This window comes from Streptomyces sp. NPDC057002, assembly GCF_042673825.1.
In the GTDB taxonomy this organism is placed as follows: Bacteria; Actinomycetota; Actinomycetes; order Streptomycetales; family Streptomycetaceae; genus Streptomyces.
This window is the reverse complement of record NZ_JBHURZ010000006.1, coordinates 390,395-503,446: the sequence shown is the minus strand read 5'-3', so window position 1 is coordinate 503,446 and position 113,052 is coordinate 390,395. Positions and strand designations below refer to the sequence as shown.

The following is a 113,052-nucleotide window of genomic DNA, read 5'->3' as shown; positions in this document are numbered from 1 at the left end:
GTCGCCCTGACCGGTCAGTGGTGGCTGGACGTACGCAAGCCGAAGAAGGCCGAGGTGGCCGCGCACCTGGTGAACCTGGCCTGGCACGGCCTGGACGGTCTGGAGCCCAAGCCGCACCTGATAGGGCGCCGCAAGGCCTAGCCCGGTTCGAGGAACTCCAGGCGGTTGCCGACCGGGTCCTGGGAGTAGAAGCGCTTGTGCCCCGGCAGGGCGGGGTCCCAGGTGACGGGCGCCCCGCCGGCCTCCAGCCGGGCGGCGTAGGACTCGATGTCCGTCACCCGCAGCCCGGGATGGGCCTTCCTCGCCGCCCGGAAGTCCTCCTCGATGCCGAGGTGCAGCAGCACCGCCCCCGCCCGGAACCAGCACCCGCCACGCCGGGCGAGCACGGGCGGCTTCGGGATCTCGGTCATGCCGAGGACATCGACGTAGTACGCCCGCAGCCGCTCCTCGCTGCCGCGCGGGGCGGCGAGCTGGACATGGTCGAGGGCAGTGATCATCAGCCCTCCTTCCGGGCCACGGCGAACACCCGGCGGAACGGGAACGGCGTGCCGTGCGCGCCCTCCGGGTAGGCCTCGCGCAGGGCGGCCCGGTATTCGGCGACGAAGCTCTCCCCCGCCTCGGGGTCGTCGGCGAGGGCGGTCAGCACGGGCCGCAGGCCGGTCCCCTTCACCCAGTCCAGCACCGGGTCCTCGCCCTGGAGCAGATGGATGTACGTCGTCTCCCAGACGTCGGCGGTGCAGCCGAGGGCGGTGAGATGCTCCAGATAGGCCTCGGGTGCGAGGACGGCGTCGGCATGGCGCAGGGTGCCGGCGAGCCGGTCGCGCCAGCGCGGGGAACCGGCGAGTTCGCGCATGAGCCGATGGCTGGGGGCGTCGAAGTTCCCGGGCACCTGGAAGGCGAAGGTGCCCGACGGTTTCAGCCCGGCCACCCAGTCGGCGAACCGCTCGACATGCCCCGGCACCCACTGCAGCGTGGCGTTGCTGATGATCAGGTCGTACGGCTCGGCCGGCGCCCAGGTGCGCACGTCGGCGAGGGCGAAGTCGAGACACCCGCCGCCCTCGGTGGGGCCCTCGTGATCGACGTGGGCCTTGTCGAGCATCTCGGGCGAGTTGTCGTAGCCGGTGATCCGGGCGGTGGGCCAGCGGTCGGCGAGCAGCGTGGTGACGTTGCCGGGGCCGCAGCCGAGGTCGGCGATGCGGAGTGCGCCGGCGGGCGGCTCGGGGACACGGGCGAGGAGGTCCGCGAAGGGGCGGGCGCGGTGGCCGGCGTGGCGGAGGTACTGGGCGGGGTCCCAGGTGGGGGCGGCAGCGGGCATGAAGTCCTCCGGATGTCCTGGTGGTGACCGTCAGGGACGCCCACCCACCGTGACATCGGATATATCTCGACGTCAAGAAAATGGACGTCAAGAGACTCTACGTCGACACAACCACTACACTGATCGCCATGGAGGACGAGGTCGACCGGCTGGTCGCAGCATGGCGCCGGGAGCGCCCGGACCTCGACGTGGAACCGCTCGAGGTGCTCAGCCGTGTGAGCCGACTGGCCCGGCATCTGGACCGGGCGCGTCGGCTGGCCTTCTCGGAGCACGGCCTGGAGCCGTGGGAGTTCGACGTCCTGACGGCCCTGCGCCGCGCGGGCACGCCGTACCAGCTCTCTCCGGGGCAGCTCCTCACCCAGACCCTGGTCACGTCGGGCACGATGACGAACCGCATCGACCGCCTGGCGAAGAAGGGCCTGGTGGAACGCCTCCCCGACCCCAGTGACCGCCGAGGCGTCCTGGTCCGGCTGACGGACGAGGGCCGGGACCGCGCGGACCAGGCCCTGGCGGGTCTGCTGGACCAGGAGCGCGCGATCCTCGCGGAGCTCTCCCGGGCCCAGCGCGGCGAACTGGCGGGGCTGCTACGCCAGCTGACCGCCCCGTTCGACAACATCCCCGGCTAGGTCGACGGGTCCGACCCCGGCCCGCCGGGCCAGGGCGACGGCGGCGAGCGTGGAATGCACGCCGAGCTTGCCCAGCACGTTCTGCATATGGGTCCGCACGGTGTGCGGCGACAGATACAGCCGCTCGGCGACGGCCTTGCGGCCCAGCCCGGCCACCATGCACCGCAGCACTTCCCGCTCCCGCGGCGTCAGCGACTCGACCAGCCGCTCGCTCTCGGTGCGGTGCTTGCGCGCGGCGGTGAGCTCCCGCAGTACGCCGGTCAGCAGGGCGGGCGGCAGATGGGTCTCGTCGCGCAGCACCCCGCGGATGACGGTCAGCAGCCGGGACAGCGAACAGTCCTTCGCCACCCACCCGGAGGCCCCGGCCTGCAGGGCGAGCGCCGCCCGCCGCGGGTCGTCCTTCTCGGCGAGCACGACGGTCCGTACATTCGGCTGCGCGGACCGCACGCCCGTGACGAGGGAGATCCCGTCGACGAGGCCGTCCTCGTTGCTTTCCTGCACCGGCACGGCCGGCCGTACGCCCGGCACCATGCCGCCCAGATCGGCGTCCACGAGCAGCACGTCGAAGCGCCGCCCCTCGGCGACCGCCCGTTCCAGGCTGCGCAGCGCGGCGGGACCGCTGCCGGCCGCGGAGACGTCGACGTCGGGCTCGGCGGCCAGGGCCGCGGCGAGTGACTCGGCGAAGATGCGATGGTCGTCGACGACCAGGACTCGGATGCGAACCACGTAACCCCCTTCCCCAGGCTCCTGAGAGCAGGGGATTCCCCATCGTCGGAACACGAACCCGCACGGGTACGACGCCGGAGTGCCCGGCCGCTGCGTAGATCCGTCTCGCAGCGGTCTGGCCGGGTTGCCGCAGCCGCACGGCCGCCGCCGTGCAGAAACCGGTACCCCCACTCCGGGCGTCGTACCCGGCTGTCTCGCCCCCTGATCGGCACCGGCCCCCACCGGTGCTGTTCATCAGGGTACGGCCGGGGGCCGGGAGCGGAAGGTTATTTGCAGAACTGACTGTCCAGCGCGTTTATGGTGTGCCGCATGTTCCGTCTTGAGACAGAAGTCGACAAGGCCCGACGTGATCTGCTCCGCACGCGCCTGCGGGAAGCGAACACAAACGCCTCTCCGATCCTGCGAGCCCTGCGCGGAACCCCGGACGAAAGGGACGTCCCGTTGCACGTGTGGGCTGTGAACGACCCGGACGACGAACTGGCCGGCGGCCTCGTCGGCTACACCTGGGCGACCTGGCTCCACGTCACCTACCTCTGGGTCGACGAACGCCACCGCGGCACGGGCCTCGGCACCGCCCTTCTCCACAAGGCGGAACGCATCGCCTCCAAGCACCGCGGCTGCCTCGCGTCCCGCCTGGAGACATGGGACTTCCAGGCCCCACGGTTCTACGAGAAGCAGGGGTACGAGGTGGTCTGCGTGGTCCCGGACTATCCGCCGGGGATCACGGAGTACACGCTGACGAAGAGGCTGGGGTGAAGACCTCGTAGTTATCACGCATCGGCCTCCCGATAGCGTGGGTTTGCTTGAGCTGTCATCCCCCCACCACCTCAACGGGAGCACACATTGCACCGCCCCGCTCGGCTCCTCACGGCCGCGCTCACCGCTTCTGCGGCCTTGCTGCTGACTGCCTGTGGCTCGGGGGGAGGTGACGAGTCGTCCGACAAGATCGCCGGTGCGAACTCGGCTGAGACGCCAACAGCTTCCGCGTCGGCGTCCGCATCGGCGGACGGGATCGATCGGCCGGAGATCAAGCTGCCGAGCGACATGAAGAACGTCTTCGAGGACCGGCAGACCGGAGACCCTCAGAAGGACGCCATCCTCGCCGACAACGAACGGGCCATCAGCACGGTGGACCAGGCCATGGCGTACGGCGACATGAAGAAGTCCGGGATGGCCTTCTACTACACGGACAGCGCGCTGACAGGCGTCTACTACTACGCGAAGGACAACATCGCCAGGAAGACCGCCTGGGCCGGCTCTCTGCGCTACTTCGACCGCCAGGTGAGGGTGTTCGACAAGACGTCAGCGGCAGTGACGTACTGCGCGGACGAGAGCAACGCGAATGTCAAGGACCTCAAGACCGACAAGGTGAACGTGGTCGAGACCTCGCCCGACAGCTACGTCTACTACAGCACCAGCGTGAGGAAGAACAGCGACGGCGTCTGGCAGATCTCGAAGCTTGACGAGGACCGGGGCGCCAAGCGGTGCCAGCCGTGACGCGCCGCGTAGCGCTCGCGGTTCTGACCTCCACGCTGTTCGTCCTCGGGGTGGACACCGCTGTCGCTGGAGGAGTCGGCAACAACGGATCCCGGGACGTCGAGGAGTCCGGTCACGCCTCGGGACGGGTGCTGCAGTCGAAGATCACCTTCAACGTGAAGGGTTCAGCGCCCTCGAAGGAGGGCGGCCCGGTCACGTCCACCGCTGTGGACTGGGAACCGCCGGCCTGCTGGTACGAGCCCTACTGGAAGGCCAAGGACTTCAAGACCTACACCGAGGCCAACTGGTCCATGTACGAGTCCGCCGGGGGTGCGCCCGAGGGCATCGCGGACGACAAGGCTCGCTACGAGAAGGGCCATCCCTACAAGGACTTCAACGTCGACAAGAACGACGAGGGCATGTGGTGGGTGGCCGTTACGAATCCGAAGATGGAAAACGACCCTGCCGCCGACGACTGTAAGCGCAAGCCCTTCTGGATGGACAACGGCAAGGCTCCCGACGTCCCCCAGGCCATCGACACCGAGACCCTCGCCGGGCTCGCGCATCAGCGGACCGTCGTGCCCCCGACCAAGATCTCCTTGGCTCCGAACGGCAAGTCGACGGTGAACGCCCCCACCTGGATCTGGCTGGACAAGGGCGCCTTCAAGCCGGTCTCCGTCACGGCGAGTCTGCCCGGCACCGGGCTGTGGGCGACCACGACCGCCAAGCCGGTGAGTCTGCACATCGATCCGGGGACGGAGGACGCGGAGAGTCTGCCGGCGTCCGGCGAGTGCGGGATCAACGACGACGGTTCGATCGGCCAGCCGTACGCCAGGGGCAAGGCGGAGCTGACGCCTCCGTGCGGGGTGCGGTACCTGCGGTCGTCGGGAGACGGCTCCTACGCCCTCAATGCGACGCTGACCTGGGAGATCTCCTGGGAGGGCTCGGGCGGCACGGGCGGCGACCTGCCCAACGGCACGTTCGCCACGACCACCCAGGTGCCGGTCCAGGAGTACCAGGCCGTCAACCGCTGAAGTCCCCGAAGAACGAGTCGGGCGCCCTTCCTCTGTGAGGTGAGGGCGCCCGGCGCATGTGGGGAGGTCAGCGCAGGCGGCGTGCACCCGACGACGGGACCGCTTCGAAGACCCGTGGTGTCGTGAAACCCGCCGTTGCGAAGGCTTCTGTCACTGCCTTGGTGATGGCGTCGACGTCCGTCTCCTCCGCGAGGACGATCGCCGAGCCGCCGAAGCCGCCGCCGGTCATGCGGGCGCCCAGGGCGCCGGAGGCGAGGGCCGTGTCGACGACCAGGTCGAGTTCGGGGCAGGAGATGCGGAAGTCGTCGCGGAGGGAGGCGTGGCCCTCGACCAGGATGGGGGCGATCGCGCGAGTGTCGTCGCCCGATTCCAGTAGCGACACCACCCGTTCGACGCGCTCGTTCTCCGTGACGATGTGGCGGACCAGGCGGCGGACCTCCTCCTCGCCGCCGAGGCGGGCCAGCGCCGCGTCCAGTTCGTCGTAGGGGACGTCCCGGAGCGCGTCGACGCCCAGCAGGGCCGCGCCCTTCTCGCAGCCCGCGCGGCGCTTGCCGTACTCGCCCTCGCTGTGGGAGTGCTTGACCTGAGTGTCGACCACGAGGAGGCGCAAGCCCTCGGCCGCCAGGTCGAAGGGGATCTGCTTCTGGGAGAGGTCGCGGGTGTCGAGGAAGAGCGCGTGCCCCGCCTCGCAGCACGCCGACGCCGTCTGGTCCATGATGCCGACCGGGGCCCCGACGTAGACGTTCTCCGCGCGCTGGCACAGGCGGGCCAGTTGCCAGCCGCGCAGGCCGAGCGAGAACAGGTCGTTCAGGGCCAGTGCCACCACCACCTCCAGTGCCGCCGAGGAGGAGAGGCCCGCGCCCGAGGGGACCGTGGAGGAGAGGTGGATGTCCGCGCCCGTGACCGCGTGGCCGGCCTCGCGCAGGGCCCAGACCACGCCCGCGGGGTACGCCGTCCAGTTCTTGTCCGACTCGGGGGACAGGTCGTCGAGGATCAGCTCGACGACTCCGCCGTCGACATCCGCCGAGTGCAGGCGCAGGACGCCGTCCTCGCGGCGTGACACCGCCGCCACCGCCCTGTGCGGCAGGGCGAACGGCATGACGAAGCCGTCGTTGTAGTCGGTGTGCTCGCCGATGAGGTTGACGCGGCCCGGTGCCGCCCATACCCCGTGCGGTTCGGCGCCGTACAGCTCGCTGAACCGTGCGGCGACCGTCTCCGCCACAGCCTCGCTCATGCCTGTCCCCTGACCCTTCCGTACCTTCAGTTGCCGCGTCGCTGCGCGAAATCCCACGCGTCCGCGACGATTCCCGCGAGATCCGCGCGGGACGGGTTCCAGCCCAGCTTCTCGCGGGCCGTGGCGGCCGAGGCCACCAGGACCGCCGGGTCGCCGCCCCGGCGGGGGGCGACCACTTCCGGGATCGGGTGGCCGGTCACGCTGCGGACCGTCTCGATGACCTCGCGGACCGAGAAGCCGTTGCCGTTGCCGAGGTTGCAGATGAGGTGCTCGCCGGGGGTGGCGGCCCGCAACGCCAGCAGGTGGGCCTCCGCGAGGTCCGCCACATGGATGTAGTCGCGCACGCAGGTGCCGTCCGGCGTCGGGTAGTCGTCGCCGAAGACGGAGATCGCCTCGCGCCTGCCCTGCGCGACCTGGAGGACCAGCGGGATCAGGTGGGACTCGGGGTCGTGGCGCTCGCCGTGCTCGCCGTAGGCGCCCGCCACGTTGAAGTAGCGCAGCGAGACCGCGCCCAGGCCGTGCGCCGCCGCCTCGCCGGTGATCATGTGGTCGACCGCGAGCTTCGTGGCGCCGTACGGGTTGGTCGGGGACGTGGGCGCCGACTCGACGATCGGGACCTGCTCCGGCTCGCCGTACGTCGCGGCCGTGGAGGAGAAGACGAGCCTGGCCACGCCCGCCTCGCGCATCGCGGCCAGCAGGGCCATGGTGCCGGCGACGTTGTTGTCCCAGTACTTCTCCGGCTTCGCGACGGACTCGCCGACCTGCGAGAACGCGGCGAAGTGCAGAACGCCGTCGTACGAGGAGTCCAGCCATTTGGCGGCATCACGGATGTCGCCCTCGATGAAGGTGACGCCCGCCGGGACGCCCTCACGGAAGCCCGTGGAGAGGTTGTCCAGGACGACGACCTCGTGGCCCGCCTCCAGCAGGTGCTGGGCGACGACGCTGCCGACGTAGCCCGCACCGCCTGTCACCAGGTACTTCCCGCTCATGAACTCGCTACCTCTCGCAGTCGCTCGGCCGCGCGCTCCGGCGGCACGTCGTTGATGAACACGTTCATGCCGGACTCGGAACCCGCGAGGAACTTCAGCTTGCCGGAAGTGCGGCGGATGGTGAAAAGCTCGAGGTGAAGCGCGAAGTCCTCACGCACGACCCCGTCGAACTCCTCCAGCGCGCCGAAAGGTGCCTGGTGCCAGGCCGCGATGTACGGCGTCGGAGGCTCGCCCTCACCGAAGATCCGGTCGAAGCGCCTCAAGAGTTCCAGATAAATCTTGGGGAACTCTGTGCGGGCGGCCTCGTCCAGACCGAGCAGGTCAGGCACACGGCGCTTGGGGTACAGGTGGACCTCGTACGGCCAGTGCGCCGCGTATGGCACGAATGCCACCCAGTGTTCACCCTCCAGGATGACTCGCTCGTCGGCGAGTTCACGCTCCAGGACGGCGTCGAAGAGGTTCTCCCCGCCCGTCATCTCCTTGTGGGCCGCGACGGAGCGGAGCATCAGGGCGGTGCGCGGGGTGGTGAAGGGGTAGGCGTAGATCTGCCCGTGCGGGTGCTGGAGGGTCACGCCGATCTCGGCTCCGCGGTTCTCGAAGCAGAAGACCTGTTCGACGGAGGGGAGATGGGACAGCTCCGACGTGCGGTCCGTCCACGCCTCCAGCACCAGGCCCGCCTGCTCCTCGGTGAGGCCGGCGAAGGAGACGTCGTGGTCGGAGGTGAAGCAGACGACCTCGCAGCGGCCCGAGTCGCCGGCCAGCGAGGGGAAGCGGTTCTCGAACACGACGACGTCGTACGAGGAGTCCGGGATCTCGCTCAGCCGGTCGCCCTCGGAGGGGCACAGGGGGCATTCGTCGGCCGGCGGGTGGTAGGTACGGCCCTGGCGGTGCGAGGCGATGGCGACGGAGTCGCCGAGCAGGGGGTCGCGGCGGATCTCGGACGTCGTGACGGTGCGGTCCAGCGGGCGGCGGTCGGCCGCGTCGCGCACGCTGTCGTCGCGCAGGTCGTAGTAGATGAGCTCGCGACCGTCGGCCAGCCGGGTCGAGGTCTTCTTCACGCCGGACTCCTCATCCTTCAAACATAACCAAACATATCAAAACACGAGTCCCCCCAAGCGTCAACATCACAATCCAACAAAGAGCATCATCAGAAGTGTTCAACAACTGAACACGGAGGCGTAGATTCCGCGGCGTATCGGTTCGCGCAACGAAGCGAGGGCTCATGCAGACCCCCACATATCTGGCAGCCGAGCTGCGACTCCCCACGAACTGGCTCGACTACACGCTCCTCGGCATCTACTTCGTCGTCGTCCTCGGCATCGGCTTCGCAGCCCGCCGTTCGGTGAAGACGAGTCTCGACTTCTTCCTCTCCGGCCGTTCCCTGCCCGCCTGGGTCACCGGTCTGGCCTTCATCGCCGCCAACCTGGGCGCCACCGAGATCCTGGGCATGGCCGCCAACAGCGCGCAGTACGGCGTCTACACCACGCACTGGTACTGGATCGGGGCCATCCCGGCGATGGTCTTCCTGGGCCTGGTGATGATGCCCTTCTACTACGGCTCCAAGGTCCGCTCGGTCCCCGAGTTCCTGCTCCTCCGCTTCGACCGTCCGGCGCACCTGCTCAGCTCGATCCTGTTCGCCTTCGCCGCGATCCTCATCGCCGGCGTCAACCTCTACGCCCTGGCCATCGTCGTCGAGGCGCTGCTGGGCTGGCCGGAGTGGGTGGCGATCGTCGTGGCAGGCTTCTTCGTCCTCGCCTACATCACCCTCGGCGGCCTGTCCTCGGCGATCTACAACGAGGTCCTGCAGTTCTTCGTCATCCTCGCCGCGCTCATCCCGATCGCGGTCCTCGGCCTGAAGAAGGTGGGCGGCTGGGACGGCCTGTCCGACTCCCTCACCGAGTCCCGCGGCGCCGACTTCATGACGTCCTGGGGCGGTACGGGCATCGGCAGCGACAACCCGCTGGGGGCGAACTGGCTGACGATCGTCCTGGGCCTCGGCTTCGTCCTCTCCTTCGGCTACTGGACGACGAACTTCGCCGAGGTGCAGCGCGCCCTGTCCGCCAAGAACCTCTCGGCGGCCCAGCGCACACCGCTCATCGCCGCGTTCCCGAAGATCTTCATCGTGTTCCTGGTGATGATCCCGGGTCTGGTCGCCGCCGTCCTGGTCCCCAAGATCGGCACCTCCGGCTCGGACCTCCAGTACAACGACGCGATCCCGTACCTCATGGCACAGCTGCTGCCGAACGGGGTGCTGGGCATCGCCGTCACCGGCCTCCTCGCGGCGTTCATGGCGGGCATGGCGGCGAACGTGTCGTCGTTCAACACGGTGTTCACCACGGACATCTGGGCGAAGTACGTCGTCCGGGGCCGCGAGGACGAGTACTACGTACGCTTCGGCCGGCTCATCACCGCGATCGGCGTCCTGGCCTCCATCGGCACGGCGTTCCTGGCGAGGTCCTTCTCGAACATCATGGCCTACCTGCAGACCCTCTTCTCCTTCTTCAACGTGCCGATGTTCGTCGTCTTCATCATCGGCATGTTCTGGAAGCGGGCCTCGATGAAGTCGGGCTTCTGGGGGCTGCTCGTGGGCACCACCGCCGCGATGGTCAACTACTTCGTCCTCTACAAGCAGGACATCGTCGACATCCCCACCGACCAGGGCGCCAACTTCGTCTCCGCGATCGCCGGGTTCGTCGCGGGCGCGGTCGTCATGGTCGCGGTGTCGCTCTTCACCGCGCCGAAGCCTGCCGAGGAACTCCAGGGGCTGGTCTACGGCACGACCTCGCCGGGCATGGCAGAGCCGCCGGCGCCGGGGGACGAGGCCTGGTATCGCAAGCCGGCGCTGCTCGGGTGGGGCGCGGTCGTGCTGGCCGCGGCGTGCTACATCCCGTTCTCGTTCTGACCGTTCCCGTTCTGACCGAGGGAGGATTGACGTATGTCCGAGTTCTACTCCGACAAGGACGTGCAGCGGGAAGTCACCGAGCTGCAGAGCAAGTCGGCGACGGCTGCGCGGTTGTTCGACATCCGGCGCATCATCGGCGGGCTGTTCGTGGTGTACGGCGTCATCGTGACGATCACGGGGTTCACGGCGTCCGACGCCGACATCGACAAGGCGGAGGGCGTCAACATCAACCTGTGGACCGGGCTCGGCATGTTGCTGCTCGGTGTGTTCTTCCTGGCCTGGCTGAAGCTGAGGCCTGCGGCTCCGCCGCCTCCGGGGGGTGAGCCGGAGGAGGACGAGCGGGTGGAGTAGCCTCCGGTGCACGGCGTCGGTACCGGGGCCGGGTGGGTCCCGCAGCCCGGCGAACGAGGTGCCTCCCCCAGCGCACGCATGCCCGCTGCCGGGGCGGAGGGCTGAAGCCCGGTCCTGGGACGCTGTAGGGCACCCGGCGCCGGTGCTGGACCGGCCGGGCCCGCAACCCGGCGGAACGGGGTGCCTCCCCCACTCTCGGCTTCGCTCGAGCGGGGGGACCCCCACCGCCCACCCGTGCCGCCCTTAGCGGCACGCATGCCCGCAGCTAAGCGGGACCGGCGGCCCGCAGCTAGGCAGGGCTGACGGCCCGTAGCCAGCACCCCGCGGCCGCTGAGCGCGGCGCGTGAGCGCAGGTGGTCCTCACGGCGCTGAGCCCGGACGCGCCCGCACCCGCCGGCTCACGCAAGGGGCCGTGTCGGGGGGTGTCCGCCCGCAGCGGTTGTCGCGTCAACGCACAGTCAGTCGGCGTGGCACCCCATCGCGACGTTCCGAGGACGGACACCCCCCGGCGCGGCCCCGACCCACCCCCGGCGAGATGGCGCTACGCGCACCCCCACCACACTCGCACAGGCCGCCGCAGGCACCCCGCCCGCCGCTCACGGCTCCCGCGACACCGGCCCCGCCCGGTCCAGCAACCCCGTCCGTGCCGCCAGTGCCGCCGCCTCCAGGCGGGAGCCCACGCCCAGTTTCATCAGGACCCGCTGGACGTGCGTGCGGGCGGTCGACGGTGCGATGCCCATGCCCGCCGCGATCAGGCGGGTGTCCTCGCCGTCCGCGACACGGACCAGGACCTCCACCTCGCGCGGCGTGAGCATCTGGAGCAACCGCTGGCCCTCGTCGTCCGGTTGGGCCGCAGGGTTCAGCAACTCGCTGAACGCGCCCTGGAGCAGCTGCGGCGCCACCGCCGCCTCGCCCGCCCGGGCCTTCATGATCGCCCGCTCGACACCCTCTATCCGCTCGTCATGCCGGACGTAGCCGGCAGCCCCCGCCGCGAATGCCGCCGCGATACCGCGAGGGCTCGGCACCGGGCCCAGCACCAGCACCGCCACCTGCGGCCGCTCCCGCTTGATCCGCACCACCGGATCGAAGATCCCCGGCTCCGCCGGCGTGGCCGTGCCCAGCAGGCACACCTCCGGCGCCCGTGTGATCACCAGCTCCGCCGCCCCCGCGGCCGGCGCCGCCGCGGCCAGCACCCGGTGCCCCCGCAGCTTCAGCGCAGACGCCAGCGCCTCGGCCAGCAATCGGTGGTCGTCGACCACCATGAGCCGCACTCCCATCGAGCAACCCCCCAGTCACCCCGGTCCCTCCAATGGAAGCCCCCCGGCTCCCCCGCCTTCATGCCCCCGGAAGCTACACGCTTGTTCGACGTTGCGCTCCCCTACCCGCGAGAATCGCCCCGGATCGCCGAAATTCCTCTCATTCGAGGTTGACTGAGCCAAACGCGAACGGTCCCGCCCCTGAACAGGGACGGGACCGAAGGCAACCTCACTCGATCACCAGATGATCATCAGACGATCAGCCTGTACCGAACCCGACCGCCAGATACTCCTTGTCACCCGTCGAGGACCGCTTGCTCGCGTACACCTTGGACATGTACAGATGCCCCTCGGAGTACAGGAACTCCGAGTAGTCCGGCGACATGCTGGTCTCCACGTCGCGCACCTGCTCGGACGCCGGGTTCTCCAGCAGCTTCGTCTGCTTGAAGCCGCCCCCGTCGATGCTCACGATCTGCCCGCCCTTGTCGTACGGCGGCCGCTTGTACGCGATCAGGTTGCCACCGTCCATGCGCAGCGGCGAGATCGTGTAGCCGTCACCCGCGTCGGCCCGCTGCCCGGTCTGCTTGCCGGTGGCGAGGTCGAAGGCGACGATCTCGTTGGTCTGGCTGTACTCGCCCTTGCCGTCGTGCTCCTCGGTCGGGATGTACAGCCGGTCGTTGCCGACGGCCAGCTGGTTGCAGTACTCGATGCGGGTGATGCCCTCGCAGCGCGCCGCGAACTGCTCGCCCGGCGCCGAGATGCGCGTCCGCAGCTTGCCGGTCTTGTTGTCGATGGAGAAGAAGTCCGAGATGCCGCTGCCGTCGCCCGCGGAGTCGCCGACGTCGGCGGCCACCACGAGCGGGTTGGTCGACACGACGCTGGCGTACTCGATGCCCTCGGCCATCTTGTACTCCGAGATCACCTTCCCCGACTTCGGGTCGATGGTCTGGATGTGCAGCTGCCGCTGCTCGTACGAGCCGCACTTGCGCACCGCGACCAGCTTCTCGCCGCCGCCGTACCCGGCGTCGTAGCAGGAGTCGCTCGGCTTCGGGCTCCACAGCGGCTTGCCGGAGATGTCGAACGCGGCGCCGCCGCTGCTGCTGCCGACGGCGACGGTCTTGCCGCTGACCGTGACGTTGTCGAAACTGATCAGCTGGTCACCGGTCTTGGCCGTCTTCGTCCACAGCTTCTTGCCCGCGTCGAGATCGATCAAGGCGACCTGGCTGCACCCGTGCGAGGGGTCGGCCTTGGTCGGCATCGCGGGCTGGTAGAGGATCGCCGTCAGGTTGTCCTCGGTGACATGGCGGCTGGCCTGGCAGACGGGGCCGTCCAGCGGGATCGTCCACTGCTTGGTGCCCTTGTCGCGGTCGTAGCCGACGATCTGGGCGATGCCGCTCTTGGCGTACGTCGTGTCGGTGAGCCACGAGCCGGAGACGACGACCGTGCTGTCGTTCTTCACCTCGGGCATCGGGACCTGGAAGAGGACCTTGGCGCCGGGGTCGGAGGGTGCCTTCTCCTTGCCGCCGGAGGTGGTGCCGCCGTTGCCGTCGTCCGTGCCGCCGGTGCTGCCGCCGGAGCTGGCGGTGTCGTCCTTCTTGCCGTCGTCCTTGGACGAGGAGTACCAGACGCCGCCGCCGATGATCAGGGCGATCGCCACGACCGCGGCGACGATGATCGCCAGCTGCGCGTTGAACTTCTTGCCGCCGCCGGGCTGTCCCGGCTGCCCCGGGTGCCCGGGCTGCGGCTGGAGCGGCATGGTCCCCTGCGGATAGCCGTAACCGGGCTGACCGTATCCCGGCTGCACCGGCGGTCCCGGCTGCCCGTACAGCGGCTGCGGCGCCTGCGGCGGCTGACCGGGGTAGCCGTAACCGGGAGGCGGTCCCTGCGGAGCCTGCGGAGCTTGCGGAGCCTGCGGAGCTTGCGGAGCCTGCGGCGGCTGGGGCGGCGTCTGGGGAGCCTGCGGATAGCCGTACCCCGGCTGCGGAGGCTGGCCCTGGGACGGCCCGAAGCCTCCACCGGACGGTGGCTGCTGGGGCGGCGGGGGCGGCGGCTGGGTCATGACGTGAGCACCTCGGGGATGGGGAGGGAAGACGACAGAGAGGGGAGAGAGGAGGGGAGAAGCGTCACTTGCCGTAGGCCAGCATCAACTTCTCCTTCGTGTCGTCGTTTCCGCTCAGCCGGGTGGTCGAGATGTAGAAGCGCCCGCCGGCCCAGTCGATGTCCTTGGAGAAGAAACCGTCCTCGATGTCCGCCGCGCCCTGCGGGTTCTGCAGCAGCTTGACCGGCTTGTGGCCGCTGCCGCCGGTCGGGATGGACACGACCTGGCCGCCCGCGTCGTACGACGGCTGCACATAGGCGATGAGCTTTCCGCCCTCGACCCTCATCGGCAGCATCGATTCGTCGACCGGGGACTTGACGCGCCACTTCTCCTTGCCGTCGGCGAGGTTGACCGCGACGATCTCGTTGGCGCCGGTGGTCGCCTCGGTGGGCAGGTAGAGCGTGGTGTCGTCGACGGCGACGCCCTGGCAGCCCTGGAGGTCACGCTCGAGGATGGCCCAGCCGCACTCGGGGGCGAAGTCCTCGTCGAAGCCGACCTGCGAGCGGAACTTGCCGCCGGACGTGAAGGTCGAGATGTTCCAGGACTTCTTTTCCTCGTTGGTGCTGTAGATGACCAGCGGGCTCACGGAGTAGGCGCGCGCGACCCGCCAGCCCTTGTCGAACTTCTGGGTCCACTGGACCTTGCCGGTGCGCGGGTCGAGCTGCTGCACCTCGTCGTGCTCGTTGTTGCCGCCGGCGCCACAGGAGGAGACGGCGATCAGCTTCTCGCCGCCAGCGAACGCGGCGGGGAAGCAGGAGTCGCCGTAGCGCTTCTTGTCGAAGAGCTTGTCGCCGTTGGTGACGTCGTACGCCGTGCCGGACTGGGAGCGGCCCACCATCAGCGTGGTGCCGGTGACGGACAGTTCGACGGAGAGCGTGGAGTCGAACAGGGCGCCGTCGGCGACCTCTTCCTTCCAGCCCTTCTCGCCGGTGTTGAGGTCGATCTCCTGGAGCTGGTTGCACTTGGCGCGGTCGCTGCTGCCGCTCATGTAGGCGACGACGATCTTGTCGTCGGCCGTCTTCTCCGGAGTGGTCGCGCAGATCTTCTGGGGGAAGGTGATCGTGTCCCAGGCCGGCTGGCCGTCGCCGACGTTGTAGGCGAAGAGCTGCTTGTACGCCGCCTTCACCGCGGACTTGTCGGTGATCCACATGCCGGGGGCGTCGGCGCCGGAGCCGGGCGCGTCGGGCGCCTCCTTGTACCAGAGGACCTTGGCCTCGCCGGCCTGGCGGCCCTCGTTGAGGTTCTCCGGGTCCTCGCCGCCCTCGCCGCGGCCGTCACCCGGGTTGACCGGGTCGGAGGCGCCGCCCTTGGAGCCGTCGCTCTGCTGGGCGACCGGCTTCTTCTTGCCCTTGCCGCCGTCCCCGCCGGTGACCGCCCACACCGTGCCGCCGACCACGAGCAGCGCGGCGACCGCGGCACCGATGATCAGGGCCGGCTTGCCCTTGAAGGGGTTGCCCGAACCGCCCCCGGGCGGGGTGCCGGGCGCACCGGGGTACTGCGGCTGGGGCGGGTAGCCGTAGCCGGGCTGGCCGTACGGCCCCGGCTGCTGCGGCTGGCCGTAGGGGCCGGAGTTGTACGGACCCGGCTGCTGCGGCTGACCGTAAGGCCCCGGCTGCTGCGGCTGGCCGTAAGGGCCCGGCTGCTGCGGAGGCTGCTGCTGCGGATAGCCGTACCCCGGCTGCGGAGGCGGCGGCGTCTGCGGCGGGCCCTGCGGGGGCGGCGGTGTCTGGGGCGGGCCCTGGGGCGGTGGCGGGGTCTGCGGTGCCCCGTAGCCACCCCCCTGCGGCGGCTGGTTCTGCGGTGCTCCGAAGCCACCGTGCGGTGGCTGACTGGGCGGCTGAGTCATCAGCGGCTCCCCCGTTCGATCACTGATTTTTAGCCACGCCCTGAGGTACGCGATGGGCTCAGAGTCGTTTCATAAAGTTCTAAGACGGCTCTTTCTATCACCCCGTTCCCACAACGGACCGGGCCGTATCGCCCCCTGTTCCCAAGGGAGGACCGGCCCGTGATGCCGTCGTTATGCGCCTTCACGCACCCTTCACGCGTCCTCGGCGAGTTCCAGCCAGCGCAGCTCCAGTTCCTCGCGCTGACCGGCCAACTCGCGCAGTTCGGCGTCCAATTCGGCAACCTTCGCGAAGTCCGTGGCGTTATCGGCGATTTGGGCGTGAAGCTTGGTTTCCTTCTCGGAGACCTTGTCCAGCTGCCGCTCGATCTTCTGGAGTTCCTTCTTGGCGGCGCGCTGGTCGGCGGCGCTCTTCTCCGGAGCGGCGCCCGGCTGCGCGGCGGCGGGTGCCGAGGCGGCCGCGGCCTCCTCCATGCGCTGGCGCCGCTCCAGGTACTCGTCGATGCCGCGCGGCAGCATCCGCAGCGCGCCGTCGCCGAGCAGGGCGAACACCCGGTCGGTGGTGCGCTCGATGAAGAACCGGTCGTGGGAGATGACGATCATCGAGCCGGGCCAGCCGTCGAGCACGTCCTCGAGCTGCGTCAGCGTCTCGATGTCGAGGTCGTTGGTGGGCTCGTCGAGGAAGAGGACGTTGGGCTCGTCCATGAGCAGGCGCAGCAGCTGGAGCCTGCGGCGCTCACCGCCGGACAGGTCGCCGACCGGCGTCCACTGCTTCTCCTTGGTGAAGCCGAACGTCTCGCAGAGCTGCCCGGCGGTCATCTCGCGCCCCTTGCCGAGGTCGACCCGCTCGCGCACCTGCTGCACGGCCTCCAGCACCCGTGTGCTCGGCTCGAGTTCGGCGACCTCCTGGGACAGGTAGGCGAGCTTGACGGTCTTGCCGACCTTGACCTGCCCGCCCACGGGCTGGGTCTCCCCGTCGGTCCGGGACGCCTCGGCCATGGCCCGCAGCAGGGAGGTCTTCCCGGCGCCGTTGACACCGACGAGACCGATCCGGTCGCCGGGCCCGAGCTGCCAGGTGATGTGCTTGAGGAGGACCTTGGGGCCCGCCTGGACGGTGACGTCCTCCAGGTCGAACACGGTCTTGCCCAGCCGGGTGGACGCGAACTTCATCAGCTCGCTGCTGTCGCGGGGCGGCGGTACGTCCTTGATGAGCTCGTTGGCGGCCTCGACCCGGAAGCGCGGCTTGGACGTACGGGCGGGCGCCCCGCGCCGCAGCCAGGCCAGCTCCTTGCGGACGAGGTTCTGCCGCTTGACCTCCTCGGTGGCGGCGATGCGCTCGCGCTCGGCCCGGGCGAAGACGTAGTCGGAGTAGCCGCCCTCGTACTCGTAGACCGCTCCGCGCTGGACGTCCCACATGCGGGTGCAGACCTGGTCGAGGAACCAGCGGTCGTGGGTGACGCAGACGAGGGCGGACCGGCGGACCCGGAGGTGCCGGGCCAGCCAGGAGATGCCCTCGACGTCGAGGTGGTTGGTGGGCTCGTCGAGGACGAGCAGGTCCTGCTCCTCGATGAGCAGCTTGGCGAGCGCGATACGGCGCCGCTCACCGCCGGACAGCGGCCCGATGACGGTGTCCAGTCCCGCCGGGAAGCCCGGCAGGTCGAGCCCGCCGAACAGGCCGGTCAGCACGTCCCTGACCTTGGCGTCGCCCGCCCACTCGTGGTCGGCCATATCGCCGATGACCTCGTGGCGGACGGTCGCCTCGGGGTCGAGGGAGTCGTGCTGCGTGAGCACGCCGCTGCGCAGTCCGCCGGAGTGCGTGACGCGCCCGGTGTCGGCCTGCTCCTGCTTGGCGAGCATCCGGATCAGGGTGGTCTTGCCGTCGCCGTTGCGGCCTACGACGCCGATGCGATCCCCTTCGGAGACGCCGAGGGAGACGCCGTCGAGCAGGGCGCGGGTGCCGTACACCTTGCTGACGTTCTCGACATTGACCAGATTGACGGCCATTACTCTCCTGACAAGGGGGATGGAACGACTTTCCAGGGTAGTCGCGCGCAGGGGTGCTCCCGCCGGGGCGGTCAGCCGCCGTCCGCGGCTTCCCGGCGGCGCTGGTAGCGCCACACGTCCATCAGCCTCTCGTCGAACGGCAGCTCCGGATCGAGGGGGCCGATCCGGTGCTCGGCCTCCACGCAGCGCGGATCGTCGCGGTACGCCAGCCCGGACACGGCGCAGATGCGGATCGGCTGCCGCTCGTCATGGGTGAGGGCGACCAGCGCGTCCCCCACCTCGGGCTCGCTCCCCCGGTGGTGCCCGAGCCAGCGGCAGGCGGCCTCGCGCACGCCGGGGTCCTCGTCGCCGGCCAGGGTGAGCACCGTGATGAGGCTCTCGGGCGTGACCTGGGAGCGGCCGTCCTCGGAGCGCTCCAGGGTGTCCGGCACCAGGGCGCGCACCCTCGGGTCCGGGTGGCTGAGGTGCAGCAGCCCGACGGCCTCGATCTCGGGGGCGCTGTCGTGGGTCATCGCGTTCAGGAGGGCGGCCAGTACCTCCGGGTCCTCCTCCTGTTCGGCCCAGGGCACCAGTTCCCTGCCCCGGTCCCAGAACGGGTCGCTCTGCTTGACGAAGTCGCCGAGGATCAGGAACAGCAGGATCTCCGCGGCGAGCAGGCGGTGCAGCCGGTCGGGGTGGTTGAGGAGGTCCCGGGTCCACTGCCAGGTCTCCTCGTCCAGCCGGCGGCCGAGGGTGAACACCACGTCCGACCAGACGACGTGGCCCCGGTCCGGATGGGCGATGGCCCGGTCCACCAGTTCGTCGAAGGGCGTGCGGATGCCGTAGAGGGCCTCCATGGACGTGAGGACCGCCCGGTGCTCGTCGCGCACGGTCACGGGGCCGAGTGTGAGCTGCTCGCACCACCAGCCGACCTCGTCGTCCACGACCCTGATCCGCTCGACGGGCCCACAGAGGCCGGTGATACGGCGCAGTTCGGCATCGGCGCCCGCCTCCGACCAGCGCCGGGCCCGGGCCAGCAGTTCGGCGCGCGCCGGTGCCGGGAGCGGAATCCGACTGGTGGCGAGCGCGTGGGTCAGGAGGTGTGCCCCGCCGTCCACGGCCCGCGTCAGCGGGGTGCTCCCGTCGGGCAGCGGACGCAGGGGGTCGGCACCGCCCTGGAGCAGCGCCTCGGCGACGGGTGTGTCGTACGCCGCCACGGCCAGGCAGAGGACCGGGAGGCCGTCGGTGCCGTCGAGGGTGTCGGGGTCGGCCCCGGACTCCAGCAGGGCCCGGACCTCGTCCGCGTCTCCACGTCGTACGGCCGCGACGAGATTCTCCACGCGTGTGCCCCCCTTTGTCAGACAACCGGGGGAGCCTAAGCGGCCCCCGGCGGCCGGGGCACGCGATTAAAGCCCGGCTAGAGCCCTGCGACCGTCGCCCCGGGCGTCGGCCCCGACGCCGTCCGCACGGTCCGGCACGTGCCGGAGGACACCAGCGCCTGCGCCACCGCGGCCGCCGACTCCGGGTCGCGGACGAGGAACGCCGTGGTCGGGCCGGAGCCGGAGACCAGGGCGGCGAGGGCGCCCGCGGCGCGGCCGGTGGCCAGGGTGCCGGCGAGGTCCGGGTAGAGGGACAGGGCGGCGGGCTGGAGGTCGTTGGAGACGGCGGCGGCGAGCGCGTCCGGGTCGCCCTTGGCGAGGGCGGCGAGGAGTTCCTGGGAGGCGACGGGTTCGGGGATGTCCGTGCCCTCGCCGAGCCGGTCGAACTCGCGGAACACGGCCGGGGTGGACAGGCCCCGCTCGGCCATGGCGAACACCCAGTGGAAGGCGCCGCCGGCCTCCAGGGGCGTCAGCTGCTCGCCCCGCCCGATGCCGAGGGCCGCGCCGCCGACCAGGCTGAACGGCACGTCACTGCCCAGTTCGGCGCAGATCTCGAGCAGTTCGTCACGGGAGGCGCCCGTCTCCCACAGCGCGTCGCAGGCCACGAGCGCGGCGGCGCCGTCCGCGCTGCCGCCCGCCATGCCGCCGGCGACGGGGATGTCCTTGGCGATGTGGATGTGGACGTCGGGGCTGCGGCCGTACCGCCCGGCGAGCGCCTCGGCCGCCCGCGCGGCCAGGTTCGTACGGTCCAGGGGGACCAGGTCGGCGTCCGGGCCCTCACAGGTGACGCGGAGCTCGTCGGCCGGGGTCACGGTGACCTCGTCGTAGAGGCTGACGGCGAGGAAGACGTTGGCCAGGTCGTGGAAGCCGTCGGGGCGGGCGGCGCCCACCGCCAGCTGGACGTTGACCTTGGCGGGGACGCGGACCGTGACGCTCACACGGGCTCCTTCTCCTGGTGCTGGTTCGCCTTGTGCTCGGCGATACGCGCGAACTCTTCCACGGTCAGTGACTCGCCCCGGGCCTGCGGGGAGACCCCGGCGGCGACGAGGGCCGCCTCTGCGGCCACGGCGGACCCGGCCCAGCCGGCGAGCGCGGCCCGCAGCGTCTTGCGGCGCTGGGCGAACGCCGCGTCGACGACGGCGAACACCTCCTTCTTGGAGGCCGTCGTCCTGATCGGCTCGGTCCTGCGGACGAGGGAGACCAGACCGCTGTCGACGTTGGGCGCGGGCCAGAAGACGTTCCGCCCGATGGCGCCCGCCCGCTTGACCTCGGCGTACCAGTTGGCCTTCACGGAGGGCACGCCGTACACCTTCGAGCCGGGGTCGGCGGCGAGGCGGTCGGCGACCTCCGACTGGACCATGACGAGCGTGCGGTCGATGGTCGGGAAGGTGGCGAGCATGTGCAGCAGCACCGGGACGGCCACGTTGTAGGGCAGGTTGGCGACCAGCGCGGTCGGGGCGGGGCCCGGCAGCTCCGTGACGTGCATCGCGTCGGAGTGGACGAGGTCGAACCGGTCGGCGCGCTCCGGCATACGGGCCGTGATGGTCGCGGGCAGCGCGGCGGCGAGCACGTCGTCGATCTCGACGGCGGTGACGCGGTCGGCGGCCTCCAGCAGTGCGAGGGTGAGGGACCCGAGCCCCGGGCCGACCTCGACGACCACGTCGTCGGGGTGGACCTGTGCGGTGCGGACGATACGGCGGACGGTGTTCGCGTCGATCACGAAGTTCTGGCCGCGTTGCTTGGTGGGGCGTACGCCGAGGGCGGTCGCGAGTTCGCGGACGTCGGCGGCGCCGAGGAGTGCGTCGGGGGCGGGGCTGGTCACGGGGACAAGGGTACGGGGGCTTCGAACGCGGCCACGCCGGGCGGCCGTCTCTACCCGTGCAGCCGCCCACCGCAGTGCGGCCAAGGACTCGCGCCCCGCCGCACGTACAGCTTCTTCGCGCGGTACGTCTGTTCCGCCGCCGGGGCGTCCTGGGGGCGGCCGCTGCCGCCGAGGGACTGCCAGGTGTGGGTGTCGAACTGGTAGAGGCCGCCGTACGTGCCCGAGGAGTCGACCGCGTCGGGGCGGCCGCCGGACTCGCAGGCCGCGAGTCCCTGCCAGTTCAGGTGGTCGGCGCCCTGCACGGACGTCGGTCGCGGCTTCGTGCCGACCTTCACCACCTGCGGACGCGGCTCGCGCACCACCTCGGCCCTGATCCGGCGCGGCTTCTGCTTGACGCCGTTGACGGTGCGCAGGGAGTACGTGACCCGGCGCAGGCCCGCCTCGCCGGCGCGCTCCACGACCTCCGTGCCCTGGAACAGGGTCGGGTCCTCGCTCCGCCGCACCTGGAAGGGGATCGGCTCCTCGCGGACCTCCTTGCCGCCGGTGATCCGCAGCACCGTGACGGTCTGCCCGTCGCGCGGGAAGCTCCCCTGCGGGACGGACGTGGTGTCCTGGCCGCGCAGGGTGATCCCGGCCTCGTCCACGGCCTCCCGCACGGTCGCCGCGTTGGTGCGGACGGTGCGGGCCCGGCCGTCCGCCATGATCGTGACCGTGCGCTCGGTCCGCACGTCCAGCGCGAGCCCCTCACGGCCGATCTGCCGTGAGCGCGAGGTGGACAGGTACGCGCCCTCCTGCCGTACTCCCAGCTCTCTGAGCGCCCCCGCCACCGTGTGTGCCGTCGTCCACACCTCGCGCCGGTGCCCGTCGAGGGTGAGCCGCACGGGACGGGCGTAGTGCACGGCGACCTCGTCGCCGCTGGCGATCCGCGCGCCGGGCCCGGGTGCCACCACGTCGTGGGCGCCGACCTCGACACCCTCCTCCGAGAGCAGCTCGGTGACGTCGTCGGCGAAGGTGTGCAGCGTGCGGGCCTTGCCGTCGACGTTCAGCTCGATCGCCTTGTCCTTGGCGACGAACGCCGTGGTGCCGCCCGCCAGGAAGGCGACGACCAGGGCCTGCGGGAGCAGCCGTCGCATGGAGCCGTCCGGGCGCTCGGCGTACCGCGGCTTGCGCCGGCGCGCGGACCTTCGATGTGAGCCGGTGCGCGCCGCGGCGCGGGCTTCGGCGCGGGCTTCGGCGCGTGTCGGGCGTACGACGGACGCCGGTTCCGATCCGGCCCCGGATTCGACCTCGGATCCGGTCTCCGGCGCGCCCTGCCGGGGCAGTCCGGGCAGGGGCGGTCCGGGCAGGGGCGGTCCGGGCAGGGGCGGCGGCTCCTCGTAGGCGGGCCGGTAGGTGTCCTCGTAGACACCGTCGAAACCACCAGGCACCGGCTCCGCGTGGGCCGGGCCATACGCCTCGTACCGCTGGTACGTCTCGTACGTCTCGTACTGCGAGTTGCTCACGCCGACACGCTCCAGGGGCCGGAGGGGGTCCAGAGGGGTCCGGATCGGGCCCCCAGAACCTAGCGGAGCGGCCGTCACTCTCCAAAGCGACGCGACTACGCACAGTCGTGCGGTGAGGCGGGTGGCGGGGTCAGTAGCCGAAGGCGCGTGCCGTGTTCGCCGCGAGTGCCGTGGCCAGCGTGTCCTCGTCGACGCCGCGCACCTCGGCCATGGCCCGCACCGTGATCGGCACGAGGTACGGGGCGCCCGGCCGCCCGCGGTACGGCGCCGGTGTGAGGAAGGGCGCGTCCGTCTCCACCAGCAGCAGCTCCGGCGGGGCCACCGCCACCGCGTCCCGCAGGTTCTGGGCGTTCTTGAAGGTGACGTTGCCGGCGAAGGACATGAAGTAGCCGGCGCTCGCGCAGATCTCCGCCATCTCGGCGTCGCCGGAGTAGCAGTGGAAGACGGTCCGCTCGGGGGCGCCCTCCTCCTTCAGCACGCGCAGGACGTCGGCGTGGGCCTCGCGGTCGTGGATGACCAGGGCCTTGCCGTGCCGCTTGGCGATCTCGATGTGGGCGCGGAAGGACCTCTCCTGCGCTTCCTTGCCCTCGGGCCCGGTGCGGAAGTAGTCGAGGCCCGTCTCACCGACGCCCTTGACCTGCTCGAGCCCGGCCAGCCGGTCGATCTCGGCGAGCGCGTCGTCCAGTGCGGCCTGCCCGCCCGGCTCGCGCGCGCCCTGCCTGGACCAGCCGTCGGGGTCGCCGTGCACGATGCGCGGGGCCTCGTTCGGATGCAGGGCGACGGTCGCGTGGACGGCGTCGTACGCGGCCGCCGTGTCGGCCGCCCACCGCGACCCCTTGAGGTCGCAGCCGACCTGCACGACCGTCGTCACTCCGACCGAGGCCGCCTTCGCCAGCGCCTCCTCGACCGTGCCGGACTGCATGTCCAGGTGGGTGTGGGAGTCGGCGACCGGCACCCGGAGGGGGTCCGGGAGCGGGGGCGCGGCATGCTTGCCGGAGTCGTTCGAAGGCATGCCCCGATCCTACGAAAGGGGCACGCCCTCCCCGATGGGGGAGGACCGGGGAGGGCGTCGACAAGGGAAGCCGGACGGGTCAGCTCGCCTTGCGCTGGAAGGGGTGGAGCAGATCGGACAGATGCCAGTGGTGGTGCTCGGGCTCCACCCGCCCGTCCGCTCCACCGTCCTCGGCGTCCGCCTCCGGGGCCTCCGCCGGCCCGCCGGGCTGCGGCACGCGGTGGGGCCTGCGCGCGGCGTTGCGCGCCGACTCGACCCGCCCGGGCCGCATGATCCGTACGACGTGGCCGTCGCAGTTCTGGCACGTGGGCTTGGACAGGGGTGAGGGCACGACCTTGCCGTCCGCCACATAGAGGACGAACTCGTGCCCGGCGGCGTCCGTGTGGTGCTCTATCTCGTACGACTGCTCCCAGCCGTGCCCGCAGCGCATGCAGGCGAAGGAGTACGACTCGTTGACGACTGCGGTCGCACCGGCGCGGAGCCCGGTCTGCCCTGCGATCTCACTCATGCCAGCTCCTGTTGTCCGCTGTGGCGTGAGGACGATTCCGTCCCCGCAACCCAGTGGACTCCTCAGCCGGACCGAAGGCAGCAGACCTGTCGACTATTGGCGCCGATTTGGGCGTGCCTTGCCCCAGACCCCCATCACCTTTGCCCTCACATGGGGCGCACGCTCAAACGACATGCGCCCTGCTCAGAGGGTGTTTACGCCCCCCTTGGGGAAGCGCCCCGTCAGGGGCGCGGGGAACTGCGCGAGCAACCACACGCGACGGTCAGCCGGCATTCTTCGCGGCCACCACAGCATCGAACACCATCCGCTTCGGCACCCCCGCCTCCACCGCCACCGCGGCGATCGCCTCCTTGCGCCGCTCCCCCGCCTCCTCCCGCACCCGGACCCTCCGCACCAGTTCCTCGGGCCCGACATCCTCTGCCCCTGGCGCCGGCGCCCCCTCCACCACCACGGTGATCTCCCCGCGCACCCCGTCCGCGGCCCACTCGGCAAGCTCCCCCAGTCCGCCCCGCCGGACCTCCTCGTACGTCTTGGTCAGCTCCCGGCACACCGCGGCCCGCCGCTCCGCGCCGAACACCTCGGCCATCGCCGCCAGCGTGTCGTCGAGCCGGTGCGGAGCCTCGAAGTAGACGAGGGTGCGCCGCTCCCCGGCCACCTCCCGCAGCCGCCCCAGCCGCTCCCCCGCCTTGCGCGGCAGGAACCCCTCGAAGCAGAACCGGTCGACGGGCAGCCCCGACAGCGCGAGCGCGGTGAGCACGGCGGACGGCCCGGGCACGGCGGTGACCCGTATGTCCTGCTCGACGGCGGCCGCGACCAGCCGGTACCCGGGGTCCGACACCGACGGCATCCCCGCGTCCGTGACCAACAGCACCCGCGCCCCGCCCGTCAGCTCCTCGACCAGCTCGGGCGTCCGCGCGGTCTCGTTGCCCTCGAAGTACGACACCACCCGCCCCTTGGGCGTGACCCCCAGCGCCTGGGTGAGCCGCCGCAGCCGCCGCGTGTCCTCGGCGGCGACGACATCGGCCCCGGCCAATTCGTCGGCGAGCCGGGGCGGGGCGTCCGCGATGTCGCCGATGGGGGTGCCTGCGAGTACGAGGATTCCAGTCACCTCACCATCCTCCCAGGGGCGGAGGATGCGGACGCATACCGGCCATGCACGGGACTCACACAGAACGGTTCCCTACGATGGCGCGGTGACCAGTACCGCGTCCTCCACGGACACCCGGCAGGGCCAGGCGCCGCTCGAGCAGCGGCCGTCCTGGCAGCAGCGGCTGCGCCGCTTCGGCTACCAGGGGCAGCCCAGAAGCGACGCCCGCGACGTCCGTGACCGCCTGGTGCCGCCCTACACCGAGCCGAGCCCGCGGCTGTGGGCGGCGCTCGGCGTCCCGCACACCCTGGCGGAACGGCTGGTGCGCTGGTCGGCCTGGATCGGCCCGCTGCTCGTCACGCTGCTGGCGGGCGTGCTGCGGTTCTGGAACCTGGGCAACCCCAAGGCGGTGATATTCGACGAGACGTACTACGCCAAGGACGCGTGGGGTCTGGTCCACCGCGGGTTCGAGGTCAACTGGGACAAGAACGCCAACGATCTGATCCTGTCGGGCGGGCACGTCACGATCCCGACGGACGCGGCGTATGTCGTGCACCCACCGGTCGGCAAGTACGTCATCGGGATCGGCGAGCTGCTGTTCGGCTTCGACCCCTTCGGCTGGCGCTTCATGACGGCGCTGCTCGGCACGCTGTCCGTGCTGATGCTGTGCCGGATCGGCCGCCGGCTGTTCCGCTCCACCTTCCTGGGCTGTCTGGCGGGCGCGCTGATGGCGGTGGACGGCCTGCACTTCGTGATGAGTCGCACGGCGCTGCTCGACGGCGTACTGATGTTCTTCGTGCTGGCCGCGTTCGGCTGTCTGCTCGTCGACCGCGACAAGGCACGCGAGAAGCTCGCCGCCGCGCTCCCGGTGGATGCCGACGGCCGGGTCCGGCCCGACCGGCACACAGCCGAAACGACCCGCCTGGGATGGCGCCCGTGGCGCTGGGCGGCGGGTCTGATGCTGGGTCTGGCCATCGGCACGAAGTGGAACGGCCTCTACATCCTGGCCGCGTTCTGCCTGATGGCGGTCCTGTGGGACGTCGCCTCGCGCCGGGTGGCCGGCGCCCGGCACCCGTACTCGGCGGTCCTCAGGCGCGACACGGGCCTCGCCTTCCTCGCCACGGTCCCGGTCGCCGTCGTCACCTACGTCCTGGCCTGGACCGGCTGGATCTTCTCCGCCACCGACGGCTCCGGCGGCTACTACCGCAACTGGGCCGCGACGAGCGGCAAGGGCGGCAGCTGGACCTTCCTGCCCGACTGGCTGCGCAGCCTGTGGCACTACGAGCACCAGGTGTACGAGTTCCACGTCGGCCTGTCCTCGCCGCACACGTACCAGTCCAACCCGTGGAGCTGGCTCGTCCTCGGCCGCCCGGTGTCGTACTTCTACGAGTCCCCGGCGCCCGGCAAGGGAGGCTGCCCGGCCGACGCGGGCGGCAAGTGCGCCAGCGAGGTGCTCGCCCTCGGCACACCGCTGCTGTGGTGGGTCGCCTGCTTCGCGGTCCTCTACGTCCTGTGGCGCTGGCTGTTCCGCCGCGACTGGCGCGCGGGCGCCATCGCCTGCGGCATCGCGGCCGGCTACCTGCCCTGGTTCATGTACCAGGAGCGCACGATCTTCTTCTTCTACGCCGTCGTCTTCCTGCCCTTCCTGTGCCTGGCGGTGGCGATGCTCCTCGGCGCGATCATCGGCCCGCCCCGCTCCTCCGACACCCGCCGCGTCGCGGGCGCCACGGGCGCGGGCGTCCTGGTCCTGCTGATCGCCTGGAACTTCATCTACTTCTGGCCCCTGTACACGGGCACGGCCATCCCCATAGACGACTGGCGGGCCAGGATGTGGCTGGATACGTGGGTCTGACCTACGTTTCGGTCAAGAATCGAAAACGCCTGTCACTGTGGTAACCGCTTCCCCATAGAGTGCCCCCGGGACCGAGCTTTCTGAACGCGTTCAAAGGAGCGTGTGGGGGCTCGACGGGGAGGGGACGGCCTGATGGCCAAGGGGGTCAAGGTCGCTGTCATAGGCGGCGTGTTCGCGGTGATGGTGGGCGGGGCCGGGTACGGCGCCTTCAACATCGTGAGCGCGCTGACCGGCGACGGGGGCACGAGCGGGGTGGCCGCGGAGAAGAAGTCGGGGCCGCCCGGCAAGGACGAGGTCGAGGCGACCACCGCCAAGTTCTTCGCGGCGTGGGAGAAAGGCGAGGCCGCGACGGCGGCGTCGTACACGAACAACGACGCGGACGCCGAGCGGCTGCTCACCGCCTTCGGGGACGACGCGCACATCACCGACGTGAAGATCACGCCCGGCACGGCGCGCGGCACCACCGTGCCGTACACGGTGAAGGCGAAGGTGGCCTACGAGGGGAAGTCCGAGCCGCTCGGCTACAAGAGCGAGCTGAAGGTCGTGCGCGGGCTCACCACCGGGCGGGCCCTGGTCGACTGGCGGCCCGCCGTCGTCCACCCCGGGCTGAAGAAGGACGACACGCTCGTCACCGAGAAGTCGGCCAATCCGCCCATCGAGGCCACCGGCCGTGACGGCACCGAGCTGACGAAGGAGAAGTACCCCTCCCTCGGCCCGGTCCTGGACGCCCTGCGCGCCAAGTACGGCAAGGAGGCCGGCGGCACCCCCGGCATCGAGCTGGTGGTCCGGCACGCCGGCGAGGGCGTCGCCGACACCCCGCTGCTCACCCTCGCCGAGGGCAAGCCGGGCAAGCTCACCACCACGATCAGTCCGGGCGCGCAGGCCGCGGCCGAGAAGGCGGTCAAGCGGTTCGCCCAGTCGTCGGTGGTGGCCGTCAAGCCCAGCACCGGCGAGGTCCTGGCGGTGGCCAACAACCGTACGGACGGCTTCAACGCGGCCTTCGAGGCGCAGGCGGCCCCCGGCTCCACCATGAAGATCGTCACCGCGGCGATGCTCATCGACAACGGCGTGACCTCGATGAACGGCCCGGCGCCCTGCCCGGACACCGCCGTGTGGCAGAGCCAGACCTTCAAGAACCTCACCGGCATGAAGCCCGACGAGGACGCCACACTCGCCAACAGCTTCATGCGGTCCTGCAACACCGCCTTCATCAAGCTCATCGACGAGAAGCCGCTCACGGACGCCTCGCTGACGCAGGAGGCCGAGCGGCGCTTCGGGCTCGGGCAGGACAACTGGAAGACCGGCATCGTCTCCTTCGACGGCAGTGTCCCCGCGGTCGGCGGGCCGGACCGGGCGGCCGGCGCGATCGGGCAGGGCCAGGTCCAGATGAGCCCGCTGAACATGGCCTCGGTGACCGCGACGGCGATCACCGGCGGCTTCCGCCAGCCCTACCTCGTCTCGCCGGAGCTGGACGGCAGGGAGCTCGCGCGGGCCGAGGGCCTGCGGGCGGGCACCGCCGCCCAGCTGAAGCAGATGATGCGGCTCACCGCCACGCAGGGCACCGCCGTGGAGGCCATGCGGGGACTGGGCGGCGACATCGGCGCCAAGACCGGTTCCGCCGAGGTCGACGGCAACGCCAAGTCCAACAGCTGGTTCACCGGATTCCGGGGCGACATCGCGGCGGCGGCCATGACCGAGGAGGGCGGTCACGGCGGCGACGCGGCCGGGCCGATTGTCGCAGCCGTGCTACGAACGGGTGGCTGATCTCACCCACGCAGGACGGGACCCTAGGGTGGTGGGCGTCGTTGGGACAGCTGAGGGCAACGGGGACCCTGGGGATTCGCGGAGGAACGGACTAGCAGTGGGCAACAGAAGGCGCGTCGCCGAGCGACGGAAGACGAGACCCGCCGTGATCGGCGGGGTGATCGCCGTGGTCGTCGGTGGTGCCGGGTTCGGCGCCTACGCGCTGTTCGGCGGCGGCGCGGCCGCCGACGACGGGACCCGGGCATCATCGGACGAGAAGCCCGAGGTGAAGACCGGGCCGCTGTCGGCGGCCGAGGTCACCACCACCGCCCGTGCCTTCCTCACCGCCTGGCAGTCCGGGAAGGTCCCGCAGGCCGCCGCGGACACCGACGAGGCGGCCGCGGCGACGGCCCTGCTCACCGGCTACACCAAGGACGCCCGGATCAAGGACGTCACCCTCACCCCGGGCAAGCCCACCGGTGACAAGGTGCCGTTCTCCGTCAAGGGCACCGTGGCGTACAAGGACACCGAGAAGCCGCTGGCCTATGAGAGCGCGCTGACCGTCGTCCGCCGCACCAGCGATGGAAAGCCGCTGGTGGACTGGCACTCGGCGGTCGTCCACCCGGATCTGAAGGACGGCGACAAGCTGGTCACCGGCGAGGCGGGCACGCCCCCGGTCAAGGCGCTCGACCGGGACGGGGGCGAGCTGACCAAGCAGAAGTACGCCTCGCTCGGCCCGGTGCTGGACGGCCTGCGCGAGAAGTACGGCAAGGAGGCCGGCGGCAAGGCCGGCATCGAGCTGCGGGTCGTGCGCGGGAAGTCCGCCAAGTCGGACGACCTCTCCGACAAGACCCTGCTGGAGCTGAGCAAGGGCACGCCCGGCACGGTGAAGACCACACTGGACCCCGCTCTGCAGGCGGCGGCCGAGAAGCAGGTCGCGAAGAAGGCCAAGTCGTCGGTGGCCCTCATGCGGGCCTCGACCGGCGAGATCCTGGCCGCCGCCAACGCCTCGCCCGGCTTCAACACGGCCTTCCAGGGCTCGCTCGCGCCCGGCTCCACGATGAAGGTCATCACCGCCTCGCTGCTGCTGGACAAGGGGCTGGCCTCGGCGGACAAGAAGCACCCGTGCCCGAAGTACTTCACGTACGGGCACTGGAAGTTCCAGAACGACGACAAGTTCGAGATCAAGGACGGCACGTTCAAGGCGAGCTTCGCCCGCTCCTGCAACACGGCCTTCATCAGCCAGGCGCCGAAGCTCAAGGACGACGACCTGACCAAGGAGGCCCAGCAGGTCTTCGGCCTGGGGATGAACAACTGGGCGATCGGGGTGCCGTCCTTCGACGGCGCCGTGCCGGTGCAGTCGGCGGCCCAGATGGGGGCCTCGCTGATCGGGCAGGGCGGGGTCCGGATGAACCCGCTGAACATGGCGTCGGTCTCGGCGACGGTCAAGACCGGCACCTTCCACCAGCCGTACCTGGTCTCCCCGGACGTGGACGGGCGCAAGCTCGCCAAGGCCTCGCGCCCGATGCCGGCGGGCACGGCCTCCCAGCTGCGTGAGCTGATGTCGTACACGGCCGCGGCCGGGACGGCGGCGGAGGCGATGTCCGGGGTCGGCGGCGATGTCGGCGCCAAGACCGGCTCGGCCGAGGTCGACGGGCAGAAGAAGCCGAACGGCTGGTTCACCGCGTACCGAGGTGATCTGGCGGCCGCGGGCGTCGTCCAGCAGGGCGGGCACGGCGGCGAGACGGCCGGGCCGATCGTGGCGGCGCTGCTGAAGGCGGGGGGCTGACCCGCGAGGTCAGTGAGTGACCGGTTCCGCGGCGGCCATGTAGGTCCGCCGCAGGAACCGCAGCAGCGCCTGCCGCTCGAACTGCACCACCAGTACTCCACCCGCGGAGTGGAACTCGACCACGGCCTGGACCCGGCCGCACGGCCACACCCGCACCTCACCGCTGCCCGCGGGGGCCCGCAGCCCCTCCTCCAGGAGCTCACGGCTGAAGGTCCACTCGCTCGCCCCGGGCCCCGGAAGCTTGATGCCCACCGACCGGGGATCCCGGTCGGGGTCGTACCGCAGAGTGACCGGAACCGCCTCCAGCTCATCGATCAACGGGACGGCCGCGTCCGTGACGATGTGGGCTCGCGCGTACTGCTCGACTACGGACATCGGACGGCCCCTTCACCGTGCGTCAGCTGTGTGGAGACTGTGCGTCCACTTATCTCTAATGTCGCATATTTTCCGGATTGCGCCCTCGGGGCCCGGACATATCGCGGGTGAGATCGCGGGTGAGACAAGACAAGCGTCACGCTCTTGCAAACGGTTCGCATCAAGCCACATCATCGAAGCGTGCATGTACCTGACGGATTCATCGACGCCCCCACCTCCGCCGCCACCGGTGTGATCGCCGCGGGCGCCGTCGCCGTGAGCCTGCGCGGCGCGCGGCGCGAACTCGACGAGCGCACCGCCCCGCTGGCCGGCCTCGTGGCGGCGTTCATCTTCGCGGTGCAGATGCTCAACTTCCCCGTAGCGGCCGGAACCAGCGGCCATCTGCTGGGAGGCGCGCTCGCCGCGATCCTCGTAGGCCCCTATACAGGGGTCCTGTGCGTCTCCGTCGTCCTGCTGATGCAGGGCCTGCTCTTCGCGGACGGCGGCCTGACCGCGCTCGGCGTGAACATCACCAACATGGCGATCGTCACGACGGTCGTCGCCTACGCCCTCTTCCGCGGCCTGGCGAAGGTGCTCCCCCGCACCCGCCGGTCGATCACCGCGGCCTCCTTCGTCGCCGCCCTCGTCTCCGTCCCGGCCGCCGCCCTGGCCTTCACGCTCATGTACGCGATCGGCGGCACCGCCGACGTGTCGATCGGCAAGGTCGCCACCGCCATGATCGGTGTGCACCTCCTGATCGGCATCGGCGAGGCCGCGATCACCGCGCTGACCGTCGGCGCGGTCCTCGCCGTGCGCCCGGACCTGGTCCACGGGGCGCGCGGCCTCACCCCGAAGCTCAAGCTGCGGGTGCACGGCGAACTGGTCGACGCGCCCGACGCCGAGCCCGTGCCCGCGGCCGCCCGGACATCGCACCGCCGGGTGTGGGCCGCGGGCCTGGTCGCCTCCCTCCTCCTGGCCGGATTCGTCAGCTTCTACGCCTCGGCCGACCCGGACGGCCTGGAGAAGGTCGCCACCGACCACGGCATCGACAAGAAGGCCGAGGAGCACTCCGCGGCCGACTCCCCGCTCGCCGACTACGGCGTCAAGGATGTCGACGACGCCCGGCTGTCCGGGGGGCTGGCGGGCGTCATCGGCGTGGGTGTCACGGTCGCCGCGGGCAGCGGGATCTTCTGGGCGGTGCGCCGCCGCCGTTCGGACGACACCTCCCCCTCCACGAGCAGCACGGGCGTCTGACATGGGTGCGGGTCACGCGCACAAGCTCTACCGGCACGGGCACTCGCCCGTGCACGCCCTGCCGCCGCACACCAAGCTCGCCGCCGTCTTCGCCTTCGTGCTGGTTGTGGTGTCGACGCCGCGCGAGGCGATGTGGGCGTTCGGGGGGTACGCCGTGCTGCTGGGCGTGGTCGCGGGCGTCGCGCGCTTGCCCGCCGGGTTTCTGCTCCGGCGGCTGCTGATCGAGGTGCCGTTCGTGGCGTTCGCGGTGCTCATGCCGTTCGTGGCGGAGGGCGAGCGGGTCGACGTCCTGGGGCTGTCCCTGAGCGTCAACGGCCTCTGGGGCGCCTGGAACGTGCTCGCCAAGGGCACGCTCGGCGTCGCCGCCTCCGTGCTCCTCGCCGCCACCACCGACCTGCGCGAACTACTCCTCGGACTGCAGCGCCTCAAGCTGCCGCCGCTCCTCGTGCAGATCGCGTCCTTCATGATCCGCTACGGCGACGTCATCGCCGACGAGATGCGGCGCATGCGGATCGCCCGGGAGTCCCGCGGCTTCGAGGCGAAGGGCGTCCGGCACTGGGGCGTGCTCGCCAAGTCCGCCGGCGCGCTGTTCATCCGCTCCTACGAACGCGGCGAGCGCGTGCATCTGGCCATGGTCAGCCGGGGCTACGCCGGTGCCATGCCGGTCATCGACGAGGTGACCGCGTCCCGCACGCAGTGGTCGTACGCCCTGGCCCTCCCGGGCACGGCCCTCGCCGTCTGTCTGCTGGGATGGTCCCTGTGAATGACGTGACCCCTTCGCTCGACGTGGCCGGACTGGCCTTCGCCTATCCCGACGGGCATCAGGCCCTCTTCGGCGTCGACTTCTCGATCGCGCGCGGTGAGCGGGTCGCGCTGCTCGGGCCGAACGGCGCGGGCAAGACGACCCTCGTGCTGCACCTCAACGGCATCCTGACCGGCGGCACCGGCACGGTGGAGGTGGCCGGGCTGCCCGTCGGCAAGCGGCACATGGCCGAGATCCGGCGCCGGGTCGGCATCGTCTTCCAGGACCCGGACGACCAGCTCTTCATGCCGACCGTCCGGGAGGACGTGGCGTTCGGGCCCGCGGCGGCCGGGCTGAAGGGGCCGGAGCTGGAGGAGCGCGTGGACCGGGCCCTGGAGCGGGTCGGCATGGCGGAGTTCAAGGACCGCCCGCCGCACCACCTCTCCTTCGGCCAGCGCCGCCGGGTGGCCGTCGCGACGGTCCTGGCGATGGAGCCGGAGATCCTCGTCCTCGACGAGCCCTCCTCCAACCTCGACCCCGCCTCCCGCCGCGAACTGGCCGACATCCTGCGCTCGCTGGACGTGACGGTCCTGATGGTCACGCACGACCTCCCCTACGCCCTGGAGCTGTGCCCGCGCTCCCTGGTCCTCAGCGAGGGCGTGATCGCCGCGGACGGCCCGACCGGCGAACTGCTCTCCGACGAGGAGCTGATGCGCGCCCACCGGCTGGAGTTGCCGTTCGGCTTCGATCCGCGTTCCGTGCCGGCCGCTCCGGCCCGTCCGTGACAATGGGCGCGTGACGAACGAGAAGCCCCCGAGCGGGGGTGCTTCACTGCTGCTGGACGAGCAGCTGTGCTTCGCCCTGTACGCCGCCCAGCGCGCGGTGACGGCCGCGTACCGCCCGCTCCTCGACCGGCTCGGCCTCACCTATCCCCAGTACCTCGTGCTGCTGGTCCTCTGGGAGCGCGGCGAGACCACCGTCAAGGAACTGGCCGCGGCCCTGCGCCTCGACTACGGCACGGTCTCGCCGCTGCTGAAGCGGCTGGAGGCGGCGGGCCTGCTGCGGCGTGAACGCTCGGCGCGGGACGAGCGGTCGGTGCTCGTGGCCGTGACCGGGCGCGGGGAGGAGCTCCGGGAGCGCGCGACGTGCGTGCCCGGCGCCCTGCTCACGGCTACGGGCCTGGACGGCACGGAGATCGCGCGGCTCCGCGAGGAGCTGTGGCACCTGGCCGAGAAGGCGGAGTCGGCGGCCGACCGGGCCCGCTGATCGCGGGTTACCCCGGGTTGCAACCCCCTGGTGGCACAGGCCGGTTACCGGCCAGTACCTTGTGCACGATGTGTTTGTGCGCACTTGTTTCCGGGGGAGGACAGCATGACTGACGGCCCCGCCGTCGACACCCGCCCGACGAAGATCATGTACGTCGCCGAGGCCACCGCCCACGGCGGCCGCGAGGGCTACGTCACCAGCCAGGACGGTCAGATCGACCTCAAGGTCGCGATGCCCCCGCAGCTCGGCGGCGACGGCAACGGCACCAACCCGGAACAGCTCTTCGCGGCCGGCTACAGCTCCTGCTTCCACAACGCCCTGATCCTGGTCGGCAACCGCGAGGGCTACGACCTGACCGGCTCCACGGTCGCCGCGAAGGTCGGCATCGGCCCCAACGCGCAGCACGGCTACGGCCTCGCGGTCGCCCTGAGCGTCTCCCTCCCGGTCGTCGACCCCGACCTCGCGACCAGGCTGGTCGACGCGGCCCACGAGATCTGCCCGTATTCGAACGCGACCCGCGGGAACATCGACGTGACCATCCTGCTTGGCTAAGGGGGAGCACCGCAGCAGCGCAGCAGCGCAGCAGGACGAGGAGTACGGACGTGGATGTGAACGGCACGGTCGCCGAGGGCTTCGAGCCGGTCAGGGAAGCGTTCGTACGGAACTTCGAGACGCTCGGCGAGCGGGGCGCCTCGGTCGCCGTCCACCGGGACGGGCAGCAGGTCGTAGACCTGTGGGCCGGCACGAAGGACATCGACGGCACGACCCCCTGGGAACACGGCACCGCCCAGGTCGTGCGCTCGGCGACGAAGGGCGTCGCCGCCGCCGTACTCCTGCTGCTGCACCAGCGCGGACAGCTGGACCTGGACGCGCCGGTGGGCCACTACTGGCCGGAGTTCAAGGCGCGGGGCAAGGAGCGCGTGCTGGTCCGGCACGTCCTGAACCACCGGGCCGGCCTGCCGGTCCTCGACCACCCCCTCACCCCCGAGCAGGCCCTCGACCCGCTGCGGGGCCCCGAGGCGGTCGCCGCCCAGGCCCCCGCGTGGGAGCCCGGCACCGACCACGGCTACCACGCGCTCACCTACGGCTGGATGCTCGACGAACTGGTGCGGCGCGTGACCGGGCAGGGCGCCGGCGAGTGGCTCGCGGCACAGATCACCGGCCCGCTGGGCCTGGACCTCTGGCTGGGCCTGCCCGAGGCGGAGGCCCACCGGGTGGGACGCGCGGGCCGCGTCGAGGGCCCCGAGCCGACGGGGGGCCTGCGCGCCCGCCCGAAGCGGTCGGTCACCGAGGCCTATGAGGACCCGGCCTCCCTCACCCGCCGGGCCTTCGCGGCGATCACCCCCTTCCCGGACCAGAACGACCCCGCCTACCGCGCGGCGGCCCTGCCCGCGACCAACGCCATCGCGACGGCGGACGGACTGGCCCGCTTCTACGCGACGCTGATCGGCGACACGGCCGGCGCCGGGCGCCTCTTCACGCCGGAGACGGTCGAAATGGCCCGGGCGGAGGAGTCGGCGGGCCCCGACCGCGTCCTGGTGGTCGGCACCCGCTTCGGCCTCGGCTACATGCTGCACGGCAGCGCCTCGCCGTTCCTGGCCCCGGGCTCCTTCGGCCACCCGGGCCGCGGCGGCGCCCTGGGCTTCGCGGACCCGGAGTCCAAGATCGCCTTCGGCTATGTCACGAACGGCTTCCGCAAGACGGTCACGGCGGATCCGCGGGCGCAGGGGCTGGTGCGTGCGGTACGGCAGTCCCTCGGCCGCTGAGACCGCCGGTCACCTGGCCGTACGGCTCTAGACGTGGATCGGGTGGGAGATCCGCCCGGACGCCTGGTCGATCTCCTCATGGGCTTTGGTCAGCAACTGCATGGCGAGTTCGTTGAGCGCCCGGGCCCCGGCGATCTCCTCTCCTACCCTGGGCTGATTGGCGTCGGACCGGTGCCGGCTGGCTGCCCCGTGCGCCCGTACCTCGGTGCCGTCGGGCAGCCGGACCATCGCGACCGCGCGCGTGTGCTGGTCGTCCTCCATGAACTCCATCTCGACGTGCCATCCCGCTCGGGTGTGCATCATGACGATCACCTCCGGAAGACCTAGTTCCAGAGTGCTCCTCACACCGACGGGACGCACCCGTCCCGACCCGCCTATCCGGCGTGCAGCATCAGCCCGATCCCGACGACGAGCAGCCCGGCCGCCGCGATCCTCGGAACGCCGAACCGCTCCTTGAAGAACACGGCACCGATCGCCGCGCCGACGATGATCGACGACTCGCGCAGGGCGGCGATGGGCGCGAGTTCGGCCTTGGTCTGGGCCCACAGGACGAGGGCGTAGGCGGCGACGGAGAGGGCGGCCCCGATGAGACCGATCCCGGCGAAGGGCCGCAGCAGGGCGACGGTCCGCCCGCGCCACCGACTCAGCGCGTACGCGGGGATGACGGCCCCCTGCACGGCCATCAGCCAGGCGATGTACCCGAGCGAGGAGCCCGACGCGCGCACGCCCAGCCCGTCCACCACGGTGTACACGGCGATCGTCAGCCCGGTCGCGAGGGCCGCCCCGATCGCCGCCCAGTCGGGCCGGCGCCCGCGCAGTCCCCACAGGGCGACGCCGGTCAGCCCCGCACAGGACACGGCGATCCCGGCGGCGGCCCACCCGTCGGGCACCTCATGCGCGAAGAGCGCGGCGAGCAGGGTCACGACGAGGGGCGCGGTGCCGCGCGCGATGGGATAGGCCTGCCCGAAGTCGCCCAGCCGGAACGACGTCATCAGCAGCGCGTAGTAGGCGATGTGGATGGCGGCGGAGAGGAGCAGATACGGCCACGCCCCGGCCGCCGGGAACGCCACGAACGGCGCGAGCGCCAGCCCGATGACCAGTCCGCCGCCCGAGATGAGCGCGAACCCGGCGAGCTTGTCCGTGATCCTGTGCGCGATGGCGTTCCAGCTGGCGTGGGTCACGGCGGCGAGCAGTACGGCGGCCGTGACCAGCGGCGTCACGAGTCGCTCTCGCGCACGTCCACCAGGGTGGCGCCGGAGTGGGCGACGAGGTCGCGGGGCGCCATGGGAAACATCGTGTACGGCGTACCGGCCGCCGCCCACACGGTCTCGTGGTCGAAGAGGGACCGGTCGGCGAGCACGCGCGTCTTCGTACGGTGCCCGAAGGGCGGCACACCGCCGATGGCATAGCCGGTCGTCTCCCGTACGACATCGACCTTGGCCCGGGTGACCTTGTCCGCCCCGAGTTCCTTGCGCACCAGCTCGAGGTCGACCCGGGAGGCCCCGTCCATGAGCACCAGCACGGGCACCCCGTCGGCCGCGAAGATCAGCGACTTGCAGATCTGGTTCAGCTCACACCCGAGAGCGGCGGCGGCCTCGGCGGCGGTACGGGTGGCGTCCGGGAAGCGCCGGACGAGCGGCACGACCTCGTCGAGCCCCAGGTCCCGCAGGGCCTGGGCGAAAAGGGGGTGTGCTCCGGAGCCTTCGGCGTCAGTGGCGGCTGTCGTCGTCATGGGGGCACGCTAGCGGTCCGTGTATCGGACACGCGAGGGGGGATCTGGCGCACGTCGTCCCCCGGCGCGACATCCGCGAACTCCAGCGCCTAGGGCCGCTCCACCTTCGTACGGAGGATCTCGCGGGCCTGCTCCGCGGCGCGGGCCGTGCTCTCGCTGACGAAGTCGAGGAAGCGGGCGATGTTCTCGAGCCGGGCGGCGACCGGGGTGCCGGGGCCGAGGACGCCGACGCCCTGGCGTGCGAGCTCGACGATCTGCGCGATGGACCGGGCGCTGGCCATCATCGACTGGTACCAGATGTCGTCGTCGACGATGTAGCGCTCGCGGCGGCGTTCGTCGCGTTCCCGGCGGACGAGGCCCTGGCTGTCCAGGAACGCGACCGCCTTGGAGATGGACGCCGGGCTGACCTGGAGGCGCTGGACGAGTTCGGACGCGGTGAGGCTGCCGGTGTCGGTCAGGGTGAGGGAGGCCATCACCCGGGCCGGCATCGTGGTCATGCCCGAGGCCATGAGGGCGGTGGTGAAGACCTCTTCGTACTCTCGCACGGCCTCGGCGTCGCGTCCGTGGGCCTGCGGGGGCGCCTCGGCCGCCCGGGGCGTGGCCTGCCGGCGCCGGTGGGCGCGGCGTTCGGTGGCGCGGTGGGCCAGGTCGGCGCGGTAGGCGGTGGGACCGCCGTTGCGCATCACCTCGCGTGTGATGGTCGAGGTCGGGCGGTCGACGCGTCTGGCGATCTCCGCGTAGGCGAGGCCGTCGGCCAGTCCCAGCGCGATCTGCTGACGTTCCTGCTGGGTGAGCCTGCCTCCCGGCATCGCGATCTCCTTCGTTTCTTCCCAGGTGACCTCCAGCATAGCGTTCACCTTCATTTCATTGCAACGAAAGCCCATGCGACGTTGCATTAAATCAGCGACCATTGCAATGAAATTGCCGCCTTCACCTGCATTTACACACTCACAGCGCAACGAATGTGTTGCCAGAACCATGAACGCAACGTAGCGTTTCAGTCATCAGAAACAACGAACCAAAGGAGCGCACGATGCAGAAGTTCACCACCCCCGCCCCGATCTCCGCCGTCCTCGACATCCCCGCCGGACTCGTCCGGTTCATCGCCGCCGACCGGGCCGACACCACCGTCGAGGTCCGGCCCGCGGACGGCTCGAGCGGCCGCGATGTGAAGGCGGCGGAGCAGATCACCGTCGAGTACGGCGACGGCGTCCTGCGGATCGAGGCCGCACCGGCGAAGAACCGGATCCTCGGCAACTCCGGGTCCGTCGAGGTGACCGTCCAGCTGCCCGCCGGCTCCCGTGTCGAGGCGAAGGCGGCCAGCTCCGAGTTCCGGGGCGTCGGACGGCTCGGCGATGTCGCCTTCGAGGGCGCGCACGGCTCGGTCAAGCTCGACGAGACCGAGGGCGCCCGTCTCACCCTCCTCGCCGGCGACGTCTCGGTCGGCCGACTGGGCGGGCCCGCGGAGATCAGCACCCAGAAGGGCGACATCCGTATCGCCGAGGCCATGGGCGGCACGGTCGAGCTGCGCACCGAGCACGGCGCGATCTCGGTCGGCGCCGGCCGCGGCGTCTCCGCCTCCCTGGACGCCGGCACCGGCTTCGGCCGGATCCACAACACCCTGATGAACGCCGACGGCGCCACCGCCGGCCTGAACATCCGCGCGACCACCGCCTACGGCGACATCACCGCCCGCAGCCTGTAGGCGGGATGAGCACGGAAAAGCCGGTGAGGGCACCCGTCCCCACGGAGCCCTCACCGGCCGGTTTCTCAGAGACAGCGGAGCGTCAGGCGCGTACCAGCTCCCGGTCCGTGTCCCCGCGGTCGGAGTCCGAGCGCAGGCCCTCGCCCTCGACGTCCACATTGGGCAGCGCCCGGTCCAGCCACCTGGGCAGCCACCAGGCCTTGCGGCCGAGGAGGGCCAGGACGGCCGGGACGATCGCCATGCGGACGATGAACGCGTCGAAGAAGACCGCGATCGCGAGCCCGAAGCCGATCATCTTGACCATCGACTCGGACGAGCCGATGAAGCCGGCGAAGACCGCCATCATGATGACCGCCGCGGCCGTCACCACCCGGGCGCCGTGCCGGAAGCCCGTCACGATCGCCTGGCTCGGCTTCTCGCCGTGGACGTAGGCCTCCCGCATCCGGGTCACCAGGAACACCTCGTAGTCCATGGCGAGTCCGAAGACCACGCCGACCATGAAGATCGGCATCATCGACATGACCGGGCCCGTCTGCTCCACGCCCATCAGGCCCGACAGCCAGCCCCACTGGAAGACCGCGACCACCGCGCCGAGGGCGGCCATCACCGACAGCAGAAAGCCGAGGGCCGCCTTCAGCGGGACCAGGATCGATCGGAAGACCACGATCAGGAGGAGGAAGGCCAGGCCGACCACCAGGACCAGATACGGGATCAGCGCGTCGTTGAGCTTCTCGCTGACGTCGATGTTCATCGCCGTGCTGCCGGTGACCAGGACGTTCGCGTCCGTGTCGGCCTTGATGCCCGTGCCCGCGTCCCGGATGCCGTGCACCAGGTTCTCCGTCGTCACGGAGGACGGCTGGGAGCCCGGGATCACGGTGATGGTGGCTGTGTCGCCGGCCTTGTTGGGCGCGGGCGGCGTCACCGTGACGACGTCCTTGAGGCCCTTGATCTCGTCACCGACCGCTGAGAAGGCCGCCTTCGGGTCGTCGCTGTCCTTCGCGTCGACGACGACCATCAGCGGGCCGTTGAAGCCGGGGCCGAAGCCCTCGGACAGCAGGTCGTAGGCGCGGCGCTGGGTGGTGGAGGTGGGCTGGGAGCCGTCGTCCGGCAGGCCCAGTTCCAGGCTCGACGCCGGGACGGCCGCAGCGCCGAGGCCGATGACACCGAGCAGCAGGACCGCGACCGGGCGGCGCACGACGAAGCTCGCCCAGCGCGTGCCCAGGTTGGGGCGCTCCGGCTTCTTCGGCGTCCGGCCGAACCGCTTGCCCTTCTCCCCCATCGGCTTCACCCTGCGGCCCGCGTATCCGAGCAGCGCCGGGATCATGGTCAGTGCGATCAGCACCGCGATGGCCACCGTGCCCGCCGCGGCGACGCCCATCTTGGTCAGCATCGGGATGTTGACGACCGACAGACCCACCAGCGCGATCACGACCGTCAGGCCCGCGAAGACCACCGCCGAGCCCGCCGTGCCGGTGGCCCGGCCCGCCGCCTCCTCGCGGTCACGGCCCTCGGCCAGTTCGGCGCGGTAGCGGGAGACGACGAACAGGGCGTAGTCGATGCCGACCGCCAGGCCGATCATCATCGCCAGGGTGGAGGTCGTCGAGCCCAGATCCAGCACGCTGGCCAGGGCCGTGATCGTGGAGACGCCGATGCCCACGCCGATGAGCGCCGTCAGCAGCGGCAGACCGGCCGCGACCAGTGAGCCGAAGGTGATGACGAGGACGACGGCCGCGACCGCGATGCCGATGATCTCGCTGCTGCCGGTGTGCGGGACCGTCTGGAGCGCGTCACCGCCGATCTCGACGGTCAGCCCGCTCTTCCGCGCGTCCTGCGCGCTGTCCTGAAGGGCGTCGCGGGAGGAGTCCTCCAGCTCCATGCCGGAGACCCTGTACGACACCTGCGCGTACGCGATCCTGCCGTCCTTGCTGACGGCCTTCGCCTGGTACGGGTCGGTGACGCGGGCGACCTCGGAACCGTCGGCCAGTTCCTTGACGGTCTCCTGGACCGTCGCCCTGTTGCCGGGATCGGTCATCTTCTCTCCGCTCGGCGCCTTGAAGACGACACGTGCGGTGGCTCCGTCGGCGCTCACGCCGGGGAAGCGCTGTTCCAGCAGGTCGAAGGCCTTCTGGGCCTCCGTGCCGGGGATGGAGAACGAGCTGTTGCCCGCGGCGGGGGCGCTGGCCGCGCCGACACCGGCGAGGGTCAGCAGGGCCACCCATATCAGGGCGACGAAATGCCGCCGCCGGAACGAGAGCCGGCCGAGTTTGTAGAGGAAAGTGGCCACGAGGGCGTACTCCCGGTCAGGTCGTGGGGTATTTCAGGGCAGGGGTGATCAGCCCGACGACGTGAGCGGCGATCGCGTCAGGTGCTGCGGTTTCTCAGGTGAGGGGGATTGCTCAGGTGGTGGGGATACCGAGGGCGGGGAGGACCACGGCGTCGATGTACGAGATGAGGAAGGCCTGCGTAGGCGGCTGGTCGTCGATCAGCGTGCGGGTGGCGAAGGCGCCCACCAGCATGTGCACGACGTAGTCCAGGGCCGGACAGTCGGCGCGGACCTCGCCGCGGTCGACCGCCTTGCGCACCACCCTCTGGAACTCCTCCATCTCAGGCTCGATGAGCAGTTCCCTGAACGCCTGGAGGAGATCCGGGTTGGCGTGCACCGCCATGAACAGGCCCCGCATCAGCGCGGCGTTCTGCTGCATGGCGCAGTCGTCCTCACGCGAGGTGAGGGCGTGGAGGTCGCCGCGCAGGGAGCCGGTGTCGACGTCGGCGATGTTGCCCGGCTTGTTGTGCCGGACCGCCTTCGCCACCAGCTCCGGCTTGCCGCCCCACTGGCGGTAGAGCGTGGCCTTGCTGGACCGCGTGCGCGCCGCTACGGCGTCCATGGTGAGGGCGTCGTAGCCGACTTCCCGGAGCAGGTCGAGCACGGCCGCGTACAGCTCGGCCTCACGCTCGGGGGTGATCCGACTGCGACGCGCGGCGGCGACCTCAGCCATCTCTCTCACCTTCCTTCTCCGGCACAAGAGGAATCTAGCGCAGAGCCTAAAGAAACGAAACCGTTTCGTACGTGTGCTGCGTCACGGTGGCCCGTTTGTCATAACTTGCTGCGGTCCGCCCCCGGGCAAAGCATGGGGAGGTGAGCTATCTGCGTCTGCCGCACCTCCATGACGACCTGCTGTGCTTCGTGGCCGAGGACGACCTCTGGCTCGCCCCGCTCGACGCCCCGGGCCGCGCCTGGCGGATCACCGTCGACCGCACCAAGGTGGGCCACCCCCGCTTCTCGCCCGACGGCCGCCGACTCGCGTACACGAGCTGGCGCACCCTGGTGCCCGAGGTCCATCTCGTCCCGGTGGACGGCGGCCCGGGTCGCCGGCTGACCCACTGGGGCAGCGCCGACACCCGGGTCTGCGGCTGGACCCCCGAGGGCGAGATCCTGGCCGTGGCCTCGCACGGCGAGCCCTTCTCCTTCTTCACCTGGGGCTACAAGGTCCCCCTCGACGGCGCCCCGGGCCGCAAACTGCCCTGGGGGCCGGTCTCCGACATCCAGGTCGCGGACCTGGACGGCGAACGCAAGAGCCTTCTCCTCACCGGCACCCCACCGCACGAGCCGGCCTCCTGGAAGCGCTACCGGGGCGGGGCCACGGGCAGGCTGTGGCTGCACGGCGAACGGTTGCTGGCCGGCCTCGGCGGCCATCTGCACTCCCCCATGTTCGTCGGCGGCCGGATCGCCTTCCTCTCCGACCACGAGGGCGTCGGCAACCTCTACTCGTGCGCCTACGACGGCTCCGACCTGCGCCGGCACACCGACCACGACGCCTTCTACGCCCGGCACGCCTCCAGCGACGGGACCCGGGTGGTGTACCAGTGCGCGGGCGATCTGTGGCTGGTCGACGACCTGTCGCCGGACTCCGGGCCACGGCGGCTGGACGTACGGATGGGCGGGCCGCGCGCGGGGCGGCGCCCGTACCAGGTGGCGGCGGCCCAGCACATCGACGGGCTCTCGGTCGACGAGACCGGCCGGGCCAGTGCCGTCGTCGTACGCGGCAGCCTGTACTGGCTCACCCACCGCGACGGGCCCGCCCGCACCCTCACCGACACCCCGGGCGTCCGGGTGCGGATGCCGGAGATGCTCGGCGCGAGCGGGCGGGTGGCGTATGTGACGGACGCGGAGGGCGAGGACGCGATCGAGATCGCCTCGCTGCCCCGGGCGTCCGGCACCCGCGAGCCGCGACGGCTGGCCCCGGGCGCACTGGGCCGGGTGCGCGAGCTGGTCTCGGACCCGGAGGGCGAGCGCCTCGCGGTCGCCTCGCACGACGGGCGGCTGCTGCTCCTGGACGTGACCGAGGACTCGGACGGCGAGGTCACCGAGCTGATCCGGTCGATCAACGGGCCCGTGCGCGACCTCGCGTTCTCCCCGGACGGGGCATGGCTGACCTGGTCGCATCCGGGCATCGGGCGGACCCTGCGGCAGATCAAGATGGCCAGGATCGAGGGGGGTGTCGTCATCGACGTCACCAACGGCCGTTTCGAGGACGAGAACCCGGTGTTCACACGCGACGGCCGCTACCTCGCCTTTCTGTCCTGGCGCGGCTTCGACCCCGTCTACGACGTGCACACCGGCGACCTGTCCTTCCCGCTGGGCTGCCGCCCGTACCTGGTGCCGCTGTCCTCCGCGACGCCCTCCCCGTTCGCGGTGAACCCGGAGGGCCGTCCGGCCGCCGGGGGTCTCGACCCGGTGGAGGACGACGAGAACGGGGAGGGCGGGGCGGTGACCGTCGAGGCCGAGGGGCTGGAGAGCCGGGTCACGCCCTTCCCGGTGGCCGCCTCCAAGTACTCGGCGCTGCACCCGGTCGCGGGCGGCGGGCTGGTGTGGCTGCGCTGGCCGATCTCGGGCGCGCTGGGCGAGACGTTCGCCAACCCGGACGACACCAGCGGCCGGCCGACCCTGGAGCACTTCGGCATCACCAAGGCCAAGAAGTCCGAACTCGTCGACCACCTCGACTGGTTCGCGGTGAGCGGCGACGGCAGCCGGCTGGTCGTGGTCGACGAGGGCGAACTGCGCGCGGTGCCGGCCGTCGAGTCGGGCGACGCCGACTCGACGGTGTGGATCGACGCGCGCCGCATCCTGCACGTGGTCGACCCGGCGGCCGAGTGGCGCCAGGCGTACGAGGAGGCCGGGCGGCTGATCCGGGCGTACTTCTGGGAGCCGGGCATGTGCGGCATCGACTGGGCCGGGGTGCTGGACCAGTACCGCCCGCTGGTCGAACGGGTCGCCTCCCCGGACGAGTTCGCGGACCTGCTGCGCGAGGTGCTGGGCGAGCTGGGCACCTCCCACGCGTACGTCTCCGCCGCCCGGCGCAACGAGGGCCCGCCGCACTACCAGCGCCGGCAAGGCCTGCTGGGCGCCAACTTCGTACGCCGGGACGGCGGCTGGACGGTTCTGCGGATCCTGGCCGGCGACTCCTCCGACTCCAAGGCCCGCTCCCCGCTGGCCGGCACCGGCATCCGGGAGGGCGCGGTCCTCACCCACGTCGACGGCCGCCCGGTCGATCCGGACGCGGGCCCCTATCCGCTGCTGGCGGGCGCGGGCGGTACGACGGTGGAGCTGACCTTCACCCCGGCGGAGAGCGCGGGCCCGCCCCGGCGGGTCGCCGTCGTCCCGTTGACCGACGAACGGCCGCTGCGCTACCAGGACTGGGTGGCCAAACGCCGGGCGGTGGTACGGGAGTTGAGCGGCGGGCGCTGCGGCTATCTACACATCCCGGACATGGGCGGTTCGGGCTGGGCGCAGTTCAACCGCGATCTGCGCATGGAGGTGTCCCGCCCGGCGCTGATCGTGGACGTGCGCGGCAACGCCGGAGGCCACATCAGCGAGCTGGTCATCGAGACGCTGAGCCGCACGATCCTGGGCTGGGACCTGACCCGCGACGCCCAGCCCGTGTCGTACACCTCGAACGCGCCGAGGGGCCCGGTGGTGGCCTTGGCGGACGAGGCGACCTCCTCCGACGGCGACATGATCACCGCCGCGTTCAAACTGCTGAAGCTGGGGCCGGTGGTGGGGCAGCGCACCTGGGGCGGTGTCGTCGGCATGACCGGCCGCCATGAGCTGGGGGACGGCACGGTGATCACGGTGCCGATGAACGCGGCCTGGTTCGACGCCTACGGCTGGTCGGTGGAGAACAAGGGCGTCGCCCCGGACATCGATGTCCTGCGCACCCCGCTGGACTGGGCGGAGGGCCGCCACGCCCAGCTGACCGACGCGGTGGAACTGGCCCTCGGGCTGCTGGAGACCGACCCGGCCGCGAAACCGCCGACCTACAGCGACGTACCGGACCGCTCCCGTCCGAAGCTGCCGCCCCGGACCTGAGAAGGACGAGACCGGAGGAGGACGGGGACGTGAGGAAGGGGTGCCCCGCGCGAGGCACCCCTTCCCTTCAGCACGCGTCGTCAGGCGTCGTAGTCCTGGTCGAAGCGGTCCTCCTGCTCGCGCTCCCGCTGGTCACGGTCACGCTGCGGGTGCTGCGGGTGCTGCGGCGAGTCCATGTCCTCGTCGCGCCGGCGACCGCGGCCCTGCATCTGCTCGCGGGCCTGGTCGGCCTTCTGACGGGCCTGGTTCTGCCACTGCTCGGACTTCTCCTGGAACTGGTCCTTCATACCCATGTGGGTTCACTCCCGTTGGGGGTGAGGGGATCTGGCCCGATCAGATTCACACGGGTCGTGACCCTGCGCATGTCGATCACTTACGGAGCGTAGTCCGCTGCTGCTCATCGGCCGCTCCGCCCGCCCCGACGAGGCCCGTGCGCATGCCCGTCAGCCGGTCAGCGAACCGCCGCATCTCGCGCTGCCCCACCGTCCCGATGACCCCGGGCAGGTAGCCGCGCACGCCCTGCATGCCGCGCAGCCACCACTGCCCGTACACATGGCTCGACCGGCTCTCGATCCCGGCCACGAGCCGGTCCACGGCAGGGCCCAGCGGGTAGGTCTTGTTGGACGGCCAGGGCAGCCGCTGCCTCAACTCCCGCATGACGTCGTCCTGGTCGGCCCCGCGCACCATGTCGGTGTCGGTCCACGACAGATACCCGACGCCGACCTTCACGCCCCGGTGCCCGACCTCGGCGCGCAGGCTGTGCGCGTACGCCTCCACACCGGACTTGGACGCGCAGTACGCGGTCATCATCGGCGCCGGGGTGATCGCGGCGAGGGAGGCGATCTGGAGCAGATATCCCCGGCTCTCCAGCAGCGACGGCAGGAAGGCGCGGCCGGTCACCGCCGAGCCGATCAGATTGACCTCGATCACCCGCCGCCAGGACTCCGGGTCGGAGTCGGCGAAGGGACCACCCGTGGCGACACCGGCGTTGGCGACGACGATGTCGACCCTCCCGAAGCGCTCCTTGACCTCACCGGCGACCCGGGCCATCGCCTCGTGGTCGGTGACATCGGCGTGCCAGTGGTCGCTGTCGCTGTGCAGCCGCGCGGAGACCTGCTTGAGCGCGTCCGGCTCCAGACCGACCAGCGCCACCTTCACGCCGCGCGCGGAGAGCTTGCGGGCCAGCAACTCCCCGACGCCGCGCGCCGCCCCGGTCACCACGGCGACCTTCCCCTCGAGGCTGACCCTGCTCATGCGCTCTCCTCGGATACGACCTGGATGTGTGCGTGGACCAGTTCCCGGATCTTGCCGCCGACCAGCCCCGGCGCCTCCATGGGCGTCATGTGGCCGATGCCGGGCAGCTCGGTGAGCCCGGTGCACTGCGGCAGCGCGGCGGCCAGGGCCCGGGCCTGCACCGGCGGCGTCAGCCGGTCCGCCGTACCGACGACGACGGCCGTGGGCACGCGCAGTTCCCGTACGCCGTGGTCGAGGTCGAGCAGGTCCAGGACCTGCGACCAGGAGTGGCGGACCTTGCGGGGACAGGCGTGCACGATACGCGCGCACGCCTCGACCATGTGCGGGGCCGAACCGGCGCCCATCGTGCCGTACTTGAGGATCCGGCGGGCCGGCGGTGTGACCGGGCCGAGCGGCGCCCGGGAGCCGAGGATCCGCCGCGTCAGCCAGGTGCGCAGCCGCCCGGCCCGGATCGGCACGACGGTGGAGGCTGCGACCAGCTGCGAACTGCCGGTGCTGCACAGCAGCACGGCGGCCGTGTGCGCCCGGAAGCCGGCCCGCTCGGAGGCCGCCATCACGGTCATGCCGCCCATGGAGTGCCCGGCGATCACGGCCTGTTCGCCGGGCGCCAGGGTGGCTTCGAGTACGGCCTCCAGGTCGTCGGCGAGCGCCTCGGCACTGCACGCGGGGCTCGCGGGGCTGCGCCCGTGGCCGCGCTGGTCGTAGGCGATGACCCGGTGGTCGGCGGCCAGTTCGCGGATCTGCGCCGCCCAGAAGGCGGTGGAGCAAGTCCAGCCGTGGGCGAGGACGACGGCCGGGGCGCCGTCGGGGCCGTGGATCTCCACGTGCAGCCGGGCGCCGTCGGCGGACACGGCGGTCAGTTCGCGCGCGGGGGCGGGCGGGGCGTAGGGGCCGGAGTCGATGCGCAGGAGGCGGCTCACGCGTCCACCCCGGCCTTCTCGGCCTCCACCCGCACGGGGACGCGCAGGACGTCGTACTCGGCGAGGTCGACCCGTTGCGTCGCCCGCCGGAACTCGCCTGTCGTGCCGGGCCAGATGGTGGTGTTGCGGCCGCTCGCGTCGAGGTACCAGCTGGTGCAGCCGCCGGTGTTCCACACCGTGCGCTTCATGCGCTCCTGCACCCGGTGGTTCCAGGCCTGTACGGCGCCCGGGCGGGCGTCGAGGGCGACCCGGCCGCCGAGGACGTCGAGCTGACGGACGTAGTCGGCCAGGTAGTTCAGCTGAGACTCGATCATGAGGATCACCGAGGAGTTCCCGAGGCCGGTGTTGGGCCCGATGATCGTCATCCAGTTGGGGAACCCGGCGGCGGAGGCGCCGCGCAGGGCCTCCATACCGCCCTTCCAGGTCTCCGCGAGGGTCCGCCCGTCGGCGCCCACGACCCGGTCCGCGATGGGCATGTCGGTGACGTGGAACCCGGTGCCGAAGACGATCGCGTCCGCCTCGGCCGCACTGCCGTCGGCGGCGACCAGGGTCGATCCGCGGACCTCGGCCAGCCCGCTCGCGACCACGTCCACATTGGGCTGGGCGAGCGCCGGGTAGTAGTCGCTGGACAGCAGGATCCGCTTGCAGCCGATGCGGTAGTCCGGGGTGAGCTTCGCCCGCAGGGCCGGGTCCTTGATGGAGCGGGCCATGTTGCGCCGGGCCAGGTCCTCTACGAGGCCGAGCTGCTTCGGGTGCTTGGTGAACGCCTGCACCTGCAACTCCCGGATGCCCCACAGCAGTCCGCGCCTGAGCTGCGAGGTGAAGGGCAGCTGCCGGTGCAGCCACCGCTCGGTGCCGCTGATGTTCCGGTCGACGCGGGGCATGACCCACGGCGGGGTCCGCTGGAACAGGGTCAGGCGCGAGACCTCGGGCTGAATGGCCGGCACGATCTGGGCGGCCGAGGCCCCGGTCCCCACCATCGCCACGCGCTTGCCGCGCAGGTCGTAGTCGTGGTCCCAGCGGGCCGAGTGGAAGACCTTGCCGGGAAAGGACTCCAGCCCCGGGATCTCCGGCACCTTCGGGTCGGACAACGGCCCGGTCGCCGACACGACCAGGTCCGCCGACAGGTTCCCGCTGCTGGTCTCGATGTCCCAGCACAGCCGCTCGGCGTTCCAGGTCATCCGCTTCACCTCCGAGTCGAAGCGGAGGTGCGGCCGCAGCCGGAAGACGTCCGTGACATGCTCCAGATAGGCGCGGATGTGCTCCTGCCCGGAGAAGGTGCGCGGCCATTCGGGGTTGGGCGCGAAGGAGAACGAGTACAGATGCGAGGGCACGTCACAGCGGCACCCCGGGTAGCTGTTGTCCCGCCAGGTGCCGCCGACGCTGCTCGCCCGCTCCAGGACGACGAAGTCGGTGACGCCCTCGCGGCGCAGCCGCACGGCGGCCCCCAGCCCGCCGAACCCGGAACCGACCACCGCGACCCGTACATGCTCGCGCTCGTGTTCGCGTTCGCCCATGCCGACACCTCCACACACCACGAGAACCATGCCAGTGAACACTGGCGCAATGGGAGCGTAGGGCAGCGGCGTACTGATGGGTAGGGGGCGGAACGAGGAAGTTACCCCTGGTACGCCTTAAGGTGCCCAGGTGGCCGAGAAGCGTGAATACCGCATGGAAGAGCTGGCCCGCCTGGCCGGGATCACGGTGCGCACCCTGCGTTTCTACCGCGAACGCAAACTGATCCCGCCACCCCGCCGGGAAGGCCGCATCGCCTGGTACGACGACCACCACCTGGCCCGGCTGCGCACGATCACGGCCTTGCTGGAACGCGGCCACACCCTCAGCGGCATCGCGGAACTGGCGGAGGCCTTCGACAACGGCCGGGACGTCGGCGACCTGCTCGGCGTCGGGGGCGCCCCCACCGAGGAGGAGCCGGTCCACCTCACCCCCGAGGAACTCGCCGACCACTTCGCCGGCGAGACCACGCCCGAGAACCTCGCCGCCGCGATGGAACTCGGCTACCTCGGCACCGACGGCGACGAGATCGTCCACATCAGCCGCCGCCTCCTGGACGTCTCCTCGGCCCTCGTCCACGAGGGCATCCCCCTCGCCGAAGTCCTCGACGCGGCCAAACAGGTCCGCACCCACGCCGACGCCCTGGCCGAACTCTTCACGAACCTGGTCCTACGCCACGCCTCCCCAACCGACCTCCCCCGCCTGCGCCCACTGGCGAGAAGCGTGGTGGAGGCGGAACTGTCGCTGGCGCTGGATCGGCGGATGCGGACGCAGGTATAGCTCCGACATTCACTCCATCGAGTCGCCTGTCCGAAAGTGATGCACGGCCCGTTTGCACTCCGAGAGTGAGATCGAAAAGCCCCGGCGACTGTGTCAGCAGCCCCGGGGTATGGCCGACACCACCAAGGAGCGTCGACATGCCCGAGCGTAGCCCCCGACCAGCCCCACCAAGGGCCCTGGCCGCCCTGCGCCTCAGTTACCTCACCAGTGTGACCACTTCGCCCGGTCGGCAGCGATCAGCCATCCAGCTCTCCGCCGAAATGCTCGGCTTCGCGCTGGTCGCCGAGGCGTCGGACCTCGGGGTATCGGCCCGCCGGACGTCCCCGTTCGAGAGGCCCTCCCTGTCATCCTGGCTGCGTCGGCCAGGCGAGTACGAAGCCGTCATCTGGGCACACGTGGATCGCGCCGTGCGGTCCGTGGCACACATGGCCGACTTGATCGCGTGGGGACGACAGCACTCCCGGACGCTCGTCTTCGGTGTGACGGAAGCCGGTTGTCCGCTCGTGGTCACACCGCAGGCGGACAGCTCGACCATCCGGCGTTGCATGGAGCTGGCACACCACGCCGAGGTGGAAGCACGCACCATCTCCGATCGGATCAGCAACAGTCACGAAGCACTACGCGCGACCGGCCGCTACGGCGGCGGGCTGGTCCCCTTCGGCTACCGGAAGGCGCCCCACCCCTCGGGCAGCGGATGGGGTCTTGCTCCCGACCCCGAAGCCGCCGCCCTTGTCCACGAGATCGTGCAAGAAGTGCATGCGGGGCGGTCACTGATCACCATCGCACGCAAGCTGAACGACGCGGGTGTGCTCGTGCCACGCGACCGCCATGCCCAACTCCAAGGAGCACCGACAGGGGGCCGTCGTCATGGACGGGACTTCGACCGGTTCCGCTGGACCTCAGGCACGCTGTCCAAGGTTCTGCGAAGTCCGTCACTGATGGGTCACCGGACGCACGGAGGGGAGACAGTTCGCGATGCATTCGGCGCTCCTGTACTCATCGGGCAGCCGGTGATGTCCGCCCAGGAGTTCCAGGCGTTGCAGGAAATCCTCCTGACACGTTCCAACGGGACCCGCCGCCCGCGGAGCGGGACGCCTGCGATGCTCACGGGCCTCGCACACTGTTCAGGCTGCGGTGGGCGCATGTACTTCGCCGTACGCAAGGGATATCCGTACGGCGACTACGTATGCCGCGCGACCGCTCGCGGTGAGGTGTGCACAGCCTCCGCCGCGATGCGGTCCGGCGTCACCGTCGTCAAAGGACGCCGCGGTGGTGACGCCACCCGGCTCGAAGGGCCGGACACCTCTCGTTTGACCTTCACCCTCGGTGAAGGTATGGACGCTGCGAACTGAGCCATCACGGACGAGCGAGGCCTGCCGTCCCGCACGCCTCGCTCGATCCGCGTCACTTCCCGAAGACCACCGTCACCGGCGCGTGGTCCGACCACCGCTCCTCGTGGCTGGCCGCTCGCTCCACCACTGCCTTGACGGCACGTGCGGCAAGGCGCGGAGTCGCCACAGCAAGATCAATCCGCCAACCTGTGTCGTTATCGAAGGCCCGCCCCCGATACGACCACCACGAGTACGGCCCCTCGGCGTCCGGGTGCAGGGCTCGTACGACATCGACGTATCCTCCGTCCGCCGCGTCGAAGACCTGGGTGAGCCACTCCCGCTCCTCGGGCAGGAACCCGGAGTTCTTCCGGTTGCCGCGCCAGTTCTTGAGGTCGGCCTCCTGGTGGGCGATGTTCCAGTCGCCGCAGACCAGGACCTCGCGGCCCTCGGCGGCGGCCCGCTCCCTGAGTCCCTTCAGATGGGCGAGGAACTCACCCATGAAGCGCGTCTTCTCGTCCTGCCGCTCGGTGCCGACCTCACCCGAGGGCAGATAGAGGGAGGCGACGGTGACGCCCGGGAGGTCGGCCTCCACGTACCGGCCGCTGCCGTCGAACTCCTCCGATCCGAACCCGACCTGGACCCGGTCGGGTTCGCGGCGGCTGTAGAGGGACACTCCGGCCCGCCCCTTGGCGGCGGCCGGCGCGTGGGTCACATGCCACCCCTCGGGCGCCCGCACCTGCTCGGGCAGCTGCCCCGGCTCGGCACGCACCTCCTGCAGGCACAGCACATCGGCGTCAGTCTCCGCGAGCCATTCCACGAAGCCCTTCTTCGCGGCGGCCCGCAGCCCGTTCACATTCACAGAGGTCACAGTGAGCACCCCGGCACGATACCGGCGCACTGGACGAGGTCCGGTTCCGGACGTCAGTCCCAGAAGCTGCCGAACCAGGAGAAGTAGTACCCGTTCGCGTTCCGGAAGCAGCCGTCCGTCGGATTGGTGGGGACGCCCTTGTGATGCTTGGCCTTGCGATCCTCGTCACACCGTCGTTCGATCTCGTAGGAGCCCGAACGCCACCACTGGGCCTGAGCGTCGGGCGGCGCGGCGACCCGCTCCCCCGCCGCCGGCCCCGATGACGCCGAAGCTCCGGTCGCGGCCACCCCGAGACACAGTCCGACCGCGGCCAGACACGACACAGCACGACTTACCGGCATGTCATCCCCCGTTTCTCCACCGCACGCTGCGATACGGCGATGCTCCACACGCCCGGTGCGCGGTGTCACGCCCGAAACCGGCCGAACCGTCCAGGCCCCCGACCGACCCCGGATGAGCTGACATACGGTACTCAGCATGCATATACGCCGGGTCGCCTTCGACCACCCCGACTCAGTGAAGCTGAACGATCAGGTCCAGGCCGAGTACCACGTCCGCTACGGCGACGGGGGCGACGCCACGGTCATGGCCGCCTCGGACTTCGCACCGCCGAACGGCACCTACCTGATCGCGTACGACGAGCACGACTCCCCCGTCGCCTCGGGCGGCTGGCGTACCCAGGACGCGAACGACGAGGGCAACCTGGACGGCGACGCCGAGATCAAGCGCATGTACGTGGTCGACGGCATGCGCGGCCGGGGCCTGGCGCGCCGCATCCTGGCCGCCCTGGAGGAGGACGCCCGCGCGGCGGGCCGGACCCGCATGGTCCTGGAGACCGGCACGAAGCAGCCGGAGGCCATAGCCCTGTACACGTCCAGCGGCTACGAGCCGTGCGGGAAGTTCGGCTACTACCGGCACTACGAGTCGAGCCGCTGCTTCGCGAAGAGCCTCTGACGCGTGGGGTGCTGAACATACGTCAGAGCCCCGGTCGGGATTCCCGACCGGGGCTCTGAGCTGCGTGGACCTGAGGGGATTTGAACCCCTGGCCCCCTCGATGCGAACGAGGTGCGCTACCGGACTGCGCCACAGGCCCTTGCAACGAGTGAAACTTTAGCACCCCGATCGGCCTGCTTGGAAATCCGTTCCCCAGGGGCGGTCACCTGCGGGTTCGGGGGGTTATTCGTTGGCGGCCCGCGGCCGGTCCCCGTCCTCGTACTGGTCGAACAGCGGCGTGCGGCCGCGCTCCCTGGCCCGCCGTGCGGAGGCCGCCCGGCGGGCGTCCGTGCGCCCGTCGCCGTCCGCGCGGTCCTCGGCGTGGGGTTCCGGCTCGCCGGGCATCGCGGCGTCGGTCTCGTCCTGAAGGTCCGGGGTGACGGTGCTGGAGCGTGCAGAGCTCCAGGTGTCGGGGGCCCCGAGGTCGACGTCGCTGGTGGCCCGGGGGGCGACCGGTGCGGTGACGTAGGTCGGCAGGGGCACCGGGACCGGGTCCCAGCTGTCGCCCTGCCCGGGGCGCCGCTGCCGCTCGCGCTGCTGGTCGACCCACTCGGCGTGGTCGGTCTGCTCGACGAGTGCGCGCCGGTCGGCCGCGAGGGCGGACAGGCCCGGGTCGGTCACCGGCTCGGGTCCGTCCTCCGGTTCGTCGGCCTCGACGTCGGCGCCGGCGCGGCGGCCGGGCTGGCGCTGCCGCTCCCGCAGCCGCTGGGCCGCGAGCTCGGCCCGGCGGCGGTCCATCTGGTACGTGAAGCGGCGGCGCTCCTGTGTGCGCAGATACGCGATGTACACGCTGAGCATGACCGCGGGCACGCCGGGCGCCCACAGGAAGGCGAGGCCTCCGACCGCGGCGACGATCGCGCCGAGGGTGAAGGCGAGGAACAGCATGGTGGTGGTGCGCCGACGGCGCGCGAGCACCTTCGAGCGCCGGGCACGTGCCGCGGCCGCCTGGGCCTGCGGCGACGGGCGGCGCCGTGCGGCGGGCACGCGACCCTCTCCACGGGCCTCTCCACGGCCTTCTCCACGGGCCGCGGACGCCGTGTTCGGCGCGGGCGCCGGACGGGCCGAATGCTCCGGTCGGGCCGGCTGCTCCGAGGCGGGCGACGGTACGGGTGCCTGGGTCTGCGGACGCGTTTTGGACACGGCGAAGGCCCGGACGTCCACCGAGTCGGTGACGGCGTCCAGGTCGTCGGCGCCCTGCTCCCCCTCCTCGGTGGAGCGCGCCCGCAGGTCCTTGGCGTACCGGCGCTCCATCCCCGCCCGGCCGGAAAGCAGCCGGATGGCGGTGCTGAAGCGTTCCGTCGGACGGGCCTCGTTCAGCTCGTCCTGCCTACGGAGCCACATCGGCACCAAGTAGGCGGCCCAGGCCCCGACAATGACTGCGTAGATGAGGCCGCTGCTGCTCACGTCTCACACCGTAGAGGGGTTTGCGTGAGGCCATCTGCCAATTGAGCCGGTGTGTCGCACGATCTGGCTGATATTTCGAACTTTTTTTGTGACCGATGCGATCAGCAGACCGCCCAGGCCGGGAATTCATTGCCCTGAGACGGTCACTGGCCGATCATTTTCGAACACATATTCAATTTCCGGGGCGGTGGCGGATTCCCGGATTACTCTGCGATCGTGCCCGGTGCCAGCGCCTCAGCAACCCGTCCGGCACCTCTTCCGTCGTGAGGGCGAACACGAGGTGGTCGCGCCAGCCCCCGTCGATGTGGAGATAACGGGGCCTGAGCCCCTCCTCACGGAATCCGAGTTTCTCCACGACCCGGCGGCTGGGCCCGTTCTCGGGGCGAATGCAGACCTCGATGCGGTGCAGTCCGACGGTGCGGAAACAGTGGTCCACGACGAGCGCCACCGCCGTCGGCATCACCCCGCGCCCGGCCACCGACTCGTCCACCCAGTAACCGACGTGCCCCGAGCACATCGAGCCCCAGGTGATCCCGGCGACCGTCAACTGCCCCACCAGCCGCCCCTGGTACTCGATGACGAAGGGCAGCATCCGGCCCGCGTTCGCCTCCGACCTCAGGTGCCGCACCATCTGGCGGAAGGTCGGGCGGTGCGCGAGCGGCCCGCCGGGCGCGGGCGGCGGAATGGTCGCCTCCCAGGGGCGCAGCCAGTCGCGGTTGCGCCGGTTGACCTCGCGCCATGCCCGCTGGTCGCGCAGCTTTATCGGCCGGAGGACGATATCGCCGTCCACCAGCTCGACGGGCCAGGATGCGCTGTTCAGCTCGCACCCCCCGTGCCGGGTCTGGGGTGGTCGCCGCCGCGGAGCTGCTCGACGGCGTGCACCAGCAGCGGCTCCAGGACGGCCAGTCCGTCCTTCACCCCGCCGCTGGAACCGGGCAGATTGACGATCAGCGTCACGCCGGCCACTCCGGCCAGGCCCCGGGAGAGCGCCGCGGTCGGCACCTTCTCCCGGCCGTACGCCCGGATGGCCTCGGCGATGCCCGGCACCTCGTGGTCGATCACCCGGCGTGTCGCCTCGGGGGTGCGGTCGGTGGGCGAGATGCCCGTGCCGCCGGTGGTGACGATGACGTCGTAGCCGGTTTCGACACCGGCGCGCAGGGCCGCCTCCACGGGGTCTCCGTCGGGGACGACCTGCGGGCCGTCGACCTCGAAGCCGAAGCCCTTCAGGCCGGCGGAGATCAGCGGGCCGCCCTTGTCCTCGTAGATCCCGGCGGCGGCCCGGTTGGAGGCGGTGACGACGAGAGCGCGATACGTCATGCCCGGCTCCAGTCGCCCGACTTACCGCCCGTCTTCTCTTCCACCCGTACGTCCGTGATGACCGCTCCCTTGTCGACCGCCTTGACCATGTCGATCACGGTGAGCGCGGCGACGGAGACCGCCGTGAGGGCCTCCATCTCGACCCCCGTACGGTCCGTGGTCTTCACGGTGGCCAGGATCTCCACGGCGTCGTCCGCGACCGACAGGTCCAGTTTCACACCGGACACCGACAGGGGATGGCAGAGCGGGATCAGGTCGGGGGTGCGTTTGGCGCCCATGATCCCGGCGATCCGCGCGGTCGCGAGGGCGTCGCCCTTGGGGACGCCCTCGCCGCGCAGCAGTTCGATCACGCGGGGCGAGACGAGGACGCGTCCGCTGGCGCGGGCGGTGCGCGCGGTCACGTCCTTCTCCGACACGTCGACCATGCGGGCGGCGCCGGCGTCGTCGATGTGCGTCAGTCGGTCCTGCGTAGGGGGATCCTGCGTGCTCATGCTGTGTGGCGCTCCCGGTCCGGGCCTGCTGTGCGCGACACGGTACCCCCAACCAGCGGCTATCGGCCGAGCAGGACCACCTCGACCTCGGCGTCGGGCTCGACGGACTCGGTGTCCTCGGGGACGACGATCAGCGCGTCCGCGTGGGCGAGGGCCGCGACCAGATGGGATCCGGCGCCGCCGACCGGGGTCGCCCGGCCGTCGGCGCAGGTGGCCCGCAGGAACTGGCGGCGGCCCTTCGGCGAGGTCAGCGCCTTGTCGACGGCCAGGGTGGCCCTGGTCGTCGGCCGGTGGACGTCCCGCAGGCCCATGAGGGTGCGGATCGCGGGGCGGACGAACAGTTCGAAGGAGACGTACGACGACACGGGGTTGCCGGGCAGGGCCAGCAGCGGGGTGTGGTCGGGGCCGATGGAGCCGAAGCCCTGGGGCTTGCCGGGCTGCATGGCGAGCTTGCGGAACTCGATGCCGCTGCCCGCCTCGTCCTCGTCGCCCACATGGGACAGGGCTTCCTTCACCACGTCGTACGCTCCGACGCTGACACCGCCCGTGGTGACCATCAGGTCGGCGCGGACCAGTTGGTCCTCGATGGTGGAGCGCAGGGTCTCGGCGTCGTCGGCGACGGCGCCCACGCGGTAGGCGATGGCGCCGGCGTCACGGGCGGCGGCGGTGAGGGCGAAGCTGTTGGAGTCGTAGATCTGACCGGTGCGCAGTTTCTCGTCGGGCTGGACGAGTTCGCTGCCGGTGGAGAGCACCACCACGCGCGGGCGCGGGCGGACGCGTACCGTGCCGCGGCCGATCGCGGCGAGCAGGCCGATCTGGGGCGGGCCGAGGACGGTGCCGGCCCGCAGGGCGCGGTCGCCGGCCTTCACGTCGCTGCCCTGCGCGCGCACATGCGCGCGTGCCTGCGCCGGGCGGTACACCTGCACGGATCCGGAGGCGCCCTCGGGGCCGAGGCTGCGGGCGCGCATGCCGCGCACCGGGCCCTCGCCGAGCCCGCCGTCGGTCCACTCGACGGGCACGACCGTCTCGGCGCCGGGCGGCAGCGGGGCGCCGGTCATGATGCGGGCCGCCTGGCCGGGGCCCACGTGGAGCAGCTCGGACTGGCCGGCCGCTACGTCCCCGACGACCTCCAGGGCCGCCGGGAACCTCTCGCTCGCGCCCGCCACGTCCGCGACCCGTACCGCGTAGCCGTCCATGGAGCTGTTGTCGAACGGCGGCAGGGACACCGGCACCGTGATGTCCTCGACCAGGACGCAGCCCTGGGCGTCGAGCAGCTGCAGCTCGATGGGTTCCAGGGGGCGGACGGTGGTGAGGATGTCCTCCAGGTGCTCGTCCACCGACCAGAGGTGGTCGGGGCCCGAGTGGTCCTGGACCGGGGTGCGGGACGCGGCGCTGCTCAACGTGTTACATCTCCTCGGCTACGTAACTGCGAAGCCAGGTCCGGAAGTCCGGGCCCAGGTCTTCACGTTCGCATGCGAGTCGGACAATGGCACGCAGGTAGTCACCGCGGTCGCCGGTGTCATAGCGGCGGCCCTTGAAGACGACGCCGTGCACCGGGCCGCCGATCTTCTCGTCGGCCGCGAGCTGCTGGAGGGCGTCGGTGAGCTGGATCTCGCCGCCGCGGCCCGGCTCGGTCCGGCGCAGTATGTCGAAGATGTGCGGGTCGAGGACGTAGCGGCCGATGACCGCGTAGTTCGACGGGGCGTCGGACGGGTCGGGCTTCTCGACGAGGCCGCCGACCTTGACGACGTCGCTGTCCTCGGTGGTCTCGACGGCCGCGCAGCCGTAGAGGTGGATCTGCTCGGGGGCGACCTCCATGAGCGCGATGACGCTGCCGCCGCGCTGCTCCTGGACCTCGACCATGCGCTGGAGCAGGGGGTCGCGGGGGTCGATGAGGTCGTCACCGAGGAGGACGGCGAAGGGCTCCTCGCCCACGTGCGGGGCGGCGCACAGGACGGCGTGGCCGAGGCCCTTGGGGTCGCCCTGGCGGACGTAGTGCATGGTCGCGAGGTCGCTGGACTCCTGGACCTTGGCGAGACGGCCGGCGTCGCCCTTCTTCTGAAGCGCCGACTCCAGTTCGTAGTTGCGGTCGAAGTGGTCCTCGAGAGGGCGCTTGTTGCGGCCCGTCACCATGAGGACGTCGTCGAGACCCGCGCCGACGGCCTCCTCGACCACGTACTGGATCGCCGGCTTGTCGACGACCGGCAGCATCTCCTTGGGAGTGGCTTTGGTGGCCGGCAGGAACCGGGTGCCGAGGCCTGCTGCGGGAATGACAGCCTTGCTGATCCGAGGGTGTGCCTGAGTCATGTCCGCCACCATATCCGGTGCCTTTGGGCGGAATCTGCGGCTCCGGTTCATGGACGCTCATATGAGCGTATTAGAACGATACGGGAGCAACCATTGAGTCACATCGGGCGTCCGGGCGAGCCTGACAAGCGGAGTTTGCGGCGAGAGCTCCTCGCGGTGAGGAACAGGTTGACGGCAGATGACCTGCGCGAAACCTCGGCGGCACTGGCCGGGCGGGCACTGGAGCTGCCGGAGTTGGCACGGGCCGGCACGGTCGCGGCGTATGTCTCCGTGGGGAGTGAACCGGGGACGCTCGCGCTCCTCGACACGCTGCGCGCCCGGGGCGTGCGCGTCCTTCTTCCGGCCCTGCTGGCCGACAACGATCTGGACTGGGGCGTCTACGAAGGCGAGGGCTCGCTCGCGCGTGTCCGGCACGGCGGCGGCAGGATGGAGCTCTTGGAGCCCTCCGGCGAGCGCCTCGGGCCGGACGCCGTGACCTCTGCCGACGCCGTACTGCTGCCGGGGCTCGCGGTCGACACACGCGGGATGCGGCTCGGGCGTGGCGGCGGCTCCTACGACCGGGTCCTGGCGCGGCTGGAGCGGGCGGATGCCCGGCCTTCCCTGGTGGTGCTGCTGTACGACTCCGAGGTGATCGAGCGGGTCCCGGCGGAACCGCACGACCGGCCGGTGCACGCGGTGGTGACTCCCTCGGGGGTACGGCGGTTCGGGGAGCGGACCGGCTGACACGAGAACGGCCCTCCACGCGCGCGTGAAGGGCCGTTCTCGTCGTGCGGGCGTCAGCGGCTCACGGCTTGAGCACCAGCTTGTCGGTCGCGCTGTCCTCGACCGCCTTGTCGGAGAAGGACCACGGCAGCAGTTCGCCTTCGGCCCACTTGTCCGTCTGGTCGACGTAGTGGGCGCTGTAGGCGTGCCCGGACGCGCCGGAGAGGTTGATCCACTTCGACTTGTCGAGATCGCCGAGGTTCACGACCATCCGCATGGACGGCACCCAGACGACGCTGTAGCCGCCGGCGGCGTTCCAGCCGGTCGCGTTGACCGTCGCCTCGCCGCCGCCGAGCTCCCACGGGCCGCGGTTGAGGGCGTACTGGACGAAACCGGGGCCCTCGGTGCCGAGGGTCTGGTTGTCCAGGAACAGACGGTGCAGCCGGCCCCAGCTCCAGCTGTCGATGTCCTTGCCGAGCTTGGCGGTCAGCTCCCAGCGGGCGTCGATCATGGCCCGCCTGAACAGCTCGTCGCGGTTGGCGGCCGGGGGGCGGGTGCCCGCCTCGGGCGTCTTCCACCAGTCGCTGTCGGGCTGCTCCATCAGCTTGCGGACCACCTCGAACCAGCGGTCGCCGCCGTCGGGCTGCGCCTGGTCGGGGTCGCGCTGGCCGCACTCGCGGACCTTCTCGGCCTCGTCGGCGGGCCCGGTGGTGTTGACCGGGTCGACGTACAGGCACTGGCCCTTGGGCCGCAGTTCCTTGGGCAGCTTGTTGCCGAAGGCGAGCTTGAGGATGTTGCGCCAGACCGCGTTGAAGTAGGCCGCGGCGGCCGAGTCGGCGTCCTGGGTGTAGTCCCAGCCCTCGAGAAGCTTCTGCGCCTCGCGGACATCCTTGTTCTCGGGGTCGATCTTCAGCAGCGTGGGCACCAGCAGCCGGGCGATCTCGCTGCTGTTGTCCAGCTGCATCTGGCGCATGTCGTCCGTGGAGACCTTGCCGCCGTCCTTGATCTTCGACTGGATCAGGTCGCTTATGCGCTGGCTGCGCGTGCCGTAGCCCCAGTCCTTGGTCAGCGTGTAGGGGTACTTGTCCGGGTCGATCACGGCCTGGTTGGCGGTGACGATGTAGCCGCGCTTCGGGTTGTACTCGTACGGCAGCGCGTCCTGCTCGATGTAGCCGGTCCAGCGGTACTTGCGGTCCCAGCCGGGCGCGGGGATCGAGCCGTCGTCGCCCTCCGGACGCGTGGGGATCCTCCCCGGGAGGGTGTAGCCGATGTTGTCCTGGGTGTCGGCGTAGATCAGGTTCTGCGAGGGCACCTCGAACTGCGCGGCGGCCTCGCGGAAGCCGTTCCAGTCCTTCGCCTTGTCCATGGCGAAGACGGCGTCCATGGTGGTGCCCGGCTGAAGCGCGGTCCAGCGCAGCGCGACGCCGTAGCCGTCGCCTCTGTCCGGTGCGGCGGTGTCGACTCCGGCCTTCTTGCCGACCCTCACCAGCTCTTCGTCACGGTCCGACAGCAAGGGCCCGTTGTTGGTCTCGCGGACGACGATCTTCTTGGACTCGCCGCCGGCGACCTTGATGGTCTCCTCGCGCGTCTCGAACGGCTTGATCTTGCCGTCGTACTGGTAGCCGTTGCCGGTGATCTTCTCCAGGTAGAGGTCCGTGACGTCGACGCCGGAGTTGGTCATGCCCCAGGCGATGTCCTGGTTGTGACCGATTATCACGCCGGGCATGCCCGCGAAGGTGTAGCCGCTGACGTCGTACTGGCACGCGCTGGAGACGCTGCGGCAGTGCAGGCCCATCTGGTACCAGACGGAGGGCAGCGAGGGCGACAGGTGCGGGTCGTTGGCCAGCAGCGGCTTGCCGGTGATGGTGTGCTCCCCGGAGACGACCCAGGAGTTGGAGCCGATGCCGTCGCCGTTCACACCGACGGCCGGCGGGAGGTCGTCCAGGACCTTGGTGAGGCCGGTGAGCTGGCTCTGGAGGCCTTGCGTGCCCGAGGCGCCGGAGCTGCCGGAGGCGGTGCCCCCGGTTCCGGCAGAGGCGCCGGTGCCGGTGGAGCCGCCTGTGCCGGTGGAGCCGCCTGTGCCGGTGGAGCCGCCGCTCGTGCCGCTCGTGCCGCCCTGTTCGAAGGTGCCCGTCAGCTCGTTGTACTGGCCCTCCTGGACGATCGCCTTGTTGCGGCCGGACGGATACTCCGGGTACAGGTCGGCGATCTCCTTCGGGCCGAGGCGGCTGGTCAGCAGGGCGCGGTCGACCTCGTCCTGCATGTTGCCGCGCAGGTCCCAGGCCATCGCCTTCAGCCAGGAGACCGAGTCGACCGGGGTCCAGTTCTGAGGCTTGTAGTCGTTGGTGAAGCCGAGCGCCGCGTACTCCAGGGAGATGTCCTTGCCGTCCTTGCCCTGGAGGTAGGAGTTGACCCCCTTGGAGTACGCCTGGAGGTACTTCTTCGTGGAGGCCGACAGCTTGGTGTCGTACTCCTTCTTCGCGACCCGGTCCCAGCCGAGCGTGCGCAGGAACTCGTCGTTGTCGACCTGGCTCTTGCCGAACATCTCCGACAGCCGCCCGGAGGCCATGTGGCGGCGTACGTCCATCTCGTAGAACCGGTCCTGCGCCTGGACGTAGCCCTGCGCCATGAACAGGTCCGCGTCGGATGAGGCATAGATCTGCGGGATGCCGTAGTTGTCCCGTTTTACCTCGACCGGCCCCGAGAGACCCTTGAGCGTGAGGGTGCCCGTGGTCTGCGGGAAGGAGGCCCGGACGGTGCTGACGGACCAGTACCCCCCGAAGGCCACGCCCCCGACGAGGGCCAGCACCAGGACGATCAGGACCAGTCGGGCTTTGCGCCCCTTTCTCCTGCCGGACTTGCCGGGCTGCTGACCCGTGGAGGCGGTGGTGTTGGGGGGCATCGCTGTCCTTGCTGTCCTAACGCGAGCGGCAGGTTCGGCTGTGCTTTTAACTGAGCGCTGGAGCAACGATAGGCGCAGGGCCTTGCGCCCCTTGACGCGGAGTCGGGAACCGGCACGGACGAACGTTCGATCTTGCCCTCGGCAACGTCAAGAAATCGTCAAGAGTTAGGTAAGGTAACGAAGTAGTTGGCGCGGTGCGCCACAGCTTCATGTGCGATGTACGTGAGCCCACGCGCGCGTGCGTGCGGGCCAGGGAAGGATTCGGCCGCTGACTGTTCACCACCTCAACCAGCTCCTGCTCGTCTGCTCGCTCGTCCTGCTCGTCGCCGTCGCAGCGGTACGGATCTCCTCGCGCAGCGGGCTCCCCAGCCTGCTCGTCTACCTGGGCATAGGCGTCGCCATGGGCCAGGACGGCGTGGGCGACATCCACTTCGACAACGCCGAACTGACCCAGGTCATCGGATACGCGGCCCTGGTCGTGATCCTGGCCGAGGGCGGTCTGGGCACGAAGTGGAAGGAGATCAAGCCGGCCCTGCCGGCCGCCACGGCACTGGCGCTGGCCGGTGTCGCGGTGAGCGTCGGGGTCACGGCGTCGGCCGCGCACTACCTGATCGGTCTCGAATGGCGGCAGGCGCTCATCATCGGGGCGGTCGTCTCCTCGACCGACGCGGCGGCGGTCTTCTCCGTGCTGCGCAAACTGCCCCTCCCCGCGCGCGTGACGGGCACCCTGGAGGCGGAGTCCGGCTTCAACGACGCCCCGGTGGTCATCCTCGTGGTCGCCCTGTCCGCGGCAGGCCCGGTCGAGCACTGGTACGTACTGCTGGGCGTGATCCTGCTGGAGCTGGCCATCGGCGCGGCCATCGGACTCGCGGTGGGCTGGCTGGGCTCCTGGGGGCTGCGGCATGTGGCACTGCCCGCCTCCGGCCTCTACCCGATCGCCGTCATGGCGATCGCCACGGTGGCCTACGCCGCGGGCGCGCTGGCCCACGGCAGCGGCTTCCTGGCGGTGTATCTCGCCTCGATGGTGATGGGCAACGCGCGGCTGCCGCACTGGCCGGCCACGCGCGGCTTCGCCGACGGGCTCGGCTGGATGGCCCAGATCGGCATGTTCGTGCTGCTCGGTCTGCTGGTCACGCCGCACGAGCTGGGCGACGACATCGTGCCCGCCCTCGCCATCGGGCTGGTGCTGACCATGGTGGCGCGTCCGCTGAGCGTGGTGGTCTGCCTGGTGCCGTTCCGGGTGCCGTGGCGTGAGCAGGCCCTGATGTCCTGGGCGGGACTGCGCGGGGCCGTGCCCATCATCCTGGCGACCATCCCCATGGTGGAGGGCGTCGACGCCAGCCGCCGGATCTTCAACATCGTCTTCGTCCTGGTCGTCGTCTACACCCTGGTCCAGGGTCCGACGCTGCCGTGGCTGGGCCGCAAGCTGCGCCTGGGCGACGGTTCGGAGGCCGCCGACCTCGGCATCGAGTCGGCCCCGCTGGAGCGGCTGCGCGGGCATCTGCTGTCCGTGGCGATCCCCGAGGGGTCGAAGATGCACGGTGTGGAGGTGGGCGAGCTGCGGCTGCCGCCCGGTGCCGCCGTGACGCTCATCGTGCGCGCGAACGAATCGTTCGTTCCGCTTCCCACGACGGTGCTGCAACGCGGGGACGAGCTGCTCGTCGTGGCCACGGACCCGGTCCGGGACGCGACGGAGAAGCGGCTGCGGTCGGTGGGCCACGGCGGCAAGCTGGCCGGGTGGCTGGGGACGGACGGGGCGAGTCGTTGAGACGGGTCCCTGTACGATGAACGTCTGACTCAAGATCGAACCAACTCTGTCTGACGCAGAGCTGGCGCGACCGTATGGCGGTCGGGACGACCCTCCTCACCGGGCCCCGGCATCTACCGCAGTTCCGCGCAAGAGGACAGCTCTCGGCGCCGCCCGCCTGCCGGGCCGCGCTACCAGGCGGCAGAAAGGCACGGGCCGTGGCATCCACGGTCACCTCGAAGAAGTCGAAGAACTCGAAGAACGCGAAGATCTCGCAGAACTCGACGGCTTCCACCCGCCCCGGATACGGCCGGCTGCTGCGCACCCGCGGCGCCTGGACGTTCCTGCTCCCCGGTTTCGCGGCACGCCAGCCGTTCGCGATGCTGACGATCTCCATCGTGCTGCTGGTGCAGCACACCACCGGCTCCTACGGAGCGGCGGGCGCCGCCGCGGCCGTCACCGGTGTCTCCATGGCCCTGTTCGCGCCCTACAGCGGCCGCCTCGCCGACCGCTACGGGCAGCGTGCCGTACTCATCCCCGGGGTACTGCTGCACGCGGTCTCCGGGCTGACGCTGACGGCGCTCGCGCTGCTGGACGCCCCGTTGTGGGCGGTGTTCGTAGCGGCCGTCCCGACCGGTGCTTCGGTGCCGCAGGTCGGTCCCATGGTGCGGGCCCGCTGGGGCGTGAAGCTCAAGGACTCGCCCCTGCTGACCACCGCGGCGGCCTTCGAGTCCGTCACGGACGAACTGACCTTCGTCGTCGGGCCGCTGCTGGCCACCGCCCTGTGCACGGCGATCGACCCGGCCGCCGGGCTGGTCACCGAGGCCTCGCTGACGCTGATCGGCGGTCTGCTGTTCGCCGCCCAGAAGAGCACCCAGCCCTCGATCGAGGACGGCGGCCACGCGCGCGTGGAGCACACCTCCGCGCTGCGCATCCCCGGTGTGCGTGTGCTGATGGTGACCTTTCTGGGCATCGGTGCCGTCTTCGGCGGCATGCAGGTCTCGCTGGCCGCGTTCACCGAATCGATCGGCGAACCGGGCCTGAACGGCGTCCTCTACGGCGTCTTCGCCGCGGGCAACATGATCTCCGGCCTCGTCTGCGGCGCGATCGCCTGGAAGGCGGCCCCGCAGCGGCGCCTGGTCATCGGCTACACGGCCCTCGCCCTCACCGCGTCGGGCCTGTGGGCCGCCCACTCGGTACCGGTCCTGGCGGGCCTCGGCCTGCTGGTCGGCATGTGCATCGCGCCCGCCCTGATCACCGGCTACACCCTGGTCGACGGCCTGGTACCGGCCGGTGCCCGTACCGAGGCCTTCACCTGGCTGACCGGCGCGGTGGCACTCGGCCAGGCGGCCGCCGTCACCGTCGCCGGGCAACTGGAGGACCGCCTCTGGGGCGGTGCCGGTTTCCTGGTGCCCATGGGCGGCACCGTGCTCGCCCTGGCGACCCTCCTGGCCCTGCGTTCCCGGCTGTCGGGGCGTGCCCACGGGCGGACGGTCGCACGTGGCGTGGGTCACCGCGTGCCGGTGGCAGTGGACTGAGCGGCTGGAATACGTCACTATGGACCGTCGTTAGCACTCATCGAGTGAGAGTGCCAGGAGGAAGACAGTGCCGACCTACCAGTACCAGTGCACCGAGTGCGGCGAGGGCCTCGAGGCGGTGCAGAAGTTCACCGACGACGCCCTCACCGAGTGCCCGAACTGCCAGGGCCGCCTGAAGAAGGTGTTCTCGGCGGTCGGCATCGTCTTCAAGGGCTCCGGCTTCTACCGGAACGACAGCCGCGGCTCCTCTTCGAGCAGCTCCCCGGCGAAGTCGTCGAGCTCCTCGTCGTCCTCCGACTCCGGCTCGGGCTCCGGCTCGGGTTCCGGTTCGAGCTCTTCCTCCAGCTCGTCTTCGAGCTCTTCGTCGGGCACGGGCAGCTCCACCAGCAGCAGCACCACCGCCGCGTAAGACCTGATTCCTCCGGGACCCTGCCGCCCTTCGGGCGACGGGGTCCTCGGCGTTTGTGCGTGCGGTTAGGGTGCGGACATGGCGAACAAGGCGAACGTGGCGGGCCCGGCGGATGTGGTGGGCTCTGCGGACGTGGCGGGCCCGGCGGACGGGCAGGGCGCCGGGATCGGCGTCATCGGCGGCTCCGGGTTCTACTCCTTCCTCGACGACGTGACCGAGGTGCGGGTCGACACCCCGTACGGGGCGCCCAGCGACTCCCTCTTCCTCGGCGAGGTCGCCGGCCGGCGGGTCGCCTTCCTGCCGAGGCACGGGCGGGGCCACCACCTGCCGCCGCACCGGATCAACTACCGGGCCAATCTGTGGGCACTGCGGTCGGTCGGTGTGCGCCAGGTGCTCGCCCCGTGCGCCGTGGGCGGTCTGCGTCCCGAGTACGGGCCGGGCACGCTGCTCGTGCCGGACCAGCTGGTCGACCGGACGAAGTCCCGCGCGAACACGTACTTCGACGGGGAGCCGCTGCCCGACGGGTCGGTGCCGAACGTGGTGCACGTGTCGCTGGCCGACCCCTACTGCTCCACCGGGCGGGCCGTCGCGCTGAAGGCGGCGCGCGGCCGGGAGTGGGAGCCGGTGGACGGCGGCACGCTGGTCGTGGTCGAGGGGCCGCGCTTCTCGACCCGTGCCGAATCGTTGTGGCACCAGGCGCAGGGCTGGTCGGTGGTGGGGATGACCGGGCATCCCGAGGCGGCACTCGCCCGTGAGCTGGAGCTCTGCTTCACGTCTCTGACCCTGGTCACCGACCTCGACGCGGGTGCCGAGAGCGGGGAGGGCGTCTCGCACGACGAGGTGCTGCGGGTGTTCGCGGCGAACGTGGGGCGGTTGCGGGGGGTGCTGTTCGACGCGGCGGCCGGGTTGCCGGGGGAGGACGAGCGGGACTGTCTGTGTGGCGGGGCGTTGGGTGGGATGGATCCGGGGTTCGTGTTGCCGTAGCCGGAAGGCGCTGCTCCTTCTGGGCATGGGGAGGCGGAACTTGCCGTTCGGGTGAGGGAGTTGTCCACAGGCTGGGGGTAGCTCCACAGGCCTGAGCGGGCGGCGGCGGGAAGCCTCATCGTGGGGAGCGCATCCGGTCCTCGTCGCAGGTGGTGGTTCCCGTGTCCCTCGCTCCGCTCATGTCTTCCCTGTCCGGCGGCTCACCCGTCGCCGCGCTCCCGCCCGGCCCCGAGGTGCCCGCGGCGCGCGAGGTGCCGCGCTTCGATCCCGTGCGGGTGCGCGGGGGCCGGTACCGGTCGGGCCGGCTCGGGCGGCACCGGCGGCGGGCCCTGGCCGTCGGGCTCGCGGTCACCGCGACCGCGCTGGTGGCGGCGGGACCTCGTGACGGTGACGGAGCCCGTGGTCAGCCCCGGGGTCAGTCTCCCGCGCACACGGCCTCGGTGTCCGGGGAGCGGTCGGCGGGGACGGGCGGTGCGGGGACAGCCGGTGCCGCGGGGGCGGGGGCGGTGACGGCCCCCATCCGGATCGCCGACGCGGCGACGGTACGGCTGCTGCGGCCGGGCGACCGGGTCGACGTCATCGCCGCCGAGGGGACGGCGCCGGGCGGCGATGCCCGTGTGGTCGCTCGCGGGGCCAGGGTGACGAAGGTGCCGGAGCCTCTGGAGGGCGCGACCGACGGCGGGGCGCTGGTCGTGCTCTCGGTGCCGCGTGCCACCGCAGCCCGGCTCGCCGGGGCGAGCGCCACGGCACGGTTGGCGGTGACGCTGTGGTGATGCTGTGCACGATTTCGTCAAGGCCCTCGTTCGAGGGACCCAGGTACTCGGTTCGGCCCAAGCGTGACGTAGGTTGCGGAGCGTTTTGTTCCATGAGCTGCTCGTGCGAGGAAAGGCCCCGAGGTGAGCGAGAAGAAGGAACCGAGCCTCTGGGAGGGCTTCAAGGCCTTCCTGATGCGCGGGAACGTCGTCGATCTGGCTGTGGCGGTGGTGATCGGCGCCGCGTTCACGAACATCGTCAACGCCGTGGTCAAGGGGATCATCAACCCGTTCGTCGGGGCCATCGGGACCAAGAACCTCGACCATTACAGCTCCTGCCTGAGCTCGACGTGCAAGGGCGAGGAGGGCATCCAGATCGCGTGGGGCTCCGTCCTCGGCGCCACCCTGAGCTTCGTGATCACGGCTGCGGTCGTCTACTTCCTGATGGTCCTGCCCATGGCCAAGTACCTGGCCCGCCAGGAGGCCCGCCGCAAGGCGAAGGAGGGCACGCAGGAGGTCCTCGAGGTGACCGAGCTGGAGGTGCTGAAGGAGATCCGGGACGCGCTGGTCGCACAGCGCGGCCCGGGGCAGGACCAGCAGGAGAGGTAACGCCACGGGCGGCGGCCGGGCCGGCGCGGAGAGGCCGGCGCGGCCTTGCCCGGAGAGAGCGGGGCCGCCTGGCCGGGATGTGGCAGGGCCGCCTTGCCCAGAGGAGGTCGGGCCGCCTGGCTCAGACCTGGCGGAGCCGGCCGGCTCAGATGTGGTGGGGCGGCTTCTCGTCGAGGAAGCGCTTGAGGTCGGCCGCGCCGCCGCCGGAGTCGGTGCGCTCGCCCCAGCCGCGGTCGGTGTCGTCGGAGGACTGCTGGTCGAGCGGGTCGTCGAAGACCAGCGCCGGCTTCGGCGCGCGCGGCTCTGGATCGGGGGCGCTACTCATGCGTCCAGGGTACGGTCGCGGAGAAAATCCCCGCGCCTTCTGCTGTGCTGGGAATCATGACGTCCAGCCCCACTCCCCCGCCCGTCCCCTCGGGCCCACCCGGCGACCGGGGACCGCTGCGCAGGCTCAGGGCCCGCGGACGCGACGAGGCGCACCGGACGGCCTCGCCGCTGGAGCTCTTCTTCGACCTGTGCTTCGTCGTGGCCGTCGCCCAGGCGGGCATCCAGCTGGTGCACTCCGTCGCCGAGGGCCATGCCGGCGAGGGGATCCTCGACTACGCGATGGTGTTCTTCGCCGTGTGGTGGGCGTGGATGAACTTCTCGTGGTTCGCCTCGGCGTACGACAACGACGACGTGCTGTACCGGGTCGTCACTCTTGTGCAGATCGCGGGTGTGCTGATCCTCGCGGCGGGGGTCTCGCAGGCGTTCGAGGAACACGACTACCTCGTGGTCTGGCTGGGCTACGTGATCATGCGGCTGGCCCTGGCGACGCAGTGGCTGCGGGCGGCGCGCGCCGCCGAGGGCCCGGAGCGGACGACGGCCCTGCGCTACGCCGGCGGTGTGCTGCTGTGCCAGGTCGGCTGGCTGGGTCTGCTGCTCCTGCCCGAGGACGCCCGGCCCTGGTGGTTCCTGGTGATGGCGCTGCTGGAGATGTGCGTGCCGCTCGTCGCGGAGAGGGGCCACCCCACGGCCTGGCATCCCCGTCATATCGCGGAGCGCTACGGACTGTTCACCATCATCGTGCTCGGCGAGACGATCGCCGCGGCCACGATCGCCGTGAAGTCCGGTGTCGACGAGAACGACGCACTGGGCGAGCTCCTCCCCATCGCGTCGGGCGGGCTGCTGATCATCTTCGCCGCGTGGTGGATCTACTTCGTGGTGCCCATCCACGGCCATCTGCGGTCCAACCGGCAGGCTTTCCTGTGGGGCTACGGCCACTACGTGGTCTTCGCCTCGGCGGCCGCGATCGGGGCCGGACTGGAGGTGGCGGTGGAGCAGACGGGCGGCAAGGCGCACATCTCCACGCTGGCGGCGTCGGCCGCCGTGACCCTGCCGACGGCCCTGTATCTGCTCACCGTGTGGGCCCTGCACTCGCGTCACTTCAAGGCGGGCATCGCCCAGCAGCTGGTGCTGCCGACGACGGCACTGCTGGTGATCTGCTGCACGTTCCTGGATGACTGGGCGGTGCTCGCGGCGGGCGTGGTCTGCGCGCTGTCGGTGGTGGCGGGAGAGGTGCTGGCCGCGCGCCCGGCGAGGGCCCAGGTGCCTTCGAGCCGGACGGCCTGACGCCCCCGACCGGCCTGACGCCGCCGACCGGCCTGACGCCGCCGACCGGCCCGACGGCGCCCGGTACGCCCGCGACGGCCGACGACTGGACAACACTGGGCGCCATGACAGTTGACGCATCGGTGGACGCTCTGACAGATGTCTCCGGCCTGCGCGTGGGGCATGCGACCCGCGCCGGCGACGGCTGGCTCACCGGCACCACGGTCGTGCTCGCCCCGGAGGGCGGGGCCGTGGCCGCCGTGGACGTGCGGGGCGGTGGCCCCGGGACCAAGGAGACTGACGCGCTCGACCCGCGCAACGTGGTGCGGAAGGTCGAGGCGATCGTGCTGACCGGCGGCAGCGCCTACGGGCTGGACGCCGCCTCGGGGGTGATGGCCTGGCTGGAGGAACGGGGGCGCGGGATCCGGGTCGGGGCGGACCCGGCGCATGTCGTGCCGGTGGTGCCCGCCGCCTGTGTCTTCGATCTGGGGCGGGGCGGCGACTTCCGGGCCCGGCCGGACGCGGCCACCGGCCGGGCCGCGGTCGAGGCGGCGGCGGCGAGCGAGCTCGGCGCGCGGGTGGCCCAGGGGTGTGTGGGCGCCGGCACGGGGGCGGTGACCGGGGTGGTGAAGGGAGGTATCGGCAGCGCGAGCGCGGTGCTCGGCTCGGGTGTCACGGTGGCCGCGCTGGTGGTGGCCAACGCGGCGGGTTCGACGGTGGATCCGGAAACGGGGGTGCTGTACGGGGAGTTGTTCCAGGGACGGGTGGAGTACCCGGAGGCGGAGGTCCACGCGGCCGCGCGGCGGCGCCTCGCCGAGACGGCCGCGAGGAGCGCGCCTCCGCCGCTCAACACCACGCTCGCGGTGGTCGCCACGGACGCGGAGCTGTCGAAGGCCCAGGCGCAGAAGCTGGCCGGCACGGCTCACGACGGCATCGCCCGCGCCGTGCGGCCGGTGCACCTCCTCAACGACGGGGACACGGTGTTCGCGCTGGCGACGGGAGACCGCGCCCTGGACGCCGCGAACCCGCTCGCCCTCAACGAGGTCCTCGCGGCCGGCGCCGATGTGGTGACCCGCGCCATCGTGCGGGCGGTGCGCGCCGCCGAGTCGGTCGACGGTCCTGGCGGGGCGTGGCCGTCGTACGGGGAGTTGTACGCGGGCCGCTGAGCGGGCGGGCTCCCACAGCGGCCCCACAGCGATGCCGGACATTGTCGCGGCCATGTAACGGTGATGTCGTTCCTGGCGGTCGGACGCAACCCGAACGGCCGCCCGGTCCCTCTTCCTTCACGTACTGGAGCGGATCACTCACATCACACGAACTGGGAGCAGCCCGTGACAACGCCGGACATTGCCGCGCGGCGCACACTGGGGGCCTGTGCCGCCCTGATGGTCGGCGCCCTGACGCTCACCGCCTGCGGTGGCAGCGCCAACGCCGATGACGACGCCAAGGGCGGCAAGGGCACGGGCAATACGTCCGTCGCGAAGATCGCCATCTCGGCGAAGGACGGCTCGACGGGCGCGTCCATCAATTCGACCGGCGTGAAGGTCAGCGACGGGAAGCTGACCGACGTGAAGATGACGGTTGCGGGCGACGGTCAGTCCGTGCCGGGCTCGATCTCCTCCGACGGCAAGGCGTGGAAGCCGAAGGAGCAGCTGGAGCGCGGCACGAAGTACCAGATATCGGCGACCGCGAAGGACACGGACGGCCGGACGGCCGCGGCCAACTCGATCTTCACGACGGTGTCGTCGTCGAACAGCTTCATCGGGACGTACACGCCGGACAACGGCACCACGGTCGGCGCGGGCATGCCGGTGTCGTTCACCTTCGACAAGGCCATCACCGAGCGGAAGGCCGTGCAGTCGCGCATCACGGTCACCTCCAGCAGCGGGCAGGAGGTGGTCGGGCACTGGTTCAACGGGCAGCGGCTCGACTTCCGGCCCGAGGAGTACTGGAAGGCGGGCTCCAAGGTGACGATGAAGATCGACCTGGACGGGGTCGAGGGCGCGAACGGCGTCTACGGTGTGCAGAAGAAGACGGTCACCTTCACCGTCGGGCGCTCGCAGGTCTCCACGGTCGACGTCAACACGCAGACCATGACGGTCGTCCGGGACGGCAAGACCATCAAGACGATCCCGATCTCGGCGGGCAGCCCGGAGCACACCACGTACAACGGGCAGATGGTGATCTCGGAGAAGTTCAAGCAGACCCGGATGAACAGCCGGACGGTCGGTCTCGGCGGTGAGTACGACATCCCGGACGTGCCGCACGCGATGCGCCTGACGACGTCCGGCACATTCATCCACGGCAACTACTGGTACAACAAGGGCAATCCGCCCTTCGGGCGCCAGGGCACCAGCCACGGCTGCGTCGGCCTCGCGGATGTCCAGGGCGCCGGGGGCAGCACGCCCGCCAAGTGGTTCTACGACAACTCGCTCATCGGCGACGTGGTGATCGTGAAGAACTCCCCCGACAAGACGGTGTCGCCGGACAACGGGCTCAACGGCTGGAACATGGACTGGAGCCAGTGGGTCGCGGGCAGCGCGTCCTGATCGGCTGAACATCCGCCCCAACTGGGGTTCTTGACGGACCGACCGGGCCGCGCGGGAACTTTTCGCGCGGCCCGCGCGTTTTCCCGGACGTACGTTTTCTCGGTTCCCGGACATGATGTCCGACCGAGGGGCTACGGTATGCACCCACAAGGTGACATGCAGCAACGCCGGGAGAAACCTTGAGCGTTCCGTACGAGACGGCAGCGTACGAACCCCACGACTCGCCCGAGTCTCCGGAGGAGCACCTCGCGCGACTCCTCGGCCGCGCCCTGAACTCCTTCGAGCTACCGGACGAGACGATCAGGCGGCTGGACTGCGCTCTGGCCCACGACGGTTCGCTGCACTCCGCGCACCACAGCGCGGGCCTGCACCGGGAGACGTACCGGCACACATGGCTGCTCGCCGACGGTTCGGCGCTCACCCTGTGGGAGCTCGTCCACAACACGGCGCTGGGCAGCGAACCGCAGCACGAGGTCTATGTGGACGAGGAGGAGCTGCGGGCCGCGACCGCGCGTCTGCCGCTGCCGCCGGACACCCCCGACTTCGAACTGCCGGTGACGGTGCAGCTGTCGCCGGTCCCCGCGCCCCGGCACGCCTATGCCGCCGACGACTCGGCGGACCACGCGCGCCGGTTACTGCGCCGGGCGGAGAACACGGACCGGCCGGGGGCGGACACGGCGGCCCTGCTGGCCACGGCGTCCGGCCATCAGATCACCCAGGCCTTCGGCCGCCCCTGCCGCGCCGGGCGGGCGAGGCTGGGCTTCTCGCTCTACGAGCACGCGTTCCTGCTGCGCGACGGCGCGGAGCTCTCCCTGTGGGAGGTCGAGCACACGGCGACGCCGGACGGGCGGCACATGTGCGAGGTGTACGGCAGCGAGGACGCGGCGCGCGATGCGATGGAGCGGCGGGCGGCGCAGCTTTCGTAGGGCGCGGTCTTCCTAGACGCCCCGGTCTCCGCCCAACTGGCGTACCAGCTCGGTGAAGGCGTCTCTCTCCTGCGTGGTGAGCTCCACGGACTCCGACCGGGGGCCTGTCTGCCGCTGTTGCGGGAGAGCGGGGAGGGAGTGGCCTTCGGGCCACCCGGAGAGGTGCTCAGGCATGCGCCCCAGTAGACACCACGGCCCGGGACTTCGGTCCCGGGCCGTGATTTTCGTGATCTATCTCGCAGGTGGCGTGAACGGTTCACATGCCTTGAAAGGGACGGACCGCGACGGGTGTCACGCAGCCACCGGCTGCTTGCTCTCCGCCGCCGGGGCCGCGGTGCCCTCGCCGGGCGCCGCGGCGGCTCCCGGGACCTGCTTGCGCATGCCCTTCAGGACGATCACCAGGGCGGTAGTGACGCAGACGCCCGCGGCGATGGCGACCAGGTAGAGGAGCGGGTTGCCGATCAGCGGGACCACGAAGATGCCGCCGTGCGGGGCGCGCAGGGTGGCGCCGAAGGCCATCGACAGGGCGCCCGTGATCGCGCCGCCCGCCATGGAGGCCGGTATGACGCGCAGCGGGTCGGCCGCGGCGAACGGGATCGCGCCCTCGGAGATGAAGGAGGCGCCGAGCACCCAGGCGGCCTTGCCGTTCTCGCGCTCGGTCGCGTTGAAGAGCTTGCCGCGCACGGTCGTGGCCAGGGCCATCGCCAGCGGGGGCACCATGCCGGCCGCCATGACCGCCGCCATGATCTTCATCGCGGAGTCGCTGGGGTCGGACACCGCGATACCGGCCGTGGCGAAGGTGTAGGCGACCTTGTTGACGGGGCCGCCGAGGTCGAAGCACATCATCAGGCCGAGGAGGGTGCCGAGCAGGACGGCGTTGGCGCCGGACAGGCCGTTCAGCCAGTCGGTCATGCCCTTCTGCGCCTCGGCGATGGGCTTGCCGATGACGACGAACATCAGGAACCCGACGATCGCCGAGGAGATCAGCGGGATCACCACCACCGGCATGATGCCGCGCAGCGCCGGCGGGATGTTCACCTTCTGGATCGCGATCACCACGCCACCGGCGATCAGACCGGCCGCCAGGCCGCCCAGGAAGCCGGCGTTGATGGTCAGGGCGATCGAGCCGCCGACGAAGCCGGGCACGAGTCCGGGCCGGTCGGCCATGCCGTAGGCGATGTAGCCGGCCAGGACCGGGACGAGGAAGCCGAAGGCGACGCCGCCGATCTGGAAGAGCAGGGCCGCCCAGCTGTCGGCCTGCGTCCACAGGAAGTGGTCCATCACCGACGGGGCCTTGTTGACCTTGTAGCCGCCGATCGCGAAGCCGAGGGCGATGAGCAGACCGCCCGCCGCGACGAACGGGACCATGTAACTGACGCCGGACATCAGCCACTTGCGCAGCTTGGTGCCGTAGCCCTCGCCGGAGTCGCCGGTGCGCTCGACGGGCGTGGCGCCCGGGGAGCCGGAGGTGACCTCGCCGCGCGCGGCCTTCTCGCGGACCTCCGCGATGAGTTCGGCGGGGCGGTTGATGCCCGCCTTCACGCCGACGTCGACGGTCGGCTTGCCGGCGAACCGGTCCTTCTCCCGTACGGAGACGTCGTGGGCGAAGATCACACCGTCCGCCGCCGCGATGACCTCCGGGTCGAGGCGGGTGAAACCGGCCGAGCCCTGGGTCTCGACGGTGACCTCGACGCCCGCCTCACGGCCGGCGTTCTCCAGCGACTCCGCCGCCATGTAGGTGTGGGCGATGCCGGTGGGACAGGAGGTGACGGCGACGATGCGGAACGGGCGCTCCTCGGGAGCGCCGGCGGCGTCATCGGTGGTGGTGCTGACCGTGGCGGCGGCGGGAGAGGCCGCTCCCGCCGACGCCACGGTGTCTTCGGAACCCGCTTGCGCGGTTTCGGAACCCGCTTCCGCGGAGGACTCGGCGGAGTCGGGCTCTTCGCCGCGGATCAGCGCCGCCGCGGCCGCCGCGTCGCCCGCCGAGCGCAGCGCGTCGGTGAACTCCGTGTTCATCAGCTGGCGGGCCAGCGACGACAGGATCGTCAGATGGGCGTCGTCGGCACCGGCCGGCGCGGCGATCAGGAAGATCAGGTCGGCGGGGCCGTCCGTCGCGCCGAAGTCGATGCCGTCGGAGCTGCGCCCGAAGGCGAGCGTCGGCTCGGTGACGTGCTCGCTGCGGCAGTGCGGGATGCCGATGCCGCCGTCGAGGCCGGTCGGCATCTGGGCCTCGCGGGCGGCCACGTCGGCGAGGAAGCCGTCCAGGTCGGTCACCCGGCCCAGGGCCACCATGCGCTCGGCGAGGGCGCGCGCCGCCGCTTCCTTGGTGTCGGCGGACAGGTCGAGATCGACCAGGTCCGCGGTGATCATGTCGCTCATCGCGGGCTCCTTAGCTCGCGTATCGCCCGGTGCGTGGGGTGGGCGGGGGAAGGGACGGGGGTGCTGCGGTGGGGGGTGACGAGGGTGGCGGCGGGGAGTAACGGGGAGGCCCGCCGCTCGGGGTCCGGTTCGTGCGGCTCGAGGTACGTCATGACACCGGCTCCTTCAGCACACGGTCCGCCGGGACCTCCGCCGTGACCGTCACGGCCGCCGGGTCCAGGTCGCCCGGCTCCGGCATGACACTGCCGGGCAGCTGGACGGCGGCCGCGCCATGGGCGACCGCGGAGGCGAGGGCGTCCGGGCCGCTGCCGCCGGCGATCAGGAAGCCGGCGAGGGAGGAGTCGCCGGCGCCGACGTTGCTGCGGACGGTGTCCACGCGGGCGCTGCCGAACCAGGCCCCCTCGTCGGACACCAGCAGCTGCCCGTCCGCGCCCAGGCTGGCGAGGACGGCCCGGGCACCCAGGGCGCGCAGTTCCTCGGCCGCCTTCACGGCGTCGCCGACCGTGGCGAGGGGGCGGCCGACGGCTCCGGCGAGCTCCTCGGCGTTCGGCTTGACCACGTCGGGCCGCTCGCGCAGCGCCTCCAGCAGCGCGGGCCCCGAGGTGTCCAGGGCGATCCGGGCACCGGCGGCGTGCGTGCGGGCGACCAGCTCGGCGTACCAGGAGGGGGCGAGGCCGCGCGGGAGGCTGCCGCAGCAGGCGATCCAGGCGGCGTCGCCGGACTGCCGCCGTACGGTCTCCAGGAGCAGTTCCCGTTCGGCCTCGGACAGTTCGGGACCCGGGGCGTTGATCTTCGTGAGGACGCCGTCGGCCTCGGCGAGGGCGATGTTGGAACGGGTGGCCCCGGCGACCGGGACCGGGGCGACCTCGATTCCCTGCGCGTCGAGCAGGTCGGCGACGAGCGCGCCCGGGGCACCGCCCAGGGGCAGGACCGCCACGGTGCGCTGTCCGGCCGCGGCGACCGCGCGCGAGACGTTCACGCCCTTGCCGCCCGGGTCCATCCGCTCGCCGGTGGCGCGGATGACCTCGCCGCGGTCGAGGGACGGCACCTCGTAGGTGCGGTCCAGTGACGGGTTGGGGGTGACGGTGAGGATCATGCGCGCACTACTTCCGTGCCGCCGCGCTCGATGGCGACGGCGTCTTCGGGGCTCAGCCCGCTGTCGGTGATCAGCAGGTCCACATCGCTCAGGTCGCCGAAGCGGGCGAAGTGCTCCTGGCCGTGCTTGGAGGAGTCGGCGATCAGGACCACCCGGCGGGCGGCGGCCACGGCCGCGCGCTTCACGGCGGCCTCGGCGAGGTCGGGGGTGGTCAGACCGTGTTCGGCGGAGAAGCCGTTGGCGGCCACGAACAGCACGTCGGCGCGGATCTCGCCGTACGCCCTGAGCGCCCAGGCGTCCACGGCGGCGCGCGTACGGTGCCGTACGCGCCCTCCGATGAGGTGGAGCTGGATGCCGGGGTGGTCCGCGAGGCGGGCCGCGATGGGCAGGCTGTGCGTGACGACGGTGAGGGAGGCCTCCAGCGGGAGGGCGGCGGCCATCTTCGCCACCGTCGTACCGGCGTCGAGGATCATCGTGCCCTCGGTCGGCAGTTCCGCGAGGGCCGCCTTGGCGATGCGGTCCTTCTCGTCGGCCGCCGCGGTCTCGCGCTCGGCGAGGTCCGGCTCGAAGTCGAGACGCCCGACCGGGATGGCCCCGCCGTGCACCCGGCGGACCAGGCCGGCCCGGTCGAGGGCCTTCAGATCCCGGCGGATCGTCTCCGCCGTCACCTGGAACTCCTCGGCCAGCGACACGACATCCACTCGGCCGCCGTCACGGGCGAGCCGGAGGATCTCCTGCTGCCGCTCCGGTGCGTACATGTCTGTTCGCCTCCGCCTCATGCCCGAACGTGTGGTTTCAGCGGGAGGCTACGCCGAGATTTCTGGGAAGTAAACAGGTTCGGGCCCAATCGGGCATGATCGGAAACAGCAGCGGGCCCGGCACCTTGTGAGGTGCCGGGCCCGTCCCCCGCTGTCAGACCAGCGCCGGTTCCTTCCCCTCCGCCGGCAGCGCCTCACCCTCCACGTGCTGCGCCGGCCGCTTCGGCAGGGCGAACATCAGCAGGAAGATGGCGGCCATCACCGCGGCCACCCAGCCGAGCGCGTTCTCGAAGGCGTCGGCGAAGGCCGGTCCCACCTGATCCCGGCTCAGGTGGTCGCCGATCGAGCCGAAGAACACGACCGACACCAGACCGAGCCCGAGCGCGTTGCCCATCTGCTGCACGGTGTTGATCAGGCCGGAGGCCGAGCCGGAGTGCTCGCGCGGCACCTCGGAGAGGATCGCGTCGGTCAGCGGCGCGACGATCAGGCCCATGCCGACGCCCATCACGACGAGCGGCAGGGCCATCTGCCAGGAGGTGATGGCGGGGCCGTAGTGCCCGGACTCCCAGATGTAGAGCAGCACCCCGGCCGCCATCACCAGCGCGCCCGCCTGGAGCACCTTGCGTCCGAAGCGCGGGACCAGCTTCTGCACCGACATCCCGGCGGCCACGGACACCGCGATCGAGAACGGCACCCCGGTCAGCCCGGCCCGCAACGGGCTCCAGCCCAGCCCGAACTGCATGTACAGCGTCCACACCAGGAAGAAGATGCCGAGCGCGACCCCGAAGACCGTCTGCACGGCGATCCCGGCCGCGAAGCTCTTGACCCGGAACAGCGACAGCTCGACCAGCGGAGAACCGTCCCGTGCGCTCTTGCGCCTCTCGTACGCCACCAGCGCCGCGAGGACGATCAGCGAGCCGGCCATCGAGACGTACCCCCACAGCGGCCAGCCCAGCTCACGCCCGCGGATGAGCGGGTAGATCAGCATCAGCAGGCCCAGCGTCACGAGCGCGACACCCACAAGGTCCAGCTTCAGGGCCCGCGGCGCCTTGGACTCGGTGATGAACCGGCTGCCGAGGACCAGACCCGCGACACCCACGGGCAGGTTGATCAGGAAGATCGAGCGCCACTCCCACCCGAACAGGTTCCACTCGGTCAGCAGCGCGCCCAGCAGCGGACCGGACACGGCACCGAGCCCGACGACCGCGCCGAACAGCCCGAACACCTTGCCCCGTTCGTGCGCCGGGAAGGTCGCGTGCACGATCGACAACACCTGCGGCACCATCAGCGCCGCCATACCGCCCTGCAGGAACCGCGCGGCCACCAGCATCTCCGGGTTCACCGCGAGGCCGCACAGCGCGGAGGCGACGGTGAAGCCGCCGATGCCGACGAGGAAGATCCGCTTGCGGCCGTGGATGTCACCGAGCCGCCCGCCGGTGATCAGCCCGGCGGCGAACGCGAGGGCGTATCCGGCGGTGATCCACTGGATCTCGCTGAAGGAGGCGCCCGACTCCCGCTGGATCGAGGGGATGGCGATGTTGACGATCGTGACGTCGACGAGGTCCATGAAAGCCGCGGTCATCACGATCGCGAGGGCGAACCAGCGGCGGCGGTCGGTCCCGCCGCCCGTGGTGCCGAGGGTGGTGTCGGTGGAGGTCATGCTTCGAAACTAGGGGGTCATTAGGTCAGATGATGTCCTAGTGGTGCGGCATCCTCGTCGGTATGACGACGGACACACCGGCCCGGCTGCTCACGCTCCTCTCCCTCCTCCAGACGCCCCGCGAATGGCCCGGCGGCGAGCTCGCCGACCGGCTCCGGGTCTCCCGCCGCACGGTCCGGCGGGACATCGACCGGCTGCGCGAACTGGGCTACCCCGTGCAGGCGACCAAGGGTGCCGACGGCGGCTACCGGCTGGTCGCCGGCAAGGCCATGCCGCCGCTCGTCCTCGACGACGAGGAGGCCGTGGCCATCGCGGTCGGGCTCCGCGCCGGGGCGGGGCACGCGGTGGAGGGCCTGGACGAGGCGTCGGTGCGGGCGCTGGCCAAGCTGGAGCAGGTGCTGCCGGGCCGGCTGCGCCATCGCGTGACCACCCTGCAGGCCGCGACCATGCCGTTGACCAGCGGGGACGGTCCCAGCATCGCACCAGAGACGCTGACCGTGATGGCCTCGACGGTGGCCGGGCACGAGCGGCTGCGGTTCGCCTACCGGGCCGCCGACGGCACCGGGTCGCGACGTCTGACGGAGCCCTACCGGCTGGTCTCGACGGGCCGCCGCTGGTACCTCGTGGCGTACGACATCGACCGCGACGACTGGCGGACGTTCCGCGTCGACCGGGTGAGCGAACCGTTCGCCACGGGCGCCCGCTTCGTACCGCGCGAGCTGCCCACGGGGAGCGCCGCGGAGTTCCTGCGGCAGTCGATGCAACGGCAGCAGCAGACCTACGACTTCGAGGTCACGTTCGCCGCACCGGCCGCCTTCGTAGCCGCCCGGCTGCCGAACTGGCTGGGCGCGCCCGAGCCGTTGGACGACAGCACCTGCCGGCTGCGGGGGTCCACAGGGGACCAGGTGCAGTGGGTGGCGTTCCGGCTGGCGATGCTGGAGTGCGACTTCGTGGTCCGGGAGCCTGCGGAACTCGTGCGTGCCGTACGTGAGTTGGGAGCACGGCTGAGCAAGGCGGCCGGAGACGGGGACGCCGGCGGGGCCTGAGCCCCCGGCCGCTCAAGTGCACACCGGCGAGGCCTGAGCCCTGGCCGCTCAAGTGCACACCGGCAGGACGCGCGCCCAGCGCTCAAGCGCAGGTCGGCAGAGCGGGGCCTTGCACTCAGGCCCACGCCGGCGGAGCGTGACCCCAGCACTCAAATGCACACCGGCGGAGCGTGCCCCCGGCACTCAGGCGCACGCCGGCGGGACGTGCCCCTGGCGCTCAAGCGCAGGCCGGCAGAGCAAGGCTCTGGCACTCAGGCACACGCCGGCGGAGCGTGACCCCGGCACCAGGCGCACGTCGGCGGGACGTGACCCCGGCGCTGAGGCTCGGTCCGGCCCCCGGCCGCGTCACGTCTCCCACGGGAAGTCCCGCAACGCCCTCAGGTTCCGCGACGCGAGTTCCGCCGGACCTCCCGGGCCCTCCGCCGGGCCGTCTCCTTCCGCCCAGGCCTCCAGGGCGGCGCGCACGGCGGCGCTGGCGACGGCGGCGGCGAAGCGCGGGCCAGGCGCGGCGGCAACGTTGTCGTCGCCCCGCTCGGACCCGGTCGCCCGTTCCGCCAGCACCTCCCCCAGCATCCGTTCCGATGTCTGGCACACCTCCGCCCACACCCGGCGCAGGGACGGATTCCCCTCGGCGAGGCGCAGCAGCGTGCGCACCCACTCCCAGGAGGACGCCGAGACACCGACGCCCGGGGTGAGGGTGTGGCGGACGCCCTGTTCCAGGGCCTGGAGCACGCTCGTGTCGGCGGGAGCGGCGCGTACCGCCGCCACCCAGCGCTGGGCGCCGGCCGCGTAGAGCGGGGCGACGGCCTCCTCCTTGGTGGCGAAGTACCGGTAGAAGGTGCGCGGGGCGATGCCGGCGGCCTGGGCGATGTCCTCCGCGCGGGTGGCGCGCAGGCCGTGCCGGACGAAGAGGCCCGCCGCCGCCCGGGCGATCTCCATCCGCGTCTCGGCCTTCCGCCGTTCGGTCAGCGAGGCCTGAGGCGGGGTCGGGGTGGTGCTGCTCACGCCCGGCAGGCTATGCCCATGTGACACAATCTGCCATCTGGCGGGCCACCCCGTGGTTCAGGTACGGGGTGCCCCGCCCTCCAAGCACCCCGCGGTGCGCGAGGCACCGGCAGAAAAAGAGCCGGACCCCGGCGCCCGGGGGGAGGGGCGCCGAAGCCCGGCCTTGGGAGAGTCCCGGCGCCGGGGGGAGTGCGACGGGACTTGGTTCTTGGGGCCGAGGGGGTGTGGCCCCGGGCCCGAACTGGTGGACCCGGAATTCTTGTTCCCCGAGCCTCGCGGGTTAAGCGGCGATACAACGCCATGTTTGCGCGGTCTTTCGCCACCCGGCGTACGCGGTGTCACCCATCACGCAGCCGGGTGCGAAACAGGCGTCACGCCGCCGCGTCGAAACCGGTACTGCGCGCCAGCTTCTTCAGCTCCAGCAGCGCGTGCTTCTCGATCTGCCGGATGCGCTCGCGGGTCAGGCCGTGCTCCTTGCCGACCTCGGTCAGCGTGCGCTCCCGGCCGTCCTCGATGCCGTAGCGCATCTTGATGATGGAGGCCGTGCGCTGGTCGAGGCGGCCGATGAGGTCGTCGAGTTCCTCGCTGCGCAGCAGCGTGAGCACCGACTGCTCGGGCGACACCGCGGAGGTGTCCTCAAGGAGGTCGCCGAACTGGGTCTCGCCCTCGTCGTCCACCGACATGTTCAGCGAGACCGGGTCGCGGGCCCAGTCGAGCACGTCGGTGACACGCTCCGGCGTCGAGGCGAGCTCGGCGGCGATCTCCGCGGGCTCCGGGTCCCTGCCGTGCTCACGGTTGAACTCGCGCTGCACACGGCGGATCCGGCCGAGCTCCTCCACGAGGTGGACGGGCAGGCGGATCGTACGGGACTGGTCGGCTATCGAGCGGGTGATGGCCTGGCGGATCCACCACGTCGCGTACGTGGAGAACTTGAAGCCCTTGCGGTAGTCGAACTTCTCGACCGCGCGCACCAGGCCGGCGTTGCCCTCCTGGATCAGGTCCAGCAGCGGCAGACCGCTGCGGGGGTAGCGGCGGGCGACGGCGACGACCAGGCGGAGGTTGGAGCGGATGAAGATGTCCTTGGCCCGCTCCGCGTCGGCTATCAGGGCCTCGAGTTCGTCACGGGTGGCGTCGGTCTTGGTGTCCTCGAACCCGTCGAGGACCTGCCGCGCGAACACACCCGCCTCGATGACCTGCGACAGCTCGACCTCCTTGGCGGCGTCGAGCAGTGGCGTGCGCGCTATTTCGTCGAGGTACATGCCGACCAGGTCGCGGTCGGCGATCTCGCCGCCATGGGCGCGAACACTGCTTGCCGCGTCGGCCGTCTCGCCGGTGGCGGACTTACGACGGGCGACGGCACGGGTTGCCATGCGTGCTCCCTTGCGATGGTGAGGTCAGCGGGCGGTCCTTCGGACGCTGGACTCCGTCTCCGGGACTCTCCGGACTCTCCTCGGGTGCCCTGCATCCGATGGAAACAACGACTGGAATCAGGACAGAATTCCCAACCCGCCCCACGATTTTCCTGATCATGCAGTACCCTGTCCGGCCACCTGGGGAGGCACGATGCCGTCGGAACGTACAGAGGTGCAGGTCAGGCCGGGAGTCGAGGCCGACCTCGAAGCTCTCACAGCCCTCTACAACCACTATGTCCGTGAGACGGCGATCACATTCGATACCGCGATCTTCACTCCGGAAGAGCGCCGCCCTTGGCTGCTCTCCCATCCAGTAGACGGCCCGCACCGCCTGATGGTTGCCACGGGCACCAACTCACAGGAAATTCTGGGCTACGCCACATCAAGCCCTTACCGGCAGAAGCCCGCTTATGCCACCTCGGTGGAAACGACTGTCTACGTCGCCCCGCACGCGGGCCGTCGCGGCGTCGGCAGCCTGCTGTACGAGGCCCTCTTCGAGGCCCTGTCCGGCGAGGACCTGCACCGCGCCTACGCCGGCATCGCCCAGCCGAACGAGGCGTCCGGGCGGCTGCACGAGCGTTTCGGCTTCCAGCACATCGGTACGTACCGGGAGGTCGGCCGCAAGTTCGGCCGCTACTGGGACGTGGCCTGGTACGAGAAGCCGCTGCGGTAGGGGGACGGTTTCAGCCGAACTGCACCGACCGCTTGGCCAGCCCCATCCAGAACCCGTCGATCACCGACTTCTGCACGTCCAGCTCACCGGCCGCGTCGGCGGCGCCCATGGTCACGAACAGCGGGGCGAAGTGCTCGGTGCGCGGGTGGGCGAGCTGCCCCGCGGGCGACGTGCGGGTGAAGTCCAGCAGCGCGTCCACGTCCCGCGCCTCCAGCGCCCGCCGGCCCCAGTCGTCGAACTCCGCCGACCAGCCGGGGATGCCGCCCTGCCGGAGCGCGGCCAGGTTGTGGGTGAAGAAACCGGAGCCGACGATCAGCACACCCTCGTCCCGCAGCGGGGCGAGCCTGCGGCCGATCTCCATGAGCCTGACCGGGTCGAGCGTCGGCATGGAGACCTGGAGGACGGGAATGTCGGCCTCCGGGTACATCTCGACCAGCGGGACGTACGCGCCGTGGTCGAGACCGCGGTCGGGGACGTCCTGGACGGGCACACCGGGGGCGCGCAGCAGCTTCCGTACCGACTCGGCGAGCTCCGGTGCGCCGGGAGCCTCGTACCTCACCCGGTAGTAGTGCTCGGGGAAGCCCCAGAAGTCGTAGACGAGCGGGACGGTCTCGGTGGCGCCGAGGGCGAGCGGGGCCTCCTCCCAGTGGGCGGAGACCATCAGGATCGCCTTGGGGCGCGGCAGTCCGGCGGACCAGGCGGCCAGTTCACCGGGCCAGACCGGGTCGTCGGCCAGCGGCGGGGCGCCGTGGCTGAGGTACAGAGCGGGCATGCGCTCCTGGGTGGCGGCGGACATGCTGCGACTCCCTCCAGAATGGTTCCCTGACAAAACTGTACGGGCCATTTGTTTAATCTTCAAGGAGGGGCCACGTAGAGTGGAACACATGAAGGCACCCGCATCCGCACCTACACCGGCCTCCGGCCAGGAGCCCCAGGAACCGCGCTGGCTCACCGATGAGGAGCAGCGCGTCTGGCGCTCGTTCATGGAGGGCGTCACCCTCCTCGACGACCATCTCGACCGTCAGCTCCAGCGCGACGCGGGCATGCCGCACGTCTACTACGGCCTTCTGGTCAAGCTCGCCGAGGCGCCCCGGCGGCAGCTGCGGATGACCGAGCTCGCCATGCTGGCGAAGATCACCCGCTCCCGCCTCTCGCACGCCATCGCGCGACTGGAGAAGAACGGCTGGGTGCGCCGCGAGGACTGCCCCGACGACAAGCGGGGCCAGTTCGCCGTACTCACGGAAGAGGGCTACCAAGTGCTGCGGCAGACCGCCCCGGGCCATGTGGAGGCCGTACGGCAGGCGGTCTTCGACCGGCTCTCCCCGGAACAGCAGAAGTCCCTCGGCGAGATCATGAGGATCGTCGCCGAGGGACTTCAGCCGGCCGAAGCGGGTGCGGACCTGCCCTGGCTCCGCTGAGCCGGGGCAGGTCCTGGAATCCATAGGTACGAGGCGTCCCCTTCCTCGTGCCTACGGGTGGCCCGAAGGGGTTTTCTCAGGTGCCCGAAGGGGTTCCTCCGGGCACCTCGTCAGTGGGCGACGACCGGGATCTGCACCTCGTCGTCCACGCCGGAGTCCGAGCCGGTCACGGGTGAACTGTCCGGACGGCCGGCGTTGACGAAGGTCAGGGCGATCGCGGCGGCCACCACGAGGATGCCGACGGCGAACCAGATGGCGCTCGTGTAGCCCTCGACCATGCCCTCCAGCTGGACCAGCTGCTGCTGGGACCGGCTGGTCGCCCCCACGATGTGGTCGGCGATGTACGACGTCGTCGCCGAGGCGGCGATGGTGTTCAGCAGGGCGGTACCGATGGCGCCGCCCACCTGCTGCGAGGTGTTGACCATTGCGGAGGCGACACCGGAGTCCCGGGGCTCGACGCCCTGGGTGGCCAGGGACATGGCCGGCATGAACGCCGTACCCATGCCGAGGCCGAGCAGCAGCATCGCCGGCAGCAGCAGGGCCGCGTACGAGGAGCCGATCTCCAGCTGGGTCAGCAGCAGCATGCCGAGCGCGGCGACCAGGAAGCCGGGGCCCATCAGCAGGCGCGGCGCGACCCGGGTCATCAGACGGGTGCCGATCTGGGTCGAGCCCGTGATCATGCCCGCGATCATCGGCAGGAAGGCGAACCCGGTCTTGACCGGCGAGTACCCCTTCACGATCTGCAGGTAGTAGGTCAGGAAGAGGAACAGGCCGAACATCGCGATGATCGCGAGTCCGAGGGAGAGGTAGACACCGCCGCGGTTGCGCTCGGTGACCACGCGCAGCGGCAGCAGCGGGGCCTTGACCTTGGACTCGACCAGCACGAAGGACAGGAGCAGGACGGCGGAGGCGACGAACATGCCGACGGTCACGGCGTCGCTCCAGCCGTCGGACTCGGCGCGGGTGAAGCCGTAGACCAGGGCGACCAGGCCGAGGGTGGACAGGATCACGCCGGGGATGTCGAGCGGCGAGCGGTTGCGACCGCCCTCCGGCTCACGGATGACGAAGTACGCACCGGCCGCGGCGACGATGGCGAACGGGATGTTCACGAAGAACGTCCAGCGCCAGTCCAGGTACTCGGTGAGGAAACCGCCCAGGATCAGACCGACGGCACCGCCGCCACCGGCGATCGCGCCGTAGATGCCGAACGCCTTGGCGCGCTCCTTGGCGTCGGTGAACATCACGGCGAGCAGGGAGAGAGCGGCGGGCGCGAGCAGGGCACCGAAGACGCCCTGGAGGGCGCGGGCGCCGAACATCATCGCCTCGTTGGTGGCCGCGCCGCCGAGCGCGGAGGCCGCGGCGAAGCCGCCGAGCCCGAGGACGAACGCCCTCTTGCGGCCCCACAGGTCGGCTATCCGGCCGCCGAACAGGAGCAGACCGCCGAAGGCGAGGGCGTAGGCCGTGACGACCCACTGCCGGTTGCCGTCGGAGATTCCGAGGTCCTGCTGGGCGGAGGGCAGGGCGATGTTCACGATGGTGGCGTCCAGGACGACCATCAGCTGGGCGAGCGCGATGAAGACGAGCGCTTTCCAGCGGCCGGCGTCCGGCGAGGCGGCCGGATTGCCGAGTGCCTTTGAGGCTGTTTCAGACATGGGGGTACCCACTTCGGGACTTCGTGACGGAAAGAGATGTCGAGAGACAGCGGATCGCCCGTAGGGATGGCCGCAGGGACTGTCGTCTTGGCCTCAGAGGTTGTGTCCTGGCCTCAGAGGTTGCGTCTTGGCTTCAGAGGTTGCGTCTTGGCTTCAGACGGATGGACGCGCTGAACTAATCGGTCAGGGCTGGCGCAGATCCTCCAGGGTCACGGCCGTGCCCGGCAGAACGGAGCGAGCGGGAGCCCGCAGCCCGTCCAGGAACAGCTGAAGATGGCGGTGGACGAAGGGGTCGGCACGGAAGCAGTCCGTCCCGGCCGGGGGCCGACTGAGCTGGGCCACGGCGATCATGACGTCTCCGACGCCCACGTCGGGGCGGAGCTGCCCGGCGGCGCTGGCCCGGTCCATGACCTCGGCGACCTGGCTCTCGACCCGTTCGCGCGCGGCTTCCAGATCCGGGTGGTGCTTGTCGAACGTGCTGGAGACCATCGGGCACAGCGCGCTGATCCGCTCGTCGGCGGCGGCGTGCACGAAGCGCTCCAGCGCCTCGAACGCGTCGCCGGTCTCGGCGAGCGCGAGCTCGGCCGCGGCGGCCGTACGGTCCATGACGGAGCAGACGACCTCGCGGACCAGCGCGTCGCGGTCCGGGAAGTTGCGGTACACCGTGGCGTTGCCGACGCCGGCCCGGCGGGCGATCTCGTCGAGCGGCACCTCGGGGCCGTGCTCGACGAACATCTCCCGGGCGGCGGTGACGATCCGCTCCCGGTTGCGCAGGGCGTCGGCGCGAGGCCGGGGCGCCTTGCGCTGTTCGGGGGTGGCGGTCTGCACGGCGTACTCCTGGATGGGTGAGGTGTGGGTGTTGCGGTGCTTGCGGTGTTGCGGTGTTGCGGTGTTGCGGTGCTTGCGATCCGGGGAGCGGGTCCCCGTTTCGGTCTGACACATGGCTAAACGGGGAGTGGGTCCCCGGTATTTCCCGTAGCCGGATTTTCTCCTTGTGACCTGACTCACAAGTACCCCTGGCTCTGGCTTGGCGCTACTGGCGGGAAACCCACGATCGGTCTCCTCCAACGCGCGCCCCCATCCCCCGCAACGCAGGGTGAGCGAAAGGGTGCAGCCGGAGACCGGCGGCTGCCGTGGCGCGGGAGGTCCCCTGCATGCAGCCGCAGCCTCAGCGCCCCCGGCCGGGCGCGGCGGGATCGCACGGCCCGGGCCGTAAGCGGCATCCGGGGGCGGGGCGTGCGGGGGCGGGCGGAGCGGGGAGCGGGGGTACGGGTGGTGCGGGGTCGGACGGCTCGGGGCGTGCGGGATCGGGCGGCTCGGGGCGTACAAAGTCGCACGGCTCAGGCCGAACGGAGTCGCACGGCTCAGGCCGAACGGAGTCGCACGGCTCGGGCCGAACGCGGCCGGGTGGCTCAGGCCGCGCCCAACCACCTGGCTCAGGCCGTACGCCGCCGCCCCGCCGTCGGATACCCCGGCGCCGTCTGGCGGCCCTGGCCTGTGTGACCGCCCTGACCTTCTCGGTCAGCACCTCGGCCGGCACGGGCCACCTCACCCCGGGCGCCACGACGGCCGGAGCCGGCCCGATCGCCCTGTCCCGCACCTCCTCGCACGCCCCCTGCCTGATCCACGGCGCCCGCGAGGTCCAGATGTCCGAGGGCATCCCCACGTCCGACGGCTACTCCCGCTCCACCGGCACCGTCCGCGCCCTCACCCTGATGATCGACTTCTCCGACGCCCCCGGCGACGGCGACGCCCTGGACCGCTTCCGGGAGTTCTTCCCGCAGACCCGCGAGTGGTTCCGCACCAGTTCCTACGGCCGTCTCGACTACCGCCCCGAGACCCCGATCCCGGAGTGGCTGCGGATGCCGAAGTCCTTCCGCGAGTACGGCATAGAGCGCGGCGCCCCCTTCGACCCCGGCTACCGCACGCTGGTCCAGGATCTCGTGGCCGCGGCCGACCCCAAGGTGGACTTCCGCGCGTACGACCTGGTGAACGTGCTGGTCACCCCGAACGCCGGCCCCTCCGCCCTCGACACGGTCCTGTCCGTCACCTTCGCCGGCAACCCCGAGGCCCCGACGGCCGACGGCACCCCCGTGGCCAACGCCTCGTTCGTCTATTCCCGCCAGGACGACGGTTCCGGCTCCTACGACCGCAACGGCTACCGCGTACTCCCCCACGAGAACGGCCACGTCTTCGGCCTGCCCGACCTGTACACCGCCGAGGGCGGGGGCGCGGTCGGCCACTGGGACATCATGAGCGAGGACTGGGGCGCCAACAACGACTTCCTCGGCTGGCACAAGTGGAAGCTGGGCTGGCTCGACGCGACGCAGGTCCACTGCGTGGCGACCCCCGGCACCACGGAGTACACCCTGACCCCGCTGGCCAGCGCCGGCGGCTCCAAACTGGTCGTCCTCCCCCTGGACAGCGGAACCGGCTACGCCGTTGAACTGCGCACCCGCGCGGGCAACGACGAGACGGTGTGCCGCCCGGGCGTCCTGATCTACGAGGTCGACGCGAAGGTGGACACGGGCATGGGCCCGGTCACCGTCCACGACTCCCGCCGCGACAGCGGCGGCTGCACCCGCGCGCCGAACGTCCACGCGGAACTGTCGGACGCGCCGTTCACGCCCGGCGAGACATTCCGGGATCCGCGCAAGGGAGTGGAGATCGAGGTGGCGGGGGTGGATCTGGAGGGGGGAGGTGGGGATGAGGGCGGGTATCGGGTGCGGGTGACGAGGGGGTAACGACGCCAGAGGGAGCGAGTCCGTCCGGGACTCCGGATTACCGTAGGCCTGCCGCGACCGCCGTACCGGAGAGCCCATGCCAGCGAAGCCACCCATGAACGACGACCCCGAGGGGTCCGCCCCCACGGCCGACGAGAACGGGGCGGCGGCAGAGGTCGGCGGCACGGCCACACCGGCCACGGAGTCGACCGCGCCGACCACCACGGAGGCAACAACACCAGCCCCGGGGTCGGCCGCACCAACCACAGGATCGGCCGCACCAGCCAGAGAGTCGGTCACGCCGAACGAAGCAGTCACACCGGACGAAGCGGTCACGCCGCTGATACGCGGCATCGCGGTGCTGCGGGAGCTGACCGAGGCGGACGGCACGCTGAGCCTGAGCGGCCTGGAACGGGCCACCCGCCTCGCCCGCTCCACGATCGACCGCATCACGGCCACGCTCGCCCGCATGGGCTACGTCCGCGTGGACGGCCGGGACGTACACCTCTCCCCCCGCCTGATGGAACTGGGCAACGCCTACCTCGCCGCCCTGCGCCTCCCCGCCCTGCTGGCTTCCCGGGCGGACGCCCTGGCCGACGAGCTGGACGAGTCGGTCTCCCTGGCGGTCGCCGACCGCGACGGCATCCGCTTCATCCACCAGGCGACCCGCCGCCGCGCGATGTCCCTGAGCTTCCGCATCGGCGACCTGCTCCCCGCCGAACGCACCGCCCCCGGCCCCCTGTTCGCGACGGAGTGGAGTGCCACCGACTGGCAACGCTGGCGCGAACGCCGGGCGGCGGATCCGAGGGACCTCTCCTTCACGGCCGTCCCCCCACGCAAGTACGGAGCGGACGCGAGAGACGACGACATGTTCATGAGCCGCACGCACGAGGCGGCCGAGAACGGCTGGGCCCTGGACGACCAGCTGATCGAACCGGGCTTGGTGGCGGTCTCGGTCCCGGTCCGCTCCCCTCACACGACCGCCGCCCACCAGCCTCCGGTATGCGTGGCCAGCGTGGTCAGCCACACCAGCCGCCACACGGCACACAGCCTGCGCACCACCCTGCTGCCGAGGTTGCGGGCGGCGGTGAAGCGGATGGAGCAGGAGTTGGAGCGCACCCCACCCCCGCCCCCCGGCACACCGCCGTCGGACCTGGCGCTCTGGACAGGCGCGTCGAAGCAGCAACTCGGCCGCGACTTCATCGAATCCCTGGCGCGGGGCCTGACGGTCCTCACGGCCTTCGGCGAGGGCAGGCCGGAGCTGACACTCACGGAGGTGGCCCAGGCAACGGGACTGGCCCGGGCGACGGCCCGCCGCGCACTGATCACCTACGAACACCTGGACCTGGTGACGCCGACAGGCGACCGCACCTTCGCCCTGACCCCCCGGATCCTCTCCCTGGGCTTCCCACCCCTCTCCCGTACGACCCTCCCCGACATCGCCCACCCCCACCTCGCCGACCTGACGTCCCGCATCCACGAGTCGACGTCCTTGGCGGTGCTCTCGGACTCGGGCGAGGAGATCCAGTACACGGCGCGGGTGGCGACGGGCCGGGTGATGAGCGTGAACATCACCCTGGGCACCCGCCTGCCGGCGCACGCGACGGCTCTGGGCCGAGTCCTCCTGTCGGACCGGGCCATCGGCCAAGCCCCCCTCCCCCAGGACACCCTGACCTCGGTCCGCTCCCAGGGCTACGCCTTGGTGGACGAGGAACTGGAAGAGGGCCTCCGCTCCATCGCGGTCCCGATCCGCGACCGGTCCGGCCGGGTGGTGGCCGCCCTGAACACGGCGATGCACGCGAGCCGCCACAGCCTCCGGGAGTGCGTGACGGACCTCCTCCCCGAACTGACGACAACAGCCACCCGCATCGAGTCGGACCTCCACACCGCAGCCCGCTTCACCCACGTCCCCCTGACCTGACCCCCACACCCACCCGACCCGTATCCGGTACGCTGACGCCAGTGGTCCCCCAGACCACAGGCACGCCGCTGCTTGCGTCCGATGCCACTGCCTTCGTTGCCTTCGTAGCTCAGGGGATAGAGCACCGCTCTCCTAAAGCGGGTGTCGCAGGTTCGAATCCTGCCGGGGGCACCAGCTCAGCAGGGGGTCACCTCCGAATTTTCGGAGGTGACCCCCTGCTGACATCCAGATTTGAGATCAACGGAGTCGGTCACTGGCGACCGGGGCCTCTCCTGATCAGCCGCTCCTGTTGCTCATGGCTTCACGCTGCGTGTCCTGGACGACGTGGGTATAGACATCCATCGTGATGCTCATCTGAGGGTGACCAAGGATCTCCATCAGACGCGGGGCGCAACTCCGGCCGCAGTGAGCAAGGTGACCGTCCCGTGACGAGGGTCGTGCAGCCGGATCACGCGGAGGCCTGGCGGACTGGGCGACGCGCGTGAACGAGCGATAGACGTTGCGCGGCTCGACCGGACGGCCGGGCCGGGTGGTGAAGACGTAGGCCGACAGCCAGCGGAGGGGTGCGACGCAAAGGGCAGGCAGAGATGCGGCGTGACGGCGGCGGCTATTGGGGTTGCCGTCATACAGGGCCCCACAGCGTCGCTGCATCTGCTGACGCACGTAGAGGAGACGGCTGTGCGCCCCACGCCGGCACCCGCATCAACTGGACGGTCCGACCAGTGCTCTACCTGCCGCTCGCGCACAGACACAAGGCCGAACTCCCCTCCTGTGCACATGACTTCAAACCCACAGAAGCCTCAGCGGCTCGCGATCCTCATTAGGGTGCTCGCATGACGGAGCCAGTCGAGCCAAGACGAATGCCCAAGCAGGCTGAAGAACTCTCCAACGTGTACGACCTCCTAGAGGAAGTACGACTCCGACCGGGCATGTGGGTCCGTCGCTGTTCACTGCAGCACCTGGACTCCATGCTCATCGGCTACCGCGTTGCTCTGGGAATCCATGGCAACGCGGAGCCGTTCGACTTTTGGAACCCGGGCCCCTTCTCCGAGTGGCTGGGGCGGCGACTGGAGCGCCATTCCTCCCTGGGCTGGGCAGCCGAGATCGAGCGTGAGGCAGAGCAGGCCGACAGGTCCGCGATGGAGATGTTCTTTGAACTCCTTGACGAGTTCCGCGCCGATACGAACCAGCTTCCGGATGGGGAAGAGCCCTTTACGGGGCCATGATCACTCGCGCCAAAGCAGCGCCACCCCAAAGCCGCTCCGCCGACCGGGTCACAAGCCCCACGAGGGCCACCCCAGCGCCACAACACAAAGTAATCAGTTAGATACTTTAAGTGATACACTCTACGTGTCAGCCTCCCTATTCCAGGAGGGTTCGTGAGTATCGTCAGCCGGATTGCCGCAACGCTGGCTAGTGTCAGCATCCTCGGCATGTCCATGCTCCCTCAAGCTGCCGCGAGCAGCGGTCCCCTATCGACTGCCGAGGCCCGAGCATCGCGATGCAGTGACTTCGGGAGCGCTCTTCTCTGCATGGTCGCTACGCCGGGATGGCGACCCCGAACCGAGTACACCCATAAAACGAACAGCACGCTCGATCTCCAGCTCGGATATCAAGTGCGCGCCTCCAACGGGCAGATGGCAACCCACTGGGACCCTGCCGGATTCATTACGTTTAGGAATCGTTTTGACACCTACTCGCACGAATTCGCCGCCACGGTCTACGCCCAGTACCAGTACCGCGGTGTCGTGCGCCAGCGAAGCGGCGAGTCTGTGTACTCACCTTGGGTGATTCCGAGTTGATGCGTCTCCCGAGACGAAGGCCAACACTGCGCTCACTGGGCTGATTGCCAACGTACGGTGACCACAGCCCCGCAACGCCGCAGCCCAACCCGAATGGCTCCAGCCAGCCGACACCCACCTGTCCGTAGTGAGTGTCTAACTGCGTGACAACGTCGACGAACAGCGGCGGACTATCGCAGCAGGTGAGAGACCCACCGGCCCAAGGTCAAGCAGCCATCCAAGTTGCTTCGGGACGAAGAGGTCACGTGTACAGTCCTGCCGGCGTCAGGGGTGCGACAGTCGGCGACGACTCTCTATTGCCCTACCATCCTGGACACCGCATCCTCGGCGTATGCCGGTCTCTCCTGATACTCGCGATCTATGCCGGTCCGTCTTCGCGCCGGACGTGCTGGAGGTGGCCGTTATGGCTCTGGGGACGTACACCGGGCCAGATGAGACGTGGGTTCACCAGGCCGCCACCAGGCTCAGCGCAGGAGAGCTTCACCGCCTGGCCCACTGGTTGAACGAGGCCGAGCGAAACCCGGACACCTTCCGCTGGTACGCCAGCGATCCCACCGACGTGTCACCCGAAACCCACTGGTTCGCGGTCGAGTTCGCCAACACGCTGATGGACAAGGATGTCCCCAAGCCGCCAGGGCCGCGGTAAGCACCGTGTCAGACCCGTGCCAGATAGCACGGGGAGCCACGGGGAACAGCGGTCAGTCACCCGGCACGTCCACATGTCATGACGCTGTTGCGCACCAGGTCAGCGCGCCTATCGAGCATGGAAAACCCAAGCTTCCCAAGCTGAGATCATCAGCGCCTGGGACCGTGGCCTTCTTCACAGCGCGCAACAACGTGTGCTCAATACAGTCGTATGGACTGGACTGCACCTCTGAGTGCCATAGCCGGCGCACTCGCTGGCATCGTCGCGACGTTCGTTGTGGACCGAGACCGCTGGAAGCGTGCCCAACGAGCAGACGCACAGACCGTTCTGCGCGAAGCCTTCGTGACCTACCTCTCTCACCTGGCCCGCGCGACAGAGAGCATGCGCTTCGCCTCAGAAGCTGCCTACGACACACCTGAAGATCGCAGGCGTGCAGTCCGTGCCGCCTTCTCAGAGTCCGGTCTGTTCGAGCAACGGTTCAGCCTGACGATGCTTGCCCCGCCTCGCGTGGTCGAGCTGGGCGTCGAAGCGTTCCGCACCGTCCGAACTCTGCGCGATCTACTCGCGGACGGCGCACACGTCACGGATGGCACCTTCCAGACCGCACAACACACCTACTACAAGGCCGTTCAGGCCACCGCATCCGCCATGCGCCAAGAACTCGGCATCCCCGAATTGCCCTTCGATCCCTTGGCGCCCAGCCACGACACCCGCACTCAGCGGCACCCCTGAGCACCACTCCAGGGCGAGCCCTTGTGAGAGGAACCCGGCCTTCGGGGCAGCTCGGCGCGGCCGGGCCACCGTCTCAGTTTCCGTCTCATTCAGCTCCGTTCACGGCTGTTCATCAAGGACCGCGCGCAGAGTTCGTCTCAAGGGCCAGCCGCCCAGGAACGCAGGTGAACGACCTCGAACCGAGCCCAGCACCCCACCAACACAGTGGGACATCGTGTTGGCGGGGTGTAGGGCGTGCATGCGCCCGGTCGGCGATACGTGATCAGCTTGGGGTGTGCAGACCATCATCGCCAGTGCCATAGCCGTTCTGGGGACCCTGCTCGGCTCGGGGCTCACCCTGGCGTTTCAGCAGCGCACCACCGACAAGGGGCATCAGTTCACCCGCCATGAGAGGCTCCGCCAGGAGCGACTCGATGCTTACTCCGCCTACGCCGGCGCACTCATCAACTACCGCCGCTGCCTGGTACATCTCTGGTTCTGCGAACACGAACAACCACCACACGAGGACCCCGGCGTTGTTCGAGTCCGCGCGTACGATCTGCGCTCCAGCGCCCAAGAAGCTCTCTTCCGGGTGCAGATGCTGACCGATGACGAGGCCTTGAGCGAGGCGGCAGAAGCTGTGCTTGCGGAGGTCACAGCCCTGCCCAAGACGGACAGCAGGACTGAACTGGACCAGCGCAGGGTGAAGACCCGCGACGACATCAGTCGACTGGTCACAGCGTCCAAGCGCCACCTCTGATGCGCCTGCCGACGCGTCTGCACGAACGGCCATTGCCCGGACAGGCCTCGAATGATCGCAGCTTCCCAGGCTGAGGGCGTGGTGCCAGCCCTGGCTGGCAGGTGCTGTTGGCGGCCGGGCTCTTCCAGCGACGCCGCCCCTAGTGGTGTTCTGTCTCCATGGATAGTGCGGTACCAGTTCTCGTTGCAGTTCTGGGCACGCTGCTTGGTTCAGCTGCGACGTACCTTTTCCAACTCAAGTCTTCGAAGCAAGCAGAGGACCTCGCTCATCAGAGACAGCTGAGGTCAGAGCGCATGGCGATCTATAGCGAGTTTGCCGGAGCGGTGACCGAGTTCAGGAGATGCCAGTACAGCCGATGGCACAGCGATCACGGGACCCCTGGTAGTGGAGGCGCTGAAGCAGTCCTAGAGGCTCGTCGGGTCAGGGGCATCGCGCAGCACGTCGGTTTTCGAGTTCAGCTCATAGCCAGTGACCCAGCGCTGATCGAGTCGACTCGCAGTGCGCTGAAAGCCACGGCTGCCATGCATCGTGCCGTAAGCGCCGAGCAACTTCGTGCCAAGGACGACGAAGCCATACGTTCGTTGGAGCGCTTCATCGTGCTGGCCTCTGGCGACGTGCAGTAAAGACCGACTGGCATCCTGGTTACAGCGCTTGTTGGGCCGTCCGAGGCTGCTCGACAGCCGCCGATGACGACCAACGACGACCGCTAGGCGCAGGAGTACAGCGCTCGTGACCTGCAAAAACCCAGCTCACCAAGGTCCCCGACAACCCTCAGGGGCAAGACGAAGCAAACCGAGCTGAAGAAGCCCTCTACCTGCGGTCTTCCCGTCAGGAGGGGGCTTCTCTGTGCGGTTGGGCCGTTCGCGCTCAGAGCGGCGCAGTGCACCCGGACCGACACGAGGCGGGCCAAGGGGAGTAGGGCGATGGTTTCGGCGCCGACCAACGGTGAGCGCCGCGCCGCCGAGGCCGATGAGGCCGAGGTGCAGCAGCTCACGAGGGATGAGGTCGACGGTGCACCATCCTGACATCCACGAGTGACATCAACGGCGCCGGACGCCAGGGCTCCTGGACGGTCTAACGCGGCCAGGTTGCCCCTGTGGCTCCCTGGTATGGCCGCGCAGCGATCGAACTCCTAAAGCCGGTGTCGCAGATTCGAATCCTGCCGGGTGCACAGCCAGAAGGACCAGCTCAGAAGGGGTTTCCTCCCGGGCTGGACCTCGTCGTGTTCGGGGTCGTGCCACACACGTGCCACTACAGCCAGTCTCAGTCCCGCTCCGCCCCGGCCAAGGACAGGTCCCAGTACGCGGCGTACCGGCCCGCGCGGCGCAGCAGGTCCTCGTGGGTGCCCTGTTCGACCACCCGCCCGGCGTCCAGGAAGGCGACGTGGTCGGCCCAGCGTACGGTTGCCATGCGGTGTGCTACCAGGACCACGGTCCGGCCCGTCATCAGCTGCTCGATGCCGGCGTGCACGGCCGTCTCGTTCACCGAGTCCAAGGCCGAAGTGACCTCGTCGAGCAGGACGATCGGGGCGTTCTTCAGCAGCGCGCGGGCGATGGAGACGCGCTGCCGTTCGCCGCCCGACAGCAGCGTCCCGCCCTCGCCCACGTCCGCCGACCAGCCGCCGGGCAGCCGCTCGATCACTTCGTCGAGACGGGCCGCGGCGGCCGCGGCACGTACCTCGGCGTCGGTGGCGTCCGGGCGGCCGAGGCGCACGTTCTCCTCGATCGTGCCGTCGAAGAGATAGACGTCCTGGAAGACGATGGCGATCCGCGCCATCAGCGCCGCGGTGTCCATCTCCCGTACGTCCACGCCGCCGATCCGCACCGCGCCCGCGTGGACGTCGTAGAAGCGGGCGAGCAGCCGCAGCAGCGTCGTCTTGCCCGCGCCCGACGGCCCGACGACGGCGAGGCGCCCGCCCTCGGGTACGGACAGCGTCACCCCGTCGGCGACCACGCGGTCGCCGTGCCGGAAGGTGACCGTGTCGAACTCGACGTCGTGGCAAGACGGTTCGCGCGGCGCGCGGGGCTCCGGAAGCGGCTTGGTGCTGAGGACGTCGTCGAGGCGGGTGAGTTCGGCGCGGGCGGCGCGGATGCCGCCACTCATCTCGGCGAGGGACAGCAGCGGGTCGGCGCAGCGGGCGGCGAGCACCAGGATTGCCAATACCTCGGCCGCACCGATGTTCCCGCCGAGGGCGAGGTACGCGCCCAGTGCGAGCAGCGCGGTGAACACCGCCTGCACGGTGACCGCGAGACCCAGCACACCCGGCAGCGCGGAGAGGGTGGAGCGGCGCGATGCGCGGCGCAAGTCCTTCAGGGAGTCGTCCAGCAAGACGAATCGCTCGCCGGTGCGGCCGGCGGCGCGCAGCACCGGCTGGGCCTGGAGGTACTCGATGACGCGGCCGGTGGCCGCGCGCTCGCGTTCCACGCGCTCCGTGTCGGTCGCCGTCGTCGCGCGGGCCGTGCGCAGCTGGACCGCGGCCACCAACGGCACGGCGGCCAGGCCGGCAAGCCCCAGCTGCCAGTTGAAGGCGAGCATCACGGCGACGATCGTCAGCGGCGTCACACAGGCGGAGATGAACGGCGCCAGCAGGTGCGCGATCACGCTCATCGCCCGCAACACGCCCTGGCCGGCGAGGACGGCCACCTCGCCGGTGCGGCCGGGTTGATACCAGCCGATGGGCAGCCGGGCGAGGTGTTCGCCGAGGCGCTCGTACATGCCGTGCAGCAGCGTCGTGCCCACGCGGAATCCGGAGCGGTCGCTGACGTACCGCAGCACCGCATAGACCGCGACCGCCGTGCCGAAGGCGGCCAGCCAGGGACGGGCGTCCTCGGGTGTGCTGCCGAAGAGCGCGCGCAGCACGGGCACCAGCAGTGCGTACGACAGTCCCTCGGCGAGGGCGGTCGCCGTCATCAGGGCGACGGTGCGGCGCACCGGCCCGGCGTACTCGTGGCCGAGCACACGCAGCAGTGTGCTGATCATCGGGCCTCTTCCCCTTCCCTGACACCGGCACCGGCACCCGCACCCGCACCCGCACCGGCGTGGATCTTCCAGAATTCGGCGAACGCACCGTTCCGCGCGAGGAGTTCCGCGGTCGTGCCCCGCTCCACGATCTCGCCGTCGCGCAGCATCACGACGGTGTCGGCGCCGGCGATCGTCTCCATGCGGTGGGCGATGACCAGCGTCGTCCGCTTCTCCCGGTCCTGCGCCAGCGCCTCGCGCACCGCCTGCTCGGTCTGGGGGTCGGCGAAGGCGGTGGCCTCGTCGAGGACCAGGACGGGGGCGTCCGCGAGCAGGGCGCGGGCGATCGAGACGCGCTGCGCCTCGCCGCCGGAGAGACGGGCGTCCTCGCCGATCACCGAGTCGTAGCCGCGGGGGAGTTCGAGAACGCGGTCGTGGATGCTCGCCCGGCGGGCGGCGCGGACAACGGCGTCGCGGTCGGCGTGCGGGACGGCGAGGGCGATGTTGTCCGCGACCGAGGCGCGCAGCAGCCGGACGTCCTGGAAGACGAAGGACACCCGCCGGTACAGCTCCTGGCTGCCCACCTCACGCAGGTCGACGCCGCCGAGGAGCACGGAGCCGTGCGTCGGGTCGTAGAACCGAGGCAGCAGTTGCACCAGCGTGGACTTGCCGCTGCCGGACGGCCCCACCACGGCGGTGATCGTCCCCGGCTCCAGCACCAGGTCGATACCGCGCAGCACCTCGCGCCCGGCCTCGGCACCCTCGTACCCGAAGCGGACGTCCCGCAGCTCCATCCGGTGTCCCTCGGGCGCCACCGGCCGTTCGGGCTCGGGCAGCGACGGCTCGGCGAGTACGTCCCGGATGCGGCCGACGGCGCGCCGCGCGGCCTGCAGGTCGTCGAAGCCGTGCCCGAGCGCGGCCACGGGCGCGGTCAGCCCGAGGCCGAGGAGCAGGAAGGGCAGCAGGTCCGCTGGGGCGAGCCCGCCCCCGGTGATCCGGTACGCGCCGCCGACCAGCACCGCCAGCAGCACGAACGGCGGCGACAGCGCCACCTGCATCCCGGCGGCGACCCCGGAAAGACCGCGCACCATCCGGTAGAAGCTCCGGGTGAAGTCGCCCACCGCCGTACGGAACCTGCCGTGCGCCCGCTCCGCCCCGCCGAACGCCTTCACCACCGCGATGCCCTGCACGAACTCGACCGCCGACGCCGAGATCCGTCCCATGGCGGAGTCGAACTCCTTCTGCTCGCGCAGCCGCGTGGGGGTCATCATCAGCGGCACCAGCGCGGCCGCCAGCAGCACGGGGATCAGCGTGATCAGCGTCAGCCGCCAGTCCACGGTGAAGAGGTAGCCGAGCGAGACCAGCGGCACCACGAAGGCGGAGACCAGCTCGCCCGGCGTGTGGGCGATGAGCGGGTGCACGGCGCTGACGTCCTCGCCCACCAGCTTCGCCAGCTCCCCGCTGCGCCGCCGCGCCAGCCGGCCGATCGGCATCCGCCCGAGCCGCGCGGCGAGTCGCCGGCGCAGCGACAGCTGCACCCGGGTGTCGAGGAGGTGCCCGACGCCGGACGAGGCGGCCGTGAACAGCAGCCGGACGAGCAGCCCTGTCGCGCCCGCGATCACGACATCGCGCACGTGCCCGTCGTCGGCCGGCCCCGGCGCCAGCAGCGTACGGCCGAGCTCGACGACCGCGAGCAGCGGCGCCAGGCCGGCGACGGCACCGATCACCTGAAGGACGACGACGACGGCGAAGCCGCCCGCGTACGGGCGCAACAGACGGGCCACGCCCGGTGGTTGCGGCGCGGTGGTTCCGGTGGGAGTCATGCGCTCACCTTCGCCGCGGCCGCGGCCCGCTGGATTGGAGAAATGTTCCGTCCAGATGTTCCGTCCAGATGTTCCGTACGGGCGGGCCGTAGCATGGACGCATGTCAACTGCCGTGCATCGGCGTGTCGTTGCCCCCGTGTGGGAGGTCACGCGCCCGGCCCGGCCCGGCCGCGTACCCGGCGTCGTCCTGGCGGGGCTGCGCGACCGCGGCCCGGCTCCGATCGACCACCGGCTCGACCCGCACCCCGTGCTGACGCTGGCACTGCCCTGCGGCGAGGCGGCGCTGGGCATCGACGAGTCGACTGGACGGCAGCACCGCGGCAGCCTTGTCACCGGGCTCGGGTTCGGCGCAGGTGGTGCGGCGCGGGTGCGGGCCGTGAACGTCGAGTGGGTGCAGGTGCGCCTGTCGCCCGCCATCGCGCGCGCCGTGCTGGGCGTGGGCCCTGCCGAGCTGGAGAGCTCCGTGGTGGCCCTGGACGACCTGTGGGGAGAGCGGCGGGCAGCCCGGCTGCGCGAGCGGCTGGCAGGGACCGCCTCGTGGGAGGAACGCTTCGCGCTCGTCGAAGCGTTCCTCGCCCCTCTGTCCGCCGCGGGGCCCGCCATCGAGCCGGAACTGGCCTGGGCCTGGGACCGTATCGTCGCCGGGCACGGCCAGGTGCGGGTCGAGGGGCTGGCCGACGAGCTGGGCTGGAGCCGCAAGCGCCTGTGGTCCCGTTTCCACGCGCAGCTCGGCCTGCCGCCCAAGCGCGCAGTGAAGCTCGTCCGCTTCGACTGGGCCGCCACCCGCCTGGCCGGGGGCCAGGAGGTGGCCGGGGTCGCGGCCGACTGCGGCTACGCCGACCAGTCGCATCTGCACCGGGACGTCGTGGCGTTCACCGGTGTGACCCCGGCGACCGTGGCCGGCCAGTCGCTCGTCGCGACGGACGACCTGGCGTGGGTGGACCATGTGCCGCGTCTCTCGGCACGATGGGGCGATGCCCCGGCCTCCCGTTTCGACGGGCCGCACCGGCCACCGCCGCCGACCACCGGCGGAGATGCCCGAGCTGGACGGGTTCCCGGGCGGAGTACGGATGTACGGTCCTGTCACCCGGGCCGGCGGCCCGCTCACGCCGCCGATGCGGGGGACTCCGGCTGACGGCGGCCGGTGCCTCTCGAGACCCCCTCCACCCTCCTGACCCCGGACCGATCGTGGTCCGGGGCATTCGAAGAGCCCGACAAGGGCGCGCGGCTGCTACCGGAGCGCGCCCGCGTCCTTGGCGCTTTCCGGGCGCCTTCGCTCCCGGACCAGCGAGATCGCGATCACCAGAGCGGCCACGAGCACGGAGAGCAGCACCTGGCTCCGTCCGCCGCCCTCCTTGTCGTCGGTGAGCATGTAGACGAGCACGAACGAGATCATCGCGATCGTCACCCACGTCAGATACGGGAACAGCCACATCCGGACGACGAGCTTCTCCGGGTTCTCGCGCAGGATGATCCCCCGCATCCGCAGCTGCGAGAAGCAGATGACCAGCCACACGAAGAGCGCGACCGCACCGGAGGAGTTCAGCAGGAACTGGAACACCGTGTCCGGCCACAGGTAGTTGAAGGCGACCGCCACGAAGCCGAAGGCCACGGAGGCCAGGATCGCGGACTGCGGGACACCTCGCGCGTTCGTCCGTACGAAGGACCGCGGGGCGTCGCCACGCTGCCCGAGGGAGAAGGCCATACGAGAGGCGGTGTAGAGGCCGGAGTTGAGACAGGACAGCACGGCGGTCAGCACGATGAAGTTCATGATCTCGCCGGCGTGCGGGATGCCGATCGAGTCCAGGGCCGCGACGTACGACCCCTTCTTCTCGATCGCGGGGTCGTTCCAGGGCAGCAGGGAGACCACGACGAGGATCGAGCCGATGTAGAAGACGCCGACCCGCCAGATCACGCTCCGGGTGGCCTTCGCGACGGCCCGCCGCGCGTCCGGGGACTCGGCGGCGGCGAGGGTGACGATCTCGCTCCCCATGAAGGAGAAGACGACCAGCAGGATGCCGGTGAGGATCGTTCCGGAGCCGTTCGGCAGGAAGCCGCCGTGTTCGGTGAGGTTGCCGAAGCCCGTCGCGGCGTTGTCGGAGCCGGGCAGCACACCGAAGATCGCCAGGCCGCCGAGGACGATGAAGCCTCCGATGGCGACGACCTTGATGCCCGCGAACCAGAACTCGAACTCGCCGAAGGAACCGACCGAGATCAGGTTGGTGGCGGTGAGGACCACCATCACGATCAGCGCCCAGGCCCACTGCGGCACGGCCGGCACCCACCCTTCCAGGATCACGGCACCCGCCGTCGCCTCCACGGCGAGCACTACGACCCAGAAGAACCAGTACAGCCAGCCGATCGAGAACCCGGCCCAGCGGCCCAGCGCCCGGTCCGCGTAAGCGGAGAAGGAGCCGGAGGTCGGGTAGGCCGCGGCCATCTCGCCGAGCATCCGCATCACGAACACGACCAGGGCCGCGACCAGCGCGTACGACACCAGGATGCCGGGCCCTGCGGCGGCGATACCGGAGGCGGACCCCACGAACAGGCCGGCGCCGATCACACCACCGATGGCGATCATGGACAGATGGCGGTTCTTGAGACCGGCCTTCAGACCTGCCTGCTCCGGGGACTGACCGTCGGCAGGCGGGGCGGTGTCAGGGGCCGGAGCATCTGGGGGACGTGTGGTCATGTCGACATCCATCCGTTGAGTGGTGGGGAAGCCGTGTGGGGAGTGGCTGCCGTGGTTGCTGGGGCACTTGCTGGGGCACTTCTTCACCGGTCATCGGTCATCGGTCACCGGTTCACAGATCACCGGATCGCCGGATCGCCTCGACGGCGGGGACGAGCAGGCCGGTATGGCAGGGGGGAGGGCCATGGCCTTGATGGGTCCGCAAGCGTTCACGGTGCGGGGCGCGGTATCCGGATGCCGTGCGGGTGATGGGGTCGTCACCCGCACGTCCGCGCTGCGCTCCGCCTCCTCATGAGAGGCGGTCCGTTTCACTTACGGGAGGAGATTTGCGTCAGCGTATGAGGAGTCATGGGGCGGCGGGCTTGTCCAGTAGGACGAAGTCGTCGCCGATGGCTGTACGGCCCGCCAATGCGGGACGGAAGCGGGATCAGGTGCCGGGCGGGAGCCGCAGCTGGAGCATGGCGAGCAGACGCTGGTCAGGACGGCTCAGGTCGAGACCGGTCAGCTCCTCGGCCCGGCGAAGGCGGTAGCGCAGCGTGTTGGGGTGCACATGCAGCTGGGCGGCGGCCGCCCGTACGTCACCGAAGGAATTCAGGTAGGTCAGCAGGGTCTCCGCCAGGCGGCCCTGGTGCCGGCTGTCGTGGGCGACAAGGGCGGTCAGCCGTGGATCCCGTATCTCGGGATGGCCGGAGAGCAGCGTCAGCACTTCACTGACCAGTACTTCCGACTGGATGTCCGGCAACGCGGCGACCGCGGTGTGTACGTCGGCTCCCAGCATGGCGTCGAGGATGCGGTCGGCCTCCCGGCGCGACTCCGTGACGTCGCCGAGCGTGGACACCACGCAACCGACCGAGCCACGCAGCGGCAGGCCCAGGTGTCGGCGTACGGCGTCGGTGATCTCCTGACCCCAGCCGCGCAGCGTGTCTATGTCGATGCCGCGCGGCAACTGGGGCAGGAGCACGTAGATGCGGGGATCGACCTGTGTGACCAGCGCGCTGCGGTGCCGGGCGGCTATGTGCACGGAGACCAGGTTGGTGACTTCGGCATGGGTCAGCTCCGCTGCGGCGACGACCTCCGCGGTTCCGTACGAGAAGCCCAGGACGGCGGCCGGGCGGGTCGCGTCGAATCCCAGGTGGGTGGCCAGCGGCTGTGGCCCGGTGCTCCCCTCCAGCAGTCCGGCCAGCAGGGTTCGCGTGAACGTCAGGTTCTCCGAGAGCTCCCGGCGGCGGCGCACCAGATGGAGCGCGGCGACCCGGGCGGCACCCAGCAGTGCCTGGCCTGAGCGTTCGGACAGCGGTGTCGAGCCCTCCTGCACCCAGATGGTCCCCAACTGCCGGTCCCCGGACCGGATGGCCACCGCGAGCCGACGGCGGATCCCCAGCTCGGGGTGGCTGTCGATGCTGATCACCTCGTCGCTGGAGTGCAGGTGCTGGAACACACCCCACTCGCGCAGCTTCGCCAGGTACGCCTCCGGTCCCTGCCAGCCGAGGATGGACCGCCGCCGCAGGTCGTCGATCTCGTCGGAGTCGGTGGAGCGGGAGTACGCCAGCACCCGGTTGGCGGCGTCCTCGATGCTGACGATGCCGCTGGTGAGGATGGCGGTGGTCTGGGCGAGCGAGAACAGGTCACTCTCGTCGGCTTCGCCGATGTGGCCCGGCGGCGCGTCGTCGAGGGCGGCGCAGGCCAACGCGTTCACCTGTTCCCAGCGTGCTTCGCCACGCAACGAGAGCAGGGCGACCCCGGCCTCGGTGGCGGTCTCGCTGAGAGCCGCGGCCTGGCCGGGACCGTCCAGTTTGACCACGACGCCGGCGGCACCGTCGCGCCCGGCGGCCCGCAGCGCGGGATAAGCGGCTCGGCCACGGGCACCGATGACGAGAACCAGCTCGCCCGGCTGGGTGGTCGGCGGCTCCTCGGGATCGAGCAGGGCCACGCCACGGATCTCGACGTCCAGTCCGGCGGGAGCGGCCTGCACCTCCACCAGCGAATCGCCCAGAGCCATCAGCAACTCGCGCAGGCTGATGCTCGCGGGAACGGGAAGCGGAGTTGTCTCGGCCGGATCCATGATCGTCGCCTTTACTGGGAGCCACGCCGGAGCCCTGATGCTATCCGTCCGGCGACGAGCACCGCCCTGGAGCATGTGGTTCTGAGGCCGACGCCCGAGTTCTCGGTGACGAGTCCGCCGGTGGACCGGGGTCGGCAAGACCACGCTGCTCGACCATGCCGCCCAGCGGGCGGACGGCATGCGCGTGCTGCGTGTCGAGGGCATCGAGTCCGAGATGGAGCTCGCCTTCGGCGGGCTGCACCGGTTGTTCCTACCCGTCCTTGACGTCCTCGACCGGCTGCCGGCGCCGCAGGCCGCGGCCGGGCGAGCGATCTTCGGACTCACCGACGACGTGGTGCGTGATCGCACAACAGCTCCGCGCAGGTCAGAACATCCCCGGGACGACGTGCGCGTCACGGCGCGGGGCGCGACTCCGGCCGCCCTGAGGGGGCCATGCCGGGCGTCATGCAACGGGATGACGCGGAGGCCGGGCGGACTGGGCGACACGCGTGAACGATCGGTGGAGGGTAGGCCGAATCCTCCGGACCTGAAGGGCGCCAGGGGCAAGGCGACACGTCAGGATCAAGCACTCTCATCGCCTTACGCGACGGCGGTTCCCTCGAGTTCGATCAGTTGGCCGGGGATCGCCAGGCGCGTCACCCCGAGCATCGTGGTGGTCGGGGCCACCGCCGCGGTGCCCAGACGGGCCGCCAGCGTGCCGTAGTGCGGGAGGAGGAGATCGACGTCGGTCGTGTAGACGTTCAGCCGGACCAGGTTCGCGAGAGACATGCCGGCCTCGCCGAGCACGGCCTCCAGGTTGTCGATGCTCAGCGCCAACTGCGCTGCCATGTCACCGTCGTGCTGGGGCTTGCCGTCGGGGCTCATCGCGGTCTGTCCCGAGATGTACAGGGTCCGGGTGTGCCCGGAGACGACCTCGCCCTGGTTGAACCCCAGCTCCACGGACCACTTCACCGGGTTGACCGCCGTGCGTTCCATTGCCACGTCAGCTCCAAATCGATTCGATTTCGACCTCGTGGCAACGAGCCTCCCAACAAATCACGACACCCTTGGTCATGTATTTCATTAGTGTTCTCGTATGCGCGCCGACCGGCTGGTCTCACTGGTGCTGCTGCTGCGCCAGCGCGGTCGGCTGACCGCGGACACGCTGGCCCGCGAGCTGGAGGTGTCCACCCGCACGGTGCTGCGCGACATCGAGGCGCTGTCCGCGGCCGGCGTCCCGGTCTACGCCGAACGCGGCCGGTACGGCGGCTTCGCGCTGTCGCCCGGTTTCAGGACCGAGCTCACCGGGCTGAACCACGACGAGGCTCTTGCCCTGCTGACCGCCGGATCGGGGCGCGGCGAGCAGGTGTTCGGCCTCGGCTCGGCGCTTGCGTCGGCCATGCGCAAGGTGGCCGACGCGCTGCCCGAAAGCCACCGGGGCACCGCGAGCGACGCGGCCCAGCGTTTTCTCGTCGAGCCGGAGACCGATCTGCTCTCCCGTCGGCTGGTCACTGACGAGGTACCCGACACCACCATGACCGAGGTCCGGCGCGCGGTGCTCGCCGGACACAAGCTGCGCATCCACTACGCGGCGACGGGCCATGCACCACAGTGGCGCACGGTGGATCCGATCGGCCTGGTCACCGTACGCGACCGGGGTTACTTGCTGGCCACCCGATCTGGCACGGACCGCACCTACCGGCTGTCGCGGGTGCTGGCCGCCGAGGAACTCCCCGAAGCGGCACAGCGGCCGAATCGGGTCGATCTGGACCGGATCTGGCGGGAACGCTCCGCACGGTTTCTCGCCGGCGGCGACCACGTCACCGTGCTGGTCCGGGTGAGCCCGGCGCGGCGGGAGGAATTGCTGGGCACCGCGCTGGCCGTCCGCGCGGAAGAACCCGACGCAGACGGGTGGCTGCGGCTGGAGGTGACCTTCCAGGATTCACGACACGCCGAATGGGCGCTGTGGCAGCTCAGCACGGACGCGGAAGCTCTGGCCCCGCAGTCGTTGCGCGCCTCCCTGCGCGACCGCGCCACCGCCATTGCCACCCGCTACAGAGACTCAGACTCGTCCCTGCGGTTGTAGGTCTCACCTTTCGTCGGCTCAGGGCTTCTTCGTGGCCGACTTCTTCGTAGCCGACTTCTTCGTAGCCGACCGCTTCGTGTTCTTGGGCTTGCTCGGGCTCGGGCTCGGGCTCGGGCTCTTCCGAGCGGCCTTGACGGGGGGCGTCGTTCGCTTCGGGGTGGTCGGCCATTTGAGTTCGATTTCCAGCTCGATCTCCCCGTTGTCGAGCTCGACCTCCATCTCGCTGTGGAGGTCGTCGGGGATGCGCAGGCTCAGCGTTCCGGAGCTGAGTTCCAGTTCAGCGTCGCCTCCTTCCCTCAGGGCGGTTGCGAGTGCCGTGAGCTGGTCGGCCGCCTCCAGGCGTGACAGCGAGCGCTTCTGCTCAAACTTGAGATCTGTCATGCGTGTCTCCGATCCGGCATGAATGGCGGCAGTCAGTCGGTGACTCGGTCGGCGTGGCGGTGGGCCACCCTCCATTCGCCGTCCTCGCGGCGGTACAGCTGGGTGGCTCGCAGGGTGTAGGTGCGGGGCTCTCCGTCGACGGAGGCGGAGACGTGTTCGAGGCCGGCCGTGTAGGCCATGTCCCCGGAGACGTCGAACACCTGCGGTTCGAACACGTACGAGGTGCAGTCGGAGAAGCTCTCTCCGAGGGCGATGAAGAGCTTGTCGAGTTCCTGCTGGCCGTAGGCGTCGCGCCACGCCCCCATGACGCTCACGGGCTCGTCGCGTGACCAGAGCGCCCGGCGGGGGGCCGCATCGCCGTTGTGCAGCGCGCGCTCCGCCTCGTACAGGGCGGTCCTGACCCACGCCAGGAAGTCGTCGCGGTCGGTCATGCCTTCATCATGCGCCCGCTGATCGGGGGCGCCCACTCGGCGGCGCTTCCCGTAGGGCGGGCAGGCGCCAGTGGCGAGGGACTCCGGCAGTGGGCTGGTGGCACCGCCGTGCGGGGGATGGGGTATGCGCCCAGAGGGTGGCAGCGGAGTGCCGTAGCCGCCCTGAGGGACTTCAGTCCGTGCCGAGGCCGTCGATCAGGCGGTTGAGGAAGCGGGTGAACGTGGCCTCGGGGGCCAGGGGGCGGGCGGGGGCCGAGAGGGCTTCGGCGAGTTCCGGGTGGTGGCCGTCCGCGGCGACGATCGCGAGGTAGCGGGCCTCTGCCGCGGCCCGGTCGGGGGAGCCGGCCGCTGCCGCCTGGGTGAGTTCGTGGGTGACGTGTCCGGCGACGAAGGCCGTGAGCTGGGCGAAGATCTCCAGCTTGGCCGCGCCGTCCAGGCCCGTGGGGCGCAGGGCGGCGAGGGCGTGTTCCAGGAAGGCCAGGGTGTTGGGGCCGAGGCTGCGGCGGGTGGACAGGGCGGTGGGCAGCCAGGGGTGGCGCAGCATGTTGGCGCGCTGGAGGTGGGCGACGGTCTTCAGGTCGGTGCGCCAGTCGCCGGTGAGGGCGGCCGACGCGGGCAGTTCGCCGCTGACCTGGTCGATCATCAGCTCCAGCAGCGTGTCCTTGTCGGGGGCGTAGCTGTAGAGCGACATGACTCCGGCGCCGACCTGTGCGGCGACGCGCCGCATGGTGACCGCTTCAAGGCCTTCCGCGTCCGCCAGGGCCACCGCGGCCGTCGTGATCGCTTCCCGGCTGAAGGCGGGCTTGCGGCCCTTGCGGGGCTGACCGGGGCTCAGCCACAGCTGTTGCGGGTCGCGGCCCGGGGTGCCGGAACCGTCCTCACGCGTCACGGCTTCGTACTCCTGTTCGTCGAGGGCTCACCGAGGGCCACTGTCGTCGTCATCCAAGCATCCTCTATTCTCGTACAGTGTACGGAAAGTCGACGAGGGGACCGATCATGGCTTCACGCACCCACGACCCCGCGGCGAAATCGGCCTGGACGCCGTCCGCCCGGAAGCCGCCGCTGTCCTCGCGGATGATGAGGGCGATCTGGCGCGGGCTGCCGGAGAAGCGGTACGACGTCGGGTGGGAGCCTGGGCTGGAGGTGCCGGCCGCAGATGGCAGTCCGCTGGTCACGGACCACTACTTCCCCCGTGCGGACACGGGCGCCGATTTCCCCACCCTGCTGGTGCGCTCGCCGTACGGCAGGGGGCTGCCCTGGTCACCGCAGTACGGCATGCTCTTCGCCGAGCAGGGCTTCCATGTGATCCTGCAGAGCTGCCGCGGCACCGGCGGCTCGGGCGGTGCGTTCGATCTGTGGCGCAACGAGGCCGCCGACGGCCGGGCCACCGTGGCCTGGCTGCGCGAACAGCCCTGGTTCAACGGGACGCTGGGGACCATCGGCCCCAGCTACCTGGGGTACGTGCAGTGGGCCCTCGCCCTGGACCCGCCGCCGGAGCTGAAGGCGATGGTGGTGCAGGTCGGGCTGCACGACCCGTACGCCCTGTTCTACGCGGACGGTGCCCTGCGGCTGGAGAACGCCCTGCTCGTGGGGCTCGGCATGACGTACCAGCACCAGGGGGTCATGCCCGTCGCCAAGGCGACGCTGCGGCTGCAGCGCCGTATGCGCGACATCGTCATGGCGCGGCCGCTGCGCGGGGCGCACGCCTCCGCTCTCGGGGAGGTGCCGTGGCTCGACGACGTGATGACGCACCCGGACGCCGACGCCCCGTACTGGGACGGCGCGTCCCTGGCGCGGGCGGCCGAGGGGCTGGGCGTCCCCACAAGTCTGGTCACCGGGTGGCACGACGCCCTGGCCGACCAGACCTTCGAGCAGTACGCCAGGCTGCGTGAGGCCGGATGCGACACCGCCCTGCTGGTCGGTCCCTGGACCCATACCTCGGCCATGCAGCAGGGCTGGCCCGAGGTTTTCGCCGAGAGTCTCGCGTGGCTGCGTGCGCACCTGTGCGGTGATCCCTCCGGGCTGCGTCCCACGCGGGTGCGCGTGCACGTCGGCGGCGAGGGCGTGTGGCGGGACCTCGACGACTGGCCGTCCCTCGCCTCCCCGGTCGCCGCTTCCCCCTCCCCTGTCACCTCCTCCTTCTCCTCCCCCGGCGCCACCTCATGGGTTCCCGCTGCGGACGGGCGTCTCGACCAGCGGGCTCCGACGGCTCCCACCGACGGCGCGGGGTCCGCGCCCCTCGCGTCCCTCCGCTACGACCCGGCCGACCCCACGCCGTCCATCGGCGGTCCCCTGCTGTCCCGGACGGCCGGTGCCCGTGACAACAGCGCTCTGGAGGGGCGGGAGGACGTCTTGACGTTCACCAGCCCGCCGCTGGCCGAGGCCGTGGACGTCGTCGGTCCCGTCTCCGCTCGGCTGAGCGTCTCCACGGACACCGGGTACGCCGATGTCTTCAGCCGCCTGTGCGACGTGGACGCGCAGGGCCGCTCCACCAACGTCTGCGACGGGCTGGCCCAGGTGGCGACGGTGGGGGAAGAGCCCTCGGAGGTCACCGTTGCGATGAGTTCCACCGCCTACCGTTTCCCGGCCGGGCACCGGATCCGCTGGCAGATCAGCGGGGGTGCGCATCCGCGGTACGCCCGCAATCCGGGGACCGGCAAGTCCGGGGTGGACGCCGTGGACTTCACGGCGATACGCATCACGCTGCACGACGGCTCCGCGCTGGTGCTTCCCGAGGGGTCCGGGACCGTGTGAACGCCGGGGCGGCACCCGGATCGGCCGCTCGCATGTGAGTGCGAGGATGGGGGACATGTTCGTTCAGCTGCTCGCGGCGGTCGGCGTGCTTGCCGTTCTGACGATGGTTCCCGGGCCGGACATGGCGGTCGTGACGAAGCGGGCGGTGGCCTGCGGCTGGCGGGACGGTCTGCGGACGGTCGGGGGTATCACGGCCGGACTGCTCGTCTGGGGCGTGCTCACGGTGGTCGGGCTGGCGGCCGTCCTGGCGGCCTCCGCCACCGCCTTCACCGTCGTCAAGCTGGTCGGGGCCGCGTATCTCGTCGTCCTCGGGGTTCAGTCGCTGCTCGGCAGCCGGAAGAAGCGGGCGGGTGGACAAGGGGGAGCAGCACCGGCACCGGCACCGGCACCGGCTGGGAATCCCTGGCGGACGGGGTTGGTCAGCAACGTCTTCAACCCCAAGATCGCCGTCTTCTACACCGGCCTGCTGCCGACGCTCGCGCCCACCGGGCTGTCTCCCCACGCCGGTATGGCGCTTCTGGTGCTGTTGCACGCGGGGCTCACCGTCGTCTGGCTCAGTGGCTATGTGGCGCTGCTGTCCAAGGCCCGTGTCTTCTTCGAACGGCCCGCCGTGCGCCGGGCCATGGACCGGATGACCGGAGTCGTCCTGATCGGCTTCGGCGTCAAGGTCGCGGGGACGCGGCCCTGACACTCGGGTCGCGGATCTCAACGGGTCCGCTCCGCCAGCCACCCCGCCATCGCCCGTACCCCGATGCCGATGGCCCGCTCGTCCGGGGCGAAGTCGGGGAAGTGGGGGTAGCAAGCGGTGATGGGGGTGCCCGGGGCGCGGACGCCGAGGAAGGTGTAGGTGCCGGGGACGCGGTCCAGGTAGAGGGCGTAGTCCTCACCGCTGAAGGGCGGGAACGCGGCATGGAGTGTGGTGACCGGGTCGCGGCCCAGTCGGCGGCGCAGGTGGTGGGCCAGGGCGCGGGCGTCCGGCTCCGGGCAGAGCAGGGCGGGGAACGGCTCGGCGGGGAAACGGACTTCGGCCCCCGGGTAGGGCTCGGCCAGCCGGCGGATGTTCTCGCGTACCTCCGTGTACCGCTCCTCCGGCCAACAGCGGTAGGACACGCTCACCTTGGCCTCCTGCGCCGAGGCCCGTAGGGCCACGAAGCGGGCCAGCGGACCGTCGGGGGTCTGGGCGTCGGTGATCATCCGCTCGATGTCCGCGGGTGTCTGCGGGGGCGTCACCGTGGCGAGCGCGCCGATCTCGGCGGCCAGTCGCCGCGCGGCGTCCGGTGCGTCCGGGCCCTGGAGGGTCAGCTCCGCCCTGTCCTGGCCCGGCATCCCGTAGCCCGGGGTCACCGCGAACCGGCCTACGGGGAAGGGCCCGCAGTGCAGCGCATGGATCTCCTCGACGCGAGGGCGCTCCAGCACGCCGGCCTCGATCATGGCGCGGGCTCCGGAGAGGCTCTCCTCGGCGGGCTGGAAGAGGAACACCACCGTGCCGCTCAGATGCCGCCGCAGCCGCGCCAGGACCTTCGCGACGCCGAGGGCCACCGTCGTATGGATGTCGTGCCCGCAGAGGTGGGCCGCGGCCCGGCCGCCCCCGACGATGTCCTTGGGCGGTACCGCGTCCATGTCCGCCCGGTAGGCGACCGTCCGGCCGGGACGCGCGCCGCGCAGGACGCCGACCACGCCGTGCCCGCCCACTCCGGTGGTGACGGCCAGCCCGGCCGCTCGCAGCTCCCGGGCGACCACACCGGCGGTACGACGCTCCTCCCCCGGCAGCTCGGGATGCGTGTGGATGTCCCGCCGGAGCCGGATCAATCCGTCCTCCAGGCGCGCCACCTCGGCGTCCACCGGTCCTTGCCCCAACGGTCCTCTCCGCCCACCGGCGGCGGCCGTGCCCGCGGTACCCCATACCGTTCCCGCGCCGGCCGCCGCGGCCATGCCGGCCAGCAGCGTGCGTCGTGCGAGTGCGTTCTCCGTAGGTCGCTTCACTGTTCCCGTTCCCCCTGCGTGGTCGTGTACGGACTGGTCGCCCGGCGAGCGGGAGACCCGTCCGTACACGATCACCGCAAGCGCATGCCGTCGCCCATCCGGCGAGCCACCGCTTGCGGGTGGGGAACACCCCAGCACGACCACCCCTCCCCACGCCGACGGCCGGGACAACCGGACCTGCCGGCTCGGCGAGACGATGACCGTGCGGCTGCCCACCGATGAGCCCTTCGACTGGCCGCACTCGCGCTTGACCTGAGCGGCGGCCGGAGCCGCTTGAGCCGCCCGTCGAGCTCAGCCTCGTACGGCCAGGTGGTACGCCGAGGCCCACAGCACCACCGCGCTGCCCAGGCCGACCGCGATCCGCACCGTCTCGCTCGTGAGGCCGGCCGCGACAAGGACGAAACCGACGATCGCGACGGCGGTCAGCAGCGTCGCCGTCCACCGGTACTGCCACTGGTCGTACAGGCGGGCCAGCGGGAAGAAGTGCAGGCCCACGACGAGGGCGATGCCGGCCGGGATGACCTCCGGACGGCCCGAGGCGTTGGACGCGGCGATGACGGCGAAGACGGCCACCAGCTCGATGGTGTTGACGATGCCGACGCCGCGCGCCCAGTTCGCCGGCAGGTTCACGGTCCGGGG

At 70.8% G+C, this 113,052-nt stretch carries 103 protein-coding genes, 2 tRNA genes and 1 pseudogene (2 of these 106 only partly in view); 46 read left to right on the top strand and 60 right to left on the bottom strand.

The annotated features are described in order from the left end of the window. Positions 1 to 141, top strand: partial view of a TetR/AcrR family transcriptional regulator gene (locus ACFT32_RS30545; RefSeq protein ID WP_382495699.1) — the 3' portion only. It extends 537 nt beyond the left edge of the window; the window shows 141 of its 678 coding nt (coding positions 538-678); its start codon lies off the left edge, out of view; it ends in the stop codon at positions 139 to 141. Here the strand turns inward: ACFT32_RS30545 and ACFT32_RS30540 are convergent. Both ACFT32_RS30540 and ACFT32_RS30535 read right to left on the bottom strand, forming a co-directional pair. Then, positions 138 to 497 (bottom strand): VOC family protein, encoded by a 360-nt coding sequence (locus ACFT32_RS30540; protein ID WP_382495697.1) that lies wholly within the window; start codon positions 495 to 497, stop codon positions 138 to 140. The genes ACFT32_RS30545 and ACFT32_RS30540 overlap by 4 nt on opposite strands. Further along, on the bottom strand, positions 497 to 1,315 hold the full coding sequence (locus ACFT32_RS30535) for a trans-aconitate 2-methyltransferase (protein ID WP_382495695.1): 819 nt from the start codon (positions 1,313 to 1,315) through the stop codon (positions 497 to 499). Before ACFT32_RS30535 ends, ACFT32_RS30540 begins: the two co-directional genes overlap by 1 nt. A 128-nt stretch (positions 1,316 to 1,443) precedes the next feature. Between ACFT32_RS30535 and tamR the strand changes: the two genes are divergently transcribed. After that, complete coding sequence (tamR, locus tag ACFT32_RS30530; protein WP_030242768.1) at positions 1,444 to 1,941, top strand: MarR family transcriptional regulator TamR; 498 nt, start codon at positions 1,444 to 1,446, stop codon at positions 1,939 to 1,941. Here the strand turns inward: tamR and ACFT32_RS30525 are convergent. Beyond that, positions 1,900 to 2,667, bottom strand: a complete 768-nt coding sequence (locus ACFT32_RS30525; RefSeq protein ID WP_382495693.1) for a LuxR C-terminal-related transcriptional regulator — start codon at positions 2,665 to 2,667, stop codon at positions 1,900 to 1,902. The two genes, tamR and ACFT32_RS30525, sit on opposite strands and share 42 nt — an antisense overlap. 297 nt (positions 2,668 to 2,964) lie before the next feature. Here ACFT32_RS30525 and ACFT32_RS30520 point away from each other — a divergent pair, with 297 nt between their 5' ends. The 3 genes from ACFT32_RS30520 (at position 2,965) to ACFT32_RS30510 (ending at position 5,177) form a co-directional block, all read left to right on the top strand. Beyond that, on the top strand, positions 2,965 to 3,423 hold the full coding sequence (locus tag ACFT32_RS30520) for a GNAT family N-acetyltransferase (protein WP_382495691.1): 459 nt from the start codon (positions 2,965 to 2,967) through the stop codon (positions 3,421 to 3,423). 288 nt (positions 3,424 to 3,711) lie between these two features. Beyond that, complete coding sequence (locus tag ACFT32_RS30515; RefSeq protein WP_382495689.1) at positions 3,712 to 4,164, top strand: hypothetical protein; 453 nt, start codon at positions 3,712 to 3,714, stop codon at positions 4,162 to 4,164. Further along, positions 4,161 to 5,177, top strand: a complete 1,017-nt coding sequence (locus ACFT32_RS30510) for a hypothetical protein (RefSeq protein ID WP_382495687.1) — start codon at positions 4,161 to 4,163, stop codon at positions 5,175 to 5,177. Before ACFT32_RS30515 ends, ACFT32_RS30510 begins: the two co-directional genes overlap by 4 nt. 67 nt (positions 5,178 to 5,244) lie before the next feature. On the opposite strand, the gene galK is transcribed toward ACFT32_RS30510, so the two are convergent. The 3 genes from galK to galT are packed head-to-tail and all read right to left on the bottom strand — an operon-like array spanning position 5,245 to position 8,458. After that, positions 5,245 to 6,411, bottom strand: coding sequence for a galactokinase (gene galK / locus ACFT32_RS30505; protein ID WP_382495685.1), 1,167 nt, complete (start codon positions 6,409 to 6,411; stop codon positions 5,245 to 5,247). A 26-nt stretch (positions 6,412 to 6,437) separates the two neighbouring features. Then, positions 6,438 to 7,400, bottom strand: a complete 963-nt coding sequence (gene galE, locus ACFT32_RS30500; protein ID WP_382495683.1) for a UDP-glucose 4-epimerase GalE — start codon at positions 7,398 to 7,400, stop codon at positions 6,438 to 6,440. After that, complete coding sequence (gene galT, locus ACFT32_RS30495; protein ID WP_382495681.1) at positions 7,397 to 8,458, bottom strand: galactose-1-phosphate uridylyltransferase; 1,062 nt, start codon at positions 8,456 to 8,458, stop codon at positions 7,397 to 7,399. Before galT ends, galE begins: the two co-directional genes overlap by 4 nt. 164 nt (positions 8,459 to 8,622) lie before the next feature. On the opposite strand from galT, the gene ACFT32_RS30490 reads away from it, so the two are divergent. Together ACFT32_RS30490 and ACFT32_RS30485 are read left to right on the top strand one after the other, a co-directional pair. Next, a complete protein-coding gene (locus ACFT32_RS30490; protein ID WP_382495679.1) occupies positions 8,623 to 10,302 on the top strand; it encodes a sodium:solute symporter family protein in 1,680 nt (559 codons plus the stop codon). 33 nt (positions 10,303 to 10,335) lie between these two features. Beyond that, entirely contained in the window at positions 10,336 to 10,653 is a 318-nt protein-coding gene (locus ACFT32_RS30485) for a hypothetical protein (protein ID WP_382495677.1), read from the top strand. A 596-nt stretch (positions 10,654 to 11,249) separates the two neighbouring features. On the opposite strand, the gene ACFT32_RS30480 is transcribed toward ACFT32_RS30485, so the two are convergent. The 11 genes from ACFT32_RS30480 to rsmI all read right to left on the bottom strand — a co-directional run bounded on the left by ACFT32_RS30480 (position 11,250) and on the right by rsmI (position 25,164). Continuing rightward, a complete protein-coding gene (locus tag ACFT32_RS30480; RefSeq protein ID WP_184598126.1) occupies positions 11,250 to 11,930 on the bottom strand; it encodes a LuxR C-terminal-related transcriptional regulator in 681 nt (226 codons plus the stop codon). Between the two features lie 238 nt (positions 11,931 to 12,168). After that, positions 12,169 to 13,968, bottom strand: coding sequence for a PQQ-binding-like beta-propeller repeat protein (locus tag ACFT32_RS30475; protein WP_382495675.1), 1,800 nt, complete (start codon positions 13,966 to 13,968; stop codon positions 12,169 to 12,171). Positions 13,969 to 14,032: 64 nt separating this feature from the next. Then, positions 14,033 to 15,853, bottom strand: a complete 1,821-nt coding sequence (locus ACFT32_RS30470) for a PQQ-binding-like beta-propeller repeat protein (protein ID WP_382495673.1) — start codon at positions 15,851 to 15,853, stop codon at positions 14,033 to 14,035. Positions 15,854 to 16,045: 192 nt separating this feature from the next. Beyond that, positions 16,046 to 17,854, bottom strand: coding sequence for an ABC-F family ATP-binding cassette domain-containing protein (locus ACFT32_RS30465; protein WP_382495671.1), 1,809 nt, complete (start codon positions 17,852 to 17,854; stop codon positions 16,046 to 16,048). Positions 17,855 to 17,925: 71 nt separating this feature from the next. Next, positions 17,926 to 19,173, bottom strand: a complete 1,248-nt coding sequence (locus ACFT32_RS30460) for a HEAT repeat domain-containing protein (RefSeq protein WP_382495669.1) — start codon at positions 19,171 to 19,173, stop codon at positions 17,926 to 17,928. Positions 19,174 to 19,250: 77 nt separating this feature from the next. Further along, positions 19,251 to 20,150, bottom strand: a complete 900-nt coding sequence (locus tag ACFT32_RS30455) for a 4-(cytidine 5'-diphospho)-2-C-methyl-D-erythritol kinase (protein ID WP_382495667.1) — start codon at positions 20,148 to 20,150, stop codon at positions 19,251 to 19,253. Beyond that, a complete protein-coding gene (gene rsmA / locus ACFT32_RS30450; RefSeq protein ID WP_382495665.1) occupies positions 20,147 to 21,034 on the bottom strand; it encodes a 16S rRNA (adenine(1518)-N(6)/adenine(1519)-N(6))-dimethyltransferase RsmA in 888 nt (295 codons plus the stop codon). Before rsmA ends, ACFT32_RS30455 begins: the two co-directional genes overlap by 4 nt. A 50-nt stretch (positions 21,035 to 21,084) precedes the next feature. Then, complete coding sequence (locus ACFT32_RS30445; protein ID WP_382495663.1) at positions 21,085 to 22,536, bottom strand: ubiquitin-like domain-containing protein; 1,452 nt, start codon at positions 22,534 to 22,536, stop codon at positions 21,085 to 21,087. Between the two features lie 130 nt (positions 22,537 to 22,666). Beyond that, positions 22,667 to 23,548: a TatD family hydrolase gene (locus ACFT32_RS30440; protein ID WP_382495661.1), complete on the bottom strand. Its 882-nt coding sequence runs from the start codon at positions 23,546 to 23,548 to the stop codon at positions 22,667 to 22,669. Between the two features lie 79 nt (positions 23,549 to 23,627). Further along, positions 23,628 to 24,056 (bottom strand): hypothetical protein, encoded by a 429-nt coding sequence (locus ACFT32_RS30435; protein WP_382495659.1) that lies wholly within the window; start codon positions 24,054 to 24,056, stop codon positions 23,628 to 23,630. Positions 24,057 to 24,318: 262 nt separating this feature from the next. Then, the gene (rsmI, locus tag ACFT32_RS30430; RefSeq protein ID WP_382495657.1) at positions 24,319 to 25,164 is read right to left on the bottom strand and encodes a 16S rRNA (cytidine(1402)-2'-O)-methyltransferase; all 846 of its coding nucleotides are present in this window, start codon (positions 25,162 to 25,164) and stop codon (positions 24,319 to 24,321) included. Positions 25,165 to 25,249: 85 nt separating this feature from the next. Between rsmI and ACFT32_RS30425 the strand changes: the two genes are divergently transcribed. The 3 genes from ACFT32_RS30425 to ACFT32_RS30415 all read left to right on the top strand — a co-directional run bounded on the left by ACFT32_RS30425 (position 25,250) and on the right by ACFT32_RS30415 (position 30,527). Then, on the top strand, positions 25,250 to 26,995 hold the full coding sequence (locus ACFT32_RS30425; RefSeq protein WP_382495655.1) for a dolichyl-phosphate-mannose--protein mannosyltransferase: 1,746 nt from the start codon (positions 25,250 to 25,252) through the stop codon (positions 26,993 to 26,995). A 132-nt stretch (positions 26,996 to 27,127) separates the two neighbouring features. Continuing rightward, entirely contained in the window at positions 27,128 to 28,759 is a 1,632-nt protein-coding gene (locus ACFT32_RS30420; RefSeq protein WP_382495653.1) for a penicillin-binding transpeptidase domain-containing protein, read from the top strand. 97 nt (positions 28,760 to 28,856) lie between these two features. Next, positions 28,857 to 30,527 carry a penicillin-binding transpeptidase domain-containing protein gene (locus tag ACFT32_RS30415; protein ID WP_382495651.1) on the top strand — a complete coding sequence of 557 codons (1,671 nt, stop codon included), beginning with the start codon at positions 28,857 to 28,859 and terminating at the stop codon, positions 30,525 to 30,527. A gap of 9 nt (positions 30,528 to 30,536) precedes the next feature. Here ACFT32_RS30415 and ACFT32_RS30410 read toward each other — a convergent pair whose 3' ends face one another. Continuing rightward, positions 30,537 to 30,902, bottom strand: a complete 366-nt coding sequence (locus ACFT32_RS30410; protein ID WP_382495649.1) for an SsgA family sporulation/cell division regulator — start codon at positions 30,900 to 30,902, stop codon at positions 30,537 to 30,539. Positions 30,903 to 31,082: 180 nt separating this feature from the next. On the opposite strand from ACFT32_RS30410, the gene ACFT32_RS30405 reads away from it, so the two are divergent. From ACFT32_RS30405 to ACFT32_RS30380, 6 genes are all read left to right on the top strand, one after another. Then, positions 31,083 to 32,135 (top strand): energy-coupling factor ABC transporter permease, encoded by a 1,053-nt coding sequence (locus ACFT32_RS30405; RefSeq protein WP_382495647.1) that lies wholly within the window; start codon positions 31,083 to 31,085, stop codon positions 32,133 to 32,135. 1 nt (position 32,136) lies between these two features. Next, positions 32,137 to 32,898: a cobalt ECF transporter T component CbiQ gene (gene cbiQ / locus ACFT32_RS30400; protein WP_382495645.1), complete on the top strand. Its 762-nt coding sequence runs from the start codon at positions 32,137 to 32,139 to the stop codon at positions 32,896 to 32,898. After that, on the top strand, positions 32,886 to 33,662 hold the full coding sequence (locus ACFT32_RS30395) for an energy-coupling factor ABC transporter ATP-binding protein (RefSeq protein WP_382495643.1): 777 nt from the start codon (positions 32,886 to 32,888) through the stop codon (positions 33,660 to 33,662). Before cbiQ ends, ACFT32_RS30395 begins: the two co-directional genes overlap by 13 nt. Before the next feature lie 10 nt (positions 33,663 to 33,672). Continuing rightward, positions 33,673 to 34,143, top strand: coding sequence for a MarR family winged helix-turn-helix transcriptional regulator (locus ACFT32_RS30390; RefSeq protein WP_382495641.1), 471 nt, complete (start codon positions 33,673 to 33,675; stop codon positions 34,141 to 34,143). A 105-nt stretch (positions 34,144 to 34,248) separates the two neighbouring features. Next, the gene (locus ACFT32_RS30385; RefSeq protein WP_382495639.1) at positions 34,249 to 34,695 is read left to right on the top strand and encodes an organic hydroperoxide resistance protein; all 447 of its coding nucleotides are present in this window, start codon (positions 34,249 to 34,251) and stop codon (positions 34,693 to 34,695) included. 50 nt (positions 34,696 to 34,745) lie between these two features. Continuing rightward, a complete protein-coding gene (locus tag ACFT32_RS30380) occupies positions 34,746 to 35,909 on the top strand; it encodes a serine hydrolase domain-containing protein (RefSeq protein ID WP_382495637.1) in 1,164 nt (387 codons plus the stop codon). A gap of 27 nt (positions 35,910 to 35,936) precedes the next feature. Here ACFT32_RS30380 and ACFT32_RS30375 read toward each other — a convergent pair whose 3' ends face one another. The 4 genes from ACFT32_RS30375 to ACFT32_RS30360 form a co-directional block, all read right to left on the bottom strand. Further along, the gene (locus ACFT32_RS30375; protein ID WP_382495635.1) at positions 35,937 to 36,212 is read right to left on the bottom strand and encodes a DUF1876 domain-containing protein; all 276 of its coding nucleotides are present in this window, start codon (positions 36,210 to 36,212) and stop codon (positions 35,937 to 35,939) included. 71 nt (positions 36,213 to 36,283) lie between these two features. Next, positions 36,284 to 37,129, bottom strand: a complete 846-nt coding sequence (locus ACFT32_RS30370; RefSeq protein WP_382495633.1) for an EamA family transporter — start codon at positions 37,127 to 37,129, stop codon at positions 36,284 to 36,286. Beyond that, entirely contained in the window at positions 37,126 to 37,641 is a 516-nt protein-coding gene (locus tag ACFT32_RS30365) for a YbaK/EbsC family protein (RefSeq protein ID WP_382495631.1), read from the bottom strand. Before ACFT32_RS30365 ends, ACFT32_RS30370 begins: the two co-directional genes overlap by 4 nt. An 89-nt stretch (positions 37,642 to 37,730) precedes the next feature. Next, on the bottom strand, positions 37,731 to 38,450 hold the full coding sequence (locus ACFT32_RS30360; RefSeq protein ID WP_382495936.1) for a helix-turn-helix domain-containing protein: 720 nt from the start codon (positions 38,448 to 38,450) through the stop codon (positions 37,731 to 37,733). Between the two features lie 224 nt (positions 38,451 to 38,674). Between ACFT32_RS30360 and ACFT32_RS30355 the strand changes: the two genes are divergently transcribed. Next, positions 38,675 to 39,346, top strand: coding sequence for a DUF4097 family beta strand repeat-containing protein (locus ACFT32_RS30355; RefSeq protein ID WP_382495629.1), 672 nt, complete (start codon positions 38,675 to 38,677; stop codon positions 39,344 to 39,346). A gap of 82 nt (positions 39,347 to 39,428) precedes the next feature. Here the strand turns inward: ACFT32_RS30355 and ACFT32_RS30350 are convergent, their stop codons facing one another. Together ACFT32_RS30350 and ACFT32_RS30345 are read right to left on the bottom strand one after the other, a co-directional pair. After that, on the bottom strand, positions 39,429 to 41,630 hold the full coding sequence (locus ACFT32_RS30350; RefSeq protein ID WP_382495627.1) for an MMPL family transporter: 2,202 nt from the start codon (positions 41,628 to 41,630) through the stop codon (positions 39,429 to 39,431). A 112-nt stretch (positions 41,631 to 41,742) separates the two neighbouring features. Next, complete coding sequence (locus tag ACFT32_RS30345) at positions 41,743 to 42,342, bottom strand: TetR/AcrR family transcriptional regulator (RefSeq protein ID WP_382495625.1); 600 nt, start codon at positions 42,340 to 42,342, stop codon at positions 41,743 to 41,745. Between the two features lie 140 nt (positions 42,343 to 42,482). Here ACFT32_RS30345 and ACFT32_RS30340 point away from each other — a divergent pair, with 140 nt between their 5' ends. Then, a complete protein-coding gene (locus ACFT32_RS30340) occupies positions 42,483 to 45,713 on the top strand; it encodes a S41 family peptidase (protein WP_382495623.1) in 3,231 nt (1,076 codons plus the stop codon). An 80-nt stretch (positions 45,714 to 45,793) separates the two neighbouring features. On the opposite strand, the gene ACFT32_RS30335 is transcribed toward ACFT32_RS30340, so the two are convergent. The 4 genes from ACFT32_RS30335 to ACFT32_RS30320 form a co-directional block, all read right to left on the bottom strand. Next, a complete protein-coding gene (locus ACFT32_RS30335; RefSeq protein ID WP_382495621.1) occupies positions 45,794 to 46,006 on the bottom strand; it encodes a hypothetical protein in 213 nt (70 codons plus the stop codon). Positions 46,007 to 46,082: 76 nt separating this feature from the next. Next, a complete protein-coding gene (locus ACFT32_RS30330) occupies positions 46,083 to 46,967 on the bottom strand; it encodes an SDR family oxidoreductase (protein ID WP_382495619.1) in 885 nt (294 codons plus the stop codon). After that, on the bottom strand, positions 46,964 to 47,887 hold the full coding sequence (locus ACFT32_RS30325) for an alpha/beta fold hydrolase (protein WP_382495617.1): 924 nt from the start codon (positions 47,885 to 47,887) through the stop codon (positions 46,964 to 46,966). Before ACFT32_RS30325 ends, ACFT32_RS30330 begins: the two co-directional genes overlap by 4 nt. After that, positions 47,884 to 49,404: a flavin-containing monooxygenase gene (locus ACFT32_RS30320; RefSeq protein WP_382495615.1), complete on the bottom strand. Its 1,521-nt coding sequence runs from the start codon at positions 49,402 to 49,404 to the stop codon at positions 47,884 to 47,886. The genes ACFT32_RS30325 and ACFT32_RS30320 overlap by 4 nt, the downstream gene beginning before the upstream one ends. A 130-nt stretch (positions 49,405 to 49,534) precedes the next feature. On the opposite strand from ACFT32_RS30320, the gene ACFT32_RS30315 reads away from it, so the two are divergent. After that, entirely contained in the window at positions 49,535 to 50,182 is a 648-nt protein-coding gene (locus tag ACFT32_RS30315; RefSeq protein WP_382495613.1) for a MerR family transcriptional regulator, read from the top strand. Positions 50,183 to 50,319: 137 nt separating this feature from the next. Next, a complete protein-coding gene (locus ACFT32_RS30310) occupies positions 50,320 to 51,534 on the top strand; it encodes a recombinase family protein (RefSeq protein ID WP_382495611.1) in 1,215 nt (404 codons plus the stop codon). A 52-nt stretch (positions 51,535 to 51,586) separates the two neighbouring features. On the opposite strand, the gene ACFT32_RS30305 is transcribed toward ACFT32_RS30310, so the two are convergent. Both ACFT32_RS30305 and ACFT32_RS30300 read right to left on the bottom strand, forming a co-directional pair. After that, positions 51,587 to 52,390 (bottom strand): exodeoxyribonuclease III, encoded by an 804-nt coding sequence (locus ACFT32_RS30305; protein WP_382495609.1) that lies wholly within the window; start codon positions 52,388 to 52,390, stop codon positions 51,587 to 51,589. 44 nt (positions 52,391 to 52,434) lie between these two features. Next, complete coding sequence (locus ACFT32_RS30300) at positions 52,435 to 52,668, bottom strand: hypothetical protein (RefSeq protein WP_382495607.1); 234 nt, start codon at positions 52,666 to 52,668, stop codon at positions 52,435 to 52,437. 190 nt (positions 52,669 to 52,858) lie between these two features. Here ACFT32_RS30300 and ACFT32_RS30295 point away from each other — a divergent pair, with 190 nt between their 5' ends. Beyond that, positions 52,859 to 53,335: a GNAT family N-acetyltransferase gene (locus ACFT32_RS30295; RefSeq protein WP_382495605.1), complete on the top strand. Its 477-nt coding sequence runs from the start codon at positions 52,859 to 52,861 to the stop codon at positions 53,333 to 53,335. Positions 53,336 to 53,400: 65 nt separating this feature from the next. On the opposite strand, the gene ACFT32_RS30290 is transcribed toward ACFT32_RS30295, so the two are convergent. The 7 genes from ACFT32_RS30290 to galU form a co-directional block, all read right to left on the bottom strand. After that, a tRNA-Ala gene (locus ACFT32_RS30290) sits at positions 53,401 to 53,474 on the bottom strand. Between the two features lie 83 nt (positions 53,475 to 53,557). Next, on the bottom strand, positions 53,558 to 54,778 hold the full coding sequence (gene glpR / locus ACFT32_RS30285) for a gephyrin-like molybdotransferase receptor GlpR (RefSeq protein WP_382495603.1): 1,221 nt from the start codon (positions 54,776 to 54,778) through the stop codon (positions 53,558 to 53,560). Positions 54,779 to 54,950: 172 nt separating this feature from the next. Next, complete coding sequence (locus ACFT32_RS30280; RefSeq protein WP_382495935.1) at positions 54,951 to 55,571, bottom strand: GNAT family N-acetyltransferase; 621 nt, start codon at positions 55,569 to 55,571, stop codon at positions 54,951 to 54,953. A gap of 23 nt (positions 55,572 to 55,594) precedes the next feature. Beyond that, positions 55,595 to 56,095, bottom strand: coding sequence for a molybdenum cofactor biosynthesis protein B (locus ACFT32_RS30275; protein WP_382495601.1), 501 nt, complete (start codon positions 56,093 to 56,095; stop codon positions 55,595 to 55,597). After that, positions 56,092 to 56,586: a cyclic pyranopterin monophosphate synthase MoaC gene (gene moaC / locus ACFT32_RS30270; protein WP_193479936.1), complete on the bottom strand. Its 495-nt coding sequence runs from the start codon at positions 56,584 to 56,586 to the stop codon at positions 56,092 to 56,094. Before moaC ends, ACFT32_RS30275 begins: the two co-directional genes overlap by 4 nt. 59 nt (positions 56,587 to 56,645) lie before the next feature. Further along, the gene (gene glp, locus ACFT32_RS30265; protein WP_382495599.1) at positions 56,646 to 57,986 is read right to left on the bottom strand and encodes a gephyrin-like molybdotransferase Glp; all 1,341 of its coding nucleotides are present in this window, start codon (positions 57,984 to 57,986) and stop codon (positions 56,646 to 56,648) included. 4 nt (positions 57,987 to 57,990) lie between these two features. Next, positions 57,991 to 58,893: a UTP--glucose-1-phosphate uridylyltransferase GalU gene (gene galU / locus ACFT32_RS30260; RefSeq protein WP_215120866.1), complete on the bottom strand. Its 903-nt coding sequence runs from the start codon at positions 58,891 to 58,893 to the stop codon at positions 57,991 to 57,993. Positions 58,894 to 58,986: 93 nt separating this feature from the next. Here galU and ACFT32_RS30255 point away from each other — a divergent pair, with 93 nt between their 5' ends. Beyond that, entirely contained in the window at positions 58,987 to 59,616 is a 630-nt protein-coding gene (locus tag ACFT32_RS30255; RefSeq protein ID WP_382495597.1) for a 5-formyltetrahydrofolate cyclo-ligase, read from the top strand. Between the two features lie 61 nt (positions 59,617 to 59,677). Here ACFT32_RS30255 and ACFT32_RS30250 read toward each other — a convergent pair whose 3' ends face one another. Next, positions 59,678 to 62,497, bottom strand: a complete 2,820-nt coding sequence (locus ACFT32_RS30250) for a penicillin acylase family protein (RefSeq protein WP_382495595.1) — start codon at positions 62,495 to 62,497, stop codon at positions 59,678 to 59,680. A 238-nt stretch (positions 62,498 to 62,735) separates the two neighbouring features. Here ACFT32_RS30250 and ACFT32_RS30245 point away from each other — a divergent pair, with 238 nt between their 5' ends. The 6 genes from ACFT32_RS30245 (at position 62,736) to mscL (ending at position 68,536) form a co-directional block, all read left to right on the top strand. Next, a complete protein-coding gene (locus ACFT32_RS30245) occupies positions 62,736 to 64,265 on the top strand; it encodes a potassium/proton antiporter (protein WP_382495593.1) in 1,530 nt (509 codons plus the stop codon). A gap of 197 nt (positions 64,266 to 64,462) precedes the next feature. After that, positions 64,463 to 65,782, top strand: coding sequence for an MFS transporter (locus ACFT32_RS30240; RefSeq protein WP_382495591.1), 1,320 nt, complete (start codon positions 64,463 to 64,465; stop codon positions 65,780 to 65,782). Positions 65,783 to 65,849: 67 nt separating this feature from the next. Beyond that, on the top strand, positions 65,850 to 66,191 hold the full coding sequence (locus tag ACFT32_RS30235; RefSeq protein ID WP_382495589.1) for an FmdB family zinc ribbon protein: 342 nt from the start codon (positions 65,850 to 65,852) through the stop codon (positions 66,189 to 66,191). Positions 66,192 to 66,323: 132 nt separating this feature from the next. Next, positions 66,324 to 67,175, top strand: a complete 852-nt coding sequence (locus ACFT32_RS30230; protein ID WP_382495933.1) for an S-methyl-5'-thioadenosine phosphorylase — start codon at positions 66,324 to 66,326, stop codon at positions 67,173 to 67,175. A 179-nt stretch (positions 67,176 to 67,354) separates the two neighbouring features. Continuing rightward, positions 67,355 to 67,948: a hypothetical protein gene (locus ACFT32_RS30225; RefSeq protein ID WP_382495587.1), complete on the top strand. Its 594-nt coding sequence runs from the start codon at positions 67,355 to 67,357 to the stop codon at positions 67,946 to 67,948. 123 nt (positions 67,949 to 68,071) lie between these two features. Next, entirely contained in the window at positions 68,072 to 68,536 is a 465-nt protein-coding gene (gene mscL, locus ACFT32_RS30220) for a large conductance mechanosensitive channel protein MscL (protein WP_382495585.1), read from the top strand. A gap of 145 nt (positions 68,537 to 68,681) precedes the next feature. Here the strand turns inward: mscL and ACFT32_RS30215 are convergent, their stop codons facing one another. Continuing rightward, positions 68,682 to 68,861, bottom strand: a complete 180-nt coding sequence (locus tag ACFT32_RS30215; RefSeq protein WP_184598063.1) for a hypothetical protein — start codon at positions 68,859 to 68,861, stop codon at positions 68,682 to 68,684. A 56-nt stretch (positions 68,862 to 68,917) separates the two neighbouring features. On the opposite strand from ACFT32_RS30215, the gene ACFT32_RS30210 reads away from it, so the two are divergent. The 4 genes from ACFT32_RS30210 to ACFT32_RS30195 all read left to right on the top strand — a co-directional run bounded on the left by ACFT32_RS30210 (position 68,918) and on the right by ACFT32_RS30195 (position 73,601). Then, the gene (locus ACFT32_RS30210) at positions 68,918 to 70,147 is read left to right on the top strand and encodes a low temperature requirement protein A (RefSeq protein ID WP_382495583.1); all 1,230 of its coding nucleotides are present in this window, start codon (positions 68,918 to 68,920) and stop codon (positions 70,145 to 70,147) included. Between the two features lie 104 nt (positions 70,148 to 70,251). Next, entirely contained in the window at positions 70,252 to 71,292 is a 1,041-nt protein-coding gene (locus ACFT32_RS30205) for a P1 family peptidase (protein ID WP_382495581.1), read from the top strand. 165 nt (positions 71,293 to 71,457) lie between these two features. After that, the gene (locus ACFT32_RS30200) at positions 71,458 to 72,675 is read left to right on the top strand and encodes an Ig-like domain-containing protein (protein ID WP_382495579.1); all 1,218 of its coding nucleotides are present in this window, start codon (positions 71,458 to 71,460) and stop codon (positions 72,673 to 72,675) included. 179 nt (positions 72,676 to 72,854) lie between these two features. Further along, positions 72,855 to 73,601: a DUF6227 family protein gene (locus ACFT32_RS30195; protein ID WP_382495577.1), complete on the top strand. Its 747-nt coding sequence runs from the start codon at positions 72,855 to 72,857 to the stop codon at positions 73,599 to 73,601. 12 nt (positions 73,602 to 73,613) lie between these two features. Here the strand turns inward: ACFT32_RS30195 and ACFT32_RS30190 are convergent, their stop codons facing one another. The 5 genes from ACFT32_RS30190 to ACFT32_RS30170 form a co-directional block, all read right to left on the bottom strand. Next, positions 73,614 to 73,775: a hypothetical protein gene (locus ACFT32_RS30190; protein ID WP_382495575.1), complete on the bottom strand. Its 162-nt coding sequence runs from the start codon at positions 73,773 to 73,775 to the stop codon at positions 73,614 to 73,616. Between the two features lie 117 nt (positions 73,776 to 73,892). After that, on the bottom strand, positions 73,893 to 75,980 hold the full coding sequence (locus tag ACFT32_RS30185; protein ID WP_382495573.1) for a fructose-specific PTS transporter subunit EIIC: 2,088 nt from the start codon (positions 75,978 to 75,980) through the stop codon (positions 73,893 to 73,895). Between the two features lie 148 nt (positions 75,981 to 76,128). After that, the gene (gene pfkB, locus ACFT32_RS30180; RefSeq protein ID WP_382495571.1) at positions 76,129 to 77,076 is read right to left on the bottom strand and encodes a 1-phosphofructokinase; all 948 of its coding nucleotides are present in this window, start codon (positions 77,074 to 77,076) and stop codon (positions 76,129 to 76,131) included. Further along, positions 77,073 to 77,834: a DeoR/GlpR family DNA-binding transcription regulator gene (locus tag ACFT32_RS30175; protein WP_382495569.1), complete on the bottom strand. Its 762-nt coding sequence runs from the start codon at positions 77,832 to 77,834 to the stop codon at positions 77,073 to 77,075. Before ACFT32_RS30175 ends, pfkB begins: the two co-directional genes overlap by 4 nt. Before the next feature lie 154 nt (positions 77,835 to 77,988). Further along, positions 77,989 to 79,494, bottom strand: coding sequence for an MFS transporter (locus ACFT32_RS30170; protein ID WP_382495568.1), 1,506 nt, complete (start codon positions 79,492 to 79,494; stop codon positions 77,989 to 77,991). A gap of 62 nt (positions 79,495 to 79,556) precedes the next feature. Between ACFT32_RS30170 and ACFT32_RS30165 the strand changes: the two genes are divergently transcribed. Then, entirely contained in the window at positions 79,557 to 80,540 is a 984-nt protein-coding gene (locus ACFT32_RS30165; RefSeq protein ID WP_382495566.1) for a helix-turn-helix transcriptional regulator, read from the top strand. A 345-nt stretch (positions 80,541 to 80,885) separates the two neighbouring features. Here ACFT32_RS30165 and ACFT32_RS30160 read toward each other — a convergent pair whose 3' ends face one another. After that, entirely contained in the window at positions 80,886 to 81,545 is a 660-nt protein-coding gene (locus ACFT32_RS30160) for a TetR/AcrR family transcriptional regulator (RefSeq protein ID WP_382495564.1), read from the bottom strand. 371 nt (positions 81,546 to 81,916) lie between these two features. Beyond that, complete coding sequence (locus ACFT32_RS30155) at positions 81,917 to 82,915, bottom strand: RNA polymerase sigma factor RpoD/SigA (protein WP_382495562.1); 999 nt, start codon at positions 82,913 to 82,915, stop codon at positions 81,917 to 81,919. A gap of 193 nt (positions 82,916 to 83,108) precedes the next feature. Here ACFT32_RS30155 and ACFT32_RS30150 point away from each other — a divergent pair, with 193 nt between their 5' ends. After that, positions 83,109 to 83,630, top strand: coding sequence for a GNAT family N-acetyltransferase (locus ACFT32_RS30150; protein ID WP_382495560.1), 522 nt, complete (start codon positions 83,109 to 83,111; stop codon positions 83,628 to 83,630). Positions 83,631 to 83,640: 10 nt separating this feature from the next. On the opposite strand, the gene ACFT32_RS30145 is transcribed toward ACFT32_RS30150, so the two are convergent. Further along, positions 83,641 to 84,426: a dioxygenase gene (locus ACFT32_RS30145; protein ID WP_382495558.1), complete on the bottom strand. Its 786-nt coding sequence runs from the start codon at positions 84,424 to 84,426 to the stop codon at positions 83,641 to 83,643. Between the two features lie 88 nt (positions 84,427 to 84,514). Between ACFT32_RS30145 and ACFT32_RS30140 the strand changes: the two genes are divergently transcribed. After that, positions 84,515 to 85,048 (top strand): MarR family winged helix-turn-helix transcriptional regulator, encoded by a 534-nt coding sequence (locus ACFT32_RS30140; RefSeq protein WP_382495556.1) that lies wholly within the window; start codon positions 84,515 to 84,517, stop codon positions 85,046 to 85,048. A gap of 110 nt (positions 85,049 to 85,158) precedes the next feature. Here the strand turns inward: ACFT32_RS30140 and ACFT32_RS30135 are convergent, their stop codons facing one another. Further along, positions 85,159 to 86,700: an MFS transporter gene (locus ACFT32_RS30135; protein ID WP_382495554.1), complete on the bottom strand. Its 1,542-nt coding sequence runs from the start codon at positions 86,698 to 86,700 to the stop codon at positions 85,159 to 85,161. A 183-nt stretch (positions 86,701 to 86,883) separates the two neighbouring features. Continuing rightward, a complete protein-coding gene (locus ACFT32_RS30130; RefSeq protein ID WP_382495931.1) occupies positions 86,884 to 87,528 on the bottom strand; it encodes a TetR/AcrR family transcriptional regulator in 645 nt (214 codons plus the stop codon). A 671-nt stretch (positions 87,529 to 88,199) separates the two neighbouring features. Here ACFT32_RS30130 and ACFT32_RS30125 point away from each other — a divergent pair. The 3 genes from ACFT32_RS30125 to ACFT32_RS30115 all read left to right on the top strand — a co-directional run bounded on the left by ACFT32_RS30125 (position 88,200) and on the right by ACFT32_RS30115 (position 91,518). Then, a complete protein-coding gene (locus ACFT32_RS30125; protein WP_382495552.1) occupies positions 88,200 to 89,444 on the top strand; it encodes a M6 family metalloprotease domain-containing protein in 1,245 nt (414 codons plus the stop codon). A gap of 76 nt (positions 89,445 to 89,520) precedes the next feature. Next, positions 89,521 to 91,344: an IclR family transcriptional regulator C-terminal domain-containing protein gene (locus tag ACFT32_RS30120; protein ID WP_382495550.1), complete on the top strand. Its 1,824-nt coding sequence runs from the start codon at positions 89,521 to 89,523 to the stop codon at positions 91,342 to 91,344. A 98-nt stretch (positions 91,345 to 91,442) separates the two neighbouring features. Then, a tRNA-Arg gene (locus ACFT32_RS30115) sits at positions 91,443 to 91,518 on the top strand. Positions 91,519 to 91,594: 76 nt separating this feature from the next. Here the strand turns inward: ACFT32_RS30115 and ACFT32_RS30110 are convergent. After that, positions 91,595 to 92,022, bottom strand: a pseudogene (locus ACFT32_RS30110) (tyrosine-type recombinase/integrase); the annotation flags it as partial. A 155-nt stretch (positions 92,023 to 92,177) separates the two neighbouring features. Here ACFT32_RS30110 and ACFT32_RS30105 point away from each other — a divergent pair. The 4 genes from ACFT32_RS30105 (at position 92,178) to ACFT32_RS30090 (ending at position 95,263) form a co-directional block, all read left to right on the top strand. Further along, positions 92,178 to 92,570 (top strand): hypothetical protein, encoded by a 393-nt coding sequence (locus tag ACFT32_RS30105; RefSeq protein ID WP_382495549.1) that lies wholly within the window; start codon positions 92,178 to 92,180, stop codon positions 92,568 to 92,570. Positions 92,571 to 93,477: 907 nt separating this feature from the next. Next, the gene (locus tag ACFT32_RS30100) at positions 93,478 to 93,792 is read left to right on the top strand and encodes a hypothetical protein (protein ID WP_382495547.1); all 315 of its coding nucleotides are present in this window, start codon (positions 93,478 to 93,480) and stop codon (positions 93,790 to 93,792) included. Positions 93,793 to 94,002: 210 nt separating this feature from the next. Next, positions 94,003 to 94,524 carry a hypothetical protein gene (locus ACFT32_RS30095; protein ID WP_382495545.1) on the top strand — a complete coding sequence of 174 codons (522 nt, stop codon included), beginning with the start codon at positions 94,003 to 94,005 and terminating at the stop codon, positions 94,522 to 94,524. A 274-nt stretch (positions 94,525 to 94,798) separates the two neighbouring features. After that, positions 94,799 to 95,263, top strand: coding sequence for a hypothetical protein (locus ACFT32_RS30090; RefSeq protein WP_382495544.1), 465 nt, complete (start codon positions 94,799 to 94,801; stop codon positions 95,261 to 95,263). A 1,263-nt stretch (positions 95,264 to 96,526) separates the two neighbouring features. Here the strand turns inward: ACFT32_RS30090 and ACFT32_RS30085 are convergent. Both ACFT32_RS30085 and ACFT32_RS30080 read right to left on the bottom strand, forming a co-directional pair. Continuing rightward, a complete protein-coding gene (locus ACFT32_RS30085; RefSeq protein ID WP_382495542.1) occupies positions 96,527 to 98,242 on the bottom strand; it encodes an ABC transporter ATP-binding protein in 1,716 nt (571 codons plus the stop codon). Beyond that, on the bottom strand, positions 98,239 to 100,044 hold the full coding sequence (locus ACFT32_RS30080; protein ID WP_382495540.1) for an ABC transporter ATP-binding protein: 1,806 nt from the start codon (positions 100,042 to 100,044) through the stop codon (positions 98,239 to 98,241). Before ACFT32_RS30080 ends, ACFT32_RS30085 begins: the two co-directional genes overlap by 4 nt. A gap of 101 nt (positions 100,045 to 100,145) precedes the next feature. Between ACFT32_RS30080 and ACFT32_RS30075 the strand changes: the two genes are divergently transcribed. Next, positions 100,146 to 101,180 (top strand): helix-turn-helix domain-containing protein, encoded by a 1,035-nt coding sequence (locus tag ACFT32_RS30075; protein WP_382495538.1) that lies wholly within the window; start codon positions 100,146 to 100,148, stop codon positions 101,178 to 101,180. 96 nt (positions 101,181 to 101,276) lie between these two features. Here the strand turns inward: ACFT32_RS30075 and ACFT32_RS30070 are convergent, their stop codons facing one another. The 3 genes from ACFT32_RS30070 to ACFT32_RS30060 form a co-directional block, all read right to left on the bottom strand. Then, on the bottom strand, positions 101,277 to 102,737 hold the full coding sequence (locus ACFT32_RS30070; protein WP_382495536.1) for an amino acid permease: 1,461 nt from the start codon (positions 102,735 to 102,737) through the stop codon (positions 101,277 to 101,279). Positions 102,738 to 103,164: 427 nt separating this feature from the next. Further along, positions 103,165 to 104,799: a PucR family transcriptional regulator gene (locus ACFT32_RS30065; RefSeq protein ID WP_382495534.1), complete on the bottom strand. Its 1,635-nt coding sequence runs from the start codon at positions 104,797 to 104,799 to the stop codon at positions 103,165 to 103,167. A gap of 579 nt (positions 104,800 to 105,378) precedes the next feature. Then, entirely contained in the window at positions 105,379 to 105,774 is a 396-nt protein-coding gene (locus tag ACFT32_RS30060; protein ID WP_382495929.1) for a RidA family protein, read from the bottom strand. A 100-nt stretch (positions 105,775 to 105,874) separates the two neighbouring features. Here ACFT32_RS30060 and ACFT32_RS30055 point away from each other — a divergent pair, with 100 nt between their 5' ends. Continuing rightward, positions 105,875 to 106,864 carry a helix-turn-helix transcriptional regulator gene (locus ACFT32_RS30055; protein ID WP_382495532.1) on the top strand — a complete coding sequence of 330 codons (990 nt, stop codon included), beginning with the start codon at positions 105,875 to 105,877 and terminating at the stop codon, positions 106,862 to 106,864. A gap of 18 nt (positions 106,865 to 106,882) precedes the next feature. On the opposite strand, the gene ACFT32_RS30050 is transcribed toward ACFT32_RS30055, so the two are convergent. From ACFT32_RS30050 to ACFT32_RS30040, 3 genes are all read right to left on the bottom strand, one after another. After that, positions 106,883 to 107,245: an amphi-Trp domain-containing protein gene (locus ACFT32_RS30050; RefSeq protein ID WP_382495530.1), complete on the bottom strand. Its 363-nt coding sequence runs from the start codon at positions 107,243 to 107,245 to the stop codon at positions 106,883 to 106,885. A gap of 32 nt (positions 107,246 to 107,277) precedes the next feature. Next, positions 107,278 to 107,676 (bottom strand): YybH family protein, encoded by a 399-nt coding sequence (locus tag ACFT32_RS30045; RefSeq protein WP_382495529.1) that lies wholly within the window; start codon positions 107,674 to 107,676, stop codon positions 107,278 to 107,280. Positions 107,677 to 107,848: 172 nt separating this feature from the next. Then, complete coding sequence (locus ACFT32_RS30040) at positions 107,849 to 108,565, bottom strand: TetR/AcrR family transcriptional regulator (RefSeq protein ID WP_382495526.1); 717 nt, start codon at positions 108,563 to 108,565, stop codon at positions 107,849 to 107,851. Between the two features lie 107 nt (positions 108,566 to 108,672). On the opposite strand from ACFT32_RS30040, the gene ACFT32_RS30035 reads away from it, so the two are divergent. Together ACFT32_RS30035 and ACFT32_RS30030 are read left to right on the top strand one after the other, a co-directional pair. Beyond that, positions 108,673 to 110,430 carry a CocE/NonD family hydrolase gene (locus tag ACFT32_RS30035; protein WP_382495524.1) on the top strand — a complete coding sequence of 586 codons (1,758 nt, stop codon included), beginning with the start codon at positions 108,673 to 108,675 and terminating at the stop codon, positions 110,428 to 110,430. A 55-nt stretch (positions 110,431 to 110,485) separates the two neighbouring features. Beyond that, a complete protein-coding gene (locus ACFT32_RS30030; RefSeq protein ID WP_382495522.1) occupies positions 110,486 to 111,118 on the top strand; it encodes a LysE family translocator in 633 nt (210 codons plus the stop codon). A gap of 17 nt (positions 111,119 to 111,135) precedes the next feature. Here the strand turns inward: ACFT32_RS30030 and ACFT32_RS30025 are convergent, their stop codons facing one another. Together ACFT32_RS30025 and ACFT32_RS30020 are read right to left on the bottom strand one after the other, a co-directional pair. Then, positions 111,136 to 112,287, bottom strand: coding sequence for a M20 family metallopeptidase (locus ACFT32_RS30025; protein WP_382495928.1), 1,152 nt, complete (start codon positions 112,285 to 112,287; stop codon positions 111,136 to 111,138). Between the two features lie 417 nt (positions 112,288 to 112,704). Next, positions 112,705 to 113,052: the 3' portion of a hypothetical protein gene (locus ACFT32_RS30020; protein WP_382495521.1), read on the bottom strand. Its footprint extends 243 nt past the window's final position; the window shows 348 of its 591 coding nt (coding positions 244-591); the start codon falls outside the window, past its right edge; the stop codon is at positions 112,705 to 112,707.

What these genes read in the sequence shown, in the direction of transcription:
- ACFT32_RS30095 (WP_382495545.1), top strand. Translation starts at nt 94,003, where the DNA reads ATGGACTGGACTGCACCTCTGAGTGCCATAGCCGGCGCACTCGCTGGC.
- ACFT32_RS30490 (WP_382495679.1), top strand. Translation starts at nt 8,623, where the DNA reads ATGCAGACCCCCACATATCTGGCAGCCGAGCTGCGACTCCCCACGAAC.
- ACFT32_RS30375 (WP_382495635.1), bottom strand. Translation starts at nt 36,212, where the DNA reads ATGATGCACACCCGAGCGGGATGGCACGTCGAGATGGAGTTCATGGAG.
- ACFT32_RS30150 (WP_382495560.1), top strand. Translation starts at nt 83,109, where the DNA reads ATGCCGTCGGAACGTACAGAGGTGCAGGTCAGGCCGGGAGTCGAGGCC.
- ACFT32_RS30215 (WP_184598063.1), bottom strand. Translation starts at nt 68,861, where the DNA reads ATGAGTAGCGCCCCCGATCCAGAGCCGCGCGCGCCGAAGCCGGCGCTG.
- ACFT32_RS30335 (WP_382495621.1), bottom strand. Translation starts at nt 46,006, where the DNA reads ATGGGTATGAAGGACCAGTTCCAGGAGAAGTCCGAGCAGTGGCAGAAC.
- ACFT32_RS30070 (WP_382495536.1), bottom strand. Translation starts at nt 102,737, where the DNA reads ATGACCACACGTCCCCCAGATGCTCCGGCCCCTGACACCGCCCCGCCT.
- ACFT32_RS30120 (WP_382495550.1), top strand. Translation starts at nt 89,521, where the DNA reads ATGCCAGCGAAGCCACCCATGAACGACGACCCCGAGGGGTCCGCCCCC.
- ACFT32_RS30210 (WP_382495583.1), top strand. Translation starts at nt 68,918, where the DNA reads ATGACGTCCAGCCCCACTCCCCCGCCCGTCCCCTCGGGCCCACCCGGC.
- ACFT32_RS30365 (WP_382495631.1), bottom strand. Translation starts at nt 37,641, where the DNA reads ATGACGACGACAGCCGCCACTGACGCCGAAGGCTCCGGAGCACACCCC.
- ACFT32_RS30175 (WP_382495569.1), bottom strand. Translation starts at nt 77,834, where the DNA reads ATGTACGCACCGGAGCGGCAGCAGGAGATCCTCCGGCTCGCCCGTGAC.
- ACFT32_RS30170 (WP_382495568.1), bottom strand. Translation starts at nt 79,494, where the DNA reads ATGACCTCCACCGACACCACCCTCGGCACCACGGGCGGCGGGACCGAC.
- ACFT32_RS30440 (WP_382495661.1), bottom strand. Translation starts at nt 23,548, where the DNA reads ATGCCTTCGAACGACTCCGGCAAGCATGCCGCGCCCCCGCTCCCGGAC.
- moaC (WP_193479936.1), bottom strand. Translation starts at nt 56,586, where the DNA reads ATGAGCACGCAGGATCCCCCTACGCAGGACCGACTGACGCACATCGAC.
- ACFT32_RS30320 (WP_382495615.1), bottom strand. Translation starts at nt 49,404, where the DNA reads ATGGGCGAACGCGAACACGAGCGCGAGCATGTACGGGTCGCGGTGGTC.
- ACFT32_RS30420 (WP_382495653.1), top strand. Translation starts at nt 27,128, where the DNA reads ATGGCCAAGGGGGTCAAGGTCGCTGTCATAGGCGGCGTGTTCGCGGTG.
- pfkB (WP_382495571.1), bottom strand. Translation starts at nt 77,076, where the DNA reads ATGATCCTCACCGTCACCCCCAACCCGTCACTGGACCGCACCTACGAG.
- ACFT32_RS30190 (WP_382495575.1), bottom strand. Translation starts at nt 73,775, where the DNA reads ATGCCTGAGCACCTCTCCGGGTGGCCCGAAGGCCACTCCCTCCCCGCT.
- ACFT32_RS30470 (WP_382495673.1), bottom strand. Translation starts at nt 15,853, where the DNA reads ATGACTCAGCCGCCCAGTCAGCCACCGCACGGTGGCTTCGGAGCACCG.
- ACFT32_RS30050 (WP_382495530.1), bottom strand. Translation starts at nt 107,245, where the DNA reads ATGACAGATCTCAAGTTTGAGCAGAAGCGCTCGCTGTCACGCCTGGAG.
- ACFT32_RS30055 (WP_382495532.1), top strand. Translation starts at nt 105,875, where the DNA reads ATGCGCGCCGACCGGCTGGTCTCACTGGTGCTGCTGCTGCGCCAGCGC.
- ACFT32_RS30535 (WP_382495695.1), bottom strand. Translation starts at nt 1,315, where the DNA reads ATGCCCGCTGCCGCCCCCACCTGGGACCCCGCCCAGTACCTCCGCCAC.
- cbiQ (WP_382495645.1), top strand. Translation starts at nt 32,137, where the DNA reads ATGGGTGCGGGTCACGCGCACAAGCTCTACCGGCACGGGCACTCGCCC.
- ACFT32_RS30225 (WP_382495587.1), top strand. Translation starts at nt 67,355, where the DNA reads ATGTCTTCCCTGTCCGGCGGCTCACCCGTCGCCGCGCTCCCGCCCGGC.
- ACFT32_RS30515 (WP_382495689.1), top strand. Translation starts at nt 3,712, where the DNA reads ATGAAGAACGTCTTCGAGGACCGGCAGACCGGAGACCCTCAGAAGGAC.
- ACFT32_RS30310 (WP_382495611.1), top strand. Translation starts at nt 50,320, where the DNA reads ATGCCCGAGCGTAGCCCCCGACCAGCCCCACCAAGGGCCCTGGCCGCC.
- galE (WP_382495683.1), bottom strand. Translation starts at nt 7,400, where the DNA reads ATGAGCGGGAAGTACCTGGTGACAGGCGGTGCGGGCTACGTCGGCAGC.
- ACFT32_RS30540 (WP_382495697.1), bottom strand. Translation starts at nt 497, where the DNA reads ATGATCACTGCCCTCGACCATGTCCAGCTCGCCGCCCCGCGCGGCAGC.
- ACFT32_RS30475 (WP_382495675.1), bottom strand. Translation starts at nt 13,968, where the DNA reads ATGACCCAGCCGCCGCCCCCGCCGCCCCAGCAGCCACCGTCCGGTGGA.
- ACFT32_RS30205 (WP_382495581.1), top strand. Translation starts at nt 70,252, where the DNA reads ATGACAGTTGACGCATCGGTGGACGCTCTGACAGATGTCTCCGGCCTG.
- ACFT32_RS30165 (WP_382495566.1), top strand. Translation starts at nt 79,557, where the DNA reads ATGACGACGGACACACCGGCCCGGCTGCTCACGCTCCTCTCCCTCCTC.
- ACFT32_RS30435 (WP_382495659.1), bottom strand. Translation starts at nt 24,056, where the DNA reads ATGAGTGAGATCGCAGGGCAGACCGGGCTCCGCGCCGGTGCGACCGCA.
- galK (WP_382495685.1), bottom strand. Translation starts at nt 6,411, where the DNA reads ATGAGCGAGGCTGTGGCGGAGACGGTCGCCGCACGGTTCAGCGAGCTG.
- ACFT32_RS30060 (WP_382495929.1), bottom strand. Translation starts at nt 105,774, where the DNA reads ATGGAACGCACGGCGGTCAACCCGGTGAAGTGGTCCGTGGAGCTGGGG.
- ACFT32_RS30045 (WP_382495529.1), bottom strand. Translation starts at nt 107,676, where the DNA reads ATGACCGACCGCGACGACTTCCTGGCGTGGGTCAGGACCGCCCTGTAC.
- ACFT32_RS30145 (WP_382495558.1), bottom strand. Translation starts at nt 84,426, where the DNA reads ATGTCCGCCGCCACCCAGGAGCGCATGCCCGCTCTGTACCTCAGCCAC.
- ACFT32_RS30410 (WP_382495649.1), bottom strand. Translation starts at nt 30,902, where the DNA reads ATGTCCGTAGTCGAGCAGTACGCGCGAGCCCACATCGTCACGGACGCG.
- ACFT32_RS30085 (WP_382495542.1), bottom strand. Translation starts at nt 98,242, where the DNA reads ATGATCAGCACACTGCTGCGTGTGCTCGGCCACGAGTACGCCGGGCCG.
- ACFT32_RS30385 (WP_382495639.1), top strand. Translation starts at nt 34,249, where the DNA reads ATGACTGACGGCCCCGCCGTCGACACCCGCCCGACGAAGATCATGTAC.
- ACFT32_RS30360 (WP_382495936.1), bottom strand. Translation starts at nt 38,450, where the DNA reads ATGCCGGGAGGCAGGCTCACCCAGCAGGAACGTCAGCAGATCGCGCTG.
- ACFT32_RS30275 (WP_382495601.1), bottom strand. Translation starts at nt 56,095, where the DNA reads ATGACGTATCGCGCTCTCGTCGTCACCGCCTCCAACCGGGCCGCCGCC.
- ACFT32_RS30395 (WP_382495643.1), top strand. Translation starts at nt 32,886, where the DNA reads ATGGTCCCTGTGAATGACGTGACCCCTTCGCTCGACGTGGCCGGACTG.
- ACFT32_RS30345 (WP_382495625.1), bottom strand. Translation starts at nt 42,342, where the DNA reads ATGGCTGAGGTCGCCGCCGCGCGTCGCAGTCGGATCACCCCCGAGCGT.
- ACFT32_RS30250 (WP_382495595.1), bottom strand. Translation starts at nt 62,497, where the DNA reads ATGCCCCCCAACACCACCGCCTCCACGGGTCAGCAGCCCGGCAAGTCC.
- tamR (WP_030242768.1), top strand. Translation starts at nt 1,444, where the DNA reads ATGGAGGACGAGGTCGACCGGCTGGTCGCAGCATGGCGCCGGGAGCGC.
- ACFT32_RS30480 (WP_184598126.1), bottom strand. Translation starts at nt 11,930, where the DNA reads ATGGGAGTGCGGCTCATGGTGGTCGACGACCACCGATTGCTGGCCGAG.
- ACFT32_RS30065 (WP_382495534.1), bottom strand. Translation starts at nt 104,799, where the DNA reads ATGGATCCGGCCGAGACAACTCCGCTTCCCGTTCCCGCGAGCATCAGC.
- ACFT32_RS30355 (WP_382495629.1), top strand. Translation starts at nt 38,675, where the DNA reads ATGCAGAAGTTCACCACCCCCGCCCCGATCTCCGCCGTCCTCGACATC.
- ACFT32_RS30140 (WP_382495556.1), top strand. Translation starts at nt 84,515, where the DNA reads ATGAAGGCACCCGCATCCGCACCTACACCGGCCTCCGGCCAGGAGCCC.
- ACFT32_RS30155 (WP_382495562.1), bottom strand. Translation starts at nt 82,915, where the DNA reads ATGGCAACCCGTGCCGTCGCCCGTCGTAAGTCCGCCACCGGCGAGACG.
- ACFT32_RS30075 (WP_382495538.1), top strand. Translation starts at nt 100,146, where the DNA reads ATGTCAACTGCCGTGCATCGGCGTGTCGTTGCCCCCGTGTGGGAGGTC.
- ACFT32_RS30465 (WP_382495671.1), bottom strand. Translation starts at nt 17,854, where the DNA reads ATGGCCGTCAATCTGGTCAATGTCGAGAACGTCAGCAAGGTGTACGGC.
- ACFT32_RS30295 (WP_382495605.1), top strand. Translation starts at nt 52,859, where the DNA reads ATGCATATACGCCGGGTCGCCTTCGACCACCCCGACTCAGTGAAGCTG.
- ACFT32_RS30520 (WP_382495691.1), top strand. Translation starts at nt 2,965, where the DNA reads ATGGTGTGCCGCATGTTCCGTCTTGAGACAGAAGTCGACAAGGCCCGA.
- ACFT32_RS30485 (WP_382495677.1), top strand. Translation starts at nt 10,336, where the DNA reads ATGTCCGAGTTCTACTCCGACAAGGACGTGCAGCGGGAAGTCACCGAG.
- ACFT32_RS30100 (WP_382495547.1), top strand. Translation starts at nt 93,478, where the DNA reads ATGCCGGTCTCTCCTGATACTCGCGATCTATGCCGGTCCGTCTTCGCG.
- ACFT32_RS30030 (WP_382495522.1), top strand. Translation starts at nt 110,486, where the DNA reads ATGTTCGTTCAGCTGCTCGCGGCGGTCGGCGTGCTTGCCGTTCTGACG.
- ACFT32_RS30105 (WP_382495549.1), top strand. Translation starts at nt 92,178, where the DNA reads ATGACGGAGCCAGTCGAGCCAAGACGAATGCCCAAGCAGGCTGAAGAA.
- ACFT32_RS30330 (WP_382495619.1), bottom strand. Translation starts at nt 46,967, where the DNA reads ATGAGCAGGGTCAGCCTCGAGGGGAAGGTCGCCGTGGTGACCGGGGCG.
- ACFT32_RS30185 (WP_382495573.1), bottom strand. Translation starts at nt 75,980, where the DNA reads ATGAGCGACATGATCACCGCGGACCTGGTCGATCTCGACCTGTCCGCC.
- ACFT32_RS30135 (WP_382495554.1), bottom strand. Translation starts at nt 86,700, where the DNA reads ATGTCTGAAACAGCCTCAAAGGCACTCGGCAATCCGGCCGCCTCGCCG.
- ACFT32_RS30080 (WP_382495540.1), bottom strand. Translation starts at nt 100,044, where the DNA reads ATGACTCCCACCGGAACCACCGCGCCGCAACCACCGGGCGTGGCCCGT.
- ACFT32_RS30035 (WP_382495524.1), top strand. Translation starts at nt 108,673, where the DNA reads ATGGCTTCACGCACCCACGACCCCGCGGCGAAATCGGCCTGGACGCCG.
- galU (WP_215120866.1), bottom strand. Translation starts at nt 58,893, where the DNA reads ATGACTCAGGCACACCCTCGGATCAGCAAGGCTGTCATTCCCGCAGCA.